At 71.1% G+C, this 113,476-nt stretch carries 105 protein-coding genes, 3 rRNA genes and 1 pseudogene (2 of these 109 cut by a window edge); 75 read left to right on the forward strand and 34 right to left on the reverse strand.

Translation table 11 applies throughout. The annotated features are described in order from the left end of the window. The 3 genes from SAM23877_RS20005 to proC all read left to right on the forward strand — a co-directional run. A protein-coding gene (locus SAM23877_RS20005; protein WP_053134997.1) for an ABC transporter ATP-binding protein crosses the window boundary here: on the forward strand, positions 1-804 show its 3' portion. The gene continues 12 nt to the left of window position 1, outside the view; only the last 804 of its 816 coding nucleotides appear in the window; its start codon lies off the left edge, out of view; it ends in the stop codon at positions 802-804. Beyond that, positions 801-1,589 carry an ABC transporter permease gene (locus SAM23877_RS20010; protein ID WP_053135000.1) on the forward strand — a complete coding sequence of 263 codons (789 nt, stop codon included), beginning with the start codon at positions 801-803 and terminating at the stop codon, positions 1,587-1,589. Before SAM23877_RS20005 ends, SAM23877_RS20010 begins: the two co-directional genes overlap by 4 nt. A gap of 120 nt (positions 1,590-1,709) precedes the next feature. Beyond that, on the forward strand, positions 1,710-2,522 hold the full coding sequence (proC, locus tag SAM23877_RS20015; RefSeq protein ID WP_053135003.1) for a pyrroline-5-carboxylate reductase: 813 nt from the start codon (positions 1,710-1,712) through the stop codon (positions 2,520-2,522). Positions 2,523-2,562: 40 nt separating this feature from the next. On the opposite strand, the gene trpS is transcribed toward proC, so the two are convergent. Further along, the gene (gene trpS, locus SAM23877_RS20020; RefSeq protein WP_053135008.1) at positions 2,563-3,573 is read right to left on the reverse strand and encodes a tryptophan--tRNA ligase; all 1,011 of its coding nucleotides are present in this window, start codon (positions 3,571-3,573) and stop codon (positions 2,563-2,565) included. 826 nt (positions 3,574-4,399) lie between these two features. Between trpS and SAM23877_RS20025 the strand changes: the two genes are divergently transcribed. The 12 genes from SAM23877_RS20025 (at position 4,400) to SAM23877_RS20075 (ending at position 17,531) form a co-directional block, all read left to right on the forward strand. Next, positions 4,400-5,927: ribosomal RNA gene (locus SAM23877_RS20025) — 16S ribosomal RNA — on the forward strand. A 308-nt stretch (positions 5,928-6,235) separates the two neighbouring features. Further along, positions 6,236-9,376 (forward strand): 23S ribosomal RNA (locus tag SAM23877_RS20030). 84 nt (positions 9,377-9,460) lie between these two features. Next, positions 9,461-9,577: ribosomal RNA gene (gene rrf, locus SAM23877_RS20035) — 5S ribosomal RNA — on the forward strand. Together the 16S, 23S and 5S rRNA genes form the textbook arrangement of a ribosomal RNA operon. A gap of 63 nt (positions 9,578-9,640) precedes the next feature. Continuing rightward, positions 9,641-10,285, forward strand: a complete 645-nt coding sequence (locus SAM23877_RS20040) for an HAD family hydrolase (protein WP_053135011.1) — start codon at positions 9,641-9,643, stop codon at positions 10,283-10,285. A gap of 92 nt (positions 10,286-10,377) precedes the next feature. After that, positions 10,378-11,070, forward strand: coding sequence for a VC0807 family protein (locus tag SAM23877_RS20045; RefSeq protein ID WP_053135015.1), 693 nt, complete (start codon positions 10,378-10,380; stop codon positions 11,068-11,070). A 23-nt stretch (positions 11,071-11,093) separates the two neighbouring features. After that, a complete protein-coding gene (locus SAM23877_RS20050) occupies positions 11,094-12,338 on the forward strand; it encodes an MFS transporter (protein WP_079030325.1) in 1,245 nt (414 codons plus the stop codon). Further along, positions 12,289-13,461 carry an acetoin utilization protein AcuC gene (locus SAM23877_RS20055; RefSeq protein ID WP_053135020.1) on the forward strand — a complete coding sequence of 391 codons (1,173 nt, stop codon included), beginning with the start codon at positions 12,289-12,291 and terminating at the stop codon, positions 13,459-13,461. The genes SAM23877_RS20050 and SAM23877_RS20055 overlap by 50 nt, the downstream gene beginning before the upstream one ends. A 233-nt stretch (positions 13,462-13,694) precedes the next feature. Continuing rightward, positions 13,695-14,510, forward strand: a complete 816-nt coding sequence (locus SAM23877_RS20060; RefSeq protein WP_053135023.1) for a phosphatase — start codon at positions 13,695-13,697, stop codon at positions 14,508-14,510. 129 nt (positions 14,511-14,639) lie between these two features. Then, positions 14,640-14,852 (forward strand): helix-turn-helix domain-containing protein, encoded by a 213-nt coding sequence (locus SAM23877_RS20065; protein ID WP_051781202.1) that lies wholly within the window; start codon positions 14,640-14,642, stop codon positions 14,850-14,852. 191 nt (positions 14,853-15,043) lie between these two features. Further along, the gene (locus SAM23877_RS37625) at positions 15,044-15,142 is read left to right on the forward strand and encodes a 30S ribosomal protein bS22 (protein WP_003948845.1); all 99 of its coding nucleotides are present in this window, start codon (positions 15,044-15,046) and stop codon (positions 15,140-15,142) included. Between the two features lie 221 nt (positions 15,143-15,363). Next, complete coding sequence (locus SAM23877_RS20070; RefSeq protein ID WP_053135026.1) at positions 15,364-16,425, forward strand: NAD-dependent epimerase/dehydratase family protein; 1,062 nt, start codon at positions 15,364-15,366, stop codon at positions 16,423-16,425. A gap of 14 nt (positions 16,426-16,439) precedes the next feature. Further along, positions 16,440-17,531 carry a lysophospholipid acyltransferase family protein gene (locus SAM23877_RS20075; protein WP_053135029.1) on the forward strand — a complete coding sequence of 364 codons (1,092 nt, stop codon included), beginning with the start codon at positions 16,440-16,442 and terminating at the stop codon, positions 17,529-17,531. Between the two features lie 89 nt (positions 17,532-17,620). Here the strand turns inward: SAM23877_RS20075 and SAM23877_RS20080 are convergent, their stop codons facing one another. The 3 genes from SAM23877_RS20080 to SAM23877_RS20090 all read right to left on the reverse strand — a co-directional run bounded on the left by SAM23877_RS20080 (position 17,621) and on the right by SAM23877_RS20090 (position 21,169). Further along, complete coding sequence (locus SAM23877_RS20080; RefSeq protein ID WP_053135033.1) at positions 17,621-18,862, reverse strand: DUF5667 domain-containing protein; 1,242 nt, start codon at positions 18,860-18,862, stop codon at positions 17,621-17,623. A gap of 263 nt (positions 18,863-19,125) precedes the next feature. Further along, complete coding sequence (locus SAM23877_RS20085; RefSeq protein ID WP_053135036.1) at positions 19,126-19,920, reverse strand: ECF subfamily RNA polymerase sigma factor, BldN family; 795 nt, start codon at positions 19,918-19,920, stop codon at positions 19,126-19,128. A gap of 319 nt (positions 19,921-20,239) precedes the next feature. After that, positions 20,240-21,169, reverse strand: a complete 930-nt coding sequence (locus SAM23877_RS20090) for an HAD family hydrolase (protein WP_079030754.1) — start codon at positions 21,167-21,169, stop codon at positions 20,240-20,242. Positions 21,170-21,352: 183 nt separating this feature from the next. Between SAM23877_RS20090 and SAM23877_RS20095 the strand changes: the two genes are divergently transcribed. The 6 genes from SAM23877_RS20095 (at position 21,353) to SAM23877_RS20120 (ending at position 28,409) form a co-directional block, all read left to right on the forward strand. Then, on the forward strand, positions 21,353-21,676 hold the full coding sequence (locus SAM23877_RS20095) for a glutaredoxin family protein (RefSeq protein WP_053135042.1): 324 nt from the start codon (positions 21,353-21,355) through the stop codon (positions 21,674-21,676). A 274-nt stretch (positions 21,677-21,950) separates the two neighbouring features. Beyond that, a complete protein-coding gene (locus SAM23877_RS20100) occupies positions 21,951-22,712 on the forward strand; it encodes a redox-sensing transcriptional repressor Rex (protein WP_053135045.1) in 762 nt (253 codons plus the stop codon). Continuing rightward, positions 22,709-24,442, forward strand: a complete 1,734-nt coding sequence (locus SAM23877_RS20105) for a glutamyl-tRNA reductase (protein ID WP_053135048.1) — start codon at positions 22,709-22,711, stop codon at positions 24,440-24,442. Before SAM23877_RS20100 ends, SAM23877_RS20105 begins: the two co-directional genes overlap by 4 nt. Continuing rightward, positions 24,439-25,410: a hydroxymethylbilane synthase gene (gene hemC, locus SAM23877_RS20110; RefSeq protein WP_053135050.1), complete on the forward strand. Its 972-nt coding sequence runs from the start codon at positions 24,439-24,441 to the stop codon at positions 25,408-25,410. The genes SAM23877_RS20105 and hemC overlap by 4 nt, the downstream gene beginning before the upstream one ends. Then, positions 25,407-27,104, forward strand: a complete 1,698-nt coding sequence (locus SAM23877_RS20115) for a bifunctional uroporphyrinogen-III C-methyltransferase/uroporphyrinogen-III synthase (protein ID WP_053135053.1) — start codon at positions 25,407-25,409, stop codon at positions 27,102-27,104. The genes hemC and SAM23877_RS20115 overlap by 4 nt, the downstream gene beginning before the upstream one ends. A gap of 342 nt (positions 27,105-27,446) precedes the next feature. Beyond that, the gene (locus SAM23877_RS20120; RefSeq protein WP_053135056.1) at positions 27,447-28,409 is read left to right on the forward strand and encodes a nitroreductase/quinone reductase family protein; all 963 of its coding nucleotides are present in this window, start codon (positions 27,447-27,449) and stop codon (positions 28,407-28,409) included. Here the strand turns inward: SAM23877_RS20120 and SAM23877_RS20125 are convergent. Beyond that, positions 28,406-28,855 carry a MarR family winged helix-turn-helix transcriptional regulator gene (locus SAM23877_RS20125; protein ID WP_053135059.1) on the reverse strand — a complete coding sequence of 150 codons (450 nt, stop codon included), beginning with the start codon at positions 28,853-28,855 and terminating at the stop codon, positions 28,406-28,408. The two genes, SAM23877_RS20120 and SAM23877_RS20125, sit on opposite strands and share 4 nt — an antisense overlap. 126 nt (positions 28,856-28,981) lie before the next feature. Between SAM23877_RS20125 and hemB the strand changes: the two genes are divergently transcribed. Next, positions 28,982-29,974 (forward strand): porphobilinogen synthase, encoded by a 993-nt coding sequence (gene hemB, locus SAM23877_RS20130; protein WP_053135062.1) that lies wholly within the window; start codon positions 28,982-28,984, stop codon positions 29,972-29,974. Between the two features lie 43 nt (positions 29,975-30,017). Here the strand turns inward: hemB and SAM23877_RS40060 are convergent, their stop codons facing one another. After that, the gene (locus SAM23877_RS40060; protein ID WP_053135065.1) at positions 30,018-30,788 is read right to left on the reverse strand and encodes a DUF4232 domain-containing protein; all 771 of its coding nucleotides are present in this window, start codon (positions 30,786-30,788) and stop codon (positions 30,018-30,020) included. Positions 30,789-30,998: 210 nt separating this feature from the next. Between SAM23877_RS40060 and SAM23877_RS20140 the strand changes: the two genes are divergently transcribed. The 4 genes from SAM23877_RS20140 to SAM23877_RS20155 all read left to right on the forward strand — a co-directional run bounded on the left by SAM23877_RS20140 (position 30,999) and on the right by SAM23877_RS20155 (position 35,847). After that, positions 30,999-32,480 carry a helix-turn-helix domain-containing protein gene (locus SAM23877_RS20140; RefSeq protein ID WP_053135068.1) on the forward strand — a complete coding sequence of 494 codons (1,482 nt, stop codon included), beginning with the start codon at positions 30,999-31,001 and terminating at the stop codon, positions 32,478-32,480. Between the two features lie 137 nt (positions 32,481-32,617). Continuing rightward, positions 32,618-33,847 (forward strand): aminotransferase-like domain-containing protein, encoded by a 1,230-nt coding sequence (locus SAM23877_RS20145; protein ID WP_053135072.1) that lies wholly within the window; start codon positions 32,618-32,620, stop codon positions 33,845-33,847. Between the two features lie 60 nt (positions 33,848-33,907). Next, on the forward strand, positions 33,908-34,756 hold the full coding sequence (locus SAM23877_RS20150) for an arylamine N-acetyltransferase family protein (protein ID WP_053135076.1): 849 nt from the start codon (positions 33,908-33,910) through the stop codon (positions 34,754-34,756). Positions 34,757-34,899: 143 nt separating this feature from the next. After that, a complete protein-coding gene (locus SAM23877_RS20155; RefSeq protein ID WP_244902970.1) occupies positions 34,900-35,847 on the forward strand; it encodes a hypothetical protein in 948 nt (315 codons plus the stop codon). A 46-nt stretch (positions 35,848-35,893) separates the two neighbouring features. On the opposite strand, the gene argS is transcribed toward SAM23877_RS20155, so the two are convergent. After that, entirely contained in the window at positions 35,894-37,654 is a 1,761-nt protein-coding gene (gene argS / locus SAM23877_RS20160; protein WP_053135079.1) for an arginine--tRNA ligase, read from the reverse strand. A 185-nt stretch (positions 37,655-37,839) separates the two neighbouring features. On the opposite strand from argS, the gene lysS reads away from it, so the two are divergent. Further along, on the forward strand, positions 37,840-39,582 hold the full coding sequence (gene lysS, locus SAM23877_RS20165) for a lysine--tRNA ligase (RefSeq protein WP_053135082.1): 1,743 nt from the start codon (positions 37,840-37,842) through the stop codon (positions 39,580-39,582). 64 nt (positions 39,583-39,646) lie between these two features. Here the strand turns inward: lysS and SAM23877_RS20170 are convergent, their stop codons facing one another. From SAM23877_RS20170 to SAM23877_RS20180, 3 genes are all read right to left on the reverse strand, one after another. Further along, positions 39,647-40,912 carry a DUF2637 domain-containing protein gene (locus tag SAM23877_RS20170; RefSeq protein ID WP_053135085.1) on the reverse strand — a complete coding sequence of 422 codons (1,266 nt, stop codon included), beginning with the start codon at positions 40,910-40,912 and terminating at the stop codon, positions 39,647-39,649. Positions 40,913-41,001: 89 nt separating this feature from the next. Beyond that, on the reverse strand, positions 41,002-41,883 hold the full coding sequence (locus SAM23877_RS20175) for a DUF3558 family protein (protein ID WP_053135088.1): 882 nt from the start codon (positions 41,881-41,883) through the stop codon (positions 41,002-41,004). A gap of 117 nt (positions 41,884-42,000) precedes the next feature. After that, complete coding sequence (locus SAM23877_RS20180; protein WP_053135091.1) at positions 42,001-42,861, reverse strand: hypothetical protein; 861 nt, start codon at positions 42,859-42,861, stop codon at positions 42,001-42,003. A 204-nt stretch (positions 42,862-43,065) separates the two neighbouring features. Here SAM23877_RS20180 and SAM23877_RS20185 point away from each other — a divergent pair, with 204 nt between their 5' ends. Then, positions 43,066-44,259 (forward strand): RtcB family protein, encoded by a 1,194-nt coding sequence (locus tag SAM23877_RS20185; protein ID WP_053135094.1) that lies wholly within the window; start codon positions 43,066-43,068, stop codon positions 44,257-44,259. A gap of 21 nt (positions 44,260-44,280) precedes the next feature. Here SAM23877_RS20185 and SAM23877_RS20190 read toward each other — a convergent pair whose 3' ends face one another. Continuing rightward, complete coding sequence (locus tag SAM23877_RS20190; protein WP_053142675.1) at positions 44,281-45,060, reverse strand: SDR family NAD(P)-dependent oxidoreductase; 780 nt, start codon at positions 45,058-45,060, stop codon at positions 44,281-44,283. 77 nt (positions 45,061-45,137) lie between these two features. Beyond that, complete coding sequence (locus tag SAM23877_RS20195; RefSeq protein ID WP_053135097.1) at positions 45,138-45,476, reverse strand: YnfA family protein; 339 nt, start codon at positions 45,474-45,476, stop codon at positions 45,138-45,140. A gap of 182 nt (positions 45,477-45,658) precedes the next feature. Between SAM23877_RS20195 and SAM23877_RS20200 the strand changes: the two genes are divergently transcribed. The 5 genes from SAM23877_RS20200 to SAM23877_RS20220 all read left to right on the forward strand — a co-directional run bounded on the left by SAM23877_RS20200 (position 45,659) and on the right by SAM23877_RS20220 (position 50,440). Next, positions 45,659-46,204 carry a hypothetical protein gene (locus SAM23877_RS20200; protein WP_244902971.1) on the forward strand — a complete coding sequence of 182 codons (546 nt, stop codon included), beginning with the start codon at positions 45,659-45,661 and terminating at the stop codon, positions 46,202-46,204. A 234-nt stretch (positions 46,205-46,438) separates the two neighbouring features. Continuing rightward, positions 46,439-47,530, forward strand: a complete 1,092-nt coding sequence (locus SAM23877_RS20205) for an LLM class flavin-dependent oxidoreductase (protein WP_053135100.1) — start codon at positions 46,439-46,441, stop codon at positions 47,528-47,530. Further along, positions 47,527-48,204 carry a CE1759 family FMN reductase gene (locus tag SAM23877_RS20210; protein ID WP_053135103.1) on the forward strand — a complete coding sequence of 226 codons (678 nt, stop codon included), beginning with the start codon at positions 47,527-47,529 and terminating at the stop codon, positions 48,202-48,204. The genes SAM23877_RS20205 and SAM23877_RS20210 overlap by 4 nt, the downstream gene beginning before the upstream one ends. 61 nt (positions 48,205-48,265) lie before the next feature. Continuing rightward, complete coding sequence (locus SAM23877_RS20215; RefSeq protein WP_053135106.1) at positions 48,266-49,003, forward strand: response regulator transcription factor; 738 nt, start codon at positions 48,266-48,268, stop codon at positions 49,001-49,003. Continuing rightward, entirely contained in the window at positions 49,004-50,440 is a 1,437-nt protein-coding gene (locus SAM23877_RS20220; protein ID WP_053135109.1) for a sensor histidine kinase, read from the forward strand. Positions 50,441-50,505: 65 nt separating this feature from the next. On the opposite strand, the gene SAM23877_RS20225 is transcribed toward SAM23877_RS20220, so the two are convergent. Continuing rightward, complete coding sequence (locus tag SAM23877_RS20225; RefSeq protein WP_053135113.1) at positions 50,506-50,985, reverse strand: DUF4396 domain-containing protein; 480 nt, start codon at positions 50,983-50,985, stop codon at positions 50,506-50,508. Between the two features lie 194 nt (positions 50,986-51,179). Here SAM23877_RS20225 and SAM23877_RS20230 point away from each other — a divergent pair, with 194 nt between their 5' ends. Continuing rightward, entirely contained in the window at positions 51,180-52,013 is an 834-nt protein-coding gene (locus tag SAM23877_RS20230) for a TrmH family RNA methyltransferase (protein WP_053135116.1), read from the forward strand. 3 nt (positions 52,014-52,016) lie between these two features. Here the strand turns inward: SAM23877_RS20230 and SAM23877_RS20235 are convergent, their stop codons facing one another. Then, positions 52,017-52,427 (reverse strand): DUF7144 family membrane protein, encoded by a 411-nt coding sequence (locus SAM23877_RS20235; RefSeq protein WP_063484504.1) that lies wholly within the window; start codon positions 52,425-52,427, stop codon positions 52,017-52,019. Positions 52,428-52,892: 465 nt separating this feature from the next. Between SAM23877_RS20235 and SAM23877_RS20240 the strand changes: the two genes are divergently transcribed. From SAM23877_RS20240 to SAM23877_RS37635, 6 genes and pseudogenes are all read left to right on the forward strand, one after another. Next, positions 52,893-53,414 (forward strand): hypothetical protein, encoded by a 522-nt coding sequence (locus SAM23877_RS20240; protein ID WP_053135119.1) that lies wholly within the window; start codon positions 52,893-52,895, stop codon positions 53,412-53,414. Positions 53,415-53,503: 89 nt separating this feature from the next. Continuing rightward, on the forward strand, positions 53,504-54,346 hold the full coding sequence (locus SAM23877_RS20245; RefSeq protein ID WP_053135122.1) for a DUF4097 family beta strand repeat-containing protein: 843 nt from the start codon (positions 53,504-53,506) through the stop codon (positions 54,344-54,346). A 304-nt stretch (positions 54,347-54,650) separates the two neighbouring features. Further along, positions 54,651-55,853, forward strand: coding sequence for an IS110-like element ISSam1 family transposase (locus SAM23877_RS20250; protein WP_053126455.1), 1,203 nt, complete (start codon positions 54,651-54,653; stop codon positions 55,851-55,853). Between the two features lie 110 nt (positions 55,854-55,963). After that, a complete protein-coding gene (locus tag SAM23877_RS20255; protein ID WP_053135125.1) occupies positions 55,964-56,944 on the forward strand; it encodes an ATP-binding cassette domain-containing protein in 981 nt (326 codons plus the stop codon). Continuing rightward, the gene (locus SAM23877_RS20260; protein ID WP_053135128.1) at positions 56,941-57,759 is read left to right on the forward strand and encodes an ABC transporter permease; all 819 of its coding nucleotides are present in this window, start codon (positions 56,941-56,943) and stop codon (positions 57,757-57,759) included. The genes SAM23877_RS20255 and SAM23877_RS20260 overlap by 4 nt, the downstream gene beginning before the upstream one ends. A gap of 300 nt (positions 57,760-58,059) precedes the next feature. Further along, positions 58,060-58,539 (forward strand): annotated as a pseudogene (locus SAM23877_RS37635) (hypothetical protein); the annotation flags it as partial. 658 nt (positions 58,540-59,197) lie between these two features. Here SAM23877_RS37635 and SAM23877_RS20265 read toward each other — a convergent pair. The 4 genes from SAM23877_RS20265 to SAM23877_RS20280 form a co-directional block, all read right to left on the reverse strand. Continuing rightward, positions 59,198-59,509: a CBS domain-containing protein gene (locus SAM23877_RS20265; RefSeq protein ID WP_053135131.1), complete on the reverse strand. Its 312-nt coding sequence runs from the start codon at positions 59,507-59,509 to the stop codon at positions 59,198-59,200. A gap of 45 nt (positions 59,510-59,554) precedes the next feature. Further along, entirely contained in the window at positions 59,555-61,051 is a 1,497-nt protein-coding gene (locus SAM23877_RS20270) for a DEAD/DEAH box helicase (RefSeq protein ID WP_053135134.1), read from the reverse strand. Between the two features lie 284 nt (positions 61,052-61,335). Beyond that, a complete protein-coding gene (locus SAM23877_RS20275; protein WP_042169227.1) occupies positions 61,336-61,539 on the reverse strand; it encodes a cold-shock protein in 204 nt (67 codons plus the stop codon). Between the two features lie 351 nt (positions 61,540-61,890). Beyond that, complete coding sequence (locus SAM23877_RS20280) at positions 61,891-62,433, reverse strand: DUF1360 domain-containing protein (protein ID WP_053135137.1); 543 nt, start codon at positions 62,431-62,433, stop codon at positions 61,891-61,893. A gap of 270 nt (positions 62,434-62,703) precedes the next feature. Between SAM23877_RS20280 and SAM23877_RS20285 the strand changes: the two genes are divergently transcribed. Then, on the forward strand, positions 62,704-63,084 hold the full coding sequence (locus tag SAM23877_RS20285; RefSeq protein WP_053135140.1) for a thiol-disulfide oxidoreductase DCC family protein: 381 nt from the start codon (positions 62,704-62,706) through the stop codon (positions 63,082-63,084). Between the two features lie 52 nt (positions 63,085-63,136). On the opposite strand, the gene SAM23877_RS20290 is transcribed toward SAM23877_RS20285, so the two are convergent. From SAM23877_RS20290 to SAM23877_RS20300, 3 genes are all read right to left on the reverse strand, one after another. Beyond that, entirely contained in the window at positions 63,137-64,222 is a 1,086-nt protein-coding gene (locus tag SAM23877_RS20290) for an HTTM domain-containing protein (RefSeq protein WP_053135143.1), read from the reverse strand. Beyond that, positions 64,212-64,829: a DUF5819 family protein gene (locus SAM23877_RS20295; RefSeq protein ID WP_053135145.1), complete on the reverse strand. Its 618-nt coding sequence runs from the start codon at positions 64,827-64,829 to the stop codon at positions 64,212-64,214. Before SAM23877_RS20295 ends, SAM23877_RS20290 begins: the two co-directional genes overlap by 11 nt. A gap of 244 nt (positions 64,830-65,073) precedes the next feature. After that, positions 65,074-66,324 carry an ice-binding family protein gene (locus SAM23877_RS20300; protein ID WP_053135148.1) on the reverse strand — a complete coding sequence of 417 codons (1,251 nt, stop codon included), beginning with the start codon at positions 66,322-66,324 and terminating at the stop codon, positions 65,074-65,076. Positions 66,325-66,723: 399 nt separating this feature from the next. Between SAM23877_RS20300 and SAM23877_RS20305 the strand changes: the two genes are divergently transcribed. Beyond that, a complete protein-coding gene (locus SAM23877_RS20305) occupies positions 66,724-67,155 on the forward strand; it encodes an Asp23/Gls24 family envelope stress response protein (protein ID WP_053135151.1) in 432 nt (143 codons plus the stop codon). A 36-nt stretch (positions 67,156-67,191) separates the two neighbouring features. Then, a complete protein-coding gene (locus SAM23877_RS20310) occupies positions 67,192-67,419 on the forward strand; it encodes a hypothetical protein (protein ID WP_053135154.1) in 228 nt (75 codons plus the stop codon). 103 nt (positions 67,420-67,522) lie between these two features. Here SAM23877_RS20310 and SAM23877_RS20315 read toward each other — a convergent pair whose 3' ends face one another. Then, a complete protein-coding gene (locus SAM23877_RS20315) occupies positions 67,523-68,422 on the reverse strand; it encodes a helix-turn-helix domain-containing protein (protein WP_053135157.1) in 900 nt (299 codons plus the stop codon). 260 nt (positions 68,423-68,682) lie between these two features. Then, complete coding sequence (locus SAM23877_RS20320; protein WP_174532237.1) at positions 68,683-69,309, reverse strand: hypothetical protein; 627 nt, start codon at positions 69,307-69,309, stop codon at positions 68,683-68,685. 328 nt (positions 69,310-69,637) lie between these two features. Here SAM23877_RS20320 and hemL point away from each other — a divergent pair, with 328 nt between their 5' ends. The 7 genes from hemL to ccsB all read left to right on the forward strand — a co-directional run bounded on the left by hemL (position 69,638) and on the right by ccsB (position 77,459). Continuing rightward, on the forward strand, positions 69,638-70,954 hold the full coding sequence (gene hemL / locus SAM23877_RS20325; RefSeq protein ID WP_053135160.1) for a glutamate-1-semialdehyde 2,1-aminomutase: 1,317 nt from the start codon (positions 69,638-69,640) through the stop codon (positions 70,952-70,954). Further along, positions 70,951-71,640, forward strand: coding sequence for a histidine phosphatase family protein (locus tag SAM23877_RS20330; RefSeq protein WP_053135162.1), 690 nt, complete (start codon positions 70,951-70,953; stop codon positions 71,638-71,640). Before hemL ends, SAM23877_RS20330 begins: the two co-directional genes overlap by 4 nt. Before the next feature lie 137 nt (positions 71,641-71,777). Beyond that, positions 71,778-73,073 (forward strand): polysaccharide deacetylase family protein, encoded by a 1,296-nt coding sequence (locus SAM23877_RS20335; RefSeq protein ID WP_079030332.1) that lies wholly within the window; start codon positions 71,778-71,780, stop codon positions 73,071-73,073. A gap of 66 nt (positions 73,074-73,139) precedes the next feature. After that, entirely contained in the window at positions 73,140-73,832 is a 693-nt protein-coding gene (locus SAM23877_RS20340; protein WP_053135165.1) for a TlpA family protein disulfide reductase, read from the forward strand. Between the two features lies 1 nt (position 73,833). Next, positions 73,834-74,604, forward strand: coding sequence for a cytochrome c biogenesis CcdA family protein (locus SAM23877_RS20345; protein WP_053135168.1), 771 nt, complete (start codon positions 73,834-73,836; stop codon positions 74,602-74,604). Between the two features lie 3 nt (positions 74,605-74,607). Beyond that, a complete protein-coding gene (resB, locus tag SAM23877_RS20350) occupies positions 74,608-76,329 on the forward strand; it encodes a cytochrome c biogenesis protein ResB (RefSeq protein ID WP_053135170.1) in 1,722 nt (573 codons plus the stop codon). After that, entirely contained in the window at positions 76,326-77,459 is a 1,134-nt protein-coding gene (ccsB, locus tag SAM23877_RS20355; protein ID WP_053135173.1) for a c-type cytochrome biogenesis protein CcsB, read from the forward strand. The genes resB and ccsB overlap by 4 nt, the downstream gene beginning before the upstream one ends. Before the next feature lie 88 nt (positions 77,460-77,547). On the opposite strand, the gene SAM23877_RS20360 is transcribed toward ccsB, so the two are convergent. Further along, positions 77,548-78,948 (reverse strand): condensation domain-containing protein, encoded by a 1,401-nt coding sequence (locus SAM23877_RS20360; RefSeq protein ID WP_053135177.1) that lies wholly within the window; start codon positions 78,946-78,948, stop codon positions 77,548-77,550. Positions 78,949-79,077: 129 nt separating this feature from the next. After that, positions 79,078-79,794 carry a MerR family transcriptional regulator gene (locus SAM23877_RS20365; RefSeq protein ID WP_053135180.1) on the reverse strand — a complete coding sequence of 239 codons (717 nt, stop codon included), beginning with the start codon at positions 79,792-79,794 and terminating at the stop codon, positions 79,078-79,080. Between the two features lie 159 nt (positions 79,795-79,953). On the opposite strand from SAM23877_RS20365, the gene SAM23877_RS20370 reads away from it, so the two are divergent. Further along, entirely contained in the window at positions 79,954-81,531 is a 1,578-nt protein-coding gene (locus tag SAM23877_RS20370; RefSeq protein ID WP_244902972.1) for a carboxylesterase/lipase family protein, read from the forward strand. Here the strand turns inward: SAM23877_RS20370 and SAM23877_RS41340 are convergent. Beyond that, the gene (locus SAM23877_RS41340) at positions 81,458-81,994 is read right to left on the reverse strand and encodes a DUF7848 domain-containing protein (RefSeq protein WP_244902973.1); all 537 of its coding nucleotides are present in this window, start codon (positions 81,992-81,994) and stop codon (positions 81,458-81,460) included. The genes SAM23877_RS20370 and SAM23877_RS41340 overlap by 74 nt on opposite strands. A gap of 107 nt (positions 81,995-82,101) precedes the next feature. On the opposite strand from SAM23877_RS41340, the gene SAM23877_RS20380 reads away from it, so the two are divergent. From SAM23877_RS20380 to SAM23877_RS20395, 5 genes are all read left to right on the forward strand, one after another. Beyond that, positions 82,102-83,061, forward strand: coding sequence for a helix-turn-helix domain-containing protein (locus SAM23877_RS20380; protein ID WP_053135189.1), 960 nt, complete (start codon positions 82,102-82,104; stop codon positions 83,059-83,061). After that, positions 83,009-83,134, forward strand: coding sequence for a DUF397 domain-containing protein (locus SAM23877_RS41345; protein WP_244903072.1), 126 nt, complete (start codon positions 83,009-83,011; stop codon positions 83,132-83,134). Before SAM23877_RS20380 ends, SAM23877_RS41345 begins: the two co-directional genes overlap by 53 nt. 62 nt (positions 83,135-83,196) lie before the next feature. Next, positions 83,197-83,400 carry a DUF397 domain-containing protein gene (locus SAM23877_RS20385; protein ID WP_053135192.1) on the forward strand — a complete coding sequence of 68 codons (204 nt, stop codon included), beginning with the start codon at positions 83,197-83,199 and terminating at the stop codon, positions 83,398-83,400. Positions 83,401-83,635: 235 nt separating this feature from the next. Then, positions 83,636-84,499 carry a DNA-binding protein gene (locus SAM23877_RS20390; RefSeq protein WP_053135195.1) on the forward strand — a complete coding sequence of 288 codons (864 nt, stop codon included), beginning with the start codon at positions 83,636-83,638 and terminating at the stop codon, positions 84,497-84,499. A gap of 11 nt (positions 84,500-84,510) precedes the next feature. Beyond that, the gene (locus tag SAM23877_RS20395) at positions 84,511-85,383 is read left to right on the forward strand and encodes a hypothetical protein (RefSeq protein WP_053135198.1); all 873 of its coding nucleotides are present in this window, start codon (positions 84,511-84,513) and stop codon (positions 85,381-85,383) included. A gap of 16 nt (positions 85,384-85,399) precedes the next feature. Here SAM23877_RS20395 and SAM23877_RS20400 read toward each other — a convergent pair whose 3' ends face one another. Beyond that, the gene (locus SAM23877_RS20400) at positions 85,400-85,726 is read right to left on the reverse strand and encodes a PLD nuclease N-terminal domain-containing protein (RefSeq protein WP_053135201.1); all 327 of its coding nucleotides are present in this window, start codon (positions 85,724-85,726) and stop codon (positions 85,400-85,402) included. Between the two features lie 88 nt (positions 85,727-85,814). Between SAM23877_RS20400 and SAM23877_RS20405 the strand changes: the two genes are divergently transcribed. The 10 genes from SAM23877_RS20405 to SAM23877_RS20450 all read left to right on the forward strand — a co-directional run bounded on the left by SAM23877_RS20405 (position 85,815) and on the right by SAM23877_RS20450 (position 94,988). After that, a complete protein-coding gene (locus SAM23877_RS20405; RefSeq protein WP_053135203.1) occupies positions 85,815-87,272 on the forward strand; it encodes a menaquinone biosynthesis decarboxylase in 1,458 nt (485 codons plus the stop codon). Beyond that, on the forward strand, positions 87,269-88,174 hold the full coding sequence (gene mqnP / locus SAM23877_RS20410) for a menaquinone biosynthesis prenyltransferase MqnP (RefSeq protein WP_053135205.1): 906 nt from the start codon (positions 87,269-87,271) through the stop codon (positions 88,172-88,174). The genes SAM23877_RS20405 and mqnP overlap by 4 nt, the downstream gene beginning before the upstream one ends. A gap of 31 nt (positions 88,175-88,205) precedes the next feature. Beyond that, positions 88,206-88,880 carry a UbiX family flavin prenyltransferase gene (locus tag SAM23877_RS20415; RefSeq protein WP_053135208.1) on the forward strand — a complete coding sequence of 225 codons (675 nt, stop codon included), beginning with the start codon at positions 88,206-88,208 and terminating at the stop codon, positions 88,878-88,880. 65 nt (positions 88,881-88,945) lie between these two features. Then, positions 88,946-89,401 (forward strand): Lrp/AsnC family transcriptional regulator, encoded by a 456-nt coding sequence (locus tag SAM23877_RS20420; protein ID WP_053135210.1) that lies wholly within the window; start codon positions 88,946-88,948, stop codon positions 89,399-89,401. A gap of 67 nt (positions 89,402-89,468) precedes the next feature. Next, positions 89,469-90,632, forward strand: coding sequence for an aminofutalosine synthase MqnE (gene mqnE / locus SAM23877_RS20425; protein ID WP_053135214.1), 1,164 nt, complete (start codon positions 89,469-89,471; stop codon positions 90,630-90,632). A gap of 195 nt (positions 90,633-90,827) precedes the next feature. Further along, positions 90,828-91,469 (forward strand): UdgX family uracil-DNA binding protein, encoded by a 642-nt coding sequence (locus SAM23877_RS20430; protein ID WP_053135216.1) that lies wholly within the window; start codon positions 90,828-90,830, stop codon positions 91,467-91,469. 16 nt (positions 91,470-91,485) lie between these two features. Continuing rightward, a complete protein-coding gene (locus SAM23877_RS20435; protein ID WP_053135219.1) occupies positions 91,486-92,010 on the forward strand; it encodes a GNAT family N-acetyltransferase in 525 nt (174 codons plus the stop codon). A 121-nt stretch (positions 92,011-92,131) separates the two neighbouring features. Further along, positions 92,132-92,431: a DUF4229 domain-containing protein gene (locus tag SAM23877_RS20440; protein WP_053135222.1), complete on the forward strand. Its 300-nt coding sequence runs from the start codon at positions 92,132-92,134 to the stop codon at positions 92,429-92,431. Between the two features lie 324 nt (positions 92,432-92,755). Then, positions 92,756-94,096, forward strand: coding sequence for a dicarboxylate/amino acid:cation symporter (locus tag SAM23877_RS20445; protein ID WP_053135225.1), 1,341 nt, complete (start codon positions 92,756-92,758; stop codon positions 94,094-94,096). Between the two features lie 160 nt (positions 94,097-94,256). Further along, entirely contained in the window at positions 94,257-94,988 is a 732-nt protein-coding gene (locus tag SAM23877_RS20450; RefSeq protein WP_053142682.1) for a TetR/AcrR family transcriptional regulator, read from the forward strand. Here the strand turns inward: SAM23877_RS20450 and SAM23877_RS20455 are convergent. Then, positions 94,976-95,899, reverse strand: a complete 924-nt coding sequence (locus tag SAM23877_RS20455; protein WP_053142684.1) for a MaoC/PaaZ C-terminal domain-containing protein — start codon at positions 95,897-95,899, stop codon at positions 94,976-94,978. The two genes, SAM23877_RS20450 and SAM23877_RS20455, sit on opposite strands and share 13 nt — an antisense overlap. Then, positions 95,899-97,194 carry a 3-oxoacyl-ACP reductase gene (locus SAM23877_RS20460; RefSeq protein WP_053135228.1) on the reverse strand — a complete coding sequence of 432 codons (1,296 nt, stop codon included), beginning with the start codon at positions 97,192-97,194 and terminating at the stop codon, positions 95,899-95,901. Before SAM23877_RS20460 ends, SAM23877_RS20455 begins: the two co-directional genes overlap by 1 nt. 101 nt (positions 97,195-97,295) lie before the next feature. On the opposite strand from SAM23877_RS20460, the gene SAM23877_RS20465 reads away from it, so the two are divergent. Next, positions 97,296-98,582, forward strand: coding sequence for an acetyl-CoA C-acetyltransferase (locus SAM23877_RS20465; protein ID WP_053135231.1), 1,287 nt, complete (start codon positions 97,296-97,298; stop codon positions 98,580-98,582). A gap of 236 nt (positions 98,583-98,818) precedes the next feature. After that, positions 98,819-100,750, forward strand: coding sequence for an AMP-dependent synthetase/ligase (locus tag SAM23877_RS20470; protein ID WP_053135234.1), 1,932 nt, complete (start codon positions 98,819-98,821; stop codon positions 100,748-100,750). 14 nt (positions 100,751-100,764) lie between these two features. Here SAM23877_RS20470 and SAM23877_RS20475 read toward each other — a convergent pair whose 3' ends face one another. The 3 genes from SAM23877_RS20475 to SAM23877_RS20485 form a co-directional block, all read right to left on the reverse strand. After that, positions 100,765-101,409, reverse strand: a complete 645-nt coding sequence (locus tag SAM23877_RS20475) for a class I SAM-dependent methyltransferase (RefSeq protein ID WP_053142686.1) — start codon at positions 101,407-101,409, stop codon at positions 100,765-100,767. A 234-nt stretch (positions 101,410-101,643) separates the two neighbouring features. Further along, entirely contained in the window at positions 101,644-101,949 is a 306-nt protein-coding gene (locus SAM23877_RS20480; protein WP_418080532.1) for an AzlD domain-containing protein, read from the reverse strand. 5 nt (positions 101,950-101,954) lie between these two features. Next, positions 101,955-102,674 carry an AzlC family ABC transporter permease gene (locus tag SAM23877_RS20485; protein ID WP_053135239.1) on the reverse strand — a complete coding sequence of 240 codons (720 nt, stop codon included), beginning with the start codon at positions 102,672-102,674 and terminating at the stop codon, positions 101,955-101,957. A 68-nt stretch (positions 102,675-102,742) separates the two neighbouring features. Between SAM23877_RS20485 and SAM23877_RS20490 the strand changes: the two genes are divergently transcribed. Continuing rightward, positions 102,743-103,369 carry a helix-turn-helix domain-containing protein gene (locus SAM23877_RS20490; RefSeq protein ID WP_079030759.1) on the forward strand — a complete coding sequence of 209 codons (627 nt, stop codon included), beginning with the start codon at positions 102,743-102,745 and terminating at the stop codon, positions 103,367-103,369. Positions 103,370-103,472: 103 nt separating this feature from the next. Here the strand turns inward: SAM23877_RS20490 and SAM23877_RS20495 are convergent, their stop codons facing one another. Next, positions 103,473-103,676: a cold-shock protein gene (locus SAM23877_RS20495; protein ID WP_003974443.1), complete on the reverse strand. Its 204-nt coding sequence runs from the start codon at positions 103,674-103,676 to the stop codon at positions 103,473-103,475. Positions 103,677-103,967: 291 nt separating this feature from the next. On the opposite strand from SAM23877_RS20495, the gene SAM23877_RS20500 reads away from it, so the two are divergent. Together SAM23877_RS20500 and SAM23877_RS20505 are read left to right on the forward strand one after the other, a co-directional pair. Then, entirely contained in the window at positions 103,968-104,816 is an 849-nt protein-coding gene (locus SAM23877_RS20500; RefSeq protein ID WP_053135242.1) for a menaquinone biosynthetic enzyme MqnA/MqnD family protein, read from the forward strand. Positions 104,817-104,910: 94 nt separating this feature from the next. Then, positions 104,911-106,569, forward strand: coding sequence for a serine/threonine-protein kinase (locus tag SAM23877_RS20505; RefSeq protein WP_053142690.1), 1,659 nt, complete (start codon positions 104,911-104,913; stop codon positions 106,567-106,569). A gap of 53 nt (positions 106,570-106,622) precedes the next feature. Here the strand turns inward: SAM23877_RS20505 and SAM23877_RS20510 are convergent, their stop codons facing one another. Continuing rightward, positions 106,623-111,209, reverse strand: a complete 4,587-nt coding sequence (locus SAM23877_RS20510; protein ID WP_053135245.1) for an FtsK/SpoIIIE domain-containing protein — start codon at positions 111,207-111,209, stop codon at positions 106,623-106,625. Positions 111,210-111,484: 275 nt separating this feature from the next. On the opposite strand from SAM23877_RS20510, the gene SAM23877_RS20515 reads away from it, so the two are divergent. From SAM23877_RS20515 to SAM23877_RS20530, 4 genes are all read left to right on the forward strand, one after another. Continuing rightward, the gene (locus SAM23877_RS20515; RefSeq protein ID WP_063796785.1) at positions 111,485-111,784 is read left to right on the forward strand and encodes a WXG100 family type VII secretion target; all 300 of its coding nucleotides are present in this window, start codon (positions 111,485-111,487) and stop codon (positions 111,782-111,784) included. Positions 111,785-111,878: 94 nt separating this feature from the next. Beyond that, positions 111,879-112,190 carry a hypothetical protein gene (locus tag SAM23877_RS20520; RefSeq protein WP_053135251.1) on the forward strand — a complete coding sequence of 104 codons (312 nt, stop codon included), beginning with the start codon at positions 111,879-111,881 and terminating at the stop codon, positions 112,188-112,190. Positions 112,191-112,222: 32 nt separating this feature from the next. Then, a complete protein-coding gene (locus SAM23877_RS20525; protein ID WP_053135254.1) occupies positions 112,223-113,446 on the forward strand; it encodes a putative T7SS-secreted protein in 1,224 nt (407 codons plus the stop codon). An 11-nt stretch (positions 113,447-113,457) separates the two neighbouring features. Then, a protein-coding gene (locus SAM23877_RS20530) for a hypothetical protein (protein WP_053135257.1) crosses the window boundary here: on the forward strand, positions 113,458-113,476 show its 5' end (the start). The gene runs 554 nt beyond the window's last position; the window shows 19 of its 573 coding nt (coding positions 1-19); it begins with the start codon at positions 113,458-113,460; the stop codon falls past the right edge of the window.

Genomic DNA, 113,476 nt, shown 5'->3' on the forward strand with positions numbered 1-113,476 from the left:
GCCTCCCGCCCTCCCGACACCCAGCGGCCGACCCCCGCCACCACCCCCGCCGTCCGCGCCGAGAACCTCACCGTCGTCCGCGGCCCCCGCACCGTCCTGCGCTCCCTCGACTTCACCGTCCCGCCGGGCCGGATCACCGGCCTCCTCGGCCCCTCCGGCTGCGGCAAGTCGACCCTGATGCGCGCGATCGCCGGCACCCAGGCGAAGGTCACCGGCACCCTGGACGTCCTCGGCCGCCCGGCCGGCCACCCGGCCCTGCGCACCCGCATCGGCTACGTCACCCAGGCCCCCTCCGTCTTCGACGACCTGACCGTCCGCCAGAACCTCGACCACTTCGCCGCGATACTCGCCCCCGGCCGCGCCGCCTCCGACCGCCGCCACGAGAACGTCACCCGGGCCGTCGCCGACGTCGACCTCACCACCCACGCCGACGCCCTGGCCGGCAACCTCTCCGGTGGCCAGCGCAGCCGCGTCTCCCTCGCCGTCGCCCTCCTCGGCGCCCCCGAGCTCCTGGTCCTCGACGAACCGACCGTCGGCCTCGACCCCGTCCTGCGCCGCGACCTGTGGGCCCTCTTCCACTCCATCGCCGCCGACCGCGGCGCCACCCTCCTTGTCTCCTCCCACGTCATGGACGAGGCCGAGCGCTGCGACCGCCTCCTCCTGATGCGCGAGGGCCGGGTCCTCGCCGACGACACCCCCGACGCCCTGCGCACCCGCACCGACTCCGAGACGGTCGAGGAGGCCTTCCTCCACCTGGTCGACGAGGCGACCGAGACGGCCCGCGCGAAGGAGACCCTGCGATGACCACGCCGACGACCCCGACCGCCGTACCCTCCGCCCCCACCCATGTCCTGAGCCCCGCCCGCACCACGGCCACCGCGGCCCGCGTCCTGCGCCAGCTCGCCCACGACCCCCGCACCATCGCCCTGCTGCTCCTGATCCCCTGCGTGATGCTGTTCCTGCTGCGCTACGTCTTCGACGGCAGCCCGCGCACCTTCGACAACATCGGCGCCTCCCTGCTCGGGATCTTCCCGCTGATCACGATGTTCCTGGTCACCTCGATCGCGACCCTGCGCGAGCGCACCTCCGGCACCCTCGAACGCCTCCTGGCCATGCCGCTGGGCAAGGCCGACCTCATCGCGGGCTACGCCCTCGCCTTCGGAGCCCTCGCCATCGTCCAGTCGGCCCTGGCGACCGGCCTGGCGCTCTGGTTCCTGGGCCTCGACGTCACGGGCAGCCCCTGGCTCCTCCTCCTGGTCGCCCTGCTGGACGCCCTCCTGGGCACCGCGCTCGGCCTCTTCGTCTCGGCCTTCGCGGCCTCCGAGTTCCAGGCGGTCCAGTTCATGCCGGCCGTGATCTTCCCCCAGCTCCTCCTCTGCGGCCTCTTCACCCCGCGCGACACCATGCATCCGGCACTGGAGGCCGTCTCCGACGTCCTGCCCATGTCCTACGCGGTCGACGGCATGAACGAGGTCCTGCGCCACACCGACATGACGGCGGCCTTCGTACGGGACGCCCTGGTCGTCGCGGGCTGCGCCCTCCTCGTCCTCGCCCTGGGCGCGGCCACCCTCAGACGCCGCACGGCGTAGCGCGGCGGCGCCCCGACCGGCATCCCGCCCACTGGACGCCCCGCTCCCACGCGTCCCGGGAATGCGAGGATGACGACGGACGACGCACCCCGGAGGGGACCCCAGGAGGGCACCGAAACCATGACCCAGAAAGTCGCAGTCCTCGGCACCGGCAAGATCGGTGAAGCCCTGCTCAGCGGAATGATCGGAGCCGGCTGGGCGCCCGCCGACCTCCTGGTCACGGCCCGCCGCCGGGAACGGGCCGAGGAGCTCCACGCCCGCCACGGAGTCACCCCGGTCACCAACGCCGAGGCCGCCAAGTCCGCCGACACCCTGATCCTCACGGTCAAGCCGCAGGACATGGGCACCCTCCTTGACGAGCTCGCGCCGCACGTCCCCGCCGACCGCCTGGTCATCAGCGGCGCGGCGGGCATCCCGACCTCCTTCTTCGAGGAGCGCCTCGCCCCGGGCACCCCGGTGGTCCGCGTCATGACGAACACTCCGGCCCTCGTCGACGAGGCCATGTCCGTCATCTCCGCCGGCACCCACGCCACCGCGGACCACCTGGCCCACACCGAGGAGATCTTCGGTGCCGTGGGCAAGACCCTCCGCGTCCCCGAGTCCCAGCAGGACGCCTGCACCGCCCTCTCCGGCTCCGGCCCGGCGTACTTCTTCTACCTGGTCGAGGCCATGACCGACGCCGGCATCCTCCTCGGTCTGCCCCGCGACAAGGCCCACGACCTGATCGTCCAGTCCGCGATCGGCGCCGCGACCATGCTCCGCGACAGCGGCGAACACCCGGTGAAGCTCCGCGAGAACGTCACGTCCCCCGCCGGCACCACGATCAACGCCATCCGCGAACTGGAGAACCACGGCGTCCGCGCGGCCCTCATCGCCGCCCTGGAAGCCGCCCGCGACCGCAGCCGCGAACTGGCCTCCGGCAGCAAGGACTGACAGACCCCGGCACCCGCCGCGGGGGACGACCCCGCGGCGGCTACCGGCCCCCGCCCACCGGCGGCAGCAGCCCGATCGCCCGGTAGGCGGCGTCCACGGTGGGCCGGGCCATGGCCCGGGCCTTCTCCGCCCCCTCCCGCAGCACGCCCTCCACATGACCGGGGTCGGCGCACAACTCCTTGTGCCGTTGCTGCACGGGCCGCAGCACCTCGACCACGGCCTCCGCGGTGTCCTTCTTCAGTGACCCGTAGGAGTCGTACGCCCCGGCCAGTTCCGCCGGTTCCGCGCCCGTGCAGGCGGCGAGGACCTCCAGCAGGTTCGCGAGCCCCGGGCGTTCCTCCGGGTCGTACACGACATCCCGCCCGCTGTCGGTCACGGCCCGCATGACCTTCCTGCGCACCACGTCCGGCTCGTCCAGCAGATAGACGATCCCCGGCCCGACGTCGTCGCTCTTGCCCATCTTCGACGTCGGTTCCTGCAGGTTCATCACCCGGGCCGCCACCGCCGGGCTGGTGGCCCGCGGCACCACGAACGTGTGCCCGTACCGCTGGTTGAACCGCACCGCGAGGTCCCGCGCCAGCTCCACGTGCTGCGTCTGGTCGTTCCCGACCGGCACGTCGTCCGTCCCGTACGCCAGGATGTCGGCCGCCATCAGCACGGGATACGTCAGCAGCGACAGCCGCACGCTCCCGCCCCGCTCCCGTTCCCGCGCGGCCTTCTCCTTGTACTGGATCATCCGCCGCATCTCCCCGTCGGTGGCGACGCACTCCAGCACGTACGACAGCCGCGCGTGCTCGTCCACGTGACTCTGTACGAACACGGTGCACAGGCTCGGATCCAGCCCCGCCGCCAGCAGCAGGGACGCGGCCTGTCGGCTCAGTCTGCGCACCCGCGCGGGGTCGTGGTCCACGGTCAGCGCGTGCAGGTCGACGACGCAGAACAAGGCGTCCGACCGATGCTGGTCCACCGCGGCCCACCGCCGCATGGCTCCCAGATAGTTCCCCAGCGTCAGGTGCCCGGTCGGCTTGACCCCACTGAAGACCCGTGTCATCCCTCTACCTCCTGGTCGGGGCCGCCGCCACCGCCGGCCGCCCCTCCTGGAGGGAGATACGAGAACGGCCGCCGAGGCGGCGGCCGTTGAGTGCACACGTACGTACGGCCGCCGTCAGGCGGCCCACCAGAGCTGGGTACACGTACGCGTCGTCACGCCTCCCACACTACGCCCGCGGAGGCCGCCGGGCCCGGGGTTTGACACGCCGGTCCCGCGCTCGTAGTGTTCTCCGAGTTGTCCGACGTGAGCGTCGACTCCGGTCGGTCCCCGGACAGCGATTCCGCAGGTACCAACCACTCTTCGACGAACAGTCGTGTTCTCGGCTTCGTCGTCGTGCCGGTGCGCGTATTTACGGAATGAGGAATCCACGTTCGAAAGGACGCGGCCCCGATTAGCTCGGGAGCCGGGAATCCGCTAGAGTCTCACCTCGTTGAAACGGCCCAACAGCCGTGGAGACACCCCCTTCTGACGGGGAATCGGAGCCCGAAAGGATCTGATAGAGTCGGAACCGCCGGAAAGGGAAACGCGAAAGCGAGAACCTGGAAAGCACCGAGGAAATCGGATCGGAAAGATCTGATAGAGTCGGAAACGCAAGACCGAAGGGAAGCGCCCGGAGGAAAGCCTGAGAGAGTCTCTCGGGTGAGTACAAAGGAAGCGTCCGTTCCTTGAGAACTCAACAGCGTGCCAAAAGTCAACGCCAGATATGTTGATACCCCGACCTGATCGGATCTCTGATCGGGTTGAGGTTCCTTTGAAAAAATACAGCGAGGACGCTGTGAACGGTCGGATTATTCCTCCGACTGTTCCGCTCCCGTGATGTAAAGCATTCACGGAGAGTTTGATCCTGGCTCAGGACGAACGCTGGCGGCGTGCTTAACACATGCAAGTCGAACGATGAACCACTTCGGTGGGGATTAGTGGCGAACGGGTGAGTAACACGTGGGCAATCTGCCCTGCACTCTGGGACAAGCCCTGGAAACGGGGTCTAATACCGGATACTGATCCGCTTGGGCATCCAGGCGGTTCGAAAGCTCCGGCGGTGCAGGATGAGCCCGCGGCCTATCAGCTTGTTGGTGAGGTAGTGGCTCACCAAGGCGACGACGGGTAGCCGGCCTGAGAGGGCGACCGGCCACACTGGGACTGAGACACGGCCCAGACTCCTACGGGAGGCAGCAGTGGGGAATATTGCACAATGGGCGAAAGCCTGATGCAGCGACGCCGCGTGAGGGATGACGGCCTTCGGGTTGTAAACCTCTTTCAGCAGGGAAGAAGCGAAAGTGACGGTACCTGCAGAAGAAGCGCCGGCTAACTACGTGCCAGCAGCCGCGGTAATACGTAGGGCGCAAGCGTTGTCCGGAATTATTGGGCGTAAAGAGCTCGTAGGCGGCTTGTCACGTCGGTTGTGAAAGCCCGGGGCTTAACCCCGGGTCTGCAGTCGATACGGGCAGGCTAGAGTTCGGTAGGGGAGATCGGAATTCCTGGTGTAGCGGTGAAATGCGCAGATATCAGGAGGAACACCGGTGGCGAAGGCGGATCTCTGGGCCGATACTGACGCTGAGGAGCGAAAGCGTGGGGAGCGAACAGGATTAGATACCCTGGTAGTCCACGCCGTAAACGGTGGGCACTAGGTGTGGGCAACATTCCACGTTGTCCGTGCCGCAGCTAACGCATTAAGTGCCCCGCCTGGGGAGTACGGCCGCAAGGCTAAAACTCAAAGGAATTGACGGGGGCCCGCACAAGCGGCGGAGCATGTGGCTTAATTCGACGCAACGCGAAGAACCTTACCAAGGCTTGACATACACCGGAAAGCATTAGAGATAGTGCCCCCCTTGTGGTCGGTGTACAGGTGGTGCATGGCTGTCGTCAGCTCGTGTCGTGAGATGTTGGGTTAAGTCCCGCAACGAGCGCAACCCTTGTCCCGTGTTGCCAGCAAGCCCTTCGGGGTGTTGGGGACTCACGGGAGACCGCCGGGGTCAACTCGGAGGAAGGTGGGGACGACGTCAAGTCATCATGCCCCTTATGTCTTGGGCTGCACACGTGCTACAATGGCCGGTACAATGAGCTGCGATACCGCGAGGTGGAGCGAATCTCAAAAAGCCGGTCTCAGTTCGGATTGGGGTCTGCAACTCGACCCCATGAAGTCGGAGTCGCTAGTAATCGCAGATCAGCATTGCTGCGGTGAATACGTTCCCGGGCCTTGTACACACCCGCCCGTCACGTCACGAAAGTCGGTAACACCCGAAGCCGGTGGCCCAACCCCTTGTGGGAGGGAGCTGTCGAAGGTGGGACTGGCGATTGGGACGAAGTCGTAACAAGGTAGCCGTACCGGAAGGTGCGGCTGGATCACCTCCTTTCTAAGGAGCACTTCTAAGCCAGGCTTGCCTGGTTCAGAGGCCAGTACATCAGCGAATGTCTGATGCTGGTTGCTCATGGGTGGAACGTTGACTACTCGGCACGATCGGCTGATGGATCACTTAGTACTGCTTCGGCGTGGAACGGTGAGTCTGAGAGTGGCTGGACGTGTCGGGCACGCTGTTGGGTATCTGAGGGTACGGCCGTTGGCCTGCTTTCAGTGCCGGCCCCAGTGCACTCGGGATGTTGTCCCGGGGTGATGGGTGGTTGGTCGTTGTTTGAGAACTGCACAGTGGACGCGAGCATCTGTGGCCAAGTTTTTAAGGGCGCACGGTGGATGCCTTGGCACCAGGAACCGATGAAGGACGTGGGAGGCCACGATAGTCCCCGGGGAGCCGTCAACCAGGCTTTGATCCGGGGGTTTCCGAATGGGGAACCCGGCAGTCGTCATGGGCTGTCACCCGCTGCTGAACACATAGGCAGTGTGGAGGGAACGCGGGGAAGTGAAACATCTCAGTACCCGCAGGAAGAGAAAACAACCGTGATTCCGGGAGTAGTGGCGAGCGAAACCGGATGAGGCCAAACCGTATACGTGTGAGACCCGGCAGGGGTTGCGTGTGCGGGGTTGTGGGATCTCTCTTTCACAGTCTGCCGGCTGTGAGGCGAGTCAGAAACCGTTGATGTAGGCGAAGGACATGCGAAAGGTCCGGCGTAGAGGGTAAGACCCCCGTAGTCGAAACATCAGCGGCTCGTTTGAGAGACACCCAAGTAGCACGGGGCCCGAGAAATCCCGTGTGAATCTGGCGGGACCACCCGCTAAGCCTAAATATTCCCTGGTGACCGATAGCGGATAGTACCGTGAGGGAATGGTGAAAAGTACCGCGGGAGCGGAGTGAAATAGTACCTGAAACCGTGTGCCTACAAGCCGTGGGAGCGTCGGACATCAAGCTTGCTTGGTGTCTCGTGACTGCGTGCCTTTTGAAGAATGAGCCTGCGAGTTTGCGGTGTGTTGCGAGGTTAACCCGAGTGGGGAAGCCGTAGCGAAAGCGAGTCCGAATAGGGCGTTTCAGTAGCACGCTCAAGACCCGAAGCGGAGTGATCTAGCCATGGGCAGGTTGAAGCGGAGGTAAGACTTCGTGGAGGACCGAACCCACCAGGGTTGAAAACCTGGGGGATGACCTGTGGTTAGGGGTGAAAGGCCAATCAAACTCCGTGATAGCTGGTTCTCCCCGAAATGCATTTAGGTGCAGCGTCGTGTGTTTCTTGCCGGAGGTAGAGCACTGGATAGGCGATGGGCCCTACCGGGTTACTGACCTTAGCCAAACTCCGAATGCCGGTAAGTGAGAGCGCGGCAGTGAGACTGTGGGGGATAAGCTCCATGGTCGAGAGGGAAACAGCCCAGAGCATCGACTAAGGCCCTAAGCGTACGCTAAGTGGGAAAGGATGTGGAGTCGCACAGACAACCAGGAGGTTGGCTTAGAAGCAGCCACCCTTGAAAGAGTGCGTAATAGCTCACTGGTCTAGTGATTCCGCGCCGACAATGTAGCGGGGCTCAAGCGTACCGCCGAAGTCGTGTCATTCATACATTTTAGGCCAACGCCTGTATGGATGGGTAGGGGAGCGTCGTGTGCCGGGTGAAGCAGCCGCGGAAGCGAGTTGTGGACGGTTCACGAGTGAGAATGCAGGCATGAGTAGCGATACAAACGTGAGAAACGTTTGCGCCGATTGACTAAGGGTTCCTGGGTCAAGCTGATCTGCCCAGGGTAAGTCGGGACCTAAGGCGAGGCCGACAGGCGTAGTCGATGGATAACCGGTTGATATTCCGGTACCCGCTGTGAAGCGTCAAACATCGAGCATCGTGATGCTAAGGCCGTGAAGCCGCCCTGATCTCTTCGGAGTTGAGGGGAGTGGTGGAGCCGCCGGACCAAGCGGTTAGTAGGTGAGTGGAGTGGGTGACGCAGGAAGGTAGTCCATCCCGGGCGGTGGTTGTCCCGGGGTAAGGGTGTAGGCCGTGCGGTAGGTAAATCCGTCGCACACAAGGCTGAGACCTGATGCCGAGCCGATTGTGGTGAAGTGGATGATCCTATGCTGTCGAGAAAAGCCTCTAGCGAGTTTCATGGCGGCCCGTACCCTAAACCGACTCAGGTGGTCAGGTAGAGAATACCGAGGCGTTCGGGTGAACTATGGTTAAGGAACTCGGCAAAATGCCCCCGTAACTTCGGGAGAAGGGGGGCCACACCTGGTGATGATCTTTACGGTCTGAGCTGGGGGTGGCCGCAGAGACCAGCGAGAAGCGACTGTTTACTAAAAACACAGGTCCGTGCGAAGCCGTAAGGCGATGTATACGGACTGACGCCTGCCCGGTGCTGGAACGTTAAGGGGACCGGTTAGCTCCATTTCGGTGGGGCGAAGCTGAGAACTTAAGCGCCAGTAAACGGCGGTGGTAACTATAACCATCCTAAGGTAGCGAAATTCCTTGTCGGGTAAGTTCCGACCTGCACGAATGGCGTAACGACTTCTCGACTGTCTCAACCATAGGCCCGGTGAAATTGCACTACGAGTAAAGATGCTCGTTTCGCGCAGCAGGACGGAAAGACCCCGGGACCTTTACTACAGTTTGATATTGGTGTTCGGTTCGGCTTGTGTAGGATAGCTGGGAGACTTTGAAGCTCGCACGCCAGTGTGGGTTGGAGTCGTCGTTGAACATATACCAGTCTGGTCGTGCTGGATGTCTAACCTGGGTCGGTGATCCGGATCAGGGACAGTGTCTGATGGGTAGTTTAACTGGGGCGGTGGTGGCCCCTCCTAAAGAAGTAACGGAGGCGCCCAAAGTTCCCTCAGCCTGGTTGGCAATCAGGTGTTGAGTGTAAGTGTGCACAAGGGGGCTTGACTGTGAACCGACGCGGTCGAGCAGGGGACGAAAGTCGGGGAACTAGTGATCCGGCGGTGGCCTTGTGGAAGCGCCGTCGCTCAACGGATAAAAGGTACCCCGGGGATAACAGGCTGATCTTCCCCAAGAGTCCATATCGACGGGATGGTTTGGCACCTCGATGTCGGCTCGTCGCATCCTGGGGCTGGAGTCGGTCCCAAGGGTTGGGCTGTTCGCCCATTAAAGCGGTACGCGAGCTGGGTTTTTAGAACGTCGTGAGACAGTTCGGTCCCTATCCGCTGTGCGCGTAGGAGTCTCGAGAAGGGCTGTCCCTAGTACGAGGAGACCGGACGGACGAACCTCTGGTGTGGCCAGTTGTCCTGCCAAGGGCATGGCTGGTTGGCTACGTTCGGGAGGGATAACCGCTGAAAGCATCTAAGCGGGAAGCTGGCTTCGAGATGAGGACTCCACCCCCCTTGAGGGGTTAAGGCTCCCAGTAGACGACTGGGTTGATAGGCCGGATCTGGAAAGCACCGCAAGGTGTGAAGGTGACCGGTACTAATAGGCCGAGGGCTTGTCCTCAGTTGCTCGCGTCCACTGTGTTGGTTCTGAAACCACGAACAACCCCATGTGCCACACATGGTGCGGTTGTCAGTTTCATAGTGTTTCGGTGGTCATAGCGTTAGGGAAACGCCCGGTTACATTCCGAACCCGGAAGCTAAGCCTTACAGCGCCGATGGTACTGCAGGGGGGACCCTGTGGGAGAGTAGGACGCCGCCGAACAATCATTGCGAGGAAACCCCGCACCGGGAACGGTGCGGGGTTTTCTGCGTTTACTGTGCTTGTATGCGCTACGAACTGGTCATCTTCGACAATGACGGGGTCCTCGTCGACAGCGAGCCGATCTCCAACCGGCTCCTGGCCGGCTATCTGACCGAACTGGGTCACCCGACGTCCTACGACGACTCGATCCGGGACTACATGGGCTCCGCGATGCACCGGGTGCACGACCTCGTTCTGGAACGGACCGGGCGGCGGCTGCCCGACGACTTCGACGACGTCTTCCACCGGCGGGTGTTCGCGGCGTTCGAGCGGGACCTGGAGCCCGTACCCGGGGCCGTCGACGTACTCGGGAAGCTGGCGGCGGACGGGACGGCGTACTGCGTGGCGTCCTCCGGGAGTCACGAGCGGATCAGGGTGGGGCACCGGAAGACCGGGCTGGACCGGTGGTTCGGGGACGGGCGGATCTTCAGCTCCCAGGACGTGGGGCGGGGAAAGCCCGCACCGGACCTCTTCCTGTACGCGGCCGAGCGGATGGGCGTCGCGCCGCAGCGGTGCGTCGTGATCGAGGACAGCCCGCTCGGCGTGCGAGCGGCCGTCGCCGCCGGCATGGACGTCTACGGGTACACCGCCATGACGCCGCCCGCGAGGCTCGCCGGAGCCGACGGGCTCTTCGGCGACATGGGGGACCTGGTCGACCTGTTGCAGTGACCCGGAGGCCCGGCACGCACTGACATTTGTCACCGACAGCTCCGGACGCATGTTTCTACTGCGGGGCCCGGCCCCACCGCGAAGCTGAGGGCATGACGACGGACAAGCGCCGTACCCTCGTGTCGCTCGTGCTGGACGTGGGCGTGCCCCTCGGGTCGTACTACCTGCTGAAGGGCGCGTTCGGGATGACCGCCGTGGCCGCGCTCGCCTGGAGCAGCGTCGTGCCCGTCCTGCGGACGGGATGGGGCCTGCTGCGGCAGCGGGAGGTGAACGGGCTTCCGCTGCTCGTCCTCCTGGTCAACCTCGTCGGGCTGCTGCTCGGCTTCGAGACGGGTGACGCCCGGCTGATGCTGGTCAAGGACAGCGCGATCAGCAGCGTGGTCGGCATCGTGCTGCTCGCGTCGGTGGTGGCGGGGAGGCCGATGATGACGGTCACCCTCAAGCCCTGGCTGATCAAGGGGGACGTTCGGAAGGAAGCCGCCTGGGAGCGGCTGCGGCGGGAGTCTCCGGCCTTCAGGCGGGCGGAGTCCAGGTTCTCCGGTGTGTGGGGAGTGGCGTTCGTCGGAGAGTGCGCGGTGCGGGCCGTCGGGGCCTACACGGTCCCGGTCGACACCATGGTCTGGCTCGGAACCGTCGTCATGGCCGTCACCATGATGCTGGCCTTCGTGGTGAGTGGCGCCCTGGGAGCCGTGCCGATGGCGCACATGATCGGCAGGGCGGCCTGCTCCGAGGGCCGCGGCGAAGCTGAACCGGATTCATCTTTGGCTGGATCTACCCACGGGTAAGCGGTGGCCCTACGCTCCTCGCCATGACTGATGTGCTGCGGCGCGGCAGGGCCTCGTTGGCGTTCGGCTTCTTCGCCCAGGGCGTCGCCTTCGCCCTGCTCGTCACGCGCATCCCGGCCGTCCAGGACCGGTACGGCGTCTCCGACGCGCTCCTGCCGGTCTTCCTGGCCGCCGTGCCCGTCCTCGCCGGTGTCGGCAGTGTGGCGACCGAGCGGCTGGTGCGGCGGACGCCGCCGAGCAGGCTGTTGCGCTGGTCCCAGCCCGTGGTGCTCCTGGCACTGCTCGGCGTGGGGGTGGGGGACCGGGTGGCGGTGCTGGCCGTGGCGCTGGGCGTCTTCGGGCTCGCCGTGGGGGCGTTGGACGCGTCGATGAACATGCTCGGGGTGAGCCTGCAACGGTCGTACCGGCGCAGCATCATGCTGGGGTTCCACGCGGCGTACAGCCTGGGCGGGATTCTCGGCGCCTCGCTGGCCTGGGCGGGGGCGCACTGGGACCTGGCGCTGTGGGTGTCGTATCTGCCGGTCGTGGCGCTGCTGTTGCCGGCCGCGCTGGTGGGGAGCCGGTGGTACGTCGACGGGGAGGGCGGGACCGGTGGGGCCGGGGGCCAGGGGCCGAGGAAGGGGGAGAGCACGGGCGTCGGCTTCACGGTGCTGTTGCCGCTGTGCCTGGTGATGACGTTCGCGTACATCGGGGACTCGACCGTGTCCAACTGGAGCGCGAAGTACCTCCAGGACGTGCTGGGGAGTTCGGAGCAGACGGCGACCGTCCCGTACAACGTGTACATGGTGACCACGCTGGTGGGGCGGGCCGTCGGGGACTTCGGTGTGCGGCGGTTCGGGGCGGCGGCCGTGGTGCGGGTGGGCGCGGTCGTCGCGGCGTGCGGGTTCGCGGTGGTGGCCGGGGCGCCGGGGGCGTGGGTGGGGATGCTCGGGTTCACGTTGCTGGGGCTGGGGTTGTGTGTGCTGGTGCCGCAGACGTTCGCGGCGGCCGGGCGGCTGGCCGCGGAGCGGGACGGGCGTCCTGGGGCGTCCGACGCGGCGGTGGCGCGGCTCAATGTGTTCAACTACGTCGGTTTTCTGATCGGTTCGCCGCTGGTCGGGGCGCTCGGCGATGCCTGGAGCTACCGCGGGGCGATGCTCGTGCCGATGGTGTTGGTGCTGGTGACGGTGGTGTACGCCCGGTCGTTCGAGGCTCAACCGGACCGATACGGTGGCGGGCATGAGCGGCCGCGCACAGCTGATGTGGGACGAGGCAGTAACGGGCTATGACTTCGGGCCGGAGCATCCGATGGACCCGGTCCGGCTCGCCCTGACGCGAGGACTGGTCGGTGCCCTGGGGCTCGACCGTGAGGTGGAGGTCGTCGCGGCGCGGCCGGCCGGGGAGTCGACGCTGCGGCTCGTCCACCGGCAGGACTACATCGACGCGGTGAAGGCGGCCTCGGCGGAGCCGGACTCGGCGGACGGGTCGTACGGGCTCGGGACGGTCGACGATCCGGCCTTCCCGGGGATGCACGAGGTGTCCTCGCTGATCGCCGGGCAGTCGGTGGGGGCGGCGGAGGCGGTGTGGCGCGGGGAGGCGGCGCACGCGGTGAACTTCGCGGGCGGGCTGCACCACGCGATGCCGGGCGCGGCCTCGGGATTCTGCGTGTACAACGACGCGGCGCTGGCGATCGCGCGGCTGCTGGAGCTGGGGGCCGAGCGGGTCGCGTACGTCGATGTGGACGTGCATCACGGCGACGGCGTGCAGGCGGCGTTCTGGGAGGACCCGCGGGTCCTGACGGTGTCGTTGCACGAGCATCCGCGGACGCTCTTCCCGCAGACCGGGTGGCCGGAGGAGACCGGTGCCGACTGCGCGGAGGGATCGGCGGTGAACGTCGCGCTGCCGGCGGGGACCGGCGACGCGGGGTGGCTGCGGGCCTTCCACTCGGTGGTGCCGGAGGTCCTCGCGGACTTCCGGCCGCAGGTGCTGGTGACGCAGCACGGGGCGGACACGCACTTCGAGGACCCGCTCGCGCACCTGGCGGTGTCGTTGGACGCGCAGCGGGCGGTGCAGGTGGCGTGCCACGAGCTGGCGCACGAGTACGCCGACGGGCGGTGGGTGGCGCTGGGGGGCGGTGGTTACGCCGTGGTGGACGTGGTGCCGCGGTCGTGGACGCATCTGGTGGGGATCGCGGCGGGGCGGCCGGTGGAGCCGGAGACGGTGATCCCCGAGGGATGGCGGCAGGAGGTGTACGCGCGGACGCGGCAGCTGGGGCCGATGCGGATGACCGACGGGCGGTGGCCGGTGTCGTGGGCGGCGTGGGAGGCGGGGTACGACCCCGCGGATCGGCTGGACCAGGCGGTACTGGCCGCTCGGCGGGCGGTGTTCCCGCTGCGGGGGCTGTTGGCGTGAGAGGTGCGGGGGTGCGCGGAGGAGGTGCCCGGCGTCGGTGCGGCCGGAGTGGGTGACGGGGGCCGGTGCTCGCGCCGCGCCCACCGTGCCGCCCCGGGGACGGCTCCCGGGCCGTTCGGGCACGAGGGAGGCGCGACCGCCGACGGCCGGGGTGGCTGGGGGGTTACGCCGACCGTGGGCGGATTCCCGCGTTCCTCGTCGCGGGGGCGGGTGGAACCGGCAGCATCGGGTTCGTGCTGATCCGTGGAGCTCTTCGGGCTCATCTTCTGGACGTCGGTCTCGCCGGGGTCGTGGCGACCTCTCGTGAGGTGAGTCTGCGGAGTTACCGGTTGTTCGCCGCACGGGACCCGCGGGCGCTGATCGGGATCGACCCGGTGGGGGACTGGGGGCAGCGGGAGCTGCTCGGACTGATGGCGGAGAGGTGCGGGGTCTCGGCCGATCCGCGGCACACCTCGGGCCAGGACGTGATCGACCCCGATCGGACCCTGGCCGCCCTCGACGCCTTCGCCGGTCGGCTCGCGGCGGTCGCTCAGCGTGGCGCACCGGTCCTCCTCGGCACCGGGCACCCGCACCGGCTGCTCGGTTTCTACGCCGCCTTGGCCGAGGCCCTGTCGGCGGCGGGATGTGCTGTCCTCACCCCGGCGCAGGGTCGCCGTGTCGACATAACGACCCGGTTCGGTCTACGCACGTACCGCCTCGACTACGAGCGGGGAGTCGCGTTGGTGCGGGAGCCCGGGACCGGGCGCGCCGGTGGTGAGCCCGGCGCACACACCCACTCGCCGCTCCCGGTTCGTACCGCGCTGGCCGTCGCGGCCGAGGGCGGGGGGCCGCTTCCCGAGCTGGTGATCGGCGACCACGGATGGGTCTGCGGAGCAGGTCAGCTGGGTTTCGAGGCGATCGGGCCGGCCGATACGGACGATCCCGCGCTCTTCGTCGGGCAGGCGGAGGGGTCGGTGTCCGTCGTCGTTCCACTTGATGACGCCGTGCGGTCCGAGTACTACCGGCCCCTCACCCGCTACGTACTCAATCGGGCGTGTCTGTCACGGTAGGGAAGCGATGGGTGCACCTCTTCCCCATTCGCATCACCCGCCCCTACATTGGGGAGTGAGCACGCAGCGACGAAGAGTCACCGGAAGGGGAAGCCGGTGGCCGTCGAGTGCGGAAGGTTCAGGTGTGTCATGGCTGGAGCAGGCGAAAGGCCTCTGAACGAGGTTCAGTTCCTTACCGTGGCGGAGGTCGCCTCGGTGATGCGCGTGTCCAAGATGACCGTGTACCGGTTGGTGCACAGCGGTCATCTGCCCGCGATCCGGGTGGGACGGTCGTTCCGTGTCCCGGAGCAAGCGGTTCACGAGTACCTCCGCGAGAGCTACGTGGGGGTGGAAACGGCCTGACGGTGGCCCGGGGGAGGCTCTCGACGCCCGTCAGGGCTCACCAGGCTCATCAGGGCCTCTCCCGGCCCCCCGGACCCCCCTCGGCACCTCGATTACGACCTCAGCGCTCGGGCGGGTAGGCTGACCCCTCGTAGGTCGTGTGGGCCCATGGCGCCCAACAACCGAGTGATGAGAAGTGAGCGAGGGTAGTCGTGGGCTCTGTTATCAAGAAGCGGCGCAAGCGGATGGCCAAGAAGAAGCACCGCAAGCTGCTCAAGCGCACGCGCGTTCAGCGTCGCAACAAGAAGTAAGCGACGCTGCGCCGTCAGCGTGTCCTGTGGCCCCCCACCGCGTCCGGTGGGGGGCCACAGTCGTGTCCGCGGCTCCGTCCGGCCCGGGGCTCGGCCGTATCCGCTAATTCTCGTCACGTGCCGCGTCCGGCGGTCATCACAGAGCAACACCGACCGGCTAAGTTGGCCCGCAGGCGGGAACGCGGCAGGGTACGGAGCGAAGCGGAAGGAAGGCGCTGATCTTGGGCAAGGTCGTGCTCGTGACCGGAGTGGCCCGGCCGTTGGGGGGCCGGTTCGTGCGGCGCATCCAGCGCGACCCCGACGTGGAGCGGGTCGTGGCCGTGGACGCCGTCGCACCCGAGCACCATCTGGGCGGCGCCGACTTCGTGCAGGCCGACATCCGGCAGTCGGCCATCGGGCGGGTGCTCGCCGAGACGCGCGCCGACACGGTCGTCCACCTGGACGTCACGGGCACGCCGCTGGTCAGCGGCAGCCGTACGTCGGTCAAGGAGACCAACGTCATCGGCACGATGCAGCTGCTCGGTGCCTGCCAGAAGTCGCCCGCCGTGCAGCGGCTCGTGGTGAAGTCCAGTACGAACGTCTACGGGTCCGCACCGCGCGACCCGGCCGTGTGCACGGAGACCACCGCGCCCAAGTCCCTGCCCAGCGGGGGCTTCGCCAAGGACGCCGTCGAGGTCGAGGGGTACGTGCGCGGCTTCGCGCGCCGGCGGCCCGACGTGGCGGTGACGGTCCTGCGGTTCGCCAACATCCTGGGCCCGGGCGCGGACACCCCGCTCGCCTCGTACTTCGGGCTGCCGGTGCTGCCGACGGTCTTCGGCTACGACCCCCGGCTGCAGTTCGTGCACGAGGACGACGTGATCGAGGTGCTGCGGATCTCCTCGCACGAGCCGCGGCGGGGGACGCTGAACAGCGGCACCTTCAACATCGCCGGCGACGGCGTGCTGCTGCTCTCCCAGTGCTCGCGCCGGCTGGGCCGCCCCACCGTTCCGCTGCTGCTGCCCGCGGTCACCTGGGCGGGCACGCTCGTGCGTACGCTGGGGATGACGGATTTCTCCCCCGAGCAGATCCGGCTGCTCACCCACGGGCGGGTGGTGGACACGACGCAGATGCGCGAGACGCTGGGTTTTCGGCCGAAGTACACGACGGCCGGGGCGTTCACGGACTTCGCGCGCGGCCGCGGTGCGGGACTGCTGCAGCCCCAGGCCCTCGCGGGGGCCGTCGACCGGATCGCGGAGCTGTCCCTGCGGGGCAGCGGCCCCCTCCCGAAGCAGAGCGCCAACTGAGGAGCGCAGCAACGATGGCGGACGCCAAGGTCATTCCGTTCGACGACGACCGGTCGCGGGGGAGCGGCGCGAGCGGTGGCGCGGCGGCACAGCGCCCGGCGCGGCGCCGTGGCGCGGGGAGCCGGCGCAAGGGCACGGCGGAGTCCGTGCCGGTACGCGAGGTGGCACCCCTGCCGGTCCGGGGCGCCGCGCAGGATGATGCTCGTGTGACACAGGATGCGCAGGAGACTCCCGGTGGGCCCGAGCCGCGCGCGGAGGACGCGGCCGGCGGCCTGGAGCGGCGTGTCGCGGGCGGCCTGGCCTTCCTGCGCCGCCGGATCACCGGTGACTACGAGGTCGACGACTTCGGCTACGACGCCGAGCTCACCGACCAGGTGCTGATGTCCCTGCTGCGGCCGGTGTACGAGAAGTACTTCCGGGTCGAGGTGAAGGGCGTGGAGAACATCCCGGCCGAGGGCGGCGCGCTGATCGTCGCCAACCACTCCGGGACGCTGCCGCTGGACGGCCTGATGATGCAGGTCGCCGTGCACGACCACCATCCGGCGGACCGGCATCTGCGGCTGCTGGCGGCGGACCTGGTGTTCGTGCTGCCGGTGGTGAACGAGCTGGCCCGCAAGCTCGGTCACACCCTGGCCTGCGCCGAGGACGCCGAGCGGCTGCTGGGTCAGGGGGAGCTGGTCGGGGTGATGCCGGAGGGTTTCAAGGGCATCGGCAAGCCGTTCGGCGAGCGCTACAAGCTCCAGCGTTTCGGCCGGGGCGGCTTCGTGTCCACGGCGCTGCGGCAGCGGGTGCCGATCATCCCGTGCTCGATCGTGGGCGCGGAGGAGATCTACCCGATGATCGGCAACGCCAAGACCCTGGCGCGGTTGCTGGGCTTCCCGTACTTCCCGCTCACGCCGACCTTCCCGTGGCTGGGCCCGCTGGGCGCGGTGCCGCTGCCGACGAAGTGGACCATCCAGTTCGGCGAGCCGATCCCCACGGACGGCTACCCGCCGGAGGCGGCCGACGACCCGATGCTGATGTTCAACCTCACCGATCAGGTACGGGAGCAGATCCAGCACACGCTCTACAAGTTGCTGGTGCAGCGGCGGTCGGTGTTCTTCTGATCCCGTGGGGCCCTACGGCCTCCTGGCTCGTACGCCGACGGGGGCGCTCCTCGGAAGGGGGGCGCCCCCGTCGGCGTACCGGCAGCGGCTCAGTCCGCGTCCTCCGCCTCGATGCCCAGGCCGGGCAGCAGACCGGGGAGGAGGGGCGGCAGGGTGACGTCCGGCTCGGCGGGCGGGGTGTTGCCGCCCGTGGACGGGGAGGCGGGACCGGTGTCCTTCGGCGGGTCGAGCAGGCCGCCCGTGTTGCCGCCGAGCAGGCCGTCCTCGTCGCTGCCGGAGCCGGCCGACTCGCTGGGCGCACGGCTGTCGCCGCGCCCCCGTTCGGATGCGCCGTCGCCGCCGGTGCTGGGCGTCGACGGGTGGCCGGAGCCGGGGGTGTCGGTGGTCGCCGACTCGGAGCCGCCCTGTCGGCCGCCGTCGCCGCCGCCGCTGTCGTCGTCCTGGGCGGGCGGCTGCGGCAGCATGGACCGCAGCGGGGCCACGTCGTCCTCTATGGCGTCGAAGACCGATGACACCTGTTCGCTGACGTCCCCGAGCTGTACGGGCAGTCGCTCGCGCAGTGCTCCCCAGGCCTCCCGGTGGGAGCGGGAGAAGGCGGAGAGCGCCTGCATGGGGGCCAGCGACTCGGGGTCGCGCGCGTAGGCCGCGCTGAGCAGCCGGTGGCCCTCGGACGCGTCGTGCCGCATGCCGGACAGCGCGCGGCGGATCTCGCCGAGGGACTCGTGGTCGAGGGGGCCGCTGCGCCCGCGCTCCATCAGCCGACGTGCCTCGCTGAGCCGGGTCGAGGCCAGGTCCAGGTAGGCCTCGCCGCGCTCGTCGTCCCCGTCGGTGAGACCGAGACGGAAGTCCTCTATGCCGCGCTTGAGGCCGTAGAGCGAATCGCCCGGAAGGGCGTCCGAACTGGCGGCGGCGACTCCGCCGAAGGCTCCGGCGGCCACGCTCACGCTCAGTCCGCCCGCGGTGAGGCCCTTGGCCAGCCGTGAACGCGGCCGGAACCTCTGGAGCGGGGCCGCCCGGTGGGTGCCGCGCGTCCGGCGCTGCTCCGGAACCGAAGTGGCCGCCGCCCCGCCGCCCTCCTGGAGCATGGCCTCGAACGCGGCCACCAGCTGGGCGCGCTGGACGACCTTGACCTCGGGATCCAGTTCGGGCCGGGGCAGCGTCTCCAGACCGGTGGCGAGGGTCAAGAGACGACCCTGCTCGGTCGGTTCCGCGGTGGCCTCGGCGCCCGTCGGTCCTCCGGACTGCTCGGCCGCCGCCCCGGGTTCGGACTGCTCCTCCAGAGCCTGGGCGAAGGCGTTCGCCCGCCGGTGTGCCGATACGTTCGCGATCACTGGCGGCACCTCCTCTCGTCATGACGGTCGACTCCCCAGGGGGTCCTGAGGGTTGCACACCCTGATCGGGACCACCCGATCGTGTGATCGGAGTCGACCAGGGGGTGACCACAGGGAGCCTGCATCCCGCACAACGAGCGGCGTGGCACTTGGGTTACGGACGGTGGATGATCGGACCGCGGACTCAACAGACTCTCACTGATGGTGACTTGGGAAAAGCGGAGAGTTTCGATGGGGGCGGGCGCCTCGGGGGCGCCGGGATCTCAGCGGACGTCGTCCGGGAGCAGCCGGGCCAGGGTGCGCACGGCCCGGTACTGGAGCGTCTTGATGGCGCCCTCGTTCTTGCCCATGACACGGGCCGTCTCGGCGACCGAGAGGCCCTGGAGGAAGCGCAGGGTCACGCACTCCTGCTGCTGCGGGTTGAGCCGGCGTACGGCTTCCAGCAGGGCGGCGTTGGAGAGGGATTCGAGGACGGAGTCCTCGGGGGACCGCTCGACCTCGTTGGCGTCGAGCATCTCGCCGGTGGTGACCTCCAGGCGGAAGCGGCTGGACTTGAAGTGGTCGGCGACGAGGTTGCGGGCGATGGTCACCAGCCAGGCGCCGAAGTCGCGGCCCTGCCAGGTGAAGGTGCCGATGCGCCTGAGGGCCCGCAGGAAGGTCTCGCTGGTGAGGTCCTCGGCGGTCGCCTTGCCGCCCACGCGGTAGTAGATGTAGCGGTACACGGTGTCGCTGTACTGGTCGTAGAGCCGCCCGAAGGCGTCGGCCTCGCCGGCCTGAGCCCGCTCGACCAGGTCCATCATGCGGGCGCTGTCGCTGTCCGCGGCGGGACGGCGGTGGGTGGTGGCGGCGGCCCCCGACGAGGACGACCGCGCGCGTCTGCCGACGGCGGCGCTTCCGTCGGCCAGTGCGTAGCAAGGGCCGACGGGGGCGGCGAGGGCGGCGAGGGCGGGGACGGCGTACGCGGTGGGGACGAAGCCGCGCAACAGGTCTTGTGCTGTTTTGACCGTTGCGCGCAGCGTAGCCAGGCCCGAGGCGTCAACCCCGACGTGTGGGTACACGGGACTCCCAGAGGCAGAGCTTCCATCACGTGCAGTACGGAACCATTCACCCGTCGTAGCGAAGGTGGGGTGCCGGAATGCGTCTGAGGAGAATAACGCTTCGTGCAGGCACTGCTACGCCCAGTTGCTCAAATCATCGATTACGTCGCTTCCGTGCCCGATTGACGCTCGATCGGATGCGACAGGATGATCGCTTGGTGACCGGAATGGTTCGGATTCCTGGTGACTACAGAGCGTGTTGTGGCCGATGTGAGAAAAGGGGACTGGAGCGGGTGGCCCGGGGGTACGTCACATGGCTTGGGGCGACGGCCGGACCGGGTCAGCGGCGGCGGCGGTGCAGCGCGATGGCCGCGGCGGTGCCGCCGGCCACGGCCCCGACGCCCGCGGCCGCCGGGATGCCGACCTTGGCCGCCTTGCGGCCGGTGCGGTAGTCGCGCAGGCGCCACTCCAGCTCGCGGGCGTGCTTGCGCAGCTTCGAGTCCGGGTTGATGGCGTAGGGGTGCCCGACCAGGGACAGCATCGGGATGTCGTTGTGGGAGTCGCTGTAGGCGGCGCAGCGGGACAGGTCGAGGGCCTCCGCGGCCGCCAGCGCCTTCACCGCCTCGGCCTTCGCGGGGCCGTGCAGCGGCTCGCCGACCAGCTTGCCCGTGTAGACGCCGCCGACGGACTCGGCCACCGTGCCGAGCGCGCCGGTCAGGCCGAGGCGGCGGGCGATCACCTGGGCGATCTCCACCGGGGCGGCCGTGACCAGCCAGACCTTCTGCCCGGCGTCCAGGTGGGCCTGGGCGAGGGCGCGGGTGCCGGGCCAGATCCGCTCGGCCATGTACTCGTCGTAGATCTCCTCGCCGATGGTCTTCAGCTCGGAGACGCGGTGGCCCTTGACGATCGAGAGCGCGGAGTCGCGGGCGTCCTGCATGTGCTCCGGGTCCTCGAGCCCGGCGAGCCGGAAGTAGGCCTGCTGCCAGGCGAACCGGGCGAGGTCGCGGGTCTCGAAGAACTTCCGCTTGTACAGGCCCCGGCCGAAGTGGAAGATCGCGGCGCCCTGCATGACGGTGTTGTCGAGGTCGAAGAAGGCGGCCGCCCGGTCGTCGCCGTGGACGGGGAAGTCCGGTTCCGTGCCCGTGTCCGGGGCGGTGCCCTCCGCGGACTGCGCGGACTTGCGGGCTGCCTCCGCCGAGGCCTCGCCTGCCAACACGCTCCGCGCCGTGGCGGAGCGCCTACGGGGAGTGAGCCATCGAAGAGCGGCCATGTCCGTGAGCATAGCCAGTTTGTTCGGAGGCTTCGGAGCCGAGAGGTTCGGAGGGTGTGAACTCTGGGCGACCGGGTCGCCGCAGGACCGGTCCCCGGTGCGGGCCGGGGTGCCGGCCCGGCAGGCCGGCCGGTCCGTGCGCGGGGCTCGGCCCGCGGGGCCGTGCGCGCGAGAATGGCCGGCATGAGTCCCCTCTTCCGCCGAAAGCCCTCGCAGACCGCGCAGGCTCCGCAGGCCGCGCAGTCCCCTGAGTACTCCGAGAACCATCTCGTCACCCTCATCCGCAAACCCGGCTGCCATCTGTGTGATGACGCACAGCTCGTCGTCGAGAAGGTCTGCGCCGACCTGGGCGTCCCCTGGGAGGGGAAGGACATCACCCGGGACCGCGGCCTCCACGACCAGTACTGGGAGCAGATCCCGGTCGTGCTCGTGGACGGCAGGCAGCACACCTTCTGGCGTGTGAACGAGGAACGGCTGCGCAGGGCACTGACCGACGAGTCCAAGTAGTCCGGATGGTCGCTTAGGATCGATGGTGACTTGGTCTCGGGGGCGTTGATCGTGAGGAGCGTGTGCGGCTTTGCCCCCGATGGGAGAGGAACGCGGGCGCGTATGCGCCGGTTCCCGGTTCGTGCGCCGGGGGCGCGTGAGCCCGGTCACGTTGGCCGGGCAAATCGGACACCATCTTTGTGCACGCGTTCACAAAGACATAGCCTGCATTCGACGGGGCGGTCATGTAGGGACGTATGACCGCCTACAGCCCCGCTCTACCCGCAGGAGCACCGTGGCAACTGGCCGAACACACCGACCGGCGACCCGCAGCCGAGGGATTCCCGAGGCCACCGTCGCCAGGCTTCCGCTGTACCTCCGAGCCCTCACCGCACTGTCGGAGCGCTCGGTGCCCACGGTCTCCTCCGAGGAGCTGGCGGCCGCGGCGGGCGTGAACTCCGCGAAGCTGCGCAAGGACTTCTCCTACCTCGGCTCCTACGGGACCCGGGGCGTCGGCTACGACGTCGAGTATCTCGTCTACCAGATCTCCCGCGAGCTGGGGCTCACCCAGGACTGGCCGGTTGTGATCGTCGGTATCGGCAACCTCGGCGCCGCGCTCGCCAACTACGGCGGCTTCGCCTCCCGCGGGTTCCGGGTCGCCGCGCTCATCGACGCCGATCCGGGAATGGCCGGAAAGCCCGTCGCCGGCATCCCGGTGCAGCACACCGACGAGCTGGAGAAGATCATCCAGGACGACGGTGTCTCCATCGGTGTGATCGCGACGCCCGCCGGTGCCGCCCAGCAGGTCTGCGACCGGCTCGTGGCCGCCGGTGTCACCTCCATCCTGAACTTCGCGCCGACCGTGCTGTCCGTGCCGGACGGCGTCGACGTGCGCAAGGTCGACCTCTCCATCGAGCTGCAGATCCTCGCCTTCCACGAGCAGCGCAAGGCGGGCGAGGAGGCCGCGGCCGACGCCGTGCCGCACGTCGCCGCCCGCAAGCAGCCCTCCACCGACCAGGGACCCGACGGGGACGTGCCCGCCGTGATGCCGGCATGAGCCTCCTCGTCGTCGGGCTGAGTCACCGCAGCGCTCCGGTCAGCGTCCTGGAGCGGGCCTCGCTGAACGCGGACGCCCAGCTCAAGCTGGTGCAGGACACGGTCGCCGCCGAACCGGCCACCGAGGCCGCGGTGCTGGCCACCTGCAACCGCATCGAGCTGTACGCCGACGTGGACAAGTTCCATGCCGGTGTCGCCGAGCTGTCCACGCTGCTGGCCCAGCACAGCGGGGTCGGCCTGGAGGAGCTCACTCCCCATCTCTACGTGCACTACGAGGACCGGGCCGTCCACCATCTCTTCTCGGTGGCCTGCGGGCTCGACTCGATGGTGGTGGGCGAGGGCCAGATCCTCGGCCAGATAAAGGACTCCCTGGCCCGGGCGCAGGACTCGCACACCGCCGGACGGCTGCTGAACGACCTGTTCCAGCAGGCGCTCAGGGTCGGCAAGCGGGCCCACTCCGAGACCGGCATCGACCGTGCCGGGCAGTCCCTGGTCACCTTCGGCCTGGAGCAGCTCGCGGCCGGGGCCGACGTCCAGACCTGGGTGCGGGGCAAGAAGGCCCTGGTCATCGGCGCCGGTTCGATGTCCTCGCTGGCCGCCGCCACGCTGGCGCGGGCCGGGGTCACCGAGATCGTGGTCGCCAACCGCACCTTCGAGCGGGCCGAGCGGCTCGCCAGGATCCTGACCGAGGGCGACGACACGGACGTGCTGGCCCGTGCGGTACCGATGGACTCGGTGCCGGACGAACTGACACGTGCCGACGTGGCCGTCTCCTGCACCGGCGCGACCGGGCTCGTCCTCACCGCCGACGCCGTCGCGGCGACGCTGGAGGGCCGCACCGGCGCGCCCGTCGCCGAAACGGACGGAGCGCGGCCCACGGGCGCCGGCGCCACTGTCGTCCGGGAGGTCCGGGAGGGTGCTGAAACGCCTCTGCCGGGGGCCGGCGCCGTCGACGAGAACTGTCCGCTCGACCTGTCCCCCGTGCCGGCCGGCTTCTCCGTCATGGGCGAGGCCGCCGTGGCCGGCATGGACGCCGCGACGCTGGAGCAGCACGGGGCGTGGGCCGCGGGCGGTACGGCCGTGGACCGGTCGCGCGAGGCCGGGCGCCCGAGCCCCGAGGCGGACGCCGACCTGATCACCGCGCTGGCCGCGACGGCCGCGAGCGTCGGCCGCATCCCCGAGCGCCGACGGCCCGAGCCGGTCGCCGAGGCACCGCGCCCCGAGCCCGTGCTCTTCCTGCTCGACCTCGCCATGCCGCGCGACATCGACGCCGCCGCGCACCGGCTGGCCGGGGTGCGGCTGGTGGACATCGAGTCGCTCGCCGACGCCTCGGCCGACGCGCCGATGGCCGCCGACGTCGACATGGTCCGGCGGATCGTCGCCGACGAGGTCGCGGCCTTCGGCGCCGCCCAGCGGGCCGCGCACATCACGCCCACCGTCGTCGCGCTGCGCAGCATGGCCGCCGACGTCGTGGCGGGCGAGATCGCCCGGCTGGAGGGGCGGCTGCCGGGCCTCGACGACAAACACCGCGCCGAGATCACCCAGACCGTCAAGCGTGTGGTCGACAAGCTGCTGCACGCGCCGACGGTACGGGTCAAGCAGCTCGCCGCCGAGCCCGGCGGCGCCGGGTACGCGGACGCGCTGCGCACCCTGTTCGACCTCGACCCCGAGACGGTGGCCTCCGTCTCCCGCGCCGAGAACAGCACTGAGAAGAACCGAGGGCCGGCATGACTGAGAAGGCACTGAGGCTGGGGACCAGGCGGAGCAAGCTCGCCCTGGCCCAGTCCGGGCAGGTGGCGGACGCCGTGAGCCAGGTGACCGGTCGGCCCGTTGAGCTGGTCGAGATCACGACCTACGGCGATGTGTCGCGCGAGCACCTGGCGCAGATCGGCGGCACGGGCGTGTTCGTGGCGGCGCTGCGCGAGGCGCTGCTGCGGGGCGAGGTGGACTTCGCGGTTCATTCGCTCAAGGACCTCCCCACCGCGCAGCACGAGGACCTGGTGGTGGCCGCCGTTCCGGTCCGCGAGGACCCGCGGGACGTGGTCGTCGCCCGGGACGCGCGCAAGTTCACCGACCTGCCCCCCGGGGCGCGCATAGGCACGGGCGCCCCGCGCCGCATGGCGCAGCTGAACGCGTACGCCCGCACCCACGGGCTGGAGATCGAGACGGTCCCGATCCGGGGCAACGTCGACACCCGCATCGGGTACGTCCACAGCGGTGAGCTCGACGCCGTCGTGCTGGCCGCCGCCGGGCTGAACCGGGTGGGCCGCATCGACGAGGTGACCGACTTCCTGTCGGTCGACACGGTTCTGCCCGCCCCCGGCCAGGGGGCACTGGCGATCGAGTGCAGGGCGGGAAGCACCGCCCAGGATGCTGAACTCGTCGCCGCGCTCGCCGAGCTCGACGACCCGTTCACGCGGGTCGCCGTGACGGCCGAGCGGTCACTGCTCGCCGCCCTGGAGGCCGGCTGCAGCGCCCCTGTGGGCGCGCTGGCCGACCTCTTGGCCGACGGGCAGATTGTCAAGGAAATGCGCCTGCGCGGCGTCGTCGGCACGACCGACGGCTCGACGCTGGTGCAGCTGTCCACCACCGGTCCCGTGCCCGAGACGCACGAGGCGGCGCTGGCATTCGGTCGCGAACTCGCCACCGACATGCTCGCCCAGGGCGCGGCCGGTCTGATGGGGGAGCGAGCACAGTGAGCCCCACCACCTTTACCGCCGGTCCGGAACACGGGCACGTCACCTTCCTCGGTGCCGGACCCGGAGATCCGGGACTGCTGACTCTGCGCGCCGTGGAGGCGCTGTCGCACGCGGATGTCCTCGTCGCCGAGCACGAGGTGCTCGACGTCGTGCGCACGCATGCGCGGCAGGGCGTGACCGAGGTGCACACGGATACCGATCCGTCGGATCCGGGTGCAGGCACGCCCCAGCTGACGGTAGTTGACGGCTCGTCAACGACCGTGGGCGTCCCCGCCGTGCGGGATGCCGCACATCTTGTCATGGAGGCCGCGCGGGGCGGCAGGCGGGTCGTGCGTGCCGTGACCGGGGACCCCGGGCTCGACACGTACGCCGCCGAGGAGATGCTGGCGTGCGCCGCGGCCGGGGTGCCCTTCGAGGTCGTCCCCGGTATCGCGAACGCCGTCGGTGTGCCCGCGTACGCCGGTGTGCCGCTGCGGGACGCCGAGGGTGCCGACGTGCGGTTCGTGGACGCCCGTACGGCGTCGGCCCGGTGCTGGACCGAGGTGGGTGCCTCGGACGGGACGGTCGTCGTGTCGACGACGCTCGACTCGGTGGCCGCGGCCGCCGGTGAGCTGGTGTCGGCCGGCCGCAAGCCGGACACCCCGCTGACGGTGACGGTCGCCGGTACGACGACCCGGCAGCGCACCTGGACGGCGACGCTCGGCACGGTCGCGCAGACGCTGAAGCAGGCGAAGGTGCTGCCGTCCCCGGACGGTGGCCGTCCGGTGATAGCCGTGGTCGGCGAGCGCAGCGCCCCCGCCCGGCGCGACCAGTTGTCGTGGTTCGAGTCCAAGCCGCTGTTCGGCTGGAAGGTGCTCGTGCCGCGCACGAAGGAGCAGGCGGCGTCGCTCTCCGACCAGCTGCGGTCGTACGGGGCCGTACCCAGCGAGGTGCCGACCATCGCGGTCGAGCCGCCGCGTACGCCCCAGCAGATGGAGCGGGCGGTCAAGGGCCTGGTGACGGGCCGGTACGAGTGGATCGCGTTCACGTCGGTCAACGCGGTGAAGGCGGTCCGCGAGAAGTTCGAGGAGTACGGTCTCGACGCCCGTGCGTTCGCGGGCATCAAGGTCGCGGCGGTGGGCGAGCAGACGGCCAAGGCCCTCGTCGCCTTCGGTGTGAAGCCGGACCTGGTGCCGAGCGGTGAGCAGTCGGCCGCCGGACTCCTGGAGGACTGGCCGCCCTACGACCCGGTCTTCGACCCGATCGACCGCGTCTTCCTGCCCCGCGCCGACATCGCCACGGAGACGCTGGTCGCCGGGCTGATCGAGCTGGGCTGGGAGGTCGACGACGTCACCGCCTACCGGACGGTGCGCGCGTCGCCGCCGCCGGCCACCACCCGCGAGGCGATCAAGGGCGGTGGCTTCGACGCGGTGCTGTTCACCTCGTCGTCCACGGTGCGGAACCTGGTCGGGATCGCGGGCAAGCCGCACAACGTCACGGTGATCGCGTGCATCGGCCCGGCGACGGCCAAGACGGCCGAGGAGCACGGGCTGCGGGTGGACGTCATGGCGCCCGAGCCGTCCGTCACCAAGCTGGCGGAGGCCCTGGCCGACTTCGGCCTGGCGCGCCGGGCGGCGGCCCTGGAGGCCGGGGACCCGGTGACGCGGCCGAGCGAGCGGCGGCCGGGGGCGCGCAGGCGTCGGTCCTCGACGTGACGTGACGTGACCGAGCCGCGGACATGGCCCGCACCCGTGAGCCCGGGTGCGGGCCATGTCCGTGCGGGCGCCCGGTCCGTGCGGGCCGGGTCCGTGGGAGGAGCCCGTGGACAGCCGGTCGACGGGTGCGTGTAATGAGGGCGGTGCCGCGTGGCGCCGGTCAAAGAGCAGTGGGCCGGCCGGCGATCGGGCGAGCACCCTTTCTCAAGGGGTACGTGATGAGTTCCTGCTCCGCGCCCTGACACGACGTAGCGCATTCGCACGTCGTCGTCCTTCTCGCTTCGCCCTTTTCCGGCACCGTGCCGCCTGCCGCGGCCTGCCGTCATGGAGACACAGAACCGTATGCCCACGTCTTTTCAGCCTTCCCGGCCTTCTGAGCTTTCCGAGCCGGCCCAGTCTTTCCAGCAGTCCGTCATCGACGAGTTCCGCGCCAACGGGGGAAAGGTCGGCGGCCCCTTCGAGGGTGAGGACCTGCTCCTGCTGACGACCACCGGCGCCCGGTCGGGAGCCGCGCGGACCACGCCCCTCGGTTACGTTCGGCACGGGGACTCCCTCCTCGTCGTCGGGTCCAACCTCGGTGGCCCGCGGCATCCCGGCTGGTACCACAACCTGCTCGCCCGTCCCCTGGTCGAGGTGGAGATCGGCGCCCGGGCCTTCCAGGCTCTCGCCGTGCCCGCCGAGGGCGCCCGGCGCGAGGAGTTGTTCGCGCACGTCGTGCGGGCGGCGCCCGGCTACGGCGAGTACCAGGCCGGGACCGACCGGCTGCTGCCGGTCGTGGTGCTGGAGCGCGCCGAGCCCGACGACTGGGAGGGGCCCGGCGAGGTCCGCACCCTCGCCGACAAGGTCATGGAGGTGCACACCTGGCTGCGCGGCCAGTTGCGCCAGGTGCGGGCGGAGACCGACGCCCATTTCGCCGCACGGGCCGCGCACCGGGGTGCCGGTGAGGCGCCGGTGCCGGGCCTCGGGCTGCAGATCCGGCAGCGGTGCCTGGCGTTCTGCCAGGCGCTGGAGTTCCACCACGTGAGCGAGGACGGGCATCTCTTCCCGGGGATCGCCCGCCACCACCCCGGTCTGGCCGACGTCTTCGACCGGCTCGCCCGCGAACACCGCACGATCGCCCGCATCCAGGGGGAGCTGGCGGAACTGCTGGCGGGCGTCCACATCGCCGACCCGCAGCGGTTCCGTACGGAACTGGCGGCGATGTCGGCGGAGCTGAACGCGCACCTCGACCACGAGGAGGAGGCGCTGATCCCGCTGCTGGCCGACGTGCCGTGGCCGCCGGCCGGGCCCCCGGCCGCGCCCTAGTGGTGCCAGGCCTTGCCGCCCGTGTTGTGGATGAAGCGCTGGAGCACCTTCATGGTGGTCAGGTACTCCTCGTCGGAGATGCCGGCGTGGCGTTCCGTCCACAGATCGGTCTGGAGGGCGGCGGCCTTCTCGTAGAAGGCCCTGCCGTCGGCGGTGAGGGTCAGGTGGCCGTCGGGGGTCTGGGTGATCCAGCCCCGCGCGATGGTCTCGTCGATCTCCGGCTCCATCTCCTGGCCCGTGTCGAGGTAGTTCCGCAGGAGGGCGGACACCTCGTCGCGGGCCTTCGGGGCGCCGGCGACCTGGTTGAGGACCCACCACTGGGGCTGGGTCGTGCCGATCCCGGCGAGGGCCGCGCGGGTGCGGTCGATGACGGCCTTGTAGGCGGCCCAGCTCCAGTAGCCGATCGGCTGCTGGACCAGTTCGGCGTCGGTGTGCGTGTACTGCATGGTCACTCCCTCGTCCGGTGTCCGTGGGAGCGACCGTAGAAGCTCGACCAAAGTTGAGGTCAAGGGCCGTCGAGGCCGACTCCTCGTCGGCAAAGGCACGGGTGGGGCGGGCGTAGCGTAGGTGGTATGTCGACGTACGGATCCTTTCCCGGCACCCGGCCCCGGCGGCTGCGGAGCACTCCCGTCATGCGTCGGATGGTCGCCGAGACCCGGCTGCACCCCGCCGACTTCATCCTCCCCGCCTTCGTCCGCGAGGGCGTCGGCGAGCCGGTGCCGATCACCGCGATGCCCGGGGTCGTGCAGCACACCCGGGACACCCTGAAGAAGGCCGCCACGGACGCGGTCGAGGCCGGGATCTCCGGGATCATGCTCTTCGGGGTGCCGGAGGAGGAGAAGAAGGACGCGGTCGGCACGGCCGGCACCGACCCGGACGGGATCCTTCAGGTCGCGCTGCGTGACGTGCGGGCCGAGGTCGGGGACGAGCTGCTCGTCATGTCCGACCTGTGCCTCGACGAGTTCACGGACCACGGGCACTGCGGGGTGCTGGACGCGCAGGGGCGGGTCGACAACGACGCCACCCTGGAGCGGTACGCCGAGATGGCGCAGGTCCAGGCGGACGCGGGCGCCCATGTGGTGGGGCCCAGCGGGATGATGGACGGGCAGATCGGCGTCATCCGCGACGCGCTCGACCAGATCGGGCGGGAGGACGTCGCCGTCCTCGCCTACACGGTCAAGTACGCCTCCGCCTTCTACGGGCCCTTCCGGGAGGCCGTCGGGTCCTCGTTGCAGGGGGACCGGAAGACCTACCAGCAGGACTCCGGCAACGCGCGGGACGCGATGCGGGAGCTGGCCCTCGACCTGGAGGAGGGCGCCGACATGGTGATGGTCAAGCCGGCCGGCCCCTACCTCGACGTCCTGGCCAAGGTCGCCGACGCCGTGGACGTGCCCGTGGCCGCCTACCAGATCTCCGGCGAGTACTCGATGATCGAGGCCGCCGCCGAGAAGGGCTGGATCGACCGCGACCGGGCCATCCTGGAGACGCTCACCGGCATCAAGCGGGCCGGCGCGCGCAACATCCTGACCTACTGGGCCACCGAGGTCGCTCGCACGCTGCGCTGAGCGACCTCCCCCGGTGCTTCGTGCAGGGGGTGCGGGCACCCCTTCAGTGGCTGAGGGCCGCGTCCATGTCGGCCTGCCAGTACGTGACCGTGAGCGCGGTGTCGACGTACACGCCGCCGGCGGGCAGGGCGACGGTGGCGACGGAACCGTCCTCGAAGGGGATCGTCAGGGTGTCGGCCTGGTAGCCGTTCTCGCCGCTGCCGTCGCCGGCCGACAGCAGGACCCCGGCGTAGCCGGCCTCACCGGGCTGGACGCCGGTCAGCGACTGCGGCTTGGTCGACTCCGCGACCGGCGGCACCGACTGCGCCTCGCCGAAGCGGGCCGCCGGGTACTGCGGGAGCATGCAGGTCTTCGAGCCGGTGTTGGTGGCGGTCAGCAGCAGGTGGTTGAGCGGGCGGGGAACCTCCGTCGCGGTGATCTTGACGTCGGCTGCGGAGCACTTGCCGGGCAGGTCGGAGTCCTCGTCCCCGGTGCCGCCCGACGTGCCGGAGGAGCCGGAGGCCGCGGACGAGCCGGACGAGCCGGACGACCCGGCCGTCTTCCCGGACGAGCCGGAGCCGGCGGCGCCGGTGGAACCGGAGGAGGCGGCCGAGCCGGCGGAGCCGTTCGTTCCCTTCGTGCCGCCGGTCTCCGTGCCCCCGGCCGACTCGTTCCCGCCGGAGGGCCGTTCGCTCTGCTGTCCGGCCGGGGTGGCGGAGGACGGGGCCGGGGCGCCCGTGTCCGATCCGTCGCCCTCACAGGCCGTCAGGGCGAGCGCGGCCAGCGCGACCGTGGTGGCGGCGAACAGGCGGGTGCGGGTGGTGCGTGCGGACATGACTGGTGCCCCTTCGGGTGGAGTTGAGGTGAGCCGCTCGACCGTTCACCGGGAGCGGCTGCTTGGATGACCACAGCTTGGGGTCGGGGCCGTCCCGGTCGCCAGCGGTGCCGGGGTATGCGGGACAATGGGATGCCGGGACGGCTCTGACCAGGGGGAACGTCATCCCGCTGGGATGCGGTACGGGGACGCGGGGAGAGGGAGGAACGGGTGGCGGGGGAAGATTTCGCGGGACTGCTGCGGGAGTTGAAGGAGCGGTCCGGGCTGAGTTACGGGGCACTGGGCAAGCGGCTGCACATGAGCGCGTCGACCCTCCACCGGTACGTCAGCGGGGAGGTCGTACCCACCGAGTTCGCCCCGGTCGAACGGCTCGCCCGCGTGTGCCGGGCGACCCCCGACGAGGTGCTCGAACTCCACCGCCGCTGGATCCGCGCGGACGCGCTGCGTGGGGTGAAGAAGGAGGAGGGGAACCCCGGGAAGGGGAAGGAGCCCGCGGCGCCGCACACGGCGCCGGAGGCCACCCCGTCGGAGGCCACCCAGCCGTCGGCCGCCGGGCCGGAAGCCGCCCAGGCGTCACCCGTCGGGTCGCAGGCCGCCCAGGCGTCACCCGCCGGGTCGCGGGCCGCCGGGGCGGAGGCCGTCGGAGGGGCGGAGGGGCCGGGGGAAGCCGGCGGCGCCGACGCGGCCGAAGTCGCCGAAGCGGTCCGGGGGTTCGGTGCGGACGCGGACGAGACCGCGCCGCTGGTGTCCGCTCCGCCCGCCCCGGGCGTGCCGCGCCGCCGGGTGCCGCGCACCGCCCTGTACGCCGCGATCGGCGTCGTCGCCGTCAGCGCCGCCGTGGCCCTGGTGGTCAACCTGGTGCCGGGCACGGGCGGCGACGACGGCGGACACCGGGGCACGGCCGGGGCCGCCGCGAGGGCCTCCGTGCCGGAGTCCGCGCCCGCCACCCGGTCGGCGTCCTCCAGCGCGTCCTCCTCGCCGTCCCCCTCCGCCTCCGCGTCTCCGTCCCGGTCCGCCTCCGCCTCCGCCTCCTCCGCCGACTCCGCGCCGGGCGGGAGCACCGCCGGTCCGAGCCGCCGCGCACCCGACGCCGGCCCGCCGCTCACCGTGTCGACCACCCCGTACTACTGGGACACCCCCTGCGAGCACGCGTTCCTCGTGGACCGCAGTCCGAAGAACGTGCTGCCGCCGCCGCCCCAGCAGGACGCGGTCGGCTGGGCCACCGCCTACGGAGCGGTCTCCGCGAACCGGCAGACGGCCGTCCTGACCGTGCAGGGCACCGGCGCGGAGACGGTCGTCCTGACGGGTCTGCACGTGCGCGTGGTGAGCAGCAGGCCACCCCTGGACTGGGACCAGTACGTGATGGGCAACGGCTGCGGCGGCCAGGTGGACCCCAAGGACTTCGACGTCGCGCTCGACCTGGGCAACCCCCTGGCGATGCCGGTCGGGGGGCAGCGGAACTTCCCGTACAAGGTGAGCGAGTCCGATCCCGAGGTCTTCCGCGTCAACGCGCACACCAGCGGCCACGACGTCAGCTGGTACCTGGAGCTGGAGTGGTCGAGCGGCGGCCGGGAGGGCACGGTGCGCGTCGACGACCACGGCCGGCCCTTCCGCACCAGTGCCTCCAAGGACGGCTCGTACTACGCGTATCCGCTCGGCAGCGACGCCTGGGAGCTGGTCCCGGAGGAGTGACGGGGGAGGGCGGGCGGGCTCTGGCGACGCCTTCGGCCAGGGCCCGCGACGACGGCTGCGTCGGCCGTGCGGTCGCACGGGTGTCCGGATCGCGGAAAGCCGCTTGTAGGCGGCACGTACTTCCCTAGGGTGCGGGCATGACCGTGACTGAGAACGCGCCCGCACCGTCCGCCGCCCTGCCGCCGCTCGCCGCACGGGCCCGGTCCATCGGCGGATCGCCGGTACGGGACATCCTGGCCGTCACCGCCCGCCCCGAGGTGATCAACTTCGCCGGCGGGCTGCCGGCGCCGGAGCTGTTCGACGCGGAGGGCATCGCCGCCGCGTACCGGGACGTCCTCGCCGAGCAGCCCGCGCGGGCGCTCCAGTACTCGACCACGGAGGGCGAGCCCTCGCTGCGGGCCGCGCTCGCCGCCCGTACCTCGGCCCGCGGCCTGGACACCGGCCCCGACGACCTCCTCGTCACCACCGGTTCGCAGCAGGCCCTGTCGCTCCTCGCCACCGCCCTGATCGAGCCCGGCGACACCGTCCTCGTCGAGAGCCCCTGCTACCTGGCCGCGCTCCAGGCCTTCGGCTTCGCGGGCGCCCGGGTCGTGGCCGTGCCCGGGGACGAGGACGGGATCGACCCCGGGGCGCTGGAGGAGCTGGTGGTGCGCGAGCGGCCCAAGCTGCTCTACACCGTCCCCACCTTCCAGAACCCCACCGGCCGCACCGTCCCCGCCGCACGCCGTGCCGCCGTGGCCGAGATCGCGGGCCGGTGCGGACTGTGGATCGTCGAGGACGACCCGTACGGGGAGCTGCGTTTCGAGGGTGAGCGGCTGCCGTGGATCGCCTCCTTCGACGGCGCCCGGGACCGGACCGTGCTGCTGGGGTCCTTCTCCAAGGTCATGGCGCCCGGTCTGCGCCTCGGCTGGCTGCGGGCGCCCGCCGGACTGCGCCGGGCCTGTGCGGTGGCCAAGCAGGCCGCCGACCTGCACACCCCGACGGTCAACCAGCTGGCCGCCGCCCGGTACCTGGCCGACCGGGACCTGGACGCCCACGTCGCACGGGTCGCCGGGGCCTACGGCGCACGCCGGGACGCCATGCTCGCCGGCCTGGCGGACGCGCTCCCGGCGGGTTCGGCGTGGAGCCGTCCCGAGGGCGGCATGTTCCTGTGGGCGCGGCTGCCGGACGGGTACGACACCACCGCCCTGCTCCCCGAGGTGGTCCGGCACGACGTGGCGTACGTGCCCGGCGCTCCCTTCCACGCCGGGGAGCCCGACCGCGCGACGCTGCGGCTGTGCTTCGTGACGCAGACGCCGGACGAGATCGCGGAGGGGCTGCGGCGGCTGGGGGCGGGGCTGCGGGGTGCGGTGGAGCGGGAGGCGTAGGACCGGTCCTAGGACGAAGAGCCGAGGCAGCGGGGCCGGGACCGCGCCTACCGTGAGGGCATGCCTTCGACCGTGCGGACGACGACGCCCTTCGACCTCGACGCCTACCTCGACCGGATCGGCTGGGAGGGGGAGCGGCGGCCCGACGCGGCCGTGCTCCGCGGTGTGCACCTCGCCCACCTGAGGGCCATCCCGTTCGAGAACCTCGACGCCCTCGGCGGCACGGCCCCCTCCCTCGCCCTTTCCGACCTGATGGACAAGCTGGTGCACGGCCGCCGCCGCGGGGGCTACTGCTACGAGCACAACACGCTGTTCGCGGCGGCCCTGGAGGCGCTGGGGTTCCGGGTGACCCGGCTGACCGCGCGGGTCGTCGTCGGCGCGGAGCGCTTCGAGGACCGTCCGCGCACCCACATGGCGCTCCTGGCCGAGGTGCCCGGCGACCCGCGGCCGTACCTCGCCGACGTCGGCTTCGGTGCCATCGGCTCCCTGCTGGAACCGGTGCCGCTCACGGCGGACACCGAGTTCCACGACGCGGGGCGCCGGCACCGGCTGGTGCGCGTGCCGCACCGGGGGCCGCTGGAGATGTGGGTGCTGGAGGCCTGCCGGCCTGGCGCGGACGGCGGTTGGGAGGCCCAGTACGCCTTCACCCGGGAGCCGTTCGAGGAGTCCGACTACGAGGTCGTCAACTGGCACGTCGCCACGAACCCGCGCTCCCCGTTCTCCCGGCGCCCCTACGTCCAGCGCCTCACGCAGGACGGTCACCTGCTCCTCGACGGCGACCGCGTCACCGCCACCCGGGCCGACGGCACGGTCACCGAGCGGAAGGCGACGGTCGAGGCGGAGATGCGCCGGGTGCTGGCGGAGGAGTTCGGCATCGAAGCGCCCGAGGGAGCGCGGCTGATCCGCTGACGCGACGTGCCGGCGACCGGTCCCGGAGGAACGCGTGGGGTTTCGGTGGTTTATGTGAAGCGTGTGGGGGGAGCCAACTGGGCGTTGTGCCACACCAGTTCGGGCGCCCGGGTGGTGCCCGCCACACATAGGGGGAGGCATCCGTGCGTACTCGCACCGGATGGCGGCGTGTCCTGCTCGGCACGCTGGCGAGCCTGACGGCGACGATCGGCCTGACGGCCGGACTGGCCGCGCCCGCCGCGGCGGCGACCGGGACACCGGTGGCCGTCACCAAGTACAGCCACACCAGCGCATCCGGCGACTGGGTCGGTCAGGGCGGAAGCGTCGCCTACACGCCGGGGACGGCGGACATCACCGTGTCCGGGGAGAGGGAGGCGCTGACCGTCCGGATCGAGAACGAGACCGACTGGTGGACCGTCGAACTGGCCGCTCCGCGGGGTGAGAAGCTCCACCCCGGGGTCTACCGCGGCGCGGAACGGGCGTCCTCGCGCACCGGACGGGCCCCGGGCCTCGACGTCAGCGGCGACTCACGCGGCTGCAACCAGGTCTACGGGCAGTTCTCGGTCCACCAGATCGAGGCGGACGCGACCGGTGCGATCACCGTGCTGGACGCGACCTACACGCAGCGGTGCGAGGCGACCGACGCCCCGGTCCTCAAGGGCGTCGTCAAGTACCGCGCCTACCCGCTCTCCTTCACCTACGCCAGCGAGCCCGGCGACTACCCCGGCCAGGGCAGGAGCGGCACCCACACCGGTGCCACCAGCCTCTTCTCGCTCCAGGAGTGGGGCGTCGGCGGTCTCCAGTACGACGTGTCCGGCAAGCGCGAGACCTGGTCGGCCCTGCTCGTCCCGCCCGTCGGCGAGCGCTTCGAGGCCGGACGCACCTACCGGACGGAACGCGGCAACGGACCCGGCGTGGCCGGCCTCGACGTGTCCGGCTTCGGCGGGTGCAACGCCAGTGAGGGGACGCTGACGCTCACCAGGCTGGCCCGCGGCGAGGACGGCGTGGTCACCGCCTTCGCCGCCACGTTCGTCCAGCACTGCGAGGGCGCCGAGCCGGCACTGCGCGGGACGATCCACTACTACGCCTGACGTCTGACGCCTGACGGGCGGGCCGGGTGCGTCCCGGCCCGCCCGCTCAGAGCCGCTCGGGCGTCCGGATGCCCAGCAGGGCCATGCCCCGGTGCAGGGTGCGGGCCGTGAGGTCGCACAGGAACAGGCGGTTCTCCACCTGCTCGGGCGACTCGGCCTTCAGCACCGGGCACTTGTCGTAGAACGACGTGTACAGCGACGCCAGCTGGTACAGGTACGCGGCCAGCTTGTGCGGGGCGTACTCCGCGGCCGCCTCGAAGACCGTGTTCCCGAACGCGTCCAGGTGCAGACCCAGCGCCCGCTCCGCCTCGTGCAGGGCCAGCTCCGGGTGGGCCGCGGGGCGGACCTCGCCGGCCTTGCGCAGGATGGACCGGATACGGGCGTAGGCGTACTGGAGGTACACGCTGGTGTCGCCGTTGAGCGAGACCATCTGGTCCAGGTCGAACTTGTAGTCCCGGCTCGGCGACGTCGACAGGTCCGCGTACTTCACGGCCCCGATGCCGACCTGCGCGGCCCGCTCCTGGATCTCGTCCTCGGTGAGGTCGCGCGCCTTCTCCCGGACGACCTCCGCGGCCCGCTGCACCGCCTCGTCCAGCAGGTCCTCCAGCCGCACGGTCTCGCCCTCGCGCGTCTTGAACGGCTTGCCGTCCGCGCCGAGCACCGTGCCGTAGCCCATGTTGTGCGCGGTGACGTCGTCGTTCAGCCAGCCGGCCCGGCGGGCCGTCTCGAAGACCATCCGGAAGTGCAGCGACTGGCGCACGTCGACGACGTACAGCAGCGTGGTCGCGTGCAGGTCGCCGACGCGGTTGCGGACCGCGGTCAGGTCGGAGGCCGCGTAGCCGAAGCCGCCGTCCGCCTTCTGCACGATCAGCGGGACCGGCTGGTCGTCCTTGCCGCGGATCTCGTCGAAGAAGACCACGAGCGCGCCCTCGGAGCGCACCGCGACGCCCATCTCCTCCAGGAGGCGGGCGGTCTCGGGCATGCCCTCGTTGTACGCGGACTCGCCGACGATCTCCTCGTCGCGGATCTCCATGTCGAGCTTCTCGAAGACGGAGTAGAAGTAGACCTTCGACTCGTCCACGAACTGCTGCCACAGTTCGAGGGTCTCCTTGTCACCGGACTGGAGGGCGACGACCCGCCTGCGGGCCCGCTCCTTGAACTCCTCGTCGGAGTCGAAGAGCGCACGCGACGCCTTGTACACGCGGTTCAGGTTGCTCATGGCCTGCTCGCCGTCGACGTCGGCCGCGGGGGCCAGCTCGCCGGGGTGCTCGAACAGGTACTGGATGAGCATGCCGAACTGGGTGCCCCAGTCGCCGATGTGGTGCCGGCCGATCGTCTTCTCGCCGGTGAAGTCGAGCATGCCGCGCAGGGCGTCGCCGATCACCGCGGAGCGCAGGTGGCCGACGTGCATCTCCTTCGCCACGTTCGGCTGGGCGTAGTCGATCACCGTCGTGCCCGGCCGCTCGGCGTACGGGACGCCCAGGCGGCCGCTCTCGTCCGCGTACCGCGCGGCGAGGTTCGCGGTGATCGCGCGGTCCCCGAGGGTGATGTTGAGGAAGCCGGGCCCGGAGACCTCGACGTCCTTGATCAGGTCGCCGGTGGTCAGGTGCGAGACGACCTCGCCGGCCAGCTCCCGCGGGTTCGCCTTGGCCTTCTTGGCCAGGGCGAGGATGCCGTTGGCCTGGTAGTCCGCCCGGTCGCTTCGTCGCAGCAGCGGGTCGGCGCCGGCGGCCTCGGGCCGGGTGGCCGTGAGGGCGGACGCGAGGTGCTGCTGGACGGAGTCGCTGAGGGACGTGACCGAGGCCATGGAGTGGTTCGCCGTTCTGCTCGGGGTTCCGGGAGTGAGGCTGTCCGTAGGTACGGAACCCGAGTATCCCACGCGGTGAAAAGCCGTTTTCGCGGATGCGGGCCGGGCTGGGAGAATGGAGCGGTCAGCCGTGCGACCGTGCCGGCTGCTCAGCAGAAGTTTCTGGGAACTCCAGGGAAGAGGACGTGCCGATCGTGGCTCAGAGCACAGAGACCACCGACTGGGTCTCCCGTTTCGCGGACGAGGTCATCGCCGAGTCGGAGCGCCGTGCACCGGGCAAACCCGTCGTCGTCGCGTCCGGACTCTCGCCGTCCGGTCCCATCCACCTCGGCAACCTGCGCGAGGTCATGACCCCGCACCTGGTCGCCGACGAGGTGCGCCGCCGGGGCCACCAGGTCCGGCACCTCATCTCCTGGGACGACTACGACCGCTACCGCAAGGTGCCGGCCGGCATCTCCGGGGTGGACGACTCGTGGGCCGAGCACATCGGCAAGCCCCTCACCTCCGTCCCGGCCCCCCAGGGCTCCGCCCACCCGAACTGGGCCGAGCACTTCAAGGCCGCGATGGTCGCCTCGCTCGCCGAGATGGGCGTGGAGTTCGACGGGATCAGCCAGACCGAGCAGTACACCTCCGGGGTCTACCGCGAGCAGGTCCTGCACGCCATGAGGCACCGGCAGGACATCGACGCGATCCTCGCCCAGTACCGGACCAAGAAGGCCCCGCCGAAGAAGCAGCAGCAGAAGCCGGTCGACGAGGCCGAGCTGGAGGCCGCCGAGGGCTCCGGCGCCGCCGCCGAGGACGACGGCAGCTCCGGCTCCGCCGGGTACTTCCCGTACAAGCCGTACTGCGGCAACTGCGAGAAGGACCTGACGACGGTCACCGCGTACGACGACGACTCGACCGAGCTGACGTACGCCTGCACCGCGTGCGGGTTCTCCGAGACGGTCCGGCTCAGCGAGTTCAACCGCGGCAAGCTGGTCTGGAAGGTCGACTGGCCGATGCGCTGGGCCTACGAGGGCGTGATCTTCGAGCCCAGCGGTGTGGACCACTCGTCTCCCGGGTCGTCGTTCCAGGTCGGCGGGCAGATCGTCGGGATCTTCGGCGGCGAGCAGCCGATCGGGCCGATGTACGCGTTCGTCGGCATCAGCGGCATGGCGAAGATGTCCTCGTCCAAGGGCGGGGTGCCCACCCCGGCCGACGCGCTCCAGATCATGGAGCCGCAGCTGCTGCGCTGGCTGTACGCCCGCCGCCGGCCCAACCAGTCCTTCAAGATCGCCTTCGACCAGGAGATCCAGCGCCTCTACGACGAATGGGACCGCCTCGACGCCAAGGTGGCCGACGGCACCGCCCTGCCCGCCGACGTCGCCGCCCACTCGCGCGCCGTGCGCACGGCCGCCGGTGAACTGCCGCGGACGGCGCGGCCGCTGCCGTACCGCACGCTCGCGTCCGTGGCCGACATCACCGCCGGCCACGAGGACCAGGCGCTGCGCATCCTCAGCGACCTCGACCCGGCCGACCCGCTGGGCACGCTCGCGGAGGTCCGCCCCCGGTACGACAAGGCCGAGGCGTGGATCAACACGCACGTCCCCGCCGACCAGCGGACCATCGTGCGCGAGGAGCCCGACGCCGAGCTGCTGAAGTCCCTCGACGAACAGGGCCGGCAGTCGCTGCGGCTGCTGCTCGACGGACTGGCCGGGCACTGGTCGCTGGAGGGGCTCACCCACCTCGTCTACGGCGTGCCCAAGGTCCAGGCCGGCTTCTCCGCCGACGCCACGCCCAAGGAGCTGCCGCCGGAGATCAAGACCGCCCAGCGGTCCTTCTTCGCGCTGCTGTACCACCTGCTCGTCGGCCGCGACACCGGCCCGCGGCTGCCCACGCTGCTGCTGGCGGTGGGGCAGGAGCGGGTGCGGACCCTGCTCGGGGAGTAGGCGGCGCCACGGCGAAGGGGCCCTCCGTCGGCGGAGGGCCCCTTTCGTCCTTCGTCCGTGCCGGCTACGCGATGTGCTCCTCCTGGAGCTCCCGCATGTGCCGCTCGCTGAACACCTTCACCATCCGGTCGGCCTCCCGCGGAGCCAGCGGCACCCCGAAGGTGGCCTCCACGTCGTCCCGGAACTGGGCGGCCGTGGGGTAGCTGCCGTCGATCGACTTCCGGAAGACCGTGTAGTAGTCCTCCGCCGTCGGCGGCGGCTCGGACGTGCCGCCGCCCTCGCCCAGCTCGCGGGTGCGGGTCGGGCCCACCGGGATCGGGAAGCTGCCGGTCTCCTCGGGGGACGGCTCCTGCGGCGGGGGCTCCTCCTCGAACTGCTCCCGGTACTGCTCGGCCTGCCGCTGCTCCTCCGCCCAGTGGGCGTACTGCTCGGGGTCGAAGTCCGGGTCGTAGCCGCCGTGGTACTCCACGGTCTGCGGGTCCCGGGCGTGCAGCCACGGGTTCCGGTCCTCGGTGGGCGCGTCCCGTCCGGGCTCCCGCTCCTCCTCCGGGGCACCGGCCAGCTCGGGACGCTGCTCCGCCGCGGGGGCCGCCTGCGGGCCCGCCTCCTGGGGCCGGGGCGCCGGCGGCAGCAGGGCCGGCTCGATGCCGGCCGCCGCGAGGCCCGCCGGGGCCGTCTGCGCCAGGGGGACGCCGTAGCGGGCCAGGCGCAGCGGCATCAGCGACTCCACGGGGGCCTTGCGGCGCCAGCCGCGGCCGAAGCGGGAGCGCAGCCGGGCCTGGTACACCAGGCGCTCCTGCTCCAGCTTGATCACCTGCTCGTAGGAGCGCAGCTCCCACAGCTTCATGCGGCGCCACAGCAGGAAGGTGGGCCCCGGCGAGAGCAGCCAGCGGGTGAGGCGCACGCCCTCCATGTGCTTGTCGGCGGTGATGTCGGCGATCCGGCCGATCGCGTGCCGGGCGGCCTCGACGGAGACCACGAACAGGATGGGGATCACGCCGTGCATGCCCACACCCAGCGGGTCCGGCCAGGCCGCCGCGCCGTTGAACGCGATCGTCGCCGCCGTCAGCAGCCACGCGGTCTGGCGCAGCAGCGGGAACGGGATGCGGATCCAGGTCAGCAGCAGGTCCAGGGCCAGCAGTACGCAGATGCCCGCGTCGATGCCGATCGGGAAGACGTAGCTGAAGTTCCCGAAACCCTTCTGCAGGGCCAGTTCCCGCACCGCCGCGTACGAACCGGCGAAGCCGATCCCGGCGATGATGACGGCGCCGAAGACGACCATGCCGATGAGAACGCGATGCGTCCGGGTCAGCTCTAGTGGCGCGGCCACCCGTACTCCCCTCCCAGTGCCTGTTGTTGCGCGCAACAGAGTGGCACATGTGTGCGGGGGACGGGTGGCCGGTGGGTCGATACGGCCCGTCAGCTCGTCTTCGACGAGGCCTTCGACGACGCCTTCGACGACTCCTTCGAAGGCGACTTCGACGTCGACCCGGATGCCGAGGCCGAGCCCGAGGCGGACTGGGAGGGCGACTTGGCGCCGCCCGTTCCACCGCCGCCGTTGGCCTTCGTCACCGCCGCGACCGCTTCCTCGGCCGCCTTCCGGGCGTCCTTGACCAGGTCATCGGCGTCCGGGGTCTCGTCGCCGGCCAGGCCCGCGCCGTTGTAGTCGACGGTCACGACGACGTTCTCGACGCGCGCCACGACCGTCTGCTGCTTGAAGGTGCCTTCCTTCTTCTTCAGGTCGTACCGCACGACCGACGCCTCGTCGCCCGTGCCGCTCACCGGGGTGGTCTTCAGGCTCTTGGCGCCCTCGGCGCTCTGGACGTCCTGGAGCTGCTTCGTGTAGTAGTCGTGCGCCAGGTCGTCGCCCGCACCGCGCGTGGCGTCCGAGTCGAAGCGCAGCATCGACACGCTCAGCCAGCGGAACTGGGAGCCGTCCACGCCGTTGTCGTCGAGGCTGTCCCAGGAGCAACTGCCGCGCGTCGCCGTGTCGTTGGACGCGCCCTCCTTGCCGGAGTCGGCCTTCGGCACCAAGTCCTTCAGCGTCTTCTTCGCCAGCACCGCACAGGGCTCGGGCAGCTTCGCGTACGCCGCCGCCTCCACCGTCGGGGTGGGGCTCGCGGACTTGGACGCGGCCGGCTTGTCCGCGGCCTTGTCCTTGGCGTCACCGGAGCCGGAGTCCGAGGAGCAGCCGGCTGCCACCAGCATCAGGGGGACGGCGGCCGCCGCGCAGACAACACGGGGGAGTCGCTTCGCTCGCTGGTCACACTGGGCTCGTCGCTGCATGGTTCCTTCACTCATGGCACTCGTGGTTCCTGCGGTCGGAACGGGTCCGAGGGGTCACGGTACGCGGTGGGGAAAGTGTGCGGCTCCCCTTCAGGTGCTTCACACACGTGCACCGGGGAGCCCCCGCCGGGCTCAACCGCTCAGCGAATCCGCGAGCTGGGAGGCCAGTTTCCGCGCCATGTCCTGCATTTCCTCGCTGTCGGGGACGACGCCGAGCATCGCCGGCTGCTCCGCGTACTCGATGGTCACCACGACGTTCGACGTGCGGAACGCCACAGTCACCGTGCGTCGTTTCGCCGTCGAGCCGGAGCTGCTCAGCTCGTCGTCGACCAGCGCCTCGTCGCCCAGGTCGTCGAGGAGCCGGGGCTGGAGGTCGGCGGGCGTGGCACCGGAGGACGCGCCCGACGAGGGGGCGGTGGGCGACGCGGAGCCGGAGGGCGGGGCGCCGGACGGGCCGGGCGACGCGGTGTCGGACGGGGACGCGGACGCCGACGCGGACGCCGACGGCGGTTCCGACTCCGACTCCGACTCGGAGGCGACCGGTTCCGGCAGGTCCGCGGCCTCCACCTGCTTCGCGAAGAGCTGTTCGGCCTGGCTGTCGTCGCTCACGGCGTTGTCGTAGGACACCACCCGCTCGAAGTCGACGAACAGGTGGTTGGTGGCGTCCGCCGACTCCACCTTCCAACGGCAGCCGACCTTGCGGTCGCTGTCGTACGCGAGCGTCGCCTCACCGGCGTACGCCTTCTCGCGCTGCTCCTCGTCCGCGATCTCCTGGATGCCGGGCAGGAGCGAGTCGAGCGCCTTGTCGCCCACCGCGCCGCACGGTTCCGGAAGGGTGCGGTACCTGCCGGGCTGGGCGGCCTCGGTCGCGACGCCGGGCCGGCCCGGATTGGAGTCGTCCGCCGTGGCGCCGTCGCCCGAGCCGCCGGTGCAGCCGGCCAGCAACGCCGCCAGGGCGGCGGCGACGCCGGATACATAGGCCTTCCGCTGCACGGTACGGCTCCTCTCGCCGGTGTGGCTGTGGTCGGTACTCCAGTGTCCCCGCTGGTTATTCGCTTGCCGCGCGGGGGCGTCCCCAGAAGACAATGTGTATCGCACGAGCCGCCGTGAGCGCCGGTCAGTCGTCCTTTTGGCTGCCCTTGGCGCCGGTTGTGCGCTGTGAGACTTCTGTATGTTTTCCGGGGGAACGAGGACGATATGTCGTACGTGGAGATGCCGGGCGCGAAGGTGCCGATCCGGATGTGGGCCGATCCGGCCACGGTCGAGGACGGGGCGCTCCAGCAACTGCGCAACGTCGCGACACTGCCGTGGATCAAGGGCCTCGCGGTCATGCCGGACGTGCACTACGGCAAGGGTGCGACGGTCGGTTCCGTGATCGCGATGCAGGGTGCCGTGTGCCCGGCCGCGGTGGGCGTGGACATCGGCTGCGGGATGTCGGCGGTGCGGACGTCCCTGACGGCCAACGACCTCCCCGGTGACCTGTCGCGGCTGCGGTCGAAGATCGAGCAGGCGATCCCGGTGGGCCGCGGGATGCACGACAGCCCCGTCGACCCGGGCCGCTTCCACGGGCTGGCGACCGGCGGGTGGGACGACTTCTGGGGGCGGTTCGACGGGGTGGCGGAGGCGGTCAGGTTCCGTCACGAGCGGGCCGGAAAGCAGATGGGAACGCTCGGCTCCGGGAACCATTTCGTCGAAGTCTGCACGGATACGACCGGCTCCGTCTGGCTGATGCTGCACTCCGGTTCCCGGAACATCGGCAAGGAGCTCGCCGAGCACCACATCGGCGTCGCCCGGAAACTTCCGCACAACCAGGGGCTGGTCGACCGCGACCTCGCGGTGTTCGTCGCGGACACCCCGCAGATGGCGGCGTACCGCAACGACCTGTTCTGGGCGCAGGAGTACGCGAAGTACAACCGCACCCTCATGATGGCGCTCCTGAAGGACGTGGTCCGCAAGGAGTTCAAGAAGGCGAAGCCGGCCTTCGAGCGGGAGATCTCCTGCCACCACAACTACGTGGCGGAGGAGCGGTACGACGGCATGGACCTGCTGGTGACCCGCAAGGGCGCGATCCGTGCGGGCTCGGGGGACTACGGGATCATCCCGGGCTCCATGGGGACGGGTTCGTACATCGTCAAGGGCCTCGGCAACGATAAGTCCTTCAACTCCGCGTCCCACGGGGCGGGCCGGCGCATGAGCCGCAACGCCGCCAAGCGCCGCTTCTCCACCCGGGACCTGGAGGAGCAGACGCGAGGCGTGGAGTGCCGCAAGGACTCCGGCGTCGTGGACGAGATCCCGGGCGCCTACAAGTCGATCGACCAGGTCATCGAGCAGCAGCGGGACCTCGTGGAGGTCGTCGCGAAGCTGAAGCAGGTCGTCTGTGTGAAGGGCTGACGCCCGGGGCGCCGTCGGCCGTCAGCCCTCGCGGTGCACCTTCGTGTTCGAGGCCTGGGCGCGGGGGCGGACCACCAGGAGGTCGATGTTGACGTGGGCGGGGCGGGTGACCGCCCACGTGATGGTGTCGGCGACGTCGTCGGCGGTCAGGGGTGCGGCCACGCCCTGGTACACCTTGGCCGCCTTGTCCTGGTCGCCGGCGAAGCGGGTCAGGGCGAACTCGTCGGTCTTCACCATGCCGGGCGCGATCTCGACGACGCGGACCGGGCGGCCGACGATCTCCAGGCGGAGGGTCTCGGCCAGGACGTGTTCGGCGTGCTTGGCGGCGACGTAGCCCCCGCCGCCCTCGTAGGTGGCGAACCCCGCGGTGGAGGAGACGACCACCACCGTGCCGTCGCCGCTCGCCTCCAGCGCGGGGAGCAGGGCCTGGGTGAGGTTGAGGGTGCCGATGACGTTCGTCTCGTACATGCGGCGCCAGTCGTCCGGGTCACCGGTGGCGACCGGGTCGGCGCCGAGCGCACCGCCCGCGTTGTTGACGAGGACGCCGATGGTCCTGAACGCGGTCGCGAACTCGTCGACGGCCGCGCGGTCGGTGACGTCCAGGGGGTACGCCGTCGCCTTGTGGCCGGCCGCCTGGATCTCCTCGGCGAGCGCCTCGATGCGGTCCTTGCGGCGGGCGGTGAGGACGACGCGGTAGCCGGCCGCGGCGAGCTGCCGGGCCGTGGCGGCGCCGATGCCGCTGCTCGCACCGGTGACGACGGCGATGCGCGAGGCGGCGGACGGGGCGGCTGCGGGGGCCATGGGCTGCTCCTGGTTCGTCATGAGGGCGACGCGGGACGCGTCCTGGATACGGCGCGAACGGACGCCGCCCAGGGTAGTCAGCCGCCGTTGCGCGGCGCCCACATGATCACGGCCATCCCGGCGAGGCAGACCAGCGCGCCCGTCACGTCCCAGCGGTCCGGGCGGTAGCCGTCCGCGACCATGCCCCACAGGATCGAACCGGCCACGAAGATCCCGCCGTACGCGGCGAGGATGCGGCCGAAGTGGGCGTCCGGCTGGAAGGTGGCGACGAAGCCGTAGGCGCCGAGGGCGAGGACGCCGCCGGTCGCCCACAGCCAGCCGCGCTGCTCGCGCACGCCCTGCCAGACCAGCCAGGCGCCGCCGATCTCGAACAGGGCGGCGACGACGAACAGCGCGGCGGAGCGGAGGACGAGCATGCGGGCAGCTTCGCACACGGGGGCCGGGCCGGGCCGACGGGGCGCCTGTCACCTGTTGGAGGGCGCTCGGGACCGGCTTCGCGGGGGATGCATCCGTACGACGCGGTGACCTGCGGGTCCCCGCGCCGGCGTCGGAGCCGGCGGCGGCCTGCGGGCCGGAGGAACGGGTGGAGGAGGCACGGATGCGCAAGCGGTGGATGCGGGGGCTGGTGGTGTGGGGCGTCGTCGTGGGGGCGGCGGCGGGGGCCGGGGTGGGCGGTGCGGGGCTGCCCGCGCAGGCGGTGCCGGGCCCGCGGTCTGTGGCGGCGGCCCCGGTTCCGCGCCCCGTGCACGCGGCCCCCGTGCCGGAGGCCGACCTGGCCCATCACGGGTCGGCGACCCTGACGGGCGACCGGGTGGACGTCCGGCTCGTCCCGGTCAACCACGGCCCCTCCGCCGTTCCCGACGCCACCGTCCGCCTGCGCTGGTCGGTGCCGCTCGCGGTACGGCAGGAACTGCCGGACGGGTGCGCGCGGGCCGAGGAGCGGGTGGTGCTGTGCCGGACCGGGGCGCTGGCGGTCGACGGGGTGGGGGAGCGGATCACGCTGCGGGTACTGCTGGCGGGCGCGCCGCCCGAGGTGGTGCTGGATCTCGACACGGTGTGGAGCGGCGGCGCGGTGGACCGCCACCGGGAGAACGACCGGCAGCGGGTGCTCGTGCTCGCCACGGGGGACCCGTACGCGTTCTGAGGGGCGGCGGAGGGCTCCGAGGGGCCTCGGGGGCGCCACGCCTAGGGCACGCGGGGACGCCCGAACCCCCGGGGCCGGAACCCCCGGGGCCCGGAACCCCGGGGCCCGGAACCCCGGGGCCCGAACCCCGAGGCCGGGACCCTGAGCCCCGAACCCCCGAGGCCGGAATAACGTCCGTCGCTCCACCGTTTGGCGGTATAGTTGAACCGTCAACAACTCGGAGGTTGAGCGACCATGCAGTTCGGCATCTTCACCGTCGGCGACGTCACGCCGGACCCGACCACCGGGCGCACGCCGACCGAACGCGAGCGCATCAAGGCCATGGTCGCCATCGCGCTGAAGGCCGAGGAGGTCGGCCTCGACGTCTTCGCGACCGGCGAGCACCACAACCCGCCGTTCGTGCCCTCGTCACCGACCACGATGCTCGGCTACATCGCGGCCCGCACCGAGCGGCTGATCCTCTCCACCTCCACCACCCTCATCACCACCAACGACCCGGTGAAGATCGCCGAGGACTTCGCGATGCTCCAGCACCTGGCCGACGGCCGGGTGGACCTGATGATGGGCCGCGGCAACACCGGCCCGGTGTACCCCTGGTTCGGCAAGGACATCCGCGAGGGCATCAACCTCGCCGTCGAGAACTACGCCCTGCTGCACCGCCTGTGGCGCGAGGACGTCGTGAACTGGGAGGGCAAGTTCCGCACGCCGCTCCAGGGCTTCACGTCCACGCCCCGGCCGCTGGACGGCGTCGCGCCGTTCGTCTGGCACGGCTCGATCCGTTCCCCGGAGATCGCCGAGCAGGCCGCGTACTACGGTGACGGCTTCTTCCACAACAACATCTTCTGGCCCGCGGACCACACCAAGCGCATGGTCGAGCTGTACCGGGCCCGCTACGCCCACTACGGGCACGGCACCCCGGAGCAGGCGATCGTCGGCCTCGGCGGCCAGGTGTTCATGCGGAGGAACAGCCAGGACGCGGTGCGCGAGTTCCGCCCGTACTTCGACGTCGCGCCCGTCTACGGGCACGGCCCCTCCCTGGAGGACTTCACCGAGCAGACGCCGCTGACGGTGGGCTCGCCGCAGCAGGTGATCGAGAAGACGCTGGCCTTCCGCGACTACGCGGGCGACTACCAGCGCCAGCTCTTCCTGATGGACCACGCCGGCCTGCCCCTGAAGACCGTCCTGGAGCAGCTCGACCTGCTCGGCGAGGAGGTCGTGCCGGTGCTGCGCAAGGAGTTCGCGAAGGACCGCCCGGCCGACGTGCCGGACGCGCCGAACCACGCGTCCCTGCTGGCCGGCGCCCGCAAGGAAGGAGCACGGGCATGAGGCTCGTCGTCGTCTCCGCGGGACTGAGCGTCCCGTCCTCCACCCGGCTGCTGGCCGACCGGCTGGCCGCCGCGACCGCGGGACGGGCGCCCGCGGCGGAGGTGCAGGTGGTCGAGTTGCGCGACCTCGCCGTGGAGATCGCGCACACCTTCACCAACGGCTTCCCGGGCCGGAACCTGTCCGCCGCCTTCGACGCGGTCGCGGCGGCGGACGGGCTGATCGTCGTCACGCCGGTGTTCTCGGCCTCGTACAGCGGGCTGTTCAAGTCGTTCTTCGACGCGCTGAGCGTGACCGAGGCGGACGCCCTCGCCGCCAAGCCGGTGCTGATCGGCGCGACCGGCGGCACGGCCCGGCACTCGCTGGTCCTGGACCACGCGCTGCGTCCGCTGTTCGCCTACCTCAAGGCGGTCGTCGTCCCGACCGGGGTGTACGCCGCCTCGGAGGACTGGGGCGCCGAGGGGCTGGACGGGCGGATCGAGCGGGCGGCCGGGGAGCTGGCGGCCCTGATGGCGGGGCTGTCGACGGCCGGGAAGCCGGCCGGGGAGGCGGCCGGGGAGCCGCTGGGGGAGGCGGCTACGGAGCCGGTCGGGCAGCCCTCCGGGCGGCCGGTCGCGGAGGCCGACGGGATCGTGCCGTTCGCGGAGCGGCTCGCCGCGCTGCGGCCCGCCGGGTGAGATCCCGGTGAGAAGCCCGGCCGCCCGGTCGCGGGGCGCCCGGTCTTGGCAGACTGGGCGCGTGCCCCGGACCGTTCTGCTCGCCGAAGACGACCGCGCGATCCGGCACGCCCTGGAGCGCGCCCTCACCCTGGAGGGGTACCGGGTCACCGCGGTCGCGGACGGCGTCGAGGCGCTGGCCCAGGCCCACCGCGCCCGGCCGGACGTCCTGGTGCTGGACGTGATGATGCCGGGCGTCGACGGCCTCCAGGTCTGCCGGGAGCTGCGCGCCGAGGGCGACCCCACACCGATCCTGATGCTCACGGCGCTGGTGGAGACCGCCGACCGCATCGCGGGCCTCGACGCGGGCGCCGACGACTACGTGGTCAAGCCCTTCGACGTCGAGGAGGTCTTCGCCCGGCTGCGCGCCCTGCTGCGCCGCACGGACCGCGCGGAGCCCGACGGCGACGGCGCCGAGGACGTACCCGAGCCGGACGGCGACCGGGAGGCGGCGGCCGGCCGGTACCTGGAGGCGGCCGGGCTGCGCATGGACCCGGGGGCCCGGCGCGCCTGGCGGGACGGGGACGAGCTGGAACTGACCCGCACCGAGTTCGGGCTGCTGGAGCTGCTGGTCCGCAACGCGGGCATCGTGCTCGACCACTCCACGATCTACGACCGGATCTGGGGCTACGACTTCGGCCCCGGCTCCAAGAACCTCGCCGTCTACGTCGGCTATCTGCGCCGCAAGCTCGACCGGCCGGGCGCTCCGCGGCTGATCCAGACCGTGCGCGGGGTGGGTTACGTGCTGCGGGAGGACTGAGTGGGCCCCTCTCCGCTCGGGCGCCGGCCCCGGCTGCTGTCCCTGCGGACGACGTTCGCGGTGTCGTTCGCCACGGTCACCGCCGTGGTCACGGTCCTCGTCGGAGTGCTGTCGTACAACGCGGCGGCCCGGCTGGTCCGGGTGGACCAGGAGTCCGTCTTCGCGCAGGTCGTGCAGGACCTGCGGGCCGAGGTGCGCGAGCGGCCGATGTCGCCCGGTGACTTCTCCTCCTCCGCGCCCGGCCACGACATCGTGCGCCCGGCCCGCACCGACGTGCAGGTGCTCGGGCCGGACGGCGAGGTGTCCGACCCGGCCGGCCCGCGGCTGCCGGTCACCGGCGCCGACCGGCGGGCCGCGGGTGCCGCCGAGGCCGGGCGGACGGTGCAGCACGAGGACGTGGGGGTCGGCCGGGACGTCTTCCGGGTGGCGACCGTCTCCCTCGGCGGTGGCCGGGGCGCGGTGCAGGTGGCGCAGGAGTTCAGCGGCACCGAGGACCTGCTGCGGGCGCTCCAGCGCCGGACGCTGCTCCTGATGGCCGCGGTGGTGACCGCCGCGGGCCTGTTCGGCTGGTGGCTGGCCCGGCGCATCACACGGCGCCTGGTGGTCCTCACCTCCGCCGCCGAGAACGTCGCCCGCACCCGCCGGCTCGGCGTTCCGGTGCCGGTCACCGGCCCCGACGAGGTGGGCCGCCTCGGCCGTGCCTTCGACCTCATGCTGGGCCGCCTCGCCCAGTCGGAGGAGGACCAGCGGCGTCTGGTCCAGGACGCGGGCCACGAACTGCGGACGCCGCTCACCTCCCTGCGGACCAACATCTCGCTGCTGCGCCGCATCGACGAACTCCCGCCCGACGCCCGCGAGGAGCTGGTCGCCGACCTGGGCCAGGAGGCCCGGGAGCTGACCGACCTGGTCAACGAGCTGGTGGAGCTGGCGGCCGGCCAGTCCGCCGGCGAGCCCCCGCAGCGCGTGGACCTCGCCGGGATCGCGCACGACGTGGCGGCCCAGGCCCGGCGCCGTACCGGGCGGGAGATCGGCGTACGGGTCTGCGGCGAGACGGTGACCGACGGGCGGCCCGCCATGCTGACCCGGGCGCTCACCAACCTGGTGGAGAACGCCGCCAAGTTCGATCCCGACGGCACCGGGCCCATCGAGATCGCCGTCGCCGGACCCGCCCGGCCGGGCACGATCCGCCTCGAGGTCCGCGACCGCGGTCCCGGCATCTCCGACGCCGACCTGGCCCGTGTCTTCGACCGCTTCTACCGCGCCGCCGCCGCCCGCTCCCGGCCCGGCTCGGGCCTCGGCCTCTCCATCGTCCGGGAGGTGGCGCTGGCGCACGGGGGAGCGCCGTTCGCGACCCGGCGTGAGGGGGGCGGGTCGGTGATCGGGTTCACGGTGGGCACGGTGCTCGGGGACGACGGTGGCGCCGGCGGAGACGGCTGAGACGACGTCCCCCGCATGGACCGGCGCACCGGCCCGACCGGCGCCGGTGCGCCGGTCAGTGGTCGTCAGTGGTGGGCGTGGACCACGGCGTGGCCCTTGCCCCGGCCGATCATCCACTTGTTGACCGGCGTGGTGATCACGAACGCCACGGCGAACCCGCCGAGCAGTGCCGACCAGAACAGCCCGTCCGACAGGTGCGCGTCCATCGCCCCCGGCGTCAGCGCGATGATGGCGTTGTCCACCAGTTCCATCACCGCGATGGAGACGGTGTCGGCGGCCAGTGCCACTTTGACCGCCGCCTTCAGGGAGACCCCGGCGCGCACCACCGCGACGAGCGTGAAGGAGTAGCCGAAGACGAAGGCCAGGGTGATCGCGAGGATCATCGTCGGCACGTTGCCCCACATCAGGGCGGTGCCGATGACCATGCCGAGGATCTCGCCGACGGCACATCCGGTGAGGCAGTGCAGCGTCGCCCTGACCGCCGTCGCCCAGGTCGCGCCGGGTGCGTCGTGCGGATGCTGTGCGTGGTGCTTGTCGTGGTCCATGTCGTTCCCTTCCTGCCCGGCCGACGGTGCGCGCCGATCGCCGATCGCCGTTCGCCGTTCGCCGTTCGGTCCGTACGGAGCCCGGCGGCCCACGCGATCCGGAACACCATACCCCCCAGGGGTATTCCGGCGATCTCGATCGGTGGCCGTAGGCTCGCTGGACACAGATCGATGACGGCCTACTTGGAGGACCGGTGCCGACACGCCGGCGGATCACCGCACGCAACGCCCGTTTCCAGCAGTGGGAGGCGCTGCTGGGCAACCGGAACAAGCGCACGCGCGCGAAGGAGTTCCTGGTCCAGGGAGTGCGTCCGATCTCCTTGGCGGTGCGGTACGGATGGCCCGTCAAGGCGCTGATCCACGACGACCGGCGGGAGCTGTCGCCGTGGGCGCGGGAGCTGCTGCGCGAGGTCGACGCCGAGCAGGTGGCGATGGCGCCCGAGCTCCTGGCGGAGCTGGGGGAGAAGAACGAGAGCGCGCCGGAGGTCGTCGCCGTCGTCGAGATGCCGGCCGACGACCTGGACCGGCTCCACGTCGACGGCGATTTCCTGGGCGTCGTGTTCGACCGGCCGACGAGTCCGGGGAACATCGGCAGCATCATCCGGTCCGCGGACGCCTTCGGGGCGGGCGGGCTCATCGTGTCCGGGCACGCCGCGGACGTCTACGACCCCAAGTCGGTGCGGGCCAGCACCGGCTCCCTGTTCGCCCTGCCGGCCGTGCGGGTGGGGTCGCCCGGCACCGTCATGGACTGGGTCGCCGCGCGGCGTGCCGAGGGGCGGCCGATCGTGCTGGTCGGCACGGACGAGAAGGGCGAGTGCGAGGTCTTCGACTTCGACTTCACCCAGCCGGTGCTGCTGCTGGTCGGCAACGAGACGTCCGGGCTCAGCAGCGCCTGGCGAGACCTGTGCGACCACACCGTCAGCATCCCGATGACCGGGTCCGCGAGCTCCCTGAACGCCGCCAACGCGGCGACCGCCGTGCTGTACGAGGCGCACCGGCAGCGCCTCGTCGCCGCGAGGCGCGCCTGACGGTCAGAAGGCGGCGAGCCGTGCCAGGCCCCACAGGATGATCAGGTCGAGTGCCATCACACTGATCGACCACAGCGGGTAGTAGGGGATGAACATGAACTGGGTCACGAGGCTGATCGCGGCGGTGGTCAGCCCGGCCGCGCGGCCCCAGCTCATGGACCGCAGCATTCCCACGCCCACGACGACCAGGGCGACGCCCACGACCAGGTGGATCCAGCCCCAGCTGGTGAGGTCGAACCGGTACTCGTAGTGCCGCGGCACCCCGTAGAGACGGTCCTCGGCGATGCCGGTGATGCCCTGGAGGATGCTCAGCACGCCGCTGACGAGCAGCGGCACGCCGAAGTACCGCAGCGGCCCGGCCGCTCGCCCGTCGTCGCGGTCGGGGCCGGTCTCGTGCCGTGCTCCATGGGGCATGTCCACCATGACCTCTCAACCCTTCGTCTTCGCGCGATGGTCACCGCGCCCCACGGCGCGGGCGGGGGGCGGGCGCGTCCGTCACGGTCACAGCGTCACCCCGGCGTGGCCGCGCGGCGACCGCACCGGGGCCGTACGGGGGCCGTACGGGTCTGCTCCGGCGTCCGCGCACGATCGGGGCCGTACGGGTCCTCCTCCGGCGCCCCTGCGCGACCGGCGAGGCCCTTCGCTCCCTCGCTCGGCACCACGCACCGCCTTGCGTGGTGCCACACGGCACCCCATGGCACCCCATGGCACCAAGTGGCACCCATCGGCGCCAGCAGGGACGTACGGACATGCCGATTCGGCCTCCCCCTGAGTTCTGCGTCTCGCATTTCCGCAGGTCAGGGCGATGGTGGCAAAACTTCTCCGATCAGGTGCCATGGCGGCTTGCGTGTGACGCCACGGTGGTGCCATGATGGCGTCATGGACCTCACCCCGTATGTCGACACTCTCCGCCGTGAACTGGCGGTGGCCGCCGAAGCCGGCGGCGAGGACGCCCGTGAGCTGGCCGAGAGGCTCACCGCGCCGCTGGAATCGGCGACTCGGCTGACCATGCTCCACGTGCTCTCCGCCGCGATGGACGAGATCACCCGTGAACTCGCTCCCGGCTCGGTCGACGTACGGCTGCGCGGACTGGACCCCGACTTCGTGGTGACGCCGCCGCCCACCGAAGGCGGCGCCCCCGTGGAGCCGGCCGTGCCCGCGGAACCGCTCAGGGCGCCGGCGGCTCCCGCCGACGGCGACGAGGGCGGCACCGCCCGCGTGAACCTGCGCCTCCCGGCCCACCTCAAGACGCGCGCCGAGGAGGCCGCGAGCCGCGAAGGACTGTCGGTCAACGCGTGGCTGGTACGCGCCGTGTCGGCCGCGGTCGAGGGCGGCGCCGGGCCCCGCACGACGGAGAAGGCCCACACCGTCGGGCAGAGCTTCACGGGCTGGGTGCGCTAGGGCGCGCGGTCCGCACCTCGAAGACGCACAGCATCGCACCACGTCCCACCAGCGGGGACGCTCCCAGGACTCACGAGGACGGTACAGCCATGCCTTCGTTCGACACTCCCGAACCGATCGCGGTCAACGCCCACGTGGGCGCGGGTTCCATCCGTTTCACCGCGGGCGACCGACTCGACACCGTCGTCGAGGTGCGGCCGGGCGACCCCGGCCGGGACAAGGACGTGCGGGCCGCCGAGCAGACCCGGATCGACTTCGCGGGCGGCGTCCTCACGATCAGCACGAAGGACCGCCGGATCATCGGGCCGACCGGCGTCGTCGACGTGACGGTGGAGCTGCCCGAGGGCTCGGACATCGACACGACCGGCTCCTGGACCCAGGTGCTCGGTGAGGGTCCCCTCGGTGAGGTCCGGGTGAAGACCTCGGGCGGCGACGTCCGCCTGGACACGACCGGTCCGCTCCGGCTCGCCGCCTCCCACGGCTCGGTCACCGTGGACCGGGTGGAGGGTACCGCCGAGATCACCACCAGCTCCGGCAGCGTGCGCGTCGGGCTGGTGGAGGGCTCAGCGGACCTGAAGAACTCGCACGGCTCCACGACCGTCGGCGCCGCGCTGGGCGACCTGCGGGTGAGCCACGCCAACGGCGACATCAACATCACCCGCGCCGAGGGCTCGCTCACCGCCACCACCGCCCACGGCACGCTGCGGGTGGGTGAGGTGGCACGCGGCGAGGTGCGGCTGGAGACCTCCTACGGCGCCATCGAGGTCGGCATCCGCGAGGGCACGGCCGCCTGGCTCGACGCGCACTCGGACGCCGGGCGGGTGCGCAACACGCTCACCGCGTCCGACAACCCCGGGGAGAGCGAGGACACCGTCAAGATCCGTGCCCGCACGCGGTACGGCAACATCGACGTCCACCGCGCCAAGGTCTGACGGACCCGCCCACGGACCACCCCCCGCTCCCCGCGCTTCACCCCCGTTATCTTTTTCGCGGTCCTGCAAGAGGGCCGCTGGCCTCCGGGCCCGGCATGACTGTTGCCCCCTGTCGATGGGATGACCTGGGGGGTGGTGTCACCGGGTCCGAGGGGTACCGTCGGAGACGCTGATCAGAGGTCCGACCACCGTCCGGCCGGGCGCAATGCCAGGCCGCTCGCGGGCGGCAGGTCTGCATAACGTGGATGCGCGAGAACGGCTCCCGACCTTGAGGCCGGCACGCATCGACACATGTGGGGGCACGGTGATCAGCATCGACGGGGTGGGCGTCTTCCTGGGCCTGGACGTCGGCAAGCAGACGCATCACGGCCACGGCCTGACCCCGGCCGGGAAGAAGGTGTTCGACAAGCAGCTGCCGAACAGCGAACCGAAGCTGCGGGCTGTCTTCGACAAGCTCACGGCCAAGTTCGGCACCGTCCTGGTGATCGTGGACCAGCCCGCCTCCATCGGCGCCCTCCCACTGACCGTCGCCCGGGACGCCGGCTGCCAGGTCGCCTACCTGCCCGGACTGGCGATGCGCCGGATCGCCGACCTCTACCCGGGCGAGGCCAAGACCGACGCGAAGGACGCCGCGGTCATTGCGGACGCTGCCCGCACCATGCCCCACACCCTGCGCACCCTCGACCTGACCGATGAGGTCACCGCGGAGCTGACCATGCTGGTCGGCTTCGACCAGGACCTCGCAGGCGAGGCCAACCGCACCTCCAACCGCATCCGCGGCCTGCTCACCCAGTTCCACCCCAGCCTGGAGCGCGTCCTCGGCCCGCGCCTGGACCATCCGGCAGTGACCTGGCTCCTCGAGCGTTACGGATCCCCGCAAGCACTCCGCAAAGCGGGCCGCCGCAAGCTGGTCGAGGTCGTCCGCCCGAGAGCCCCGCGCATGGCCGAGCGGCTGGTCGACGACACCTTCACCGCACTCGACGAGCAGACCGTCGTCGTCCCGGGCACCGGCACCCTCGACGTGATCGTCCCGTCGCTGGCGAAGTCGCTGGCCGCCGTTCACGAACAACGCCGGGCCCTGGAAACGCGGATTGAGGCACTGCTGGAGGCCCACCCTCTTTCCCAGGTCCTGACCTCGATGCCCGGCATCGGCGTCAGGACCGCCGCAGTCCTCCTGGCCACCGTCGGCGACGGCAGCAGCTTTCCCACCGCCGCCCACCTGGCCTCCTACGCCGGCCTCGCCCCGGTAACCCGGCAGTCCGGCACGTCGATCCACGGCGAGCACGCCCCCAGAGGCGGCAACCGGCAGCTGAAACGAGCGATGTTCCTCTCCGCGTTCGCAGCCCTCCACGACCCCGCCTCCCGCACCTACTACGACCGCTGCCGAGCCCGCGGCAAAACCCACACCCAGGCCCTCCTCCGCCTCGCCCGCCATCGCATCAGCGTCCTGTTCGCCCTGCTCCGCGACGGAACCTTCTACGAGCCGAGGAGCCCTCGACTCGCTTGACGAAGGACATAGAGGCACCCCCCAACGCTCCTCCCGATCACCCGTCCCGGTCTCCCGGTCTCCCGGTCATCCCACTCCTCGAAGGGGAGGGCTCCATGCCTTCATCTGTCATGCCCACGCCCAGGCAGGGGAACGGTCACCCCCCGTCGCCCGCCGCCGTCTCCGCCGTCGGTCTGCGTAAGTCGTACGGGGACAAGACCGTCCTCGACGGCATCGACCTGCACATCCCCGCCGGAACCGTCTTCGCGCTGCTCGGCCCGAACGGCGCCGGCAAGACCACGGCGGTGAAGATCCTCTCCACCCTCGTCACGGCCGACGGCGGACAGGCCCGGGTCGCGGGCCACGACATCGCCACCGAGCCGCAGGCCGTTCGCGCCGCGATCGGCGTCACCGGGCAGTTCTCCGCCGTCGACGGCCTGATCACCGGCGAGGAGAACATGCTCCTCATGGCCGACCTGCACCACCTGCCCAGGGCCGAGGGGCGCCGGGTGACCGCCGGACTGCTGGAGCGGTTCGACCTCGTGGACGCCGCCAAGAGGCCCGCCTCCACCTACTCCGGCGGCATGAAGCGCCGTCTCGACATCGCGATGACCCTGGTCGGGGACCCGCGGATCATCTTCCTCGACGAGCCGACCACCGGCCTCGACCCCCGCAGCCGCCACACCATGTGGGGCATCATCCGCGAGCTGGTCACGGGCGGGGTGACGGTCTTCCTGACCACGCAGTACCTGGAGGAGGCCGACGAACTCGCCGACCGCATCGCCGTGCTGAACGACGGCAGGATCGCCGCGGAGGGCAGCGCCGAGGAGCTGAAGCGGCAGATCCCCGGCGGTCACGTGCGACTGCGTTTCTCCGACCCGGCCGCCTACCGGTCCGCCGCCACCGCGCTGCGCGAGGTCACCCGGGACGACGAGGCGCTCACGCTGCAGATCCCGTCCGGCGGCACCCAGCGCGAACTGCGCTCCCTCCTCGACTGGCTCGACGCCGCCGGTGTCGAGGCCGACGAGCTGACCGTGCACACCCCCGACCTCGACGACGTGTTCTTCGCCCTGACCGGCCCCACCGACCAGCCCGAGGAGACCGTCCGATGAACGCCGTCACGGCCGCCGCCCGCCCGAGCAGGCTCTCCCTCGCCGTGCGCGACTCCGGCACGATGCTGCGCCGCAATCTCCTGCACGCCCGGCGCTACCCGTCCTTGACGCTGAACCTGCTGCTCACGCCGGTCGTACTCCTGCTGCTCTTCGTCTACATCTTCGGCGACGTGATGAGCGCGGGGATCGGAGACGGCGGCGCCGACCGGTCCGAGTACATCGCCTACCTGGTGCCGGGTCTGCTGCTGATGACCATCGGCTCGACCACCATCGGCACCGCGGTCTCCGTCGCCATGGACATGAGCGAGGGCATCATCGCCCGGTTCCGCACGATGGCCATCCATCGCGGGTCGGTGCTCATCGGGCACGTCGTCGGCAGCGTCCTGCAGTCGATGGCGAGCGCGGTCTTCGTCGGCGCCGTCGCCGTGGCCATCGGCTTCCGCTCGACGGACGCCACCGCCCTGGAGTGGCTCGCGGCGCTGGGGCTGCTGGCGTCCGTCACTCTGGCGCTCACCTGGATCGCGGTCGGCATGGGCCTGGTCAGTCCGAACGCCGAGGCCGCAAGCAACAACGCGATGCCGCTGATCTTCCTCCCGTTCATCTCCAGCGCCTTCGTGCCGGTGGACGCGATGCCGGGATGGTTCCAGCCGATCGCCGAGTACCAGCCGTTCACCCCGGCCATCGAGACCCTGCGCGGACTGCTGCTCGGCACCGAGATCGGCCACAACGGCTGGCTCGCGGCCGCCTGGTGCCTGCTCCTCACCGGCCTCGGCTACCTCTGGGCGAGGGCGACCTTCGACCGCGACCCGAAGTAACCCGGACCGCCGGCGGGCCTCGTCCGCCCGGCGCCCGCACCCGTCCCACCGGGGCGGCGTACACCGACACCGCGTCGGTGTACGCCGCCCCGTTCGTGTGCCCGGTGCCATGGCGCTGACCTGGGAAGAGAAGCCACCGGCCCGGGCTGTGGCGCCACTGTGGTGCATGATGGCGACGCCTGGCGCCAAAAGGAGTCGTAATGGCGCCATGTGTGTGCCATCATGGTGTCAGCGCGAAAGCCTGCCGGCCGTGAGGCCGGGGCGCGTTCGCGGAGGGGACCGAAAACAGGGGGCGGGATCATGGACACAGCGCGGAACCGGCGACAGGCGGCACCCGGCACCTGCACCGCCTTCGCACGCTTCGTGCTCTGCGGCGGCGGGGTGGGACTCGCCTCCAGCTTCGCCGTGGCGGCCCTCGCCTCCTGGCTGCCGTGGGCCCTGGCCAACGCCCTGGTCACCGCGGGCTCCACGCTCCTCGCCACCGAGCTGCACGCCCGCTTCACCTTCGGCGCGGGCCGCAGCGCGACCTGGCGCGAGCACGCGCAGTCGGCCGGCTCGGCGGCGGCGGCGTACGCGGTCACCTGCGCGGCCGTGTTCGGCCTGCACTGCATGGTGGCGACGTCCGGTCCGGTGCTGGAGCAGGCCGTCTACCTGTCCGCCTCCGCCCTCGCCGGCGTCGCGCGGTTCGCGCTCCTGCGCCTGGTGGTCTTCGCGCGCACCCGGTCGCGGGCTTCGGGCGCCGAGGACCGCGCACCGGCCGAGGCGGCGGCCCGGCCCGCGGTGTCCGGCGCCGAGCGCCCGCACGGGGCACGTCGAGGGGCCTTGGTGCCGTACGGCACCAAGGCCCCGAAGGAACTGCAACACCATCTGCCGGCCCTAGTACTGCGCCGGCCTTCTGTTTCCGCACGGCCGCCCGGTACTGCTGCGGGGGTGCGGGGATCGCGAATGCGTGACCGGAGACCACCTGCCTGTCGATGTCCTGCGGTACCCGGGCTTCGTGCCTTCCGCCCGGGCGATCCTGATGGCGCTCGATCCTCCGTTCTTCCCTCTGAATCAATTGCCTGCGGGACCGGGTCCCGCTCGTACCACGGTGCTGCTGGCGGCGGCCCCTCATCACTGCGGGCCACCCGGTCCGGTCGTCAGCCCCGTCGCCGTCCTGCGACAACCCTGGCTTCGAGACTCCACCACCGGACCGTCATGCGGGTACTGCTGCCCGGCAGTTCGTGTCTGCCGGGCCTCGCTCGATCTCGACTACGAGAGAAACCATAACCACGACGCCAGCGAATGTCTACTCCAGCGAGTACAGGTTTGGTGCGCTCGTCGATGAGGTATCCCTTGGGTGATCGGGGAGAGTCGTCGGACTGGCGCGGCACGCTTCCCGGCGCAACGGCCAGGGCCCCACCGGCGATCCGGTGGGGCCCTGACGTTTCCGCTCGGCTCAGGCGGCTGTGGCGGCCGGTGGAGCGAGGGGACCGATGAGGTCGGCGATGTCCCGCAGGCGGATCCGGTCCGTGTATCCGGAGCTGTCCCGCACGGCCGTGAGACGGACTCCGTGGACCAGGCCGGTGCACAGGCCGTCCTCGTCGCGAACGACCAGATGCCCCGCACGTGCGGCGGTCATCACGGACAGCGCCACTTCCACGGTCATGTCCTCCCACACCTGGGGTCCGCCCGCGTCCGCGGGGTCGGCCGCGCTGCCGTGCGCGGGGTGGGTGCGAGCCGTGCGGAACTGCGTCTGGACCAGCGTCAAAGGGTGCCTCCTGCGGAGATGGGCCGGCTTCCTGATCACGAGGGGTTATGCCGCCCCACCGAGGGCGGACCGCCCTGCGGCTGCGCGGCGGGTGGCCGAGGCGGGACGGCGCCGGCCGCGTGAGGTGGAGCCGCGCTTCTTGGGGCGCTCGGCCACGGGTGCGGTGATGACGACGGGGATGCCGGAGGGTGCCTGGGCGCCGGTGATGCGGTGGAGGTCCTCGGTGCCCGCGCGGACCTGGGTGGTCTGCGGGACGATGCCCGCGGTGGCCATGAGGCGGGTCATGCCGCGGCGCTGGTTGGGGGTGACCAGGGTGACGACGCTGCCGGACTCGCCGGCGCGGGCGGTGCGGCCGCCGCGGTGGAGGTAGTCCTTGTGGTCGGTGGGCGGGTCGACGTTGACGACGAGGTCGAGGCTGTCGACGTGGATGCCGCGGGCCGCGACGTTGGTCGCCACCAGCACGCTCACGTGTCCGTCCTTGAACTGGGTGAGGGTGCGGGTGCGCTGCGGCTGGGACTTGCCTCCGTGCAGGGCGGCGGCCCGTACCCCGCTGTTGAGGAGGTGCTCGGTGAGGCGGTCGACGGCGTGCTTGGTGTCCAGGAACATCAGCACCCGGCCGTCGCGTGCGGCGATCTCGGTGGTGGCCGCGTGCTTGTCGGCGCCGTGGACGTGGAGCACGTGGTGCTCCATGGTCGTGACGGCGCCGGCCGAGGGGTCGACGGAGTGGACGACGGGGTCGCTGAGGTAGCGGCGCACGAGCAGGTCGACGTTGCGGTCCAGGGTGGCGGAGAACAGCATGCGCTGGCCTTCGGGGCGGACCTGGTCGAGCAGGGCGGTGACCTGCGGCATGAAGCCCATGTCGGCCATCTGGTCGGCCTCGTCCAGGACGGTGACGGCGACCTGGTCCAGGCGGCAGTCGCCGCGGGTGATGAGGTCCTTGAGACGCCCGGGGGTGGCGACGACGATCTCGGCCCCGCCGCGCAGCGCGCTCGCCTGCCGGCCGATGGGCATCCCGCCCACCACGGTGGCCAGGCGCAGCTTCACCGAGCGGGCGTAGGGGGTGAGGGCGTCGGTGACCTGCTGGGCCAGCTCACGGGTGGGTACGAGCACCAGCCCCAGCGGCTGCCGGGCCTCGGCGCGCCGTCCGGCCGTGCGGGCCAGCAGGGCCAGCCCGAAGGCCAGGGTCTTGCCGGAACCGGTGCGCCCGCGGCCGAGGACGTCGCGGCCGGCGAGGGAGTTCGGCAGGGTGGCGGACTGGATCGGGAAGGGGACCGCCACGCCCTGCGAGCCGAGCGCGGCCAGCAGTTCCCGGGGCATGTCGAGATCGGCGAAGGCCTCCGTGGAGGGCAGCGCGGGGGTGATCGTCTCGGGGAGGGCGAACTCGCCCTGCATCGCGGCGGGCCGGCGGCCGTGACCGGCGGAGCGGCTCGGTCCGCCGGAGCGGCGCGGGGCGGGCGAGCCGAAGCGGCTGTTGCCCCTGGCGGAGTCGCCGCCGTTGTTACGGGTGCGGGCGAAACGGTCGTTCGTACGTGTGCGGTTCATGCGGAACCTTCCTCGACGCGGCGCATATCAAGGAATTCCCGCAGCGGAAAGCAGCACGGAGAACTGCAAGAAAGGCCGGTGGGCGCGACCACGGAACTGGCCGGCGAAAAAAATGGGGCGGGCGCAGACGCTGAATGAGTGGCGCGACGTGGATGCGGTGTCCGGCGTCCACGAGAATGCATCGAGGGAGGCGTCTGCCGTGTGAGAAAACCTGCGGAAAAAGCGAGCAGCCGGGGCCCGCACCCCGAAGGATGCGGGCCCCGGCTACGAAGTACGCGTCAGCGTCAGGCGGGAACGATGTTCTCGGCCGTCGGGCCCTTCTGGCCCTGCGCGATGTCGAAGTTCACCTTCTGGCCTTCGAGGAGCTCGCGGAAGCCCTGGGCGGCGATGTTCGAGTAGTGGGCGAACACGTCGGCGCCGCCACCGTCCTGCTCGATGAAGCCGAAGCCCTTTTCCGCGTTGAACCACTTCACGGTGCCAGTAGCCATGTCATTTCTCCTTCGGGGCAGTGCGTCGGGGCCCGCACTGTGCGGACTCCGTGTCGCTGCGATGATCACCCCGCCCGGAAAAAGACCGGACATACAAAAGCGCTTCCGTCGGCACAGAGGCCGGGCGGAGGGCGCTTGAAGTTCGGGAACCACAACTGCAACTGAGATCGACAGTAGCACGGCGCAGCGGCCCGTGTGGGCTGAGAAAATCCATTTCGTTTACTGCGGCAGAGAATCTGTCTGCGCGTTCCGTTTGAATCTCGACCCGCGACAACAGGTATTGCTCCAGCCGGAGCGCAGCGTTTCGGTGGGTACGCGGCGCACATGGCGGGTGTGGCAGGCGGGTGGGGGTCACTCACCGGTCGTCCTGGCCACCAGCGCGCCGTACGTCAGCTGAAGGGCGTCCGCGCCGGCCAGCGCGGTGAGCGCCCCCATGGCGGTGCGGGTGGCGCGCGGCCACAGCAGCTGTCCGGCGGTGAGGGTCGAGGCCACCCAGACGCTCATGCAGAACGGGCACGTCACCAGCTCGCCGACCGTGTCCTTGGCGCCCTCGGAGCGCGCCTCCTCGTGCAGCTCGGCCGGCCCCTGCGGGCCCTGGAAGGTGGTGAACGGGGCCCTCAGCGGGCTGGTCACCGAGGCCTTGCTCAGCAGCCGGCTCAGCCGGAAGGTGGCCACCGCGGTCAGTGCCACGTCCCAGGGCACGGGCCGGTCCGGCAGGGGACGGCCGCGCACCTTGACCGCCGTCACCCACCCGGCTGTGTACACGCCGAAAGCGGTCATGGCCGCCAGGTAACCGCGTAGCGGACGGGCCTCCCCCGCCGCGTACGTGTGCTCGGTGTGCCGCAGTCGTCGCCGCAGACGCTCCGCGAAACGGCCGTCAGACGCCGCGCTCATGACCGTCGTCCCCCTCCGCCCGCCCGGCCCACGGGGAGCGCTCGCCCGTGCCCGGTGAGCATGTCGATCGCCGCGTCCGCCCTGGAATCACGCTCCAGGGCGTCGAGCGGCCACAGCATCCGGTTCCGCCCCGTACGGCGACGACCTGGCTTTTCGCTCATGCGCGGTGGGTCCCCCGGGGAGCAGGGGGCAAACGAACGGTCCAGGACTCCAGGAAGCCCGGGGTCGTCCTGCCCCGGCCGAATGCCCCGTTGAGGCAGGATTGATGCCATGCGGACCCGACCTGTGCTGGTGTATGACGGTGACTGCCGTTTCTGTACGACGTCAGTCACCTTCCTCGAACGCCTGCTGCGACCCGACTGCTCCCTCACCCCGTGGCAGTTCGCGGACCTGGCCTCTCTCGGTACCGCTCAGCGGCGGGCCGAGTACGAGGCGCTGTGGATCACCCCCACCGGAGCCGTGTACGGCGGTGCGCAGGCCTTCGCGAGGCTGTTGCTGCGCGCAGGGAAGGGGTGGGCCGTTCTCGGTGCCCTGCTCACTCTGCCGCCGTTTCGCTGGGTCGCGCACGGCGTCTACAGGATCGTCGCGGACCACCGTGACCGCCTGCCGGGCGGGACCGCGGCCTGTGCCCTTCCCGCAGGCCGCCGCTGACGGCGGAGCCGAGGGCGGGCCGGGGCCACCCGGCCCGCCCTTCCGCCCGCCGTCACCGTAGCTTCAGACCGGGGGCCTCGGGCCCGGCCTGCGGCAGCACGGGCCCGCCCGCCGCTTCCTCGCGGGGCCGCGGCAGCCGTACGCCGAGCCGTCGCGCCGTACGTCGTCCCAGGCGGGGCAGCGAGGTGTAGAAGCGGTCGGGCAGGAACACGGCATCCGCGATGATCATGGCGCCGGAGAAGACCGGCAGTCCCAGCAGGACCGCGATGCCGGCGTGCATGCCCAGCAGGAGTGCGAGGACGGGGTACTTGAGCCGGCCGAACAGCACGAACGGGAAGGCGACCTGAGTGAGAACGGTCAGGTAGGTGATGGCCGCGATCGCGAGGGGGTACTGGTCCAGGAAGTGGGAGAGCGCGGGCCAGGGCTGGAAGAGCTCCAGGTGCAGGACGTAGTGGAGTGCCGTGCCGTCGGCCCAGTACGAGCCCTGGACCTTGTACAGGCCGGCGGACCCGTAGAGGAAGCAGACCTGCGCCGCGATGACGAACACGCCGCAGTTGTGCACCACGGTGGTCAAGGTGGCGCGGGCGTCCCGGAGTTGCCGTGCGGTCGGGCCGGGGCCCTTCACCCGCATCGTCGTACCGGCCGCGCGAGCCGCCTTGCGCCGCTCTCGGCGTGCGTCGAGGGACCAGCGCCGGCCGCACGCGGTGAGTACGAGGTAGAGCGACATCAGCAGGACCAGGTTGTCACCCCCGTCCGTCATGAAGATCGACCGGGCGTGGAACGACGTCACCACGACGGCGAACAGGAGGGACGTGGCCCGGGTCCGCCAGCCGAGCAGGAACAGCGCGGACGTCACCAGAGCCACCCCGTAGCACAGCTCGAAGTAGGCGCGGCTGTCCGACAGGAGCAGGAAGCTCCACCAGCCCGTCTGGTCGAAGAGCCGCGCGGCCAGCGCGGGTGTCCACGGGGAGCCGGGCCCCCAGATCTCGTGACGGTGCGGGAACTCGCGGAGCAGGAAGACCAGGTAGAGGAGCCCGTAGCCGATCCGCAGCACCGCCGTGGCGTACAGGGAGACCGGCCGGCCGGTGACGAGCGCGAGTGCCGCGGCGGGGAGCTCGCGCATCTGCTCACTTCGCATGGGACGTCACCTTCCACCAGGGCAGGAGCCGGTTCTCGACGGGTTTCGGCGGGTTGCCGGCGGCGTCGCTGCCGGGTGCCGCGACGGGGAGCGTGACGACGCGGAGCTGGACGAAGTCGATGTCGCGGCCGCGGTCGCCGCGGTGCTCGGCGATGCGGCCGGCGGCGATGTTGCTCACGTACTTCTGGATCATCACGGCCCGTTCCGAGCGTGCCGTGTCGTCCTTCCCGTGTGTCTCGGCGTAGGAGGCCCAGGCCCGGCGCAGCAGGTTCTGTGCCGTGTGGCTGGGAAACGCCTGGTGTTCGACGGCCTCGCTGTCCACCGCCGACAGGTCGAACCAGGGACTGACCCGCATCGACCCCTGGGGGCCGGCCTGCGCGGTCCTCGCCAGGACCTGCCGGTTGACGGAGTCGGGATTGGGCGCGAAGAGCCGCCAGTTCTGTTCGAAGAGGGGGTAGACCCATGCGTCGATCTGCTGGCTGTACCGCCTGGAGGCGGGGTTGGGCGGTGCCACGTGGAGGAAGACGAGGACGATGTGGACCAGCGTCACGGCCAGGCAGAGGAAGACGGTCGTATGCAGGACCGTTTTCAGGAGGCGCACGCCCAAGGACCGTGTTCCGGGCGCGCCCGGTGCGCCGTGGCCTTTCCGCGGCGGACCGGAGCCGGACTGCTCGCTTTCCCGTACAACCGCTGATTCGATTCGGCTGGACACCGCCCACCTTGCCTTCATGTCTGCTGCCCGCGATCGGTATTTCATCTGGAAACGCACCCGACGGCGCGCGGCGGAATCGGTGTGATTCCGCCGCGCGCCGCCATCGGGGAAGGGGACTCGTCGCAGTCCGAAAGGCCGCCTAGTCCTTGGCGTCGCCGTGTTCCTCGGTCTTCGGCGCGTCGCCGTAGCCGTAACTGCCCGGGAACTCGTCGGGTCCCATGCCGTAGCCGTGGTCCGGCTTGCCGGGCCCGCCCTCGTGGCCCTTGCCGGGCTTGCCGCCCTCGTCGTGGCCGTCCCCGTGGCCGCCCTCGGGCTTGCCGTCGTGACCGTGCCCGTGGCCGGGTCCACCGGGCTTGCCGTCGTGGCCACCGGTGGCGTTGCCGGAGGTGTTGCCCGAGGTGTTTCCGGCGGTGACGTTGTTCCCACCGGTGTTCCCGGCGGTGTTGCCGGCCGTGTTGCCGGAGGTGTTGCCGGAGGTGGTCCCCACGGTGCCGCCGCCGGTGACGAGCGGTCCTCCCAGCAGACCGCCGCCGATCAGACCCACGGTGGTGCCGGTCGTCGTACCGGTGGTGGTGCCGACCGTCGTGCCGGTCGTCGTGCCGGTCGTCGTGCCGGTGGTGGTCCCGGCGGTGGTGCCGGACGTGGCGGCCGAGCAGTTGCCGGGGAAGATCCGGTTGTTGTCGAGCGTCACCGCGGCGTCGCGTGCGAGAGCCCGGCCCTCGATGTTCGTCCCCGTGTTCACGCTGATCGAGGTCAGAGCCATGAGCGTGCCCACGAACGTGGAGTCGGTTCCCAGGGTGGCCGAACTCCCGATCTGCCAGTACACGTTGCACGCCGAGGCGCCGTTCGTGAGCAGCACCCTGCTGGACGATGCCGTCGTGAGGGCCTCGGGGATCTGGAACACCCAGACGGCGTTCGGGTTCCCGCCGGCGTTCAGGACCAGGTCACCGGTGAGTCCGACACCGGACGAGGCGGTGTAGACGCCCGGGAGCAGGGTCTGGCCGGCACCGATTCCCGCCGCGAGGGCGAAGTCCGTGGCCTGGCCGGCCGCTTGGTTGTAGGCGGTGACGAGGTCGCTCTTGGCGTTGTTCGCCACCTGGTCCGCCGCGTGAACGGCACCGAGCACCTGGCCCGGCGGGAACCCCGTGATGGCCGTTCCCGGACTGACTCCGAGGTCCTGACTGAGCAGTGAGGGGCCGGTGTTGGTGACCTCGGAACCTGCCAGGACCGAGAAACTGGCAGCCGTACCCAGGGGTACGGGTGTGGCGATCGCCTGCGCCGGCGTCGGCACGACGGCGACCATCACAGCGGCAACCGTCGCGGCGAGGCCCGTGGTCAGCCATCCGGTCGCAGCGCGGTATCTGGCTGCCTTGGGAATTTTCAGCTTCATTCGAGAGGCCATTTCCTGTGGAGGGGCCGTGGGCTGCCGGGAAATGTCTCTTGCCCGGGGAGCCTTGAGAATGCGTGGAATATTACGCAGAAATGTGCATGGGTGGCATTGATTACAGGCGCGTCGTGAGCGGTTGAAGATTCGGCACTCGAATGCACGCAATTTCATGCTCAATTCATACGTACGATGAGATGAGGCGGTCGCCCCGGCGCTTCACGCCGCGGACCGGCTCGTGGCGGGCCGACGGCGCGGACGGGCGATCGGGCGTCGGCCGATGCCCCGCGCCCGCCACCGGGACGGCTCACGGGGCCCCGCGTGCCCTCCGATTCGACCAAAAGAGATAAAGGTCTAAAATCGGAACAAAGTGCTGCGTAGGCCTCGTGAGGGAGATACGTCCCGATGACTGAGAACACCGACGTACGGCGCGAGGGAGCGCCCGGTTCCCGTGGCCGGACGACCATCGCCGATGTAGTGGTGGCGAAGATCGCCGGAATGGCGGCGCGGGACGTGCCCGGCGTCCATGCGCTGGGCAGCGGACCCGCCCGCTCGATGGGAACCGTGCGGGAACGGATACCTGGTGCCGGAAGCGGCAGATCCGCCACGCGCGGGGTCGGTGTCGAGGTCGGAGAGCGGCAGGCGGCCGTCGACCTGGAGATCGTCGTCGACTACGGCGCCCCGATCACGGACGTGGCCGGTGCGGTGCGGGAGAACGTGATCTCCGCGGTGGAGCGGATGGCGGGCCGGGAAGTCGTGGAGGTCAACATCATGGTCAGCGACGTGAAGCTGCCCGATGAGGAGGACGAAGGGGACGAGCCACAGCGGCTCCGGTAGCCGGGCGGAGCCGCCGGCGGTGTGAAGGAGCACGTGATGAGCAGAGCCGCGCTGGGCTTGATCGCGGGAATGGCGCTGGGCTTCGCCGCCTACTTCGGGGATTTCCGGGCGTTCCTGCTGGTGTTGGGGCTGGGCGTCGCCGGTCTCGTGGTCGGGCGGCTGACGGAAGGTGATCTCCGGTCGAGCGACTTCGTCCGCCGCCGTGACCGGCAGGAGCGCATCCGTGACGACCGGCGACGGACCCGGGGGGACTGGCGGCGGTAACCGGGCCGAGCCGTCCGGTGTCCGGATGACGCGGGCCGCCGACGGCGGCTCCACCGAGGCCGCGGGTGCCGTCCGGGCCACGGGTGCCCGCGCCGCCACGTCCTCAGACGCGGTGCGCCGCGCCGATGCACTTCTTGGTGAGGTCCGCGCCGATGTACCTCTTGGTGAGGCCGGTGATGAGCTCGCGCGACTTGTCGGGGCTGAGGGCCTGGGCCTGGAGGTGGTCGTACAGCACGCTGTAGTGCTGCACGTCGGACGGCTTCTCCAGGTAGAGGTCGCTGGTGAACCGGTCCAGGTAGACGACCTCCGACGCGGGGCCGCCGGTGAACCGCAGGATGGAGAACTGCCCCGACAGGCCCGGGTGGGCGCCCACGTCGTAGGGGAGGACCTGCACCGTGACGTGGGGCTCGGTGGCGAGGGCGTTCAGGTGATCCAGTTGCTCGCGCATGATGTCGGGACTGCCGACGACGCGGTGCAGCGCTGATTCGTCCAGAACGGCCCACAGGCTCATCGGGCGGGCCGGGTCGTAGATCCGGTGCTGGCGGCGCAACCGGACCTTGAGGCGCGCGGCGGCCTGTTCGGTGGTGACCAGGGGGATCGTTTCCTGGATGACCGTGTGGGCGTAGGCGGGAGTCTGCAGCAGTCCGGGGATGACCAGGGACTCGTAGGTGTGGAGGGAGGTGGCCTCCGTCTCCAGGGCGATGTAGACGCTCTGGGGGATGTCGCCGTAGGAGTGCCACCAGCCCTGCTGCCCGGATTCCCTGGCCATCTCCATCAGGGAGTCGACGACGTCCGGGTCCGTCACCCCGTAGATCGTGCACAGGTCGCGCACGTCACGGGGTCTGATGGCGCGGTTGCCGTTCTCCATGTGGCTGATCTTGGGCTGGGAGACCATGAGCCGCTCCGCCACCTCGGAGCCCTTCAGACCACTGGCCCGGCGGAGCCGGCGCAGCTCCGCTCCCAGATGACGCCTCCTGACGGTGGGGTTGACGTTCGCTGCCACGAGCGGTGTGCCTCCTGCTCCAAATCATCGTGCCGGCCCGCAGATTGCCATGGAACGAGACCTGACGATCGGGTGCCGTGCCGTCCTGTTCGGAGGCGGTGAAAAATGGAATCTGCCCTTGTAATGTGCCTCCCCGCAGAAGCCGTCGGGCGTTTCCGGAATCCGGCTTCCTCCGTCGGGCCCGGTCCCCGCCGGCCCCTCCCCGGCACGGAAAAGGGCGAGGCCCGAAGAGACCCCGCCCACAACACCCGAAACCCCGGCTAGGGCCACACCAGGCAGTACGGCTGATGCCCCGCCTCATGCAGCCGGTGCGAGAAGTCCTGCCACTCGTGCAGCAGCTGGTACACGTTGAACGCGTCCCGCGGACCGCCCCGGTCCGGGACCGTCGACCAGATGAAGGCCGCCGCGCCGACGGCCTCCTCGCCGATGCCGCGCAGGGGGTCGACGACGGTCATCGGGAGTTTCACGACCGCGTAGTCGGGATGCAGGACGACCAGTTCCAGCGGGGGGACCTTGTGCAGGGGGACGCCCTCGATGCCGGTGAGGACCATGGCGGCCATGGTCTCCGGCTTGATCTTGGTGAACATGCCGTTCATCCCGAGCTCGTCGCCGCCGAGTTCCTCGGGGCGCATCGAGATCGGGACGCGGGCCGCGGTCGCGCCGTCGGGCGCGCCGAAGTACTTGTAGGTCACCCCCACCCGACCACCATTCCTGCTCCCCGCCCCCAGCCGGTCGGCCCGCCGGTCGAGCCGGTCGGGCTCGCTCGGGCTGCCGTGTGCCTGACGTGCTTCGGTCGCTTCCTCCGCCTCGCGCCGGTGCCTCCCCCGCCGGGCACGTCGAGGACCCAGGTCGTCGGTCCCCTCGCCCAGTCCGCCACCGCGATGCATATCTCCACCCGACTGCTTTTCTAGGACGCGTGGCCCCCGCCGCGCAACCCGATCATCGTGTCAGTGACCTCCCCCACGGCCGCTCGCCGAAACGTGCGGTGAAACATATGTCCGTCATATGTCCGCAGGCCGCCGGCGACCCCGATCCGCGCCGCCCGCGTGAGCTGCGTGGACGAGCTCCAGTCTGGCAGACGGTACGGCGATCGGGGCGGTTGTCTACCCTGATGAGGTCACCCTGGGCAACCAGCGGTCGTGCGGGGTCCGAGCCGGGCCCGGGCAGCGTCCGATACGTCGGAGAAGGTCGAGAAGGTCGGAGAAGTCGCAGGTCATGAGCGAACTGGCATATCCATACGAAGCACCGGCCTCGCAGGCTCTGTTCGACCGCGCGGCGGCGGTCACGCCCGGTGGTGTGAACTCCCCGGTGCGGGCGTTCCGCGCCGTCGGCGGCACGCCCCGGTTCATGGTGTCCGGCACCGGGCCGTACCTGACCGACGCCGACGGACGGGAGTACGTCGACCTGGTCTGCTCCTGGGGGCCGATGATCCTGGGGCACGCGCACCCCGAGGTGATCGCCGCCGTCCAGGAGGCGGTCGCGCGCGGCACGTCGTTCGGCACCCCCGCCGAGGGTGAGGTCGCCCTCGCGGAGGCGATGGTCGAGCGGGTCGCCCCGCTGGAGGAGGTGCGGCTGGTCTCCAGCGGCACCGAGGCCACCATGTCGGCCATCCGGCTGGCCCGCGGGTTCACGCAACGCACGAAGGTGGTCAAGTTCGCCGGGTGCTACCACGGCCACGTCGACTCCCTGCTGGCCGCCGCCGGCTCGGGTCTGGCCACCTTCGCGCTGCCCGACACCCCCGGCGTCACCGGCGCCCAGGCGAGCGACACGATCGTGCTGCCGTACAACGACCTCGAAGCGGTGCACGCGGCCTTCGCCGCCCACCCCGGCGAGATCGCCTGTGTGATCACCGAGGCCTCGCCCGGCAACATGGGCGTCGTACCGCCGCTGCCCGGGTTCAACCAGGGGCTGAAGGACGCGTGTGCCGCGAACGGCGCGCTGTTCGTCTCCGACGAGGTCATGACCGGCTTCCGCACCAGCCGTGCCGGGTGGTTCGGCGTCGAGGGCGTGGTCCCCGACCTGATGACCTTCGGCAAGGTCATGGGCGGTGGGTTCCCCGCCGCCGCGTTCGGCGGGCGCGCGGACGTCATGGCGCACCTCGCACCGGCCGGGCCCGTCTACCAGGCCGGCACCCTCTCCGGGAACCCGGTCGCCACCGCCGCGGGCCTCGCCCAGCTGCGGCTCCTCGACGACGCCGCGTACGCCAGGGTCGACGCCGTGTCGGAGCAGATCCAGGGCCTGGTCACCGAGGCGCTGAGCAAGGAGGGTGTCGCGCACACCCTCCAGAACGCCTCCAACATGTTCTCCGTGTTCTTCACGGACCGGCCGGTCACGAACTACGAGCAGGCCAAGGCGCAGGAGTCCTTCCGCTTCACCGCCTTCTTCCACTCGCTGCTGGCGAACGGCGTCTACCTGCCGCCGTCCTCCTTCGAGTCCTGGTTCGTGTCCACCGCCCACGACGAGCGGGCCGTCCAGCGCATCGCCGACGCCCTCCCGGCGGCGGCCCGCGCGGCGGCGGAGGCGAGCGCATGAGCCACGACCGCGACCAGGAACTGACCGTCGTGCACGTCATGCGGCACGGCGAGGTCGAGAACCCGACCGGCGTGCTCTACGGCCGCCTGCCCGGTTACCACCTCTCCGATCTGGGCCGGCGCATGGCCGACCGGGTCGCCGAGCACCTCGCCCCGAGGGACGTGACGTACGTCGTCGCCTCCCCGCTGGAGCGGGCCCAGGAGACGGCGACGCCGATCGCCAAGGCGCACGGTCTCGACCTCGCCACCGACGCGCGGCTCATCGAGGCCGAGAACGTCTTCCAGGGCAAGACCTTCGGCATCGGCGACGGCGCGCTGCGCCGGCCCGCCAACTGGAAGCACGTGGTCAATCCGTTCAAGCCGTCCTGGGGTGAGCCGTACGTCGACCAGGTCGTGCGGATGATGGGCGCGCTGGAGGCGGCCAAGGAGCGGGCGCGCGGGCACGAGGCCGTGATCGTCAGTCACCAGCTGCCGATCTGGACCCTGCGCTCCTACGTCGAGCGCCGCCGGCTGTGGCACGACCCGCGCAAGCGGCAGTGCACGCTGGCGTCCCTGACGACGTTCACGTACCGGGGCGACCGCATCGTGTCCGTCGGCTACACCGAGCCCGCCCGCGACCTCGTCCCGGCCCACCTCCTCGCGGGGGCCAGGCCGGTCAAGGGGCAGGGCAAGGCGTACGGGGCCTGAGGGCCCGCGTTCCCGGCCACCGTGCGACCGGCGGTGCGTGACGCTCGTCACGGAATCCGCGCATATTTCCGGAACCCGCCCGTTCGTCCCGTCCTCTGACTGGGTGACCACCAGAGGACGCGACGAACGAGGTTGCGATGCGCACTTCCACCCGCACTCTCACCCGCAGGGGGATGCTCGGACTCGGCGCGGGGGCCGCGGCCGCCGCAGGGCTCGCGGGCTGCGGTACCGGCTCCCACACGTCGTCGGACGGCTCGCACCAGGCCGGCGGTTCCGGGGAGCCCTCGCCCTCCGGCAGCGGCAGGCCCCCCGCGAAGCCCATCGGCGACGGCTCCACGTCGTACACCGGCAAGCAGCCGCACCAGCCGGACGCGCCCGTGCCGCTGGAGCCGGGGGAGACCCCGCCGCAGTTCGTCGTCTTCTCCTGGGACGGGGCGGGCGAGGTGGGCAACGGGCTCTTCCCGCGCTTCCTCGACCTCGCGAAGGAGCACGGCGCGCACATGACCTTCTTCCTCTCGGGCCTGTACCTGCTGCCCGAGTCGAAGAAGCGCCTCTATGACCCCCCGAACAACCCGCGCGGCGCCTCCGACATCGGCTACCTCACCGACGCCCACATCAAGGACACGCTGAAGAACGTCCACCGGGCCTGGCTCGACGGCCACGAGATCGGCACCCACTTCAACGGCCACTTCTGCGGCGGGACCGGCACGGTCGGCAACTGGACGCCGGCGCAGTGGCGCAGCGAGATCGACCAGGCGAAGTCCTTCGTGAAGGAGTGGCGGACCAACACCGGCTGGACCGACCTGCCGTCGCTGCCCTTCGACTACGACAAGGAGCTCGTCGGCGGCCGCACGCCCTGCCTGCTCGGCCAGGACAACCTGCTGGCCACCGCCCGCGAGCTCGGCTGGCGCTACGACGCCTCCTCGCCCGGCGGCCGTCAGGTGTGGCCGGCGAAGAAGGACGGGATCTGGGACCTGCCGTTGCAGCAGATACCTTTCCCCGGCCACTCCTTCGAGGTCCTCTCGATGGACTACAACATCCTCGCCAACCAGTCCGTCAACAGCACCAAGGCGCCCGCCCACCATTACCCGGGCTGGCGCGTACAGGCCACCAACGCCTACATATCCGGCTTCAAGCGGGCATACGAGACGAACCGGGCGCCCTTCTTCGTCGGCAACCACTTCGAGGAGTGGAACGGCGGCATCTACATGGACGCCGTCGAGAACGTGATCCAGCACATCGCGCGGGAGAAGGAGAAGGGGGGCGGCCAGGACATCCGGCTCGTCTCCTTCCGCCAGTTCACCGACTGGCTGGACGTGCAGAGGCCCGAGGTGCTCGCCAGGCTCCGTACCGTCGAGGTGGGACAGCGGCCGGCCGGCGGCTGGAGCACCTTCCTCAAGGAGGCCCCCACACCCTCGGGGAACGTCGCCTGAAATGCGGGTTTCCGCCCCTGAGGGGGGTGCGCAAGATCCCCGGAACGGACATGCGAAACTTTTCACATGAGTGCCGCCAGCCGCGCCCCCCTGCGCTCGAACCGCTCGAACCGGTCGAACCGCTCGCACCGCGCCAGCACCACCGCCCGCGCCCGTCGCCGTGCCGTCCTGACCGCCGGCGCCGCCGCGGTCGCGCTGCTGGCCACCGCCTGCGGCTCCGGCGGCACCTCGGGCGGCGGCGGTGACACCGGCTTCGTCACGGGCGCGGACGGCATCTCCACCGCCGACAAGGGCGAGCGGGCCGACGCCCCCGACCTGTCCGGCAAGACGGTCGACGGAGGTCAGCTCGACGTCGCCGACTACAAGGGGAAGGTCGTCGTCCTCAACGTCTGGGGCTCCTGGTGCCCGCCCTGCCGCGCCGAGGCCAAGAACTTCGAGAAGGTCTACCAGGACGTCAAGGACCAGGGAGTCCAGTTCGTCGGCATCAACACCCGCGACACCTCCACCGGACCGGCCCGCGCCTTCGAGAAGGAGTTCGGGGTCAGCTACCCGAGCCTGTACGACCCGACCGGCAAGCTGATGCTCCGCTTCGAGAAGGGCACCCTGAACCCCCAGGCGATCCCCTCCACGCTCATCATCGACCGGGAGGGCAGGGTCGCCGCGCGCACTCTCCAGGCGCTCAGCGAGGAGAAGCTGCGCAAGATGCTGGAGCCGTTCCTCACCGACGGGGCCGGCACGTCCGGCGAGTCGGAGACGTGACGTGAGCGCTCTGTCCACGCTCGCCGTGGCGGGCAGCAACGGCACGGTGCTCAACGGCGCCCTGCTGGTGGCCCTGCCCGTCGCGCTGCTCGGCGGCCTCGTCTCCTTCTTCTCGCCCTGCGTCCTGCCGCTCGTCCCCGGCTACCTCTCCTACGTGACCGGCGTCACCGGCACCGACCTCGAAGAGGCCCGGCGCGGACGGATGGCCGTCGGTGCCTCCCTCTTCGTCCTCGGCTTCACCGCCGTGTTCGTCTCCAGCGGCGCGCTGTTCGGCTACTTCGGCCAGACCCTCCAGGAGAACCAGGGGGTCCTGAGCAAGGTGCTGGGCGTCTTCATGATCCTCATGGGCGTCTTCTTCATGGGCCTGATGCCCTGGCTCACCCAGCGCGAGTTCCGCTTCCACCGCAAGCCCGTCAGCGGCCTGGTCGGCGCCCCCCTCCTCGGCGCCCTGTTCGGCATCGGCTGGACGCCCTGCATCGGTCCGACCCTCTCCTCGGTGTTGATGCTTTCCTCCCAGCAGGGCACCGCCGGGCGCGGCGCCATACTGACCGTCGCGTACTGCGTCGGCCTGGGCGTGCCCTTCGTGCTCGCCGCGGTCGCCTTCCGCAAGGCGCTCGGCGCCTTCGGCTGGATCAAGCGCCACTACGTGTGGGTGATGCGGGTCGGCGGCGTCATGATGATCGCGACCGGCCTGCTGCTGCTCACCGGCGTGTGGGACAGCATCGTGCAGGACATGCAGACCTGGTCCAACGGCTTCACTGTAGGGATCTGACCGATGAGCGACACCACCACGGGCACGACCCCGACGGCCGCCGAGGACCAGGACCTCGGCGCCGCCGGTTCCCAGCTCTCCACCGCCCCCCGGGAGGAGGCCCCGAACCTCCCCTCCCTCGGCCTGGTCGGCTGGGTCCGCTGGTTCTGGCGGCAGCTCACCTCGATGCGGGTGGCGCTGCTGCTGCTCCTGCTGCTGTCGCTGGGCGCGATCCCCGGCTCGCTGATCCCGCAGAGCGGCGTCGACGAGATGAAGGTCGCCGAGTTCCGCGACCGGCACGACGTCCTCGGGCCGCTCTACGACAAGCTCGGCCTCTTCCACGTCTACAGCTCGGTGTGGTTCTCCGCGATCTACATCCTGCTGTTCGTCTCCCTCATCGGCTGCATCGTCCCGCGCACCTGGCAGTTCGTCGGCCAGCTCCGCAGCCGGCCGCCCGGCGCGCCCCGGCGCCTGGACCGGCTGCCCGCGTACACCACCTGGCGCACCGGTGCCGAGCCCGAGCAGGTCCGCGCGGCCGCGCTCCAGCTGCTGGGCGGGCGCCGCTTCCGCGCCCACACGGTCGGCGACGCCGTCGCCGCCGAGAAGGGCTACGTGCGCGAGGCCGGCAACCTGCTCTTCCACATCGCGCTGATCGTGATGCTGATCGCCTTCGGCTGGGGCCAGCTGTTCAAGTACGAGGGCAACAAGCTGATCCTGGAGGGCGACGGCTTCTCCAACACGCTCACCCAGTACGACGACTTCAAGTCCGGCAACCTCTTCGACCCGGACCACGACCTGACCCCCTTCAGCTTCAGCCTGAAGGACTTCCACGGCACCTACGAGGCGAGCGGCCCCAACCGCGGCACCCCGCGCGTCTACGAGGCCGAGGTCAGCTACAGCGAAGGCGCCTACGGCAAGGAGCGGACGACCACCATCAAGGTCAACGAGCCGCTGGAGATCGACGGCTCGAAGGTCTACCTCACCGCCCACGGCTACGCGCCCATCGTCACCATCAAGGACGCCAAGGGCAACGTCGTCATGGACCACGAGGCGACCGCGCTGCTGCCGCTGGACTCCAACGTCACCTCCTCCGGCGCCGTCATGGTCCGGGACGGCTACCGCAACGCCGAGGGGAAGAAGGAGCAGCTCGGCTTCAACGCCTTCTTCCTGCCGACCTACGGCGGCGAGGGCAGCACGATGCTGTCGACCTTCCCCGCGCTGATCAACCCGATGCTGGCGCTCTCCGCCTACCACGGCGACCTCGGGGTGGACGCGGGCTTCGCCAAGAGCATCTACCAGCTCGACAAGACCAACCTGGAGGAGTTCAAGGACTCCGACGGCAAGCTGTTCAAGAAGCAGCTCAAGGTCGGCGACACCATGACCCTCCCGAACGGCGCCGGCACGGTCACCTTCGACGGCGTCCAGGAATGGGCCAACTTCCAGGTCACCGAGCAGCCCGCCAGCGGCTGGGCGCTCGCCGGTTCCGTCGCCGCGATCCTCGGCCTCGCCGGCTCCCTGTTCATCCAGCGCCGCCGCGTCTGGGTGCGGGCCGTCCAGGGCCCCGACGGGGTGACCGTCGTGGAGATGGCCGGCCTCGGGCGCAGCGAGTCCGCGAAGGTCCCCGAGGAGCTCGGCGACCTCGCCGCGGCCCTGTACGAGCGGGCGCCCGACGCGCCGAAGAACGACGACGACACCCCCGATTCCCCCGACACCCACGTCGTACCTGCCGAAGGGGCTGAGAAGTGACTCTCGCCGCCGCAACCGATCTGGCCGCCGCGACCAACGAGAACCTCGCGAACATCAGCAACACGCTGATCTACTCCGCGATGGCGGTCTACACCCTGGCGTTCTTCGCCTACATCGCCGAGTGGCTCTTCGGCAGCCGCAGCAAGGTGGGACGCACCGCCGCCGCGCTCACCGCGACGGGCGAGACCAAGGCGAGGACCGGCCCGGCGGTCACCGTGCAGAAGGCCGGCGGCACCGCCGTACTGGAGCGGCCGCAGGTCGTCGTGCGCTCGGCGACCGGCTCCCGCGACGTCCCCGACGGCCCGGGGGCGCACGGTGGCACCGTGCAGGGCGACCTGTACGGACGGATCGCCATCTCCCTCACCGCGCTCGCCTTCGTCATCGAGTTCGGCGGCGTGCTCGCCCGCGCCCTGTCGGTGAAGCGGGCGCCGTGGGGCAACATGTACGAGTTCAACATCACGTTCACGACGGTCGCCGTCGGCGTGTACCTGGCGCTGCTCGTCCTGAAGAAGAACGTCCGCTGGCTCGGCCTCCCCCTGACCACCACGGTCCTGCTCGACCTCGGCCTCGCCGTCACGGTCCTGTACACCGCCAGCGACCAGCTCGTCCCCGCGCTCCACTCGTACTGGCTGTACATCCACGTCTCCACCGCGATCTTCTGCGGAGCGGTGTTCTACGTCGGCGCGGTCGCCACGATCATGTACCTCTTCAAGGACAGCTTCGAGAGCAAGCTCGCCTCCGGCGGCACGCCCGGCCGGTTCGCCGCCTCGGTCCTGGACCGGCTGCCCGCCGCGGCCTCCCTCGACAAGTTCGCCTACCGCGTCAACGCCGCCGTCTTCCCGCTGTGGACGTTCACGATCATCGCGGGTGCGATCTGGGCGGGCGACGCGTGGGGCCGCTACTGGGGCTGGGACCCCAAGGAGGTCTGGTCCTTCATCACCTGGGTCGCCTACGCCGGCTACCTGCACGCCCGCGCCACCGCCGGCTGGAAGGGCCGCAAGGCCGCCTACCTGGCCCTGCTCGCCTTCGGCTGCTGGCTGTTCAACTACTACGGCGTCAACATCTTCGTCTCCGGCAAGCACTCCTACGCGGACGTGGGCCTGGGCGCGTTGCAGTCGGTGGGCTTCTGAGTCCTCCCCGGTGAAGGCCGGTTCCGGTGACCGAGGTCACGGGGACCGGCCTTCGTCGTGCGGACGGCCACGGCGAGGAGTCCCGCTCCTAGGGGCGGGCGCGCGCCACGCCGGTGATGATGTCCCGCAGCCGTTCCACGTACAGGCTCAGGTTCTTGTGCGCGACGTCGGTGTCCGGGTGGCGGGCGGCGAACCACAGGCCCTCCGGGAGGCGGGTGACCCAGGCGCACACCTGGTCGCCGTAGGAGACGCGCAGCAGGGCGTACGCCGAGAGGTCCGGCCAGTGGCCGGCGCCGGGGACGCCGCGGGCGTCGACGTAGGACACGATCGAGTACAGGTCCGGTGACACCGGGCGGAAGTCGGTGCCGAGCAGGCGCAGCACCCGGTCGATGGGCATGCGGGACATCCGCCGGTTGGCCTGGAGCTCGGCCCGCACGGTCCGCAGGGCGGTGGGGAAGTCGTGGGCCCGGGCCGCCGGGACCTCGATGGGAGCGCCGCCGACGTACCAGCCCACGGACTCCGACCACTGGGACCGGGACCTGGTGTGGAACGGCACGACCGTGCGGTACACCGGCTCACCGCCGATCTCGTGGACGGCGAGCGCGGTGGCGGCCAGGACGCCGGCCAGGCTGCCTCCGTGGCGTCGGCAGTACGCCTCGAAGGCGGCGGCGTCGGCCGCGTCCACCAGCGGCTCGCGCAACAGCCGCTGTTCGGGCAGCGGGCCGCCCGGCTCCAGGCCGAGGTCGACCGGGAAGGAGGGCAGCCGCCCGTCGCACCGCCGGATGAACTCCCGCCAGCGGGCGACGATGTCGTGGTCGCCGTCGATCCGGTCGGCCTCCGCGCGCTCCGCCTCGCAGAAGTCGACGTAGCTGCCGACCGGCGGCTCCTCCAGGGTGCGGCCCTCGACGCCGGCCCGGTACAGCTCGTGCACCTCGGCGGGGATGCGGTAGAGGGAGTAGGCGTCGACGTTGCTGTGGTCGAAGGCCATGTAGACGCTGACGCCGTCGTCCCGGACGACCGCCGTGTAGATGAGGTTGGGCCAGCGCAGCGCGTCCGCGACGCCGTCGAAGCGTGCCTGGAGGTGGCGGGCCAGGTCCGTCGCGTCCGGGAAGTCCCCGACGTCCTCACGGCGCAGGGCCACCGCGTCCGCGTCGAGCGTGAACCGGCGCATGGTGTCGTCGGCCCCTCCGCTGAAGCGGAAACCGCTGCGCAGCGTCTCGTGGCGCAGGGTCCAGGCGCGCAGCGCCTCCTGGAGCACGTCCAGGTCGACCGGGCCGGGGAGGTCGAAGGCCGTGCCGAGCCAGGTCGGCACGAACAGGCCGTCGTCGCGGAGCGAGCGCGCCGTGCGGATGTGCGACTCCTGGATGTACGCCGGTGGCCGCGCGTCCTCGGGCAGGGCCGCCGCGACCTCGACGGTCGCCGGACTGAGCGTCCACTCGACGAGGTGCCCGGGCCGGATCTCGCAGCGGTGGATGTCGGTCAGTCGCACGAGGGGTCTCCGTTCGCAGATGTAACAGACCCGACCAAGGGAATGCCGTGGGCGCGACCGTGTACCCCGAGTGTCGGCACTCTTCAACGAAACGGATGGCCCCTCGAACGGCGGTACGGTCGCCGCCGTTCACTCCGCCCGGTCGTACCCGAGGTAGGCGTCGAGGGCTCCCGCGCCCGCCAGCATCGCCCGGGTCCGCGCGGTGAGGGCCCGCCCCCGTGCCCCGAGCGCGGCCCGCAGCGCCTCGCTGCTGCCCTCGCGCCGCAGGCCGTCCAGGACGGGGCGGATCTGCTCGAACAGGTGGTGGGCGCCGCGCAGGGTGTGGACGAGCCGGGCGTCCCGGACGTCGGCGGGGTCGAACACCCGGTACCCGGTGCCGCGTTCACGCCGGGGCGTGAGCAGACCCGCCGCCTCCCACACCCGCAGCGCGGACGTCCGTACGCCGATCAGCGCGGCCACCTCGCCGATGCGCAGTCCGCCGGAGCGGGGCGGCGGTCCGGGCTCCTCGCGGGCCAGTTCCTCCAGTGCCGCGCTCGCGGCCCGCAGGGAGACCCGCTCCGCGTGCAGGGCCGCGTGTGCGCCGTCGACGAGCGCGAGCGCGCCCGGTACGTCGCCCTCGTGCACGGTCCGCATGATCCGCGTCGCCGCCACCGGCCCGTACCCCTTCTGCAGCGTCCGGTACGTCAGGAGCGCCTGCCGGTGCCGTTCGCCGAAGACGCGGTAGCCGGACTCGGTCCGGTCCGCCGGGGGAAGGACGCCGGCGTCCTCGTAGTTGCGGATCTGCTGCGTCGAGAGGCCGGCCTGGCGAGCCAGGTCGACGGTGCGCAGCCGGCGGTCGTTGGTCATCGACGAGAAGGGTAGGCCCGGGCGGAGACTGGTGATTCACGCGATGCGGGAAGCGGGGGCGGGCCCCGACACTGCGGGGACCTTGCCACCACCCACTCCCGCACGGAGGTGCCGATGTCCGGCCCGCTCACGAGACGTACGCCGAGAAACCACTCCGTATTGTCATGGCCGCGACGGTTAAGGGGGGCGCTGTCGGGCGTCATCCTGCTGTCGGCGGTCGCCCTGACCGCCGTCCCCACCGCGCTCGCCACCCCCGCGGCCGCGGCCGACGCGCCGACCGTCACCACCCGCTACGGGCAGGTGCGCGGCGCGACGGGGGAGACCACCCACGACTACCTGGGCATCCCCTACGCCGCTCCGCCGGTCGGCGACCTGCGCTGGAAGCCGCCCGCGGCGCCCGAGCGCTGGACGGGCGTCCGTGACGCCACGGCCCCCGGCAACCCCTGCATGCAGGCGAACTCGTCGACCCCCTGGGGCGATCTGGCCGGGCCCGGCACCCCGAGCGAGGACTGCCTCTACCTCAACGTGCACACGCCCACCGCGCGTTCCGTGACGAAGCGGCCGGTGATGGTCTGGATCCACGGCGGCGGCTTCACCATCGGCTCCGGCGCCTTCTACGACGGCGGAAACCTGGCCACCCGGGGCGACACGGTCGTCGTCACCCTCAACTACCGCCTCGGCGCCTTCGGTTACCTCGCCCACGAGGGTCTGGCCGGGGAGTCGCCGGAGGGCATTTCGGGCAACTACGGCCTGCTCGACCAGCAGGCGGCCCTGCGCTGGGTGCGGCAGAACATCGCGGCCTTCGGCGGCGACCCCGGCAACGTCACGGTCTTCGGCGAGTCGGCGGGCGGCGGCAGCGTCTGCCAGCACCTCGTCTCGCCCCGCGCCGCCGGACTCTTCGACCGCGCCATCGCCCAGTCGGGCTGCGGCTTCCCCCTGCCCACCCAGGAGTCGCAGCAGCGCACGGGCGCCTCCTGGGCCGGCTCCGTGGGCTGCGCCGACGTGGCCTGCCTGCGCGCCAAGCCCGCCGGCGAGCTGCTCACGGCCTCGACGGCCCCCACCGCCCGCTGGGTCCCCAACGTCGACGGCCGGGTCCTGCCGCTCCAGATCGCGGAAGCGCTGGAGAGCGGCCGCTTCCACCGCGTCCCCGTCCTCCAGGGGACCACGGCCGACGAGGGCCGCCTCACCGTGGCGACCACCTACGACCTGGCGGGCCGGCCCCTCACCGCGGCCGGATACCCGGTCGCCGTCCGCGCCCTCTACGGCGACCGCGCCGACGCGGTCCTCGCCCGCTACCCGCTGTCCGACCACGGCACCCCCGCCGAGGCCCTGGGCGCGGTGTTCACCGACTCCCAGTTCGCCTGTCTCCAGTCCCGCACGGCCCGGCTGATGGCCGGCCACACCCGGTCCTACCAGTACGAGTTCGCCGACCGGCACTCCATGGACCACCTGAACCTGCCGGTCAGTTTCCCGCTCGGCGCCCCGCACGGATCGGAGATCCGGTACGTCTTCGGCGGCGTCTCGGGCACCCCCGCCCAGAACGCCCTGGCGGCGAAGATGCTCGGCTACTGGACCAACTTCGCCCACACCGGCGTGCCGTACGCGGCGAACGCCCCGCGCTGGAACCAGTACCCGAAGGTGCAGGTGCTCGCCCCCGAGGCGATCACGGCGTCGACGACCTTCCCGCAGGACCACAAGTGCGACCTGTGGCTCCCGTCGGACCAGGCCCGCTCCTGACCGGCTCCAGCACCGCGTAGTCCGTGAAGCAGCGCCGGTAGCGCAGGTGCCGGGTCTCCCGGGTGTGCCCGCGCTGCCACTCCTCCACCTCCTCCGGGCCCCCACGCGGCCCGGAGGAGGCGCCGCAGTCGGCCTCGTCCCCCGACACGCAGCGCGCCTCGTACTCCGGCCACGCGGACGGGTCCTGGACGACCGTGAACGGCACGTACCGGAAGACGCGGCGCGGCGCGTGCGCCTGCCGCTGGTGCCGGGCCAGCAGTACGTCGGCGTCGGTCTCCGCGCTGCCGTCCCCGACGGTCCTGGCGTGGGCGCGCAGGACGGCCAGCTGCGCGCAGAGGGCGCAGCCGGCCACCGGTTCGGGCGGCGGCGGCAACGCGACGAGCGCCCGCGCCGTCGACGCGTCGCTGAGCGAACGGTCGTTGACCGCCCGCACGGTGGCGCTCAGTCGTCCCTCGTGATCCATCGTGCAACCTCCGTGACTCTCGGTGTACCGAGGGTTGCTGAGGGGAGTCGTCCGGAGCAATGCTTGGCGCGTGACACTCGTGGACTGTCACGGAGGAGGTCCGCCGCGTGGGACGGCGCAACGCCGGGAGTTCGGGAGCGAGTACGGCCGCCGTGTTCGGCGAGGTGCTGCGGCACTTCCGGGAGGCCGCGGGGCTCACGCAGGAGGGCCTGGCGGCCCGCATCCCCTGCGATCGCTCGCACGTCGCCCGCGTGGAGGCGGGGTCGCGGGTGCCGCAGGACACGTTCGCCAAGACGTGCGACGAGCTGCTGGGCACGGGTGGGGTGCTGGGGCGGCTGTGGGGGCGGATCGACTGGTATCCGGAGGTGGAGCATCCGGATTGGTTCGAGCGCAGGGCTCGCATGGACGCCGAGGCGGTGGCCGTCCGCGCCTACCAGACACAGGTGATGCCGGGCCTGTTGCAGACGTCCGCTTATGCGACGGCCCTGTTCGGCCGACGCCTCTCGGATGCAGCCGAAGTCGACGAGCGAGTGCGTGCCCGGTTGAGCCGACAGCAGCGCTTCTACGCAGCGGGCGGCCCGCTCTACGTCGTCGTGCTGGACGAGGGTTGTCTGCGCCATGTGGTGGGTGGCACGGCAGTCATGCGGGACCAGTGCGCGCACCTGCTGGCCGTCGGCCGCCTCCCCAACGTACGAGTGCAGGTAGCACCCTTGAGCCGCCCGTACCTCGACCGGCCGGACACCTCGCTGTCGCTCATCGAACTGCCGGGGGGAGAGCGCTGGGTGTACTCGGAGTCGCTGGACCGTGGGCACTTCAGTGACGATCCGACCGTCTTCACCAGGCACAACGCGACCTATGATGTGCTGCGGGCGGATGCGCTGTCAGCCCCTGAGTCCGCCGCTCTGATCAGCGACGTGATGGAAGGGTACGAGTCTCATGAGCAGCCACGACCTGAGCGCGACCACCTGGATCAAGAGCAGCCACAGCGGCGCCAACGGCGGGGACTGCATCGAAATAGCCCCCGGAGTCCCCGGCGTCGTCCCCGTCCGCGACAGCAAGAACCCTGACGGTCCCGTCCTCCTCGTCGGCCGCGCCGCCTGGTCCGCATTCACCGGAACCCGCTTTCTCGTGCTCCGGTGACAGGGGCCCAACTCGCGAGGAAGTCGTCCCCATTGGCGTCGCGATCGAAGGGTACGAAGACCATGGGCAGCCACGAATCCGACGCAACGTTCTGGATCAAGAGCAGCTACAGCGACGCCAACGGCGGAAACTGCGTCGAAGTGGCCCCCGGATTCCACTCCGTCGTCCCCGTCCGCGACAGCAAGAACCCTGACGGCCCCGTCCTCCTCGTCGGCCGCGCCGCCTGGTCCGCATTCACCGGAACCCGCTTTCTCGTGCTCCGGTGACAGGGGCGCCTACCCGGAAAGAACCACGGGGAGAAAGAAACCCAGCCAAGCCCCACCCCTCCCTCCCGCCCACGGCGTCGCCTCACTCGCCTGGGTGAACATCACCGGTTGGGCTGGCTTTCGGGGGCCCCAACTCCCTTACTCTCAGCGCATTAACCGCTGACATATGTCAGCCCCCGAGGGGACTCGCAATCCCCACGAGGGCCTGGCCAACGAGGAAGAACCGCACTTCCTGATGGATACTCCCGACCTTAGCGCGCCCCCGCACGCCCCGTCCGCCCCCGGCGGCAAACACCCCCGATCAGGGGTCACGCACGAGCACGTGCGCCACACCACCAACTTCACCGTGGTCGGCAACCACCTGGCCCAGCACCCGCACCTCTCGCTGCTGGCGATCGGCCTGGGCCTGTACATCCAGTCGGTGCGCGTCGGCACCCCGGTGGACATCAAGAGCCTCACCGCCCGCTTCAAGGAGGGCGCGACCCGTATCGGCGCGGCTCTGAACGAGCTGGAGGAGTACGGCTACCTGCGCCGCGAACGGGAGCGCATCCCGGACGGCCGCATCGTCACGCGGACGGTGTCGTGCAACGACCCGGCAAGCGCGGCCCGGCGTCGCACATCCGGACGCCCGCACGCTCCCGCGCGGTCGGAACGCCCTCCGCGTCGCCCGCCTGCGGCGCCACGCCCGCTGCCCGCCGTACCGCAACCCGGCTGCAAGGCCCCCGCACTCCTGAAACAGGCCACCGATGTCCTCACCGGCCTGCGCCGTCACGACCGCCGCCTGCTGCTCTCGGCCTGCGACACGACCCACCTGGCCCCGGGTGTGGCCGCCTGGCTGGAGCGCGAGGTCAGCCCCGCAGCCGTACGCGACGCCTTGACCACCGGCCTGCCGGCCGAGGGCGTACGCCGCCCGGCAGCCCTCCTGGCCCACCGCCTGACGGTCCAGCTGCCGCCCCCACCACCCGTAGGCCCCCGCCCGGCCGCCGCGCCACCACCGGTCCGGCACCCCCTGCGCAACTGCGACCGCTGCGACCGGGGCTTCCGCGCCCCCGCACACGAACCCCACTGCCGCGACTGCCGCCCACCGCACCTGACCTAGAACGGAACCCCATGGTCGGCTCGTCTCACGAGGCGATGCACCGCATCTTCCAACACGACCCGGGACTCTTCAGCCGCGTCTCCCGCTTCCTGGGGGTCGACATCCCCAGACCCGTCGCGGCGACCACCCTGCCCACCGACCTCACCGAGGCGAGCCCCGTCGAACGCCGGGTCGACACCCTCCTGCGCTTCGAGACTGCCGACCAGGGACCCTTCCTGCTGGCCGTCGAGGCCCAGGGCAAGAAGGACCCGGACAAACCCGCGAGCTGGGCGTACTACGTCTCGTACCTGTGGACGAAGTACCGCCTGCCCACCGCGCTGCTGGTCGTCTGCCAGGACTACGCGACGGCCAAGTGGGCCCAGCAGGCGGTGAGCGCCGGACCGTCCCAGCTACCCACTCTCACCTTGCGGCCCGTGGTCGCGGGCCCGCACAACATGCCGGTGATCACCGACCCGGAAGAGGCCCGTGCCGACCTGGTGCTGGCCAGCCTGGCGGCCATCACACACGCCGCCGAACCGGTCGTGAATGCGATACTGAAGGCCCTGTCCACAGCATTGCGGGACGCGCCGGAAGACGTCGTGGACCCCATCGTCGAATTCACCGCACATGGACTGGGCAACCACCCGGCCAAGCACCTCTGGAGGAACCTGGTGGCCGTGGACCTCTCCTTCTACAAGTCCTACATCTCCGAAGAGATCCGTGACGAAGGCCGGGCGAAAAGCCGGGCCGAGGACATCGTCCTCGTCCTGGAACAGCGAGGCATCTCCATCTCCGACGACGTCCGCGGACGCATCGCGGCGTGCGGCGACCTCGAAGTCCTCCGCTGCTGGCTCACCCGAGCCATCACCGTGTCCACCGCCGAGGCGATCTTCGAGGGCGAGTGACCAGGACCCCAGCGGGTCAGTCGCCCTTGGGGTCCTCGTCCTTGTCGCGGTCGCGGTCCTTCTCGTCGTCCTTGTCCAGCGACTTCAGGAAGTCGGGGTTGTCGTCCGGCGCGACCCACTGCCGGCGCCCGCCGCCGCCCTGCCAGGGCGAGGAGCCGGCCGGCTGCCGCTTCTTGCCGGCGATGATCCACGAGATCGACCCGACCAGCGGGAACAGCAGCACGAGGATCGCCCACAGCGGCTTGGGGATGTGCCGGACGTCCTCGTCCTTCGTGCTGATGCAGTCGATGAACGCGTAGACGCTCAACGCCAGGGGGATCAGGAACATCAGCACCCGGAGCATGGGGCCTCTCCAGCGTTAGCGGTGGGCGGGGACGCGTCACGGCCCCCAGGTACAGGGCCAGGGTAGCGGCTCGGGGATACTGGACCGCATGGCTTACGACGATCTTCGCTCGCTGCTCCGGGCGCTGGAGCGCGAGGGCGACCTCAAGCGCATCAAGGCCGAGGTGGACCCGTACCTGGAGGTCGGGGAGATCGTCGACCGGGTGAACAAGGCCGGCGGCCCCGCCCTGCTCTTCGAGAACGTGAAGGGCTCCGACATGCCCCTCGCGATGAACGTCTTCGGCACCGACCGGCGCCTGCTCAAGGCCCTCGGCCTGAAGTCGTACTCCGACATCTCGGACAAGATCGGCGGGCTGCTCCGCCCCGAGCTGCCCCAGGGCTTCGTCGGCATGCGCGAGGCCTTCGGGAAGCTCGGCGCGATGACGCACGTACCGCCGAAGAAGGTGAAGCCGGGCAGCGCGCCCGTGCAGGAGACCGTCCTCACCGGCGACGACGTGGACCTCGACCGCCTCCCCGCCCTCTTCACCTGGCCCGACGACGGCGGCTCCTTCTTCAACCTGGGCCTCACCCACACCAAGGACCCGGAGACGGGCGTCCGCAACCTGGGCCTGTACCGGCTCCAGCGCCACGACAAGCGCACCATCGGCATGCACTGGCAGATCCACAAGGACAGCCGCAACCACTACGCGGTGGCCGCCCGGCGCGGCGAGCGCCTGCCGGTCGCCATCGCCTTCGGCTGCCCGCCCGCCGTGACGTACGCCTCCACCGCCCCGCTCCCCGGCGACATCGACGAGTACCTGTTCGCCGGGTTCCTCCAGGGCAAGCGGATCGAGATGGTCGACTGCAAGACCGTCCCGCTCCAGGTCCCGGCGCAGGCCGAGGTCGTCATCGAGGGCTGGCTGGAGCCCGGCGAGATGCTCCCCGAGGGCCCCTTCGGCGACCACACCGGCTTCTACACGCCGCAGGAGCCCTTCCCCGCCCTGAAGATCGACTGCGTGACGATGCGGAAGCGTCCGCTGCTCCAGTCGATCGTCGTCGGCCGCCCGCCGACGGAGGACGGCCCGCTGGGACGCGCGACGGAGCGTTTCTTCCTCCCGCTCCTCAAGATCATCGTGCCGGACATCGTGGACTACCACCTCCCCGAGGCCGGCGGCTTCCACAACTGCGCGATCGTCTCGATCGACAAGAAGTACCCCAAGCACGCCCAGAAGGTGATGCACGCCATCTGGGGCGCCCACATGATGTCCCTGACCAAGCTGATCGTGGTCGTCGACTCCGACTGCGACGTCCACGACCTGCACGAGGTCGCCTGGCGGGCGCTCGGCAACACCGACTACGCCCGCGACCTCACGGTCGTCGAAGGCCCGGTCGACCACCTCGACCACGCCTCCTACCAGCAGTTCTGGGGCGGCAAGGCCGGCATCGACGCGACGAGGAAGCTGCCCGAGGAGGGGTACACGCGGGACGGGGGCTGGCCGGACATGGTGCTGTCCGACCCGGAGACGGCGGCGAAGGTCGACCGCCGCTGGAAGGAGTACGGACTGTGACGTCGGCTTCCGCCGCGCTGCCGCAGCAGCCGGGGCGCACCAAGGCGTTCCTGCGCCTGGTGATGATCGAACACTCGGTGTTCGCGCTGCCCTTCGCCTACATCGCCGCGCTGACCGCGATGTACGCGTGGGACGAGAACATCCACTGGGGCCGGCTGCTCCTGGTCACCGTCGCGATGGTGGGCCTGCGCACCTTCGCGATGGCGGTCAACCGGATCATCGACCGCGAGATCGACGCCCGCAACCCCCGCACCGCCCACCGCGAACTGGTCACCGGCGCCATGTCGGTCAAGCACGCCTGGACCGGCGCGCTGATCGCCCTCGTCGTCTTCCTGGGCGCCGCGGCCCTGCTCAACCCGCTCTGCCTCGCCCTCGCCCCCGTCGCGGTGATCCCGATGGTGGTCTACCCCTACGGCAAGCGGTTCACGAACTTCCCGCAGGCCATCCTCGGTCTCGCCCAGGCGATGGGCCCGATCGGCGGCTGGCTGGCGATCAGCGGCGAGTGGTCCTGGGAGGCCGTGATCCTCGGCCTCGCGGTCGGCATCTGGATCGGCGGCTTCGACCTGATCTACGCCTGCCAGGACGTCGAGACCGACCGGGAGGTCGGCGTGAAGTCGGTCCCGGCCCGCTTCGGCATCCCGGCGGCCATCTGGGGCGCCCGCGCCTGCCACACCGTCACCACCGCCCTGTTCGTCTGGTACGCCCTCGCCACCGACGCCGGATTCTTCTTCTGGCTCGGCCTGCTGATCGTCGCGGGCGCGTTCCTCTACGAGCACACCATCGTGCGCCCCACCGACCTGACCCGCCTGAACAGGGCGTTCTTCTCGGTCAACGGTTTCATCGGCATCGCCCTGTTCGTGTGTGCGCTGCTCGATCTGCTCGTGCGGGGCCTCACCGTCTGAAAACCCTGAGCCTGCGACTAGGCTCGACACCATGAAGCCAGGACAGACGCAGCGCACGCCTTGGATCGTGGGGGTGTCAGGGGCGTCCGGTACGCCGTACGCGGCGGCGGTGCTGCGGGCACTGCTCGCGGCGGGCGAGAGCGTCGACCTGGTGGTCAGCCGGGCCTCGCGGCTCACCCTGCTCGACGAGACCGGCATCTCCTTCCGGGACGCCCACTGGCAGCACGACCTGCGGGAATGGCTCGCGCGCGGCGCCGACGGCAAGCCCGAGACCTTCGACGTGGACCTCTCCGGCGTACGGCACTGGAGCGCGGGCGACCTCGCGGCCGGGCCGTCCTCCGGGTCGTACCCCGTCAAGGGCATGCTGATCGTGCCCGCCTCGACGGCCTGCGTCGCGGGCGTCGCGCTGGGACTGTCGAAGGACCTGCTCCAGCGGTCGGCGAGCGTGACCCTGAAGGAGCGTCGCAAGCTGGTCGTCGCCGTGCGGGAGACCCCGCTGGACGGCCGGACGCTGCGGCACCTGGTGACCCTGGACGACGCGGGCGCGACCGTGGTGCCCGCCTCGCCCGCCTTCTACGCGGGGGCGACGCACATCCAGGACCTCGTGGACTTCGTCGCCGGACGCGTCCTGGACGCGGCCGGGGTCGAGCACGACCTGTACCGCCGCTGGCGCGGCGACCTCGGCGGGGCGCGCCCCACCACCTGAGCACCACCTCCCCCCACGTTGGTTACCCACATCTTCAGAACTCTTCAGTGGAAGGCTTCGATCGCATGGACGCGGTGGACAGGCAGCTCATCCAGGCCCTGAGGGAGAACGGCCGGGCCTCCTACGCGGAGCTGGGGCGCCTCGTCGGACTGTCGGGGCCCAGCGTCACCGACCGCATCAACCGGCTGGAGGCGGCCGGGGTCATCACCGGCTACCGGGCCACCGTGGACTCCGCCTCGCTCGGCCTCGGCGTCATCGCGCTGATCGGCATCTCCCTCTCCGACGCGGCCGACCACGAGGACGTGGCCCAGCGGCTGAAGGAGCTGCGGGAGATCGAGGACTGCTGGTTCATCGCCGGCGACGACTCCTACATGCTCAAGGTGCGCGCCACCGACGTGGACGGCCTGGAGAGCATCATCAGGCGGCTGTCGGGGACGAAGGGCGTCTCCCGGACCCGTACCACCATCGTGCTCTCCACCAAGTGGGAGAACCGGGTGGGCGAGCTGCCGGAAGAGGTCTAGCCCCCGGGGCGTACGGTTTACGGAGTCTGACGGACTCGACGGACTCGGTCGGAGAAAGAGGTATCGCATGGACGCCGGGCTCAAGCGCGAGCTGGAGCAGAAGGTCCGCTCCGGTGAGCGGCTGACCCGCGAGGACGGCATCGCGCTGTACGAGTCGGACGACCTGGCCTGGCTCGGCGGCCTCGCGCACGAGGTGCGGACGCGCAAGAACGGCGACGTCGTCCACTTCAACGTCAACCGCCACCTCAACATGACCAACGTGTGCACCGCCTCCTGCGCGTACTGCTCCTTCCAGCGCAAGCCGGGGGAGAAGGACGCGTACACGATGCGCATCGAGGAGGCGGTGAAGCTCGCCAAGGCGATGGAGGGCGAGAACCTCACCGAGCTGCACATCGTCAACGGCCTGCACCCGAACCTGCCCTGGCGCTACTACCCGCGCTCGCTCCGGGAGCTGAAGGCCGCGCTGCCGGACGTCTCGCTCAAGGCGTTCACCGCCACCGAGATCCACCACTTCGAGACCATCTCGGGGATGTCCGCCTCCGACATCCTCGACGAGCTGATCGACGCCGGCCTGGAGTCCCTCACCGGCGGTGGCGCGGAGATCTTCGACTGGGAGGTCCGGCAGCACATCGTCGACCACCGCACCCACTGGGAGGACTGGTCGCGCATCCACCGCCTGGCGCACGAGAAGGGGCTCAAGACCCCGTGCACCATGCTCTACGGCCACATCGAGGAGCCCCGCCACCGCGTGGACCACGTGCTGCGCCTGCGTGAGCTCCAGGACGAGACGAACGGCTTCCAGGTCTTCATCCCGCTGCGCTACCAGCACGACTTCGTGGACATGAAGGACGGCAAGGTACGCAACCGGCTCCAGGCCCGCACCCAGATGGCGACCGGCGCGGAGGCCCTCAAGACCTTCGCGGTCTCCCGGCTGCTCTTCGACAACGTCCCGCACGTCAAGGTCTTCTGGGTGATGCACGGCGTCCAGACCGCCCAGCTCGCCCTCCAGCACGGTGCCGACGACATGGACGGCTCGGTCGTCGAGTACAAGATCACGCACGACGCGGACGACTTCGGCACGCCGAACAAGCTGACGCGCGAGGACCTGCTCGACCTGATCCGCGACGCGGGGTTCCGGCCGGTGGAGCGGAACACGCGCTACGAGATCATCCGGGAGTTCGAGGGCCCCGACCCGGCGCGCCGGGAGTCGCCGCAGCCGATGCGGGTGTGAGTCCGCGGTCCTCGTCCGGCTGCCGGCCGGTGGGGGCCGTTCGCCCAGTTCCCCGCGTCCTGAGGGCATGCGCGCACGCCGCCTGACGGGCGCCGGGGACTGTCCTGGCTCAGGGGCGCGGGGCACCGCGCGACCAGCCACGGACCACCCGCAGCCGCCACGGGTCCGACTCCCCACGGCGGGTAGTCGGACCACATGGCCGGTACCGAGGACGCCTACACCGCCGAACCCTTCGTTCCGAAGCGCGGCGGCCTCCCCGCCCTGCGCCGGGCGGCCGCCGACTGCCGCGGCTGCCCCCTGCACCGGGACGCCACCCGGACCGTGTTCGGCGCCGGCAGGGCGACCGCCCGCCTGATGCTCGTCGGCGAGCAGCCCGGCGACCAGGAGGACCGGCAGGGCGAGCCGTTCGTGGGACCCGCCGGGAAGCTCCTCGACCGCGCGCTGGCGGAGGCCGGCATCGACCCGGCGGACACCTACGTCACCAACGCCGTCAAGCACTTCAAGTTCACGCGGGCCGAGCCCGGCAAGCGCCGTATCCACAAGGCGCCCACCCTGCGCGAGACCACCGCGTGCGGACCCTGGCTGGCCGCCGAACTGGCCCGCGTGCGACCCGAGCTGATCGTCCTGCTCGGCGCCACGGCCGGCAAGGCGCTGCTCGGTTCGTCGTTCCGGGTCACCCAGGTGCGCGGCACGGTGCTGGAGGAGGAGATCCACGGCCGCCCGCGGCGGCTGGTGCCGACGGTGCACCCGTCGGCGGTGCTGCGGGCCGAGGACCGGGACGGCGCGTACCGGGGGCTGCTCGCGGATCTGGACATGGCGGCGCGAGCCCTGGGGTAATGGTTACCATGGCCACGTGTCCCTTACTTTCACCTTCGATCCGCCCGTCACCCGCGACCTGCGCGACGGCGTTCTCGACCTGTGGACCGACGTCTCCAACGCGGGCGGCTCCGTGGGCTTCGTGCCGCCGGTGACGCGGGAGGACATCCGCCCCGAGCTGGTCAGACACCTGGTGGGCATGGCCGAGGGCCGCACCCGCCTCCTCGTCGGCCACGACGAGGAGGGGCGGGTGGCCGCCACCGCGTTCCTCGCCCTCAACGCGCACCGGCTGATGACCCACTGGCTGTGGCTCTACACCGTGATGGTCCACCCGCGCCACCAGGGCCGCGGTTACGGCCGCGACCTGATGACCGCCGCCGCGGACGCCGCCCGCACCGTCGAGGGCATCGAGGCGATCCGGCTCACCTGCCGGGGCGGCCTCGGCCTGGAGCGGTTCTACGAGTCCTGCGGCTACAAGGAGGTCGGTCGGGTGCCCGGCGCGATCCGGGTGGCGCCCGGCGACGACCGGGACGACGTCTTCATGCTGCTGCCGCTGACCTGAGCCCGTCCGGACCCGGCGGGACCCGCCTCCCGGCCGGACCCCACCCCGCTGCAAGATCGGCGTCCCGGCATGTTTCACTGGACAGTGCCTCTTTGTGCCAGAAACGGAAGAGTGGATTGAGATGCTCCGCTACACGCTGATGCGCCTCGGGATCTTCGCGGGCTGCCTCGTGGTCGTCTGGGGGCTCGTCTACGCCGGCGTGTTCCCGCGTGGCCTCGGCGACTCCAACGGCATGTGGATCCTCCTGCTCTCCCTGCTGATCTCGGCCCCCATCAGCTACGTCGTGCTGCGCAAGGAGCGGGACCGGGCCTCGGTCCAGGTCGTGAGCCGCGTGGACCGGATGAAGGCCGGCCTCGAGGCCAACCGCGGCCAGGAGGACCTCGCCGACGACTCGGCCCGCGCGCAGGGCCAGACCTCGTAACGCTCGTCACGTACGCGTACGCCCCGGTTTCCGAAACCCCAGGAAACCGGGGTGATCTGCGTTTTACGGGCACCAGGCCTCCTCTGCCTGTCAAAGCGAGGCTTTGGGGGTCTCAAAGCACAGGTGTTAAAGTCGTGTGCATGAAGCACGCAGCCGCGCCCCACACACCCCCGAGCCTCGGGCTCGTGGCGCGCCTGCACGTGGACCTCTGTCGGTGCGCGTCCGCGAACTGTCGCCCCTGACGTTCCCCCCTCATCCCGTCCGTTCTCCACGTCAGCACTGCGCGTCCGTCCCCGCGTCCCGTCCCCCTTACGGAGCCCGTCCGTGTCTTCCCTCACGAAGTCTTCCGCCGAGAAGACCTCCAAGCTGCCCTTCAAGGTGCCCTTCTGGGCGCAGATCATCGCCGGTCTCGTCCTCGGCGTCCTGCTGGGCTGGCTGGCCCGCAGCCAGGACATATCCTGGCTGGTCACCACCCTGGAGAAGGTCGGCGACATCTTCATCGGCCTGCTGAAGCTGGCCGTCGCCCCGCTCGTCTTCTTCGCGATCCTGGTGTCCATCACCAACCTGCGGAAGGTCAACAACGCGGCCCGCCTCGCGTCCCGCACCCTCCTCTGGTTCATGATCACGTCGCTGATCGCGGTGGCCATCGGCCTCGTCATCGGCCTGGTCACCAACCCGGGCGCCGGCACCGGCCTGACCCCGGCCGACGGCGCGAAGCCCGAGAACACCGGCTCCTGGATCGACTTCCTGACCGGCATCGTGCCGACGGACGTCATCACGCCGTTCACCGAGCTGAACGTGCTCCAGATCGTCTTCATGGCCGCCGTCGCCGGTATCGCCGCCCTCCAGCTCGGCGAGAAGGCCCAGCCGATCCTCAGCCTGAGCGAGTCGATCCTCGAACTCCTGCAGAAGGCCCTGTGGTGGGTCATCCGCCTCGCCCCGCTCGGCACCGTCGGCCTCATCGGCCACGCCATCGCCACCTACGGCTGGGACCTGATCGGCAAGTACGCCACCTTCACCGCCGACATCTACGTCGGTTGCGCCCTGGTGATGTTCGTGGTCTACCCGACGCTGCTCGCCACCGTCGCCAAGGTCAACCCGATCCAGTTCTTCAAGGGCGCCTGGCCCGCGATCCAGCTGGCCTTCGTCTCCCGCTCCTCGGTCGGCACCATGCCGCTCACCCAGCGGGTCACCGAGCGCCTCGGCGTCCCGAAGGAGTACGCCTCCTTCGCCGTGCCCTTCGGCGCGACCACCAAGATGGACGGCTGCGCCGCGATCTACCCGGCGATCGCCGCGATCTTCGTCGCGCAGATCTTCGACATCCAGCTCGGCGTCGGCGACTACCTGCTCATCGCCTTCGTCTCGGTGGTCGGCTCCGCCGCCACGGCCGGTCTCACCGGCGCCACCGTCATGCTGACCCTGACCCTCTCCACGCTGGGCCTGCCCATGGAGGGCGTCGGCCTGCTCCTCGCGATCGACCCGATCCTGGACATGATGCGGACGGCCACGAACGTCGCCGGCCAGGCGCTGGTCCCGGTCATCGTCTCCGCCCGCGAGGGACTGCTCGACCGCAAGGCCTACGACGAGGCGCACAGCTCGCCGATCGACGAGCCGGAGCCCGAGCCGCGGAAGCAGGCTTCGGAGCCGGTCCCGGCCGCGGCCTGACCGCACTCGGACCATCGCGACGCCCCGCACCGGACCCCCGGCGCGGGGCGTCGGCGTGTGCGCGCCGGGAGCCGGTGTCCCGGCCCGGGGGAGCGCGCGGGGTGGGCCGTCCCGGGCGCGACGGCCTGATCACCACCGCGCGGACCGTACGCTGATGCGCATGGGTGCTGGGAAGACCAAGCGGATGCCGCGTGCGGTGCGTGAGCAGCAGATGCTGGACGCCGCCGTGCGCATCTTCGGGCAGCGGGGATACATGGCGGCGTCGATGGACGAGATCGCCGAACTGGCGGGCGTCTCCAAGCCGCTGGTGTACCTGTACCTGAACTCGAAGGACGACCTCTTCACCGCCTGCATCCGCCGCGAGGCCCGCGCCCTCACCGAGGCGGTCCGGGCCGGTGTGCTGCCGGGACTGTCCGCCGACGGGCAACTCTGGTCGGGACTGCGGGCGTTCTTCGACCACACCGCGCGCAACCCGGACGCCTGGCGGGTGCTGCACCTGCACGCCCGCACCCACGGCGAGCTGTTCGCGGCCGAGGTGGCGGTGATGCGCGCGGAGATCGTCGCCTTCGTGACGCACCTGATCGCCGCCGCGGCGCGGGACGCGCACCGGGACCCGCACCTGCCCGAGGGCGAGGTCGCCGGACTGGCCGAGGCGCTGGTCGGCGCCGCCGAGGCGCTCGCGGACTGGGCGGGCGCCACCGAGGGCGTCACCGCGAAGCAGGCGGCGGCGACCCTGATGAACTTCGCCTGGGCGGGCCTGGGCGACCTGATGACGGGCCGGCGCTGGTCACCGCCCGAGGAGCCGGAGGCCGCGCCCGCGCCGGAGACCGCGCCCGAGGCCACGACCGCGCCGGAGCCGGTGGCGCGGGCGGCCTCCGCTCAGGCCGGGTAGGGCCCGACCTCGCCGGACAGGTGCAGCCGGTCCCCGGCGCCGCGCAGCTCGAACCGGCCGCCCTCGGCCCCGTAGGTCACCGTCCCCGGCAGCGGTACCGGCGCCCGGAACCGGGCCCGCACCACCGTCGCGTCGGGTGTCCCGTGTGCGGCGAGGCACCGGGCCACGGTCCACATGCCGTGCGCGATGGGCCGGGGGAAGCCGAAGAGGCGGGCGGTGAGCGGGTGCAGGTGGATCGGGTTGCGGTCGCCGGACGCGGCGCCGTAGCGCCGCCCGACGTCACCGGCGAGGCGCCACTCGGCGCGGGCGGGCAGGGGCCCGGCGAGTTCCTCCGGGGGCGCGGCGGAGCCCTCCGAGGGCGCCGTGTGCGTGTGCCCGGAGGTCCGGTGCCGGGCCAGGTAGGTACTGCGTGACTCCCACACCAGGTCGGTGCCGGACCGCAGTCGCGTCACGACGGCCGCCTCGGTGCCGCGCCGGTGCGGGGCGAGCCCCTCGACGTAGGCGGTGAGTTCGTACGCGGCCGTCGTGGGCAGGACGGCGCGGCGGGTGATGTCGATCGAGGTGTGGACGAGCCCGAGCAGCGGCAGCGGGAAGCGCCGGTCGCTCATCAGGCGCATGACGGCGGGGAAGCCCAGCACGTGCGGGTAGGTCACGGGCAGCGCGTCCGCGCCGGTCGCGAACCCGCAGGCCCGCTCGTAGGCGGCCAGGCGCGCGAGGTCCACGCGCAGGCCGGGCAGGACCAGCCGGGTGCGGGGGAAGGCGGCGCCCGGGCGGGGCCGCTTGAGCGGGGACAGCAGCGCGCCGCGCGCGAGGAGCGGCGCGAGGGCGGGCGAGCCGCTCAGCGTGGTCGTCGTGGTGGCGGCCGTCGTGGTCGTGGGGGTTGCGGGCGTCGGGGAGGAGGCGGAGTCCATCACGCCCCCAGCAGGCTCTGGCCGCAGACCCGTACGACCTGGCCGTTGACCGCGCCGGAGGCCGGGTGGGCGAGCCACGCGGTGGTCCGGGCGACGTCGACCGGGAGGCCGCCCTGCGCCAGGGAGTTCATGCGGCGGCCGGCCTCGCGGATGAAAAGGGGGACCGCCGCGGTCATCCTCGTCTCGATGAAGCCCGGCGCGACCGCGTTCACCGTCACCCCGTGCCCGGCGAGCGCGCGCGGGGCGAGCGAGCGGACCAGGCCGACGATCCCGGCCTTGCTCGCGCCGTAGTTGGTCTGGCCCGCGTTGCCCGCGAGCCCGGCGATGGAGGCGGTCGCCACGATCCGGCCGCCCCGGTTGACCGCGCCCGCGGCGAGCAGCGCGTCCGTGGTGCGCAGGACGCTCGCGAGGTTGACGTCGAGGACGGAACTCCATCGATCGGCGGCCATGTTGACCAGGCGCCGGTCGCGGGTGACGCCCGCGTTGTGGACCAGTACGTCGAGTCCGCCGGGCAGGGCGGCGGCGATGCGCTCGCCCGCGTCGGCGGCGGTGATGTCGAGGGCGAGGGGGGTGCCGCCGAGACGCTCGGCGAGCCCGCGCGCCTCCTGCTCCGCCTGCGGCACGTCGAGGACGACGACGTGGGCGCCCTGCTCGACCAGCGTCCCGGCGACGGCGGCGCCGATGCCGCGGGCGGCGCCGGTGACCAGCGCGGTGCGCCCGGCGAGGGGGCGGTCCCAGTCGTCGGGGGCGGTGACGGCGGCGCCGGCGGGGGCGACCTCGATCACCTGGCCGCTGACGTAGGCGGAGGCGGCGGAGAGGAGGAAACGGAGGGTGGACTCGGCGGCGGGGGCGTCGGTGAGCCGGACCAGGTTGACCGTCCGGCCCCGCCCGATCTCCTTGCCGAGCGAGCGGGTGAACCCCTCCAAGGCCTGCTGGGCGGCGGCCTGGTGGTGGTCGTCGGGGTCGAGCGGTGCGCCGAGGACCACGATCCGGCCGCTCGCGGCGACGGACCGCACGACGGGGTGCAGGGCGGTGTGCACCGCGGCGAGCGCGTCGACGTCCCGGACGCCGGTGGCGTCGAGGACGACGGCGGCCGGGCGGCCGTCCTCGTCGGCGGCGAGACCCGTGCGGGCCAGCACGGGGGCGAGGTCCAGGGCGGTCCTGCCGGCCGTGCGGTGCAGCAGGCCGCCCTCCAGCGCGTCCCGTACCAGCGGTGCGGGCTGCGGGAGGCCGAGGCGCCGGGTGAGGAAACGGCCGGGCGCGGTGCCGGTGAAGCTGAGATAGCGGTCGGCCATGTCCTGTCTCCCCAACGGCTGTACGGCGTGTGTCGACTTTGCTTACTCTGGAGTAAGGTTACCGGAGGTAAGCCTATGTCACGGGTGAGGAGCAGGTCGAGATGAGCCCCCTGGAACCGCCCCGGGCGCGCCGTGTCGCCGTCATCGGCGGCAGCCGCGTCCCCTTCGCCCGCTCCGACGGCCCGTACGCCACCGCCTCCAACCAGGAGATGCTCACCGCGGCGCTCGACGGCCTGGTCGAGCGGTACGGCCTCCAGGGGCCGGGCGCGGTCGGCGAGTTCGTCGCGGGCGCGGTCCTCAAGCACAGCCGCGACTTCAACCTGGCCCGCGAGACGGTCCTCGGCTCGGCACTGGACCCGCGCACGCCCGCGTACGACGTCCAGCAGGCCTGCGGCACCGGACTCCAGGCCGTGATCGCCGCCGCCAACAAGATCGCCCTCGGCCAGACCGAGTCGGCGGTCGCGGGCGGCGCCGACACGGCGAGCGACGCGCCGCTCGGCGTCAACGACCGCCTGCGCCGCATCCTCCTGGAGGCCCGCCGGGCGAAGTCGGCCCGCGGCCGGGCGAAGGCGCTGGCGCGGATCCGCCCGGGCCACCTGGTCCCGGACATCCCGCGCAACGCCGAGCCGCGCACCGGCCTGTCGATGGGCGAGCACGCCGCCGTGACCGCCCGCGCCCGGGGCATCACCCGCGAGGCGCAGGACGAGCTGGCGGCCACGAGCCATCAGCGGCTGGCGGCGGCGTACGAACGCGGCTTCTTCCGGGACCTGGTGGTCCCCTTCCGGGGCCTGGCCCGCGACCAGAACCTGCGCCCCGGCTCGACGGTGGAGAAACTCGCCGCGCTGAAGCCGGTGTTCGGCCTGTCCGGAGCCGAGCCCACGATGACGGCGGGAAACTCCACGCCCCTGACGGACGGCGCGGCGACGGTCCTGCTGGCGAGCGAGGAGTGGGCCGAGGCCCGCGGGCTGGAGCCGCTGGCGTACCTGACGGCGCACGAGACGGCGGCCGTGGACTTCGTCGGCGGCGATGTCGCGGGCGGTGAGGACGGCCTGCTGATGGCTCCGGCGTACGCGGTCCCGCGGATGCTGGAGCGGGCCGGGCTGGGCATCGAGGACTTCGACCTGGTCGAGATCCACGAGGCGTTCGCGTCCCAGGTGCTGGCCACGCTGGCGGCCTGGGAGAAGCGGGGCCTGGCCCCCGTGGACCGCGCCCGCCTGAACGTGGCCGGCTCCTCCCTGGCCACCGGGCACCCCTTCGCGGCGACCGGCGCCCGCGTCGTGGCGACGCTGGCCGCGCTGCTCGCCGAGCGGGAGGGGCCCGGGCGCGGGCTGATCTCCGTCTGCGCGGCCGGCGGCCAGGGGGTCACGGCCATACTGGAACGAACGTGACCTACTGGCAGGTAACCCCCGAGACTGCACACCTCCGGCGCGGGACCATCCCCGAACCCGCACCAACCTTCCACGAGGGCCCCGTACGATCCCCGAACTGACCGCCGGTAACCCCGTGTCCGGGGACGGCGAGGAACGCCTCGGCGCGCGAGGCGCGTACGTCACGCAGCAGAGCACTGCCGGCCGCGCAGTGCGCGCGATGCAGTGTCGCCCGCTGCACGTCACAGGAGCCGCCCGTGTCCACCCCGCTTCCCTCCTTCGCCGCATCCGCCGCCTACGCCGACTCGCCCGGCCCCACGCTGGTCGAGCCCGAGACGCGGCGGCTGGACGGGGCCGTACGGGAGGCGTACGTACCGCCGCTCGCCCCGCCGGTGCGGCGCGGCTCCCTCGCCGACCTGCCCTTCGACAACGCGGTCGCGGCCCGGGACCAGGTGGTCCTCAGCCGCAGGTCGGCGGAGGGGGAGTGGTCCGACGTGACGGCGGCGGAGTTCGCCGGGCAGGTGCTGGCCGTCGCCAAGGGCATGGTCTCCGAGGGCCTGATGCCGGGCGACCGCATCGCGATCATGGCGCGGACGACGTACGAGTGGACGCTGCTGGACTTCGCGGCGTGGGCGGCCGGCCTGGTCACCGTCCCCGTCTACCCGACCTCCTCCCTCTTCCAGACCCGCTGGATACTCCAGGACTCCGGCGCGGTCACCCTGGTCACCGAGACCACCGCGCAGGCCGCGGCCATGGGCCCGGAACTGGACCGCATCCCGGACCTGAAGCACCTGTGGGTCATGGAGAAGGGGCACGTGGAACAACTGGCGGAGCTGGGCGCCCAGGTGCCCGACGCGGAGGTGGAGGTCCGCCGGGGCATGCTGAGCCCGAGCACGCTCGCCACCCTGATCTACACCTCCGGCACCACCGGCCGCCCCAAGGGCTGCGCGCTGACCCACGGCAACTTCTTCGCCGAGGTCGACAACGCCATCGAGCTGCTCTACCCCGTCTTCAAGGCGAGGACGGGCGAGGAGCCGTCGATCCTGCTCTTCCTGCCGATGTCCCACGTCTTCGGCCGCATGGTCGCCGTGGCCTGCGTCCGCGCCCGGGTCCGCCTCGGCCACGCGCCGAGCCTGCGGCCCGAGGACCTGCTCCCGGACCTGGCTGCCTTCCGGCCGACCTGCCTGCTGACCATTCCGTACATGCTGGAGAAGATCTTCAACAGCGCCCGCGCCAAGGCCGAGTCGGGCGGCCGGTCCGCGGCCTTCGACCGCGCCGTCTCGGTGGCGGTGCGCTACGGCGAGGCCATGGAGGCCCGCCAGACGGGCGCGAGCGGCGGCCCGGGCCGCGGTCTGAAGACCGCCCGCTCCTTCTACGACCCCCTCGTCTTCCGCAAGATCCGCAACGCCATGGGCGGCCGGGTCCGCTACGCCATCTGCGGCGGCTCCCCGCTCGGCCGCCGCCTGGCCGCCTTCTACGCGGGGGCCGGCATCGAGATCTTCGAGGGCTACGGACTCACGGAGACCACGGCCGCGGCGACGGTGACGCCCCCGCTCAAGCCGCGCCTCGGCACGGTGGGCTGGCCGCTGCCCGGCACCCGCATCCGCATCGCCGCCGACGGGGAGATCCTCGTCGCCGGCGAACAGGTCCTGCCCGGTTACTGGGACCCGCAGGCGGGCGGCGTCGTCCCGGCCGCCCCCGACGGCTGGTTCGCCACCGGCGACATCGGCAGCCTGGACGACGAGGGCTACCTGACGATCACCGGCCGCAAGAAGGAGCTGCTGATCACCGCGGGCGGCAAGAGCGTGGCCCCGGCCCCCCTGGAGAACTGGCTGCGCTCCCACCCCCTGATCTCCCAGTGCATCGTCCTCGGGGACCGGCGCCCCTACGTCTCCGCCCTGTTCACCCTCGACCCCGACGGCCTCACCCACTGGCGCCGCATGAACGGCAAGCACCCGGTGCCGCCCGAGCTCCTCACCGACGACGAGGAGGTCCTGGCGGTGCTCCAGCGCGCGGTGGACGAGGCGAACAAGCTGGTCTCCCGCCCGGAGTCCATCCGCCGCTTCGCCGTCCTGCCCCGGGACTTCACCGAGTGGGAGGGCCATCTGACCCCCTCGATGAAGCTCCGGCGCGAGGTGATCATGCGGGACTTCGCGGGTGCGGTGGAGAAGCTGTACGACGGCTCCTGACCCTCGCCGCAGGCTCAGCGGCGGGCGATCAGGCAGGCCTGCGGGACCTTCGCCGAGGTGTCGTCCTCCTGTACGCGCACCGTCCGCGACAGCACGGTGAACCCGGCTTCCTCCAGCAGTTCCGCCACCGGTTCCGGCCGCCGCTTCTCGAAGTCCAGGGTGACCGGGTGGCCGAAGGGGCGGTCGAGCCGGGTCGGCCCGTCGCCGACCTGGAAGGCGAGGAGCAGGTGCCCGCCCGGCGCCAGCACGCGCCGGATCTCCGCGAAGAGGTCCGGCAGCCGCTCCCACGGCGTGTGGATCGACGAGTACCAGGAGACGGCCCCCGCGAGGGCGCCGTCGGGCAGGTCCAGCTCCAGCATCGAACCCTGCTCGAAGCGCAGGCCCGGGTTCTCGCGGCGCGCGACGGCGAGCATCGAGGCGGAGAGGTCGAGGCCGAAGACCCGCAGGCCCAGCGAGGCGAGGTGCGCGGTGACCCGGCCGGGCCCGCAGCCGAGGTCGGCCACCTCCCCCTGCGCCCCCACCAGTTCGGCGAAGGCGCCCATCAGCGCGCGGTCCAGCGGGGTGCCGGCACCGAGGGAACGGAAGCGGTCCGCGTAGTCCTCGACGATCGTGTCGTAGAAGTCGCGGGTGGTGGTGACGAAGGCGGGGTCTTGGGGCACGGCGGGGGCGTGGGGCACGGTGGTGTCTGCGGTCGTGGTGGTGTCTGCGGTCACCGCGGTGTGAGTGGTCGGGGTGGTGTCTGCGGTCGTGGTGGTGTCTGCGGTCACCGCGGTGTGAGCGGTCGGGGTGGTGTCAGCGGCCACGGTGGTGTCTGCGGCCACGGTGGTGCCTGCGGTCGTGGCGGTGTCGTCGGTCATGGCGCGGACCCTAACGGCGTCCACCGACAGGGGGTGTCATTCCAGCCCCGCCGCCCGCAGCGCCGCCGTCACCGCCGCCGCCCCCAGCACCACCACCGCGAACGGCGCCCGCCGCCACGCCAGTACGCCCCCGGCCAGCACCCCGGCCGGCCGCGCCCAGCCCGCGAAGCCGCCCCCCTCGGTGAAGGCCCCCGTCGCCAGCAGCGCCACCAGCAGCACCACGGCACCGGCGGACAGCAGCTCCCGCGCCCGCTCCGGCACCGTGACCCGGCCGTGCAGCACCGGGCCGACCAGGCGGAAGGCGTACGTCCCGACCGCCAGCGCCAGGATCACGGCGACCATGGCGTTCACGCGGACTCCTTCCGGACCGGCGCGCGGTAGAGGAACAGGCCGGTCAGCGCCAGCAGTACCGGCACCCCCGCCGGGACGGCCGGGGTGAGCGCCAGGGCCACCGCGGCGCCGGGCAGCGCCGCCCGGCGCAGACCGGCGTCCCCCCGCAGCGCGGGCAGGACCAGGGCGGCCAGCACGGCAGGGAAGGCGGCGTCCAGACCGTAGGCCGCCGTGTCGCCGAGCGCGGTGCCGGCCAGCGCGCCGAGGAGCACACCGACGTTCCAGACCGCGAAGAGCGCCACACCCGACAGCCAGAAGGCCGCCCGTCGCCGCGCGGGGTCCCGCTGGGCCAGGGCGAACGCGACCGTCTCGTCGGTGACCAGATGGGCTCCGACCAGCCGTGCCGTCCGGCCGGTACCGATGGTCTCCGCGACCGCGAGGCTGAAAGCCGCCGTCCGGGTGTTGAGCAGCAGCCCGGTGGCGGCCGCGGCCACCGGGCCACCGCCGGCCAGCAGCACACCGACCGCGCTGAACTGGGCGGAGCCCGCGTACACGACCAGCGACATCACCACCGGCACCCACACCGGCAGCCCGCCGGCCACGGCGATCGCGCCGAACGAGACGCCGACGACGCCGCCGGCGGCACTGACCAGGGCCACGTCCCTGATCAGCTCGGGGTCGCGGCGCCAGCTCCGCCACCCGTCGGAGGAAGGGGTTGTTCGCTGTACCGAACGCATGTTTCCTACAATGGACAGACCGAGTGTCGTTCGTCAAGACGAACGAACGTACCGATGGAGCGAACGCCATGTCTGATCCGGTCCCCGTAGAGCCGGTCTCCGCCGATTCGGCCCCGTCCGATTCGGCCCCGTCCGATCCGGCCCCCGCCCGCCTCCCGCTCGACTGGATCGCCGCCTCCCTGCGCCGCGAACGGACGCGGGCCGGGCTGTCCCTGTCCGAGCTGGCCAAACGGGCCGGAGTCGCCAAGTCCACGCTGTCGCAGCTGGAGGGGGCGAGCGGCAATCCGAGCGTGGAGACCCTCTGGGCGCTGGCCGTGGCCCTTGGCGTGCCGTTCAGCACGCTGGTCGAGCCGCCGACCGCGGCGGTGCGGGTGATCAGGGCGGGGCAGGGGCCCCAGGTGGCGTCGGAGCGGGCCGACTACGCGGCCACCCTGCTCTCCTCCAGCCCGCCCGGTGCGCGGCGGGACATCTACCACCTGCGGGCGGAACCGGGCGCCGCCCGCGAGTCGGAGCCGCACATCCCGGGCACGGTCGAGCACCTGGTCGTCGGCAGCGGGCGGCTCCTGGCCGGCCCGCGCGGGGAGGGCGTGGAACTGGGGCCCGGCGACTACATGACCTACCGCGGGGACGTACCCCACACGTACGAGGCGCTGGCGCCGGGGACGGCGTTCGTGCTGATCATGCAGCACGTGTGAGGGCCTCGCGCGGGCGGGCGCGAGCCCGAGCCGGCGTGAGGCTCGGAGAAGGCAGGAGCCCCGTCGCCGGAACGGCGCGGGGCTCCTTGGGTACTGCTGTCAATCAGACAGGAGTGACGTTCTCCGCCTGCGGGCCCTTCGGACCCTGCGTGACGTCGAAGGACACCTGCTGGTTCTCCTCGAGGGAACGGAATCCCTGAGCGTTGATCGCGGAGTAGTGGACGAAGACGTCCGGGCCGCCGCCTTCCTGGGCGATGAAACCAAAGCCCTTTTCGGCGTTGAACCACTTCACGGTTCCGGTAGCCATAAGCCCTCCTTGGGCCCAAAGGGTTGCCCTGCTCCAGAACCAGCAAGTGTGAAGACAGAAGTGCTGCACAACTGCATACGTCTGAGAACGACGAGAGCCCGCGGTCACATGCTCCGCAGGCTCTGTACTGCAAGGGAAACCAAACTGCAACTTGCTGTGAGCCTAGCACGCAGGCCCCCGAGCGCAACAGAGGCCAAGATCACTTCACCCGGATGTTTGAACACTTCGGCCGTTCGGCTGACGCCGGGGGTCGGCGGCGGACGGATTCGGGGGGAGGGCTAGCCTCGCGATGTGGACAATTCTCGCACCCGGCCGCGCGTCGGCCACATCCAGTTCCTGAACTGCCTGCCCCTGTACTGGGGGCTCGCGAGAACAGGCACGCTCCTCGATTTCGAGCTCACGAAGGACACCCCGGAGAAGCTCAGCGAGCAGCTGGTGCAGGGCGATCTCGACATCGGTCCCGTCACCCTGGTCGAGTTCCTCAAGAACGCCGACGACCTGGTCGCCTTCCCCGACATCGCCGTCGGCTGCGACGGCCCGGTCATGTCCTGCGTGATCGTCTCCCAGGTCCCGCTGGACCGGCTGGACGGCGCCCGCGTCGCCCTCGGGTCGACCTCCCGCACCTCGGTCCGCCTCGCCCAGCTGCTCCTCGCGGAGCGCTTCGGGGTCCAGCCCGACTACTACACCTGCCCGCCGGACCTGAGCCTGATGATGCAGGAGGCCGACGCGGCCGTCCTCATCGGCGACGCGGCCCTGCGCGCCAACATGATCGACGGCCCGCGCTACGGCCTCGCCGTGCACGACCTGGGCGCGCTGTGGAAGGAGTGGACGGGGCTGCCGTTCGTCTTCGCGGTGTGGGCGGCGCGCAAGGACTACGCGGAGCGCGAGCCGCTGCTCACCCGCAGGGTGCACGAGGCCTTCCTCGCCTCCCGCAACCTCTCCCTGGAGGAGGTCGGCAAGGTGGCCGAGCAGGCGGCCCGCTGGGAGGCCTTCGACGAGGAGACCCTCGCGCGGTACTTCACCACCCTGGACTTCCGCTTCGGCGCCCCGCAGCTGGAGGCGGTCACCGAGTTCGCCCGCCGGGTGGGCCCCACCACCGGCTTCCCGGCGGACGTGAAGGTGGAGCTGCTCCAGCCCTGACGGGCCGGTCGCGGCCCGGGGCCCCCGGGCGGACGGCCCACTACCCTGCTTCCAGGTACCGGCGTTCGGGGGACACGGGGGAGGGGTGGACGCCATGCGACCGCTCGAAGTGGACGAACCCACCGTCGTGGGGCCCTACCGGCTGCTCGGCCGGCTGGGCTCCGGCGGCATGGGCCGGGTCTACCTGGGACGCAGCTCCGGCGGCCGCACGGTCGCCGTGAAGATCGTGCATCCGCACTTCGCGCTCGACGAGGAGTTCCGCGCCCGGTTCCGGCGCGAGGTGGACGCCGCGCGCCGGGTGGGCGGCGCCTGGACCGCGCCCGTGCTGGACGCGGACCCCGAGGCGCGCGTGCCGTGGGTCGCCACCGCCTACGCGGCCGGACCGTCCCTGACGGCGGCCGTCGCGGACGGCGGCCCGCTGCCGGCCCACTCGGTCCGGGCGCTCGGCGCGGGCCTCGGCGAGGCGCTGGCGGCGGTGCACGAGCTGGGCCTCGTCCACCGCGACGTGAAGCCGTCCAACGTCCTGCTCACCCTCGACGGCCCCCTTCTGATCGACTTCGGCATCGCCCGCGCCACCGACGGCACCGCCTCCCTGACCTCGACGGGCGTCTCGGTCGGCTCCCCCGGATACATGTCGCCCGAGCAGATCCTCGGCAAGGGTGTCACCGGTGCGGCGGACGTCTTCTCACTGGGCGCGGTCCTGGCGTACGCGGCGACGGGCGAGCCGCCCTTCCCCGGCGACTCCTCGGCCGCGCTGCTCTACAAGGTCGTCCACGAGGAGCCTCGGCTCGGCGCCCTGGACGGGGAGCTACGGGGCCTGGTGGCGGCCTGCCTGGCCAAGGACCCGGCCGCCCGGCCGGCCCCCGGGGAGGTGGCCCGGCGTCTCGCCCCCGAAGGCGCGGCGCACCTGGTGGCCGGCGGCTGGCTGCCCGGGCCGCTGGTGGAGCGGGTCAGCCGCAGCGCCGTGCGGCTGCTGAACCTGGAGGCGGTGGAGTCCGCGTCGGGGCCGGTGGGATTCAGCCGGCCCTCCGTGGGCGGGGCCGAGGCGGGCGGCGAGCCGCGGGTGCCCGGCGCGTTCGGACCGCCGCCGGTGATGCCCACGCCGACGGTGGTGCCGGAGCCGAGGGACGGGAGCGGGGGAGTGGGCGTGGGCGGGAGCGGGGGTGGGGGTGGCGTCCCCTCGCCCGGCAGGCTCTCGCTGTCCGTGGCGGCCACCTCCACCCGGGACACCGGTGGCGGCAGGGGCCGCAGGCTCAGCTGCACGGTGGCCCTCGGCGTGGCGGGGGCGCTGGCGGCGGTGACGGTCGGTTCGGTCTTCGTGTTCGACCTCCTGCCCGGCACCGGCGGCGAGTCCCCGCCCGGCGGTTCGGACACCGCCACCCAGTCGCCGTCCGCGCCCCGCGCCGTCCCCGGGCGCTACGTCGGCACCTGGGAGGGCCAGGCGGTCGCCGTCGAGGGCAACCTGCCCCTCGGCACCTTCCGCCTGACCGTCCGCGAGGCCGCGGTCGGCGAGCGGCTGGGCACCCTGCGCCACACCGACATCTTCGGCGGCACCTGCGACGACGTACTGACCCTGCGGAAGGTGACGGCGACACAGGTCGTCGCCGGCGCCGTGGGGGCCGAGGGCAACCGCGACGTCTGCAACCCGGCCCCGCACACCGTCCGCCTCACCCCCGTCGGCGACGACCTCCGGTACGAGTCGGACAGCGAGGACTCGGGGCGGCCGAAGGCGCGGTTGTCGAGGACTGAGTAACCGACCGTCCCGTCTCAACGCCCCCCGGCCCGGCTCCGGGGAGCCGGGGCCCGTCACATCGGCGTGGTGACCGTCAGATGCTCTCCGCTGCCGAGGTGCAGCATGCCCTTGCCCGGAGTGATCTGGCCGCCGACCATGCTCCGGTTCGTACGGATGCCGATCAGCTCTCCCGCGGAACTGTCCTGCGGAGACAGCAGGATGCCGCGGCGCGCCTTCTTCATGTCGACCTGCCAACCGGAGAAACCGTCGCAGATCTCCTCCTCGTCACCGGCGATGACGACGGCCAGACCCTCCTCCACACCGCGTTCGACGATGCGCTTGAAGATGTCTTCGGCGTCGCAGTCGTCGTGCACCTCGGCGTCGTCGACCAGGACGACGATCGGCTGCTCGGGACTGGCCGACTCGATGAGCTCCTCCATCTCGTCCTCGTCGATGTCCCGGCCGGTGAAGACCTTCAGGACACCTTCCGTCCCTTCCAGCTCACGCAGCGGGGAGGGGCGGGGCGCCGCCAGGATCAGCCGCACGCCCTGGGCGAGGCAGGAGCGGGCGACGTTCAGCAGCACCGTGCTGCGCCCGGACTTCGCGGGCCCGCCGATCACGAATGCCGGGACACCCTGGGCCAGGTCGGGGCCGAAGGCGGTGAGCTCATCGCCGCCGACACCCACCAGCGCCCACAGCGGGGAAGCGCTCACCACCGGATCGCGCATGGCCCAGGCATCGGCGAAGGAGATCCGACCGGGCAGTACGTCGACGCGGAACGGGCGGCGCGAGCGCGGCAGCCCGGCGTCCCGAAGGGTCGCCGCCTCACCGATCGCGACCAGCGCGGAAGCCTGCCCCTGACCGGTGGTGTCCTCGGAGAGCAGGGCGAACTGCGTCTCGGTCGCCGTCCCGCTTGCGAAGGCACGGCCGGGCGGGATCTCCTCGGGGATCTTGCGCGCGTTGATGTCCAGCAACGAGAAGTCACCGCGGTCCGCGAGGCGCAGACCGTATTTGTCCTCGGTGAGGGAGGAGATGCGCCCCGCCAGCAGCTGACGATCACCGGTGATCACCAGGTGCAGGCCGACGCTCGCACCCTCGCGCATCATCACCATCACCTGGTCGGTGAGGTCGCCGTGGTTGTACTCGCCGAGCGTGGGCAGCCAGCCCTCCCAGCGGTCGAGGAAGACCACGAGGTGGGGCAGTCGCTCGTCCTCGGCCGCTGCGGCTCGCTGCTCACCGATGTCGGCATAGCCCTTCTCCGCCAGCAGGTCCTGTCGCCGGGTGAGTTCGCCGGTGAGCCGATGGAAGAGCCGGATGACCCGCTCCTGCTGATTACGACTGACGACCGCGCCGCAATGCGGCAGCCGCGTCAGTGCGTTCAGGGCACCGTTGCCGCAGTCGATGCCGTACAAGTGGACGTCGGCGCTCGAGAGCGTGCGGGCCAGGGATCCCGCGATGGTACGCAGCACCTGCGAGCGGCCGCTGCGCGGCCCACCGGCGATGAGCAGGTGTCCGAAGGTGGCGAAGTCGACGACCACCGGGCGGCGGGCCTGGTCGGCCGGCAGGTCCGCGATGCCGTACGGAGCCGCCGGCAGAGCCCCCTGGCTATGCACCTCCGGAATGTCGTCCAACAGCAGCGACTCGTCCAGGGCGGGCAGCCACGGGGAGTGCTGGGCGGGAATGCCGAGGGCTTCATTGGCCTCACGGATGGCGTCCACCAGGACCTTGAGATCGGTGATCTCGTCGCTCTCCCGCGCCTCGGACTTGGGCTTGGTGAGTCCGGCCCGTCCCAGTTCCTGCCAGGAGAGCGGGCCGGCCCACGGGGCGAGCGCGGCCGGATCGGCGGCACCCGGGCGGCGGCCACCGACCCGGCCGGACTGGAAGGGGATGAGGGAGGCGTGGCCCAGACGGACGTACGCGCGGCCCGGGGTGTTCTTGGCGATGTGACCTGCGTCGGGAGCATCGATGACATCGGTCGACTCACTGGCGTCGGTCACCCGCAGCGCGATCCGCAGGTTGGTGTTGGCCCGGATCTCGGGCGACACGACACCGCTCGGCCGCTGCGTGGCGAGCAGGAGGTGAATGCCGAGCGAGCGGCCTCGCTGGGCGATGTTGACCAGGCCGGTCACGAAGTCGGGCAGGTCGCGGACCATGGACGCGAACTCGTCGATGACGATGAGCAGTCGGGGTATGGGCGCATGGGACGGATCCCGGCGCACCAGGTCCTGGTAGTCCTCGATGTCCTTGGCGTCGGAGGCGGCGAGGATGTGCTCGCGCCGCTTGAGTTCCGCGCCCAGCGATTCCAGGGCGCGTTCGACGAGGTGGGCGTCGAGGTCGGTGACCATGCCGACGGTGTGCGGGAGCTTGACGCAGTCCTTGAAGGCGGACCCGCCCTTGTAGTCGACGAGGACGAACGTCATGTGCTCGGGGGTGTTGGCGACGGCGAGCGCCGCCACGATGGTCTGGAGCAGCTCCGACTTGCCTGAACCGGTCGTACCGGCGATCAGTCCGTGCGGGCCGTCGCGCCGGATGTCGATGCCGAAGGGACCGTCGTACGACTCACCGATGACCGCCATGGTGGACTGCCCACCCATGCGCCAGCGCGCGGCGACGTCGTCCCGCGTCGGTGGCTCCAGCTGGAGCACGTCGAGAAGTCGGCTCGAGGACGGGAGCGCGGAGTCCTCGGTCTCGCCACTGATGTCGCGCAGGGGCGACAGCGCCCGGGACAGCCGGGCGCACCAGGCAGGGGAGACGAAGTCGGGCCGTACGTCGGACCTGCGTCGCGCGCCGGTCTGCTCGACCCGCAAGCGCAGTTCGAGGGCTCGCTCGGGAGCCTGCTGGGTCTGCTGGGCACCTTGGTGCCAGGCGTGAAAGGAGGGGAAACCACCGGAGGCGGCCTGACCGGAGCTGCCGGGCCCAGGGGTGGCGGGGGCGTCGCGGCGCAGTGGCTCGGCGACGACGAAGGCCTGGCACTCGCCGGGCAGAAAGCGCTCTTCCTCGTCCAGGCAAATCGCGTACATGGCGACCGCCGGCCCTTCCCGCAGGAGTCGTACGACGCCCGGCAGCGACCTCAGCCGACGCGACCCGTCCCATACGACGACGACGTCCGGGTCGGTGAAGGCGGGACCGGCGCCACTGCGGTTGTTCTCCTTCAGGGCCTTCTGCCTGGCGTCGAGCAACTGCGTCAGCTCACCGATCCGGGCGCTCACGGTCTCGGAGTCCGTCCCGATCATCACGTTGACGTCCTGGCCGTTCGCAGGGCGGCTGTGCGGGAGCCAGCGGACCCAGTCCCAGCGCGGCTGCGCGTGGTTCTCGGTGAGCACGTAGAACTGGACATCCATCGGGCTGTGCAGCACCGCGGTCTGTGCCACGGCCCATCTCGCGAGTGCCTGTGCCGAGTCGCCGAGTCCCGCGATGCCGATGACGCCCAGGTCCTTCAGAGGCAGCGCGACGGGTGAGTCCTCGATCTCCCAGGTGACCTGACGCTTGTGCTCGTCCTGCTCCGGGTCGTCGAGCACGACTTCGGACGGCACGCGGCCGGTGCCGACCCGGAGGAGCAGGTGGTCGGCGTCGGTGCGCCGCCTCTCCCACAACCGGGTACGGGGGCCGGTGCCGAAGGCGAGCACGGAGGCGGGATCGGGAATGGCGGCGCGTCGGTCGATCCGCTCCAGCCGCAGCGCCTCCTGGGCGTCCTTCTCGATCCGCTCCTTGGTCTCCTTGTACTCCTTGACCTGCTTCGCGTGGGACTTGCGTCCGTGCTTCTTGTCCATGAAGTAGTTGCCGAAGAGCATGACCGGGCTCAGCAGAGCCATGATCATGTAGTACCAGCGCCCGAAGATCATGACGGACACCACAGCGCCGACCAGCGGGAACAGAGCCATCAGCCACGGCAGAGGCCGGGCTTCGAACTCACTGGGCGGAGAAGGCAGCCGGAACTGGGTCGTGCGCTCGGCCGGACGCAGGCGGGGAGGTCGGTTGTAGTCGAGCCCGGCTCCGTCTTCCGACCACTTCAGGGCGGCGTTGGGGGGCGAGTAGCCGTCGATCTCCAGCAGGGTGTTGCCCAAGGCGAGTTGGGATCCGAAGGGCCACGAACCGCCGTCGAAGTCTTCGCCGTCGAGCCGAGGGTGGCCGCTGTCGCCACCCTTCTCCTTGTCCCCGCTGCTCCTCTTCTCCAAGCCGTGCAGGGAGACATCGCAGGTGCCGTTCATGGCGATGGACAAAGTGGCGGCACGCGCAGAAAGTTCGGGATCGTCGACGCGGATGTGCGCGGCGGGGCCGCTGCCGATGTCGTATCGTCCGACGCCCAGCCGGTGCACGGCACCGGCCCCGGGACCGCCGGCCACGCGGAACTCCACGACACCGGTCGGTTCACCGGGAACGCAGCCGGCCGGATCGTGCAGGCTGACGACCGCCCCCTCGCGCAGCGGTGAGCCGACGATGTTGGCGTCGGGGTCGAGGGCGTAGCCGTCGACGAAGGCTCGAGGTGCGCCGCCGGGGCCGGGGCGTCCGCCGATGGGGATGACCTCCGCACCACCGGCTGCACCGACATGGCGCGCCAACTCCCGAGTGATGTCACCGATCGACGACTCCGGGTCGGCGTCGAGCACCACGTCGGTGCTGGCTCCGCCGACCGGGTCGACGACGGTCAGACTCAGGCGCACGTTCGTCCTCCTCGCTGGGCTGAGGCCGCCCCCGGAACGCTGAACACAGTGGAGCGACCTTAGCCGCCGCACCTTGCCCCCGTGCAACGGGACGCACACTGCCTCCACAGGTCCGGGGTGTGCACCGGTTCACGCGAGCGGTGCCGGGCATCCCTGTTGCCCCAAGAGCCCCACCCGTAAGATCTTTGCTCATGCGGACGGCCGGTAGACGACCGGGTGGACCGCGCAGTCGAGCCACGGGGGAAGGCCCTGCGGCAACGGGAGGGAGAGCTGTCATGGCCAAGGACGCAGACCTTACTTACGCCGAGATGGACAAGAAGGCCACCGACCTCATCAAGGCGATGGGGGAGATGGAAGACAAGCTGAAGTCCATCGAGAAGGGTGTCGAGGAACTCGTCGCCAACGGCTTCACCACGCAGAAGGCCTCCGGCGCCTACGACGAGTCCATCAAGGACTTCACCAAGGGCGCGGCCAAGACCGTCAAGGGTCTGGAGGGCCTGTCCAAGTTCCTCACCAACGCCAAGAAGGCGTACGAGGACCTGGACGAGCAGCTGGCGAAGTCCGCCAAGGGCTGATACCGGCCGCACGACCTTGTCCGGGTGTGAGGGGGCACGTTCCGTGTGCCGTCGCGCCCGGGCGGGGTGGTTCTGAGGAAGAAAGTCTGAACGGGTGGCAGACAGAACTCGATACGATCTCGACCTGATCAAAGGCTGCTCGAAGTCCCTGTACCGCATGCACCGCGAGTTCAAGGACAACGGGAACCCCGCCGGCGAGTACGGCGACGCGTTGGGCAGCGACAAGTTGCGGGATGTCTTCAGCGACTTCTCCGACACCTGGAAGAAGAACCGCAAGAAGCTCATGGAAGACATCGAGAACCTCGCCAAGTACACCGGCAACGCTGCCAAGGCGTACGAGGACATCGACCACGAGCTGGCGAACGCGCTGAGGGATGCCAAGAAGAACGGGAAGAAGGAGAAGTAGCAGTGACAGCCCGGCCCAAGGACTGGTCACCGATGTACGACTCCGACCCGGTGCCCGGCGACCCGTACGAGGTGGCGCAGCTCGGCAAGGAGCTGCGCAGCATGGCCGACGAGATCGACAAGCAGGCGCGGAACATCAAGGCGCTGGCTTCGGTCGACGGCTGGGACAGCGACGCGGGCCGCGCTTTCCACGAAATCGCCGACGACACGGCGGTGCGTCTCAAGAACGCGTACGACCGGTACGACGAAGCCGCGACCGCGATGGGCACTAAGGTCCAGGAGGGTGACGGGGAGTCGTCCGAGTACGCCAGCGAACTGCACCGGGCCCAGAAATTGGCGGACAAGGGACTCCAGGAGTACCGGGCTGCCGAGGTCGACCACAAGGCCGCCAACGACATCCTCGACCCACTCAAGGGGAAAGTACTGACGGGCGACGACGCGGTGCGGCACAGCAAGCAGCAGAAGAAGAGCGACGATGCCGCACAACTCATGCTCGAGGGCCAAAAAAAGATCATGAGAGCCAAGGCCATCCGTGACGACGCAGCACGCGATGCCGCCCGGAAGATCAAGAACGTTATCCATCATGACGGCGTCAGGGATCCAGGCGGCATCATGAACTGGATCGCCGACCACGCGGACTGGTTCTCCGCTGCCGCGACGGCGCTGGCGGTCGCGGCTCTGGTCGCAGCGATCGTTCTGTCGGGCGGCACACTCGCCGTGGTCCTCGTCCTTGCGGCGGGGGCCATGAGCGCCACCGCTCTGTCGGGACGTCTCTATGACGTGTTCGCGCGAGGTGGAAAGCTCGACCTGCTCAAGATCGGACTGGACGTCCTGGGCATCATCCCCGGTCTGGGTGCCCTCAAGGGGCTCACCGCGGCGGCCAAGGGAGCTCGGATGCTCACCGCGCAGCGGGCCGTCTGGGCCGGATTCACCAACGGTTTTGCCGTGAAGAACTTCAACAAGGGCGTCGTCTGGGCCTCGAAATTCCTCACCAGCAAGGGCATCTCGAAGGTCAAACTGCCGGCGGGGGGATTCGACCCGGAAATCGTCACGCGCTACATCAAGGGCGGCGCCGCGGTGAACCTCGGGGTGCAGAGCCTGATGAGGCTGAAGAACCGTTTCGACGAGGTCGGCGACTCGCCGAACGAGGGCAGCGCACCCCGCGGCGGCCCGCAGCCCACTCCGTCACCGTCACCACAGCCGAGCCCCAAGCCGCCGTCGGCGTCGTTCCACACGGCTCTGGCGCCCGCTGCGTAAGGAGACGACCCTTGAGCGACTACCACTCGC

This window comes from Streptomyces ambofaciens ATCC 23877, assembly GCF_001267885.1.
Lineage (GTDB): Bacteria > Actinomycetota > Actinomycetes > Streptomycetales > Streptomycetaceae > Streptomyces > Streptomyces ambofaciens.

Coding starts and splice junctions, on each gene's coding strand:
- SAM23877_RS20040 (WP_053135011.1), top strand. CDS start 9,641: ATGCGCTACGAACTGGTCATCTTCGACAATGACGGGGTCCTCGTCGAC.
- SAM23877_RS20195 (WP_053135097.1), bottom strand. CDS start 45,476: ATGCTCGTCCTCCGCTCCGCCGCGCTGTTCGTCGTCGCCGCCCTGTTC.
- SAM23877_RS20300 (WP_053135148.1), bottom strand. CDS start 66,324: ATGAAGCTGAAAATTCCCAAGGCAGCCAGATACCGCGCTGCGACCGGA.
- SAM23877_RS20450 (WP_053142682.1), top strand. CDS start 94,257: ATGGGTGCTGGGAAGACCAAGCGGATGCCGCGTGCGGTGCGTGAGCAG.
- SAM23877_RS20125 (WP_053135059.1), bottom strand. CDS start 28,855: ATGCAGTACACGCACACCGACGCCGAACTGGTCCAGCAGCCGATCGGC.
- SAM23877_RS20280 (WP_053135137.1), bottom strand. CDS start 62,433: ATGAGCGCGGCGTCTGACGGCCGTTTCGCGGAGCGTCTGCGGCGACGA.
- SAM23877_RS20145 (WP_053135072.1), top strand. CDS start 32,618: ATGACCGTGACTGAGAACGCGCCCGCACCGTCCGCCGCCCTGCCGCCG.
- SAM23877_RS20205 (WP_053135100.1), top strand. CDS start 46,439: ATGCAGTTCGGCATCTTCACCGTCGGCGACGTCACGCCGGACCCGACC.
- SAM23877_RS41340 (WP_244902973.1), bottom strand. CDS start 81,994: ATGGATCACGAGGGACGACTGAGCGCCACCGTGCGGGCGGTCAACGAC.
- SAM23877_RS20275 (WP_042169227.1), bottom strand. CDS start 61,539: ATGGCTACTGGCACCGTGAAGTGGTTCAACGCGGAAAAGGGCTTCGGC.
- SAM23877_RS20395 (WP_053135198.1), top strand. CDS start 84,511: ATGGTCGGCTCGTCTCACGAGGCGATGCACCGCATCTTCCAACACGAC.
- SAM23877_RS20075 (WP_053135029.1), top strand. CDS start 16,440: ATGGCGGACGCCAAGGTCATTCCGTTCGACGACGACCGGTCGCGGGGG.
- SAM23877_RS20185 (WP_053135094.1), top strand. CDS start 43,066: ATGTCGTACGTGGAGATGCCGGGCGCGAAGGTGCCGATCCGGATGTGG.
- SAM23877_RS20065 (WP_051781202.1), top strand. CDS start 14,640: ATGGCTGGAGCAGGCGAAAGGCCTCTGAACGAGGTTCAGTTCCTTACC.
- SAM23877_RS20175 (WP_053135088.1), bottom strand. CDS start 41,883: ATGAGTGAAGGAACCATGCAGCGACGAGCCCAGTGTGACCAGCGAGCG.
- SAM23877_RS20255 (WP_053135125.1), top strand. CDS start 55,964: ATGCCCACGCCCAGGCAGGGGAACGGTCACCCCCCGTCGCCCGCCGCC.
- SAM23877_RS20090 (WP_079030754.1), bottom strand. CDS start 21,169: ATGGCCGCTCTTCGATGGCTCACTCCCCGTAGGCGCTCCGCCACGGCG.
- SAM23877_RS20310 (WP_053135154.1), top strand. CDS start 67,192: ATGAGCAGAGCCGCGCTGGGCTTGATCGCGGGAATGGCGCTGGGCTTC.
- SAM23877_RS20010 (WP_053135000.1), top strand. CDS start 801: ATGACCACGCCGACGACCCCGACCGCCGTACCCTCCGCCCCCACCCAT.
- SAM23877_RS20055 (WP_053135020.1), top strand. CDS start 12,289: ATGAGCGGCCGCGCACAGCTGATGTGGGACGAGGCAGTAACGGGCTAT.
- SAM23877_RS20440 (WP_053135222.1), top strand. CDS start 92,132: ATGCTCCGCTACACGCTGATGCGCCTCGGGATCTTCGCGGGCTGCCTC.
- SAM23877_RS20465 (WP_053135231.1), top strand. CDS start 97,296: ATGAGCCCCCTGGAACCGCCCCGGGCGCGCCGTGTCGCCGTCATCGGC.
- SAM23877_RS20260 (WP_053135128.1), top strand. CDS start 56,941: ATGAACGCCGTCACGGCCGCCGCCCGCCCGAGCAGGCTCTCCCTCGCC.
- SAM23877_RS20430 (WP_053135216.1), top strand. CDS start 90,828: ATGGCCGGTACCGAGGACGCCTACACCGCCGAACCCTTCGTTCCGAAG.
- trpS (WP_053135008.1), bottom strand. CDS start 3,573: ATGACACGGGTCTTCAGTGGGGTCAAGCCGACCGGGCACCTGACGCTG.
- SAM23877_RS20285 (WP_053135140.1), top strand. CDS start 62,704: ATGCGGACCCGACCTGTGCTGGTGTATGACGGTGACTGCCGTTTCTGT.
- proC (WP_053135003.1), top strand. CDS start 1,710: ATGACCCAGAAAGTCGCAGTCCTCGGCACCGGCAAGATCGGTGAAGCC.
- SAM23877_RS40060 (WP_053135065.1), bottom strand. CDS start 30,788: ATGTCCGCACGCACCACCCGCACCCGCCTGTTCGCCGCCACCACGGTC.
- hemL (WP_053135160.1), top strand. CDS start 69,638: ATGAGCGAACTGGCATATCCATACGAAGCACCGGCCTCGCAGGCTCTG.
- argS (WP_053135079.1), bottom strand. CDS start 37,654: ATGGCCTCGGTCACGTCCCTCAGCGACTCCGTCCAGCAGCACCTCGCG.
- SAM23877_RS20460 (WP_053135228.1), bottom strand. CDS start 97,194: ATGGCCGACCGCTATCTCAGCTTCACCGGCACCGCGCCCGGCCGTTTC.
- SAM23877_RS20365 (WP_053135180.1), bottom strand. CDS start 79,794: ATGACCAACGACCGCCGGCTGCGCACCGTCGACCTGGCTCGCCAGGCC.
- SAM23877_RS20200 (WP_244902971.1), top strand. CDS start 45,659: ATGCGCAAGCGGTGGATGCGGGGGCTGGTGGTGTGGGGCGTCGTCGTG.
- SAM23877_RS20490 (WP_079030759.1), top strand. CDS start 102,743: ATGTCTGATCCGGTCCCCGTAGAGCCGGTCTCCGCCGATTCGGCCCCG.
- SAM23877_RS20340 (WP_053135165.1), top strand. CDS start 73,140: ATGAGTGCCGCCAGCCGCGCCCCCCTGCGCTCGAACCGCTCGAACCGG.
- SAM23877_RS20390 (WP_053135195.1), top strand. CDS start 83,636: ATGGATACTCCCGACCTTAGCGCGCCCCCGCACGCCCCGTCCGCCCCC.
- SAM23877_RS20405 (WP_053135203.1), top strand. CDS start 85,815: ATGGCTTACGACGATCTTCGCTCGCTGCTCCGGGCGCTGGAGCGCGAG.
- SAM23877_RS20105 (WP_053135048.1), top strand. CDS start 22,709: ATGAGCCTCCTCGTCGTCGGGCTGAGTCACCGCAGCGCTCCGGTCAGC.
- SAM23877_RS20240 (WP_053135119.1), top strand. CDS start 52,893: ATGGACCTCACCCCGTATGTCGACACTCTCCGCCGTGAACTGGCGGTG.
- SAM23877_RS20495 (WP_003974443.1), bottom strand. CDS start 103,676: ATGGCTACCGGAACCGTGAAGTGGTTCAACGCCGAAAAGGGCTTTGGT.
- SAM23877_RS20225 (WP_053135113.1), bottom strand. CDS start 50,985: ATGGACCACGACAAGCACCACGCACAGCATCCGCACGACGCACCCGGC.
- SAM23877_RS20400 (WP_053135201.1), bottom strand. CDS start 85,726: ATGCTCCGGGTGCTGATGTTCCTGATCCCCCTGGCGTTGAGCGTCTAC.
- SAM23877_RS20525 (WP_053135254.1), top strand. CDS start 112,223: ATGTACGACTCCGACCCGGTGCCCGGCGACCCGTACGAGGTGGCGCAG.
- SAM23877_RS20480 (WP_418080532.1), bottom strand. CDS start 101,949: ATGGTCGCCGTGATCCTGGCGCTGGCGGTCGGGACGTACGCCTTCCGC.
- SAM23877_RS20505 (WP_053142690.1), top strand. CDS start 104,911: ATGCGACCGCTCGAAGTGGACGAACCCACCGTCGTGGGGCCCTACCGG.
- SAM23877_RS20245 (WP_053135122.1), top strand. CDS start 53,504: ATGCCTTCGTTCGACACTCCCGAACCGATCGCGGTCAACGCCCACGTG.
- SAM23877_RS20095 (WP_053135042.1), top strand. CDS start 21,353: ATGAGTCCCCTCTTCCGCCGAAAGCCCTCGCAGACCGCGCAGGCTCCG.
- SAM23877_RS20045 (WP_053135015.1), top strand. CDS start 10,378: ATGACGACGGACAAGCGCCGTACCCTCGTGTCGCTCGTGCTGGACGTG.
- hemC (WP_053135050.1), top strand. CDS start 24,439: ATGACTGAGAAGGCACTGAGGCTGGGGACCAGGCGGAGCAAGCTCGCC.
- SAM23877_RS20270 (WP_053135134.1), bottom strand. CDS start 61,051: ATGAACCGCACACGTACGAACGACCGTTTCGCCCGCACCCGTAACAAC.
- SAM23877_RS20210 (WP_053135103.1), top strand. CDS start 47,527: ATGAGGCTCGTCGTCGTCTCCGCGGGACTGAGCGTCCCGTCCTCCACC.
- SAM23877_RS20515 (WP_063796785.1), top strand. CDS start 111,485: ATGGCCAAGGACGCAGACCTTACTTACGCCGAGATGGACAAGAAGGCC.
- SAM23877_RS20120 (WP_053135056.1), top strand. CDS start 27,447: ATGCCCACGTCTTTTCAGCCTTCCCGGCCTTCTGAGCTTTCCGAGCCG.
- SAM23877_RS20330 (WP_053135162.1), top strand. CDS start 70,951: ATGAGCCACGACCGCGACCAGGAACTGACCGTCGTGCACGTCATGCGG.
- SAM23877_RS20050 (WP_079030325.1), top strand. CDS start 11,094: ATGACTGATGTGCTGCGGCGCGGCAGGGCCTCGTTGGCGTTCGGCTTC.
- SAM23877_RS20485 (WP_053135239.1), bottom strand. CDS start 102,674: ATGCGTTCGGTACAGCGAACAACCCCTTCCTCCGACGGGTGGCGGAGC.
- SAM23877_RS20320 (WP_174532237.1), bottom strand. CDS start 69,309: ATGCATCGCGGTGGCGGACTGGGCGAGGGGACCGACGACCTGGGTCCT.
- SAM23877_RS20305 (WP_053135151.1), top strand. CDS start 66,724: ATGACTGAGAACACCGACGTACGGCGCGAGGGAGCGCCCGGTTCCCGT.
- SAM23877_RS20190 (WP_053142675.1), bottom strand. CDS start 45,060: ATGGCCCCCGCAGCCGCCCCGTCCGCCGCCTCGCGCATCGCCGTCGTC.
- mqnE (WP_053135214.1), top strand. CDS start 89,469: ATGGACGCCGGGCTCAAGCGCGAGCTGGAGCAGAAGGTCCGCTCCGGT.
- SAM23877_RS20415 (WP_053135208.1), top strand. CDS start 88,206: ATGAAGCCAGGACAGACGCAGCGCACGCCTTGGATCGTGGGGGTGTCA.
- SAM23877_RS20290 (WP_053135143.1), bottom strand. CDS start 64,222: ATGCGAAGTGAGCAGATGCGCGAGCTCCCCGCCGCGGCACTCGCGCTC.
- SAM23877_RS20420 (WP_053135210.1), top strand. CDS start 88,946: ATGGACGCGGTGGACAGGCAGCTCATCCAGGCCCTGAGGGAGAACGGC.
- SAM23877_RS20385 (WP_053135192.1), top strand. CDS start 83,197: ATGGGCAGCCACGAATCCGACGCAACGTTCTGGATCAAGAGCAGCTAC.
- SAM23877_RS20150 (WP_053135076.1), top strand. CDS start 33,908: ATGCCTTCGACCGTGCGGACGACGACGCCCTTCGACCTCGACGCCTAC.
- hemB (WP_053135062.1), top strand. CDS start 28,982: ATGTCGACGTACGGATCCTTTCCCGGCACCCGGCCCCGGCGGCTGCGG.
- SAM23877_RS20235 (WP_063484504.1), bottom strand. CDS start 52,427: ATGCCCCATGGAGCACGGCACGAGACCGGCCCCGACCGCGACGACGGG.
- SAM23877_RS20335 (WP_079030332.1), top strand. CDS start 71,778: ATGCGCACTTCCACCCGCACTCTCACCCGCAGGGGGATGCTCGGACTC.
- resB (WP_053135170.1), top strand. CDS start 74,608: ATGAGCGACACCACCACGGGCACGACCCCGACGGCCGCCGAGGACCAG.
- SAM23877_RS20455 (WP_053142684.1), bottom strand. CDS start 95,899: ATGGACTCCGCCTCCTCCCCGACGCCCGCAACCCCCACGACCACGACG.